This is a genomic window from Zooshikella sp. RANM57 (genome assembly GCF_050749885.1).
GTDB lineage: Bacteria > Pseudomonadota > Gammaproteobacteria > Pseudomonadales > Zooshikellaceae > Zooshikella.
Map to the genome: position 1 here is coordinate 1 of NZ_JBOIUB010000007.1, position 115343 is coordinate 115343.

Below are 115343 nucleotides of genomic sequence, written 5' to 3' on the forward strand. Positions count from 1 at the left end.
GTGAAACTGCTCAGCGCCGATGGTAGTGTGGCGTTTCGCCATGTGAGAGTAGGACATCGTCAAGCGCTTATTGGAAGCCCTGGTACTGTTGTGCCGGGGCTTTTTACTTTAGGGATTTTGCTTAGTAGTAAAGGTACTAGTTTAGAAGATAAGTTTTTAATGGCTACTTTTCCTACTTTGAATTTTATCTCTATCCTTCTCATCTTTGTTTGTCTTTTGTTGCCTTACAACTCCCTCCTAACTTATTCTTGTACACTTTCCTTTATATATTCCCTCTCTATTTAGACTTGTGACATGAAGGCTCTTTTAGAAATATTAAGTGATGGCAAATTTCACTCTGGAGAAGCTTTAGGAAAAAGCTTAGGAGTGACTCGTGCTGCTGTATGGAAAAAGCTAAAAAGCCTACAGTCTTTGGGGCTGCGTTTAGATTCTGTACCAGGTAAAGGATATAGGGTACAGAAAGGCGTTGAGTTACTTGAAAAACAAAAAATTACTAAAGAGTTAAGATCAGGTTTTGCTGATAGTTTAGAAATGGATTTTTTTGTCACGATACCTTCATCAAATGATGTCGCTATGAGTAAAGCGCGCTCTGGTATTAAAAAAAATTATTTTTGTTTTACTGAACACCAAAGTCTTGGGCGTGGTCGTAGAGGTAGAACTTGGGTTAGTCCTCTTGGAAATAACTTGTACTTTTCTACATTATGGACGTTTTATAATGGCATTGCTGGATTGGAAGGACTTAGTTTGGCGGTGGGACTAACTGTTGTAAAAGGACTTGAGCAATTAGGTGTACAGCAGCTAGCACTTAAATGGCCAAATGATGTGCTTTTAGCAGGAAAAAAAGCTGCGGGCGTCTTATTGGAGGTGATGGGGGATCCAGCAGGAGAATGCCAAGTAATTATTGGGATAGGTATAAACATTGATTTGCCTACGACAAGTGAGGCAGAAAAAGAGATTAACCAATCTATAGCTGCAGTTAGCCAGTATACCCCAAACAAAGTCACTCGAAACAAACTTGCTGCTGTATTAATAGGTAAATTAAGTGAGATGTTAACTATATTTCAGCAAGAAGGCTTTGGTTATTTTCTGAATGACTGGCAAAACTATGATGCTTTTTTCGAGCAGCCAGTAAATATTATCCATGGACAGCAAAATATACCTGGTGTAGCGAAAGGCGTTGATGTATCAGGGGGGATTAAAGTGCTTACTGCAGACGGCTTGGTGGTATATAAAGGTGGTGAAGTTTCTTTGCGTAGAAGAATAGAATCTTATGGCTAATATATGGCAGCTTGACGCGGGCAACTCACGCATAAAATTACGGGTACTGCAAAACAGTCAAGTTATTCACTGCGATGCTTTTGACTCAGAGGATTCATTTATCAGTTATCTGCGAGATAAAGCAGAAAGTATTGATGAAATTCAACTGGCGTGTGTTTGGAGTGAAGAGCGTAAGAAAAAATTAATTGAAATAATTGTCAATGCATGTGGCTGCGAACTGAGAGTTGCAAAGGTAAAAAAGGAATTTGCTGGGTTGAAAATTGCTTATCAGGATGAAAACTCTCTTGGAATTGATCGCTGGCTAAGTATGCTGGCTATTCAAACTCAATTCCCAGATGAAGTTATACTATTAATTAGTCTTGGTACTGCAATAACAATTGATATTGTGAATAAAAAAGGGACTCATGAGGGAGGCTATATTATTCCAGGTTTTCGCTTGTTACATGAATCGCTTGTTAAAAATACTGGACAAGTGCGATTCACCAGTAATGAGTTAAATGAGATGACATTAGGACGGTCAACAACTCAAGCTGTGAATAATGGCATTCGAAGACTTGTGGTAAGCATGTTGAGGTCTTTGATAGCAGATCAAAGTTTACATGTTGATAGGGTTATTCTAGCTGGGGGGGATGCTGAGTATGTTAAAGCATTGGCAACCATTGATGCAGAAATTAAGCAAGATTTAATATTTGAAGGTCTTGCTCTGGCTTTCCATAAACAGGACTGAGAATGCGCTGGATTTTTTTAACCCTATTATTAGCAAATGGTTTTTTGTATGGGTATTTTTGGTATCAAGGAAATCATAGAAACCCTGTTCAAGTTGAACCAGAGATAGTGGAAGCTTTTTCTGAAGGAAAAGGGATTCAGTTACTAACAGAAGTGAATCCAACAAAGCTTGAAAAACTAGATCAAAATAATACGACTGTTACTGTTCCTCAAAAAACACCCCATGAGCCTGAACGGTTTTGTATAGGGCTTGGACCTTTTACTGAAATTGCTCCTTTTAAAGAGGTTCAGCAGCGTTTTTTTGCATTAGGTGTTCAGCCAGATGTTGAAAAACAGCATATTGAAACAGAGCCTGATTACTGGGTTTATATTCCTTCACAACCATCAAGAAAATACGCGTTACGAAAATTAAAAGAGCTGCAAGAGCAAAATATTGATAGTTATATAATTAATGATGGTGAGCTGAAAAATGGCATCTCACTTGGTTTATTCACTAAGAAAACATCGGCAGATAAGCTGCAAAAGAACATTGCTCAAGCTGGGTATAATGTAAAAGTTAAGCGAGTTGAGCGTTTTAAAGACGAAATTTGGCTTATTTTTGCACCAGACCAAGCTGATCTAGTGGGTGATAAAATCTGGGTCGAGATCGCAAAAAAATATCATTACATAGAAAAAAGAAGAAATCGTTGTAAACCCATTGCATCTTATATAAATATCCCTTAGAATTGCGCCCGCGATTGAGGGAGAGCCGGTATAGCTCAGTTGGTAGAGCAACTGACTTGTAATCAGTAGGTCCTGGGTTCGACTCCTAGTGCCGGCACCAAGCCTAAAATCAATCGTTCCTCTTTTGGTGGGGTTCCCGAGTGGTCAAAGGGATCAGACTGTAAATCTGACGCGCGAGCTTCGAAGGTTCAAATCCTTCCCCCACCACCAAATTTTTCACTATGATTGTTTAAGTGGTAATGTGCGGGCGTCGTATAATGGCTATTACCTCAGCCTTCCAAGCTGATGATGCGGGTTCGATTCCCGCCGCCCGCTCCATATTTTTCAGGTTGCTCATATAGCTCAGTCGGTAGAGCACTTCCTTGGTAAGGAAGAGGTCACCGGTTCAAATCCGGTTATGAGCTCCAGTTTAAAGAGAAGAGGGTGGAACATAGTTCTACCCTTATTTGTGTTGTAGATCTTCGTCTGGTAGGAGATGGTCTCGATGGCTAAAGCTAAGTTTGAGCGTAATAAGCCGCACGTTAACGTGGGTACTATTGGCCACGTTGACCACGGTAAAACTACATTGACAGCAGCCCTGACTCGCGTTTGTGCGGAAACTTGGGGTGGTGAAGTTAAAGCGTTTGACCAAATTGATAACGCACCTGAAGAGCGTGAGCGTGGTATCACTATCTCAACTGCACACGTTGAGTATGACTCTCCAAATCGTCACTATGCACACGTAGATTGCCCAGGGCACGCTGACTACGTTAAAAACATGATCACTGGTGCGGCGCAAATGGATGGAGCAATCCTGGTTTGTTCTGCAGCAGACGGCCCCATGCCTCAAACGCGTGAGCACATCCTGTTGTCTCGTCAGGTGGGCGTTCCTTACATCGTCGTATTCCTAAACAAAGCAGATATGGTTGACGATGAAGAGCTATTAGAGCTGGTTGAAATGGAAGTGCGTGAACTGTTGAACGAATATGAGTTCCCAGGAGACGACACGCCAATCATTACTGGTTCTGCGTTGATGGCATTAGAAGGCAAAGACGACAACGAAATGGGTGTTTCTGCGGTTGTTAAGCTAGTAGAAACATTGGATGAGTACATCCCACAGCCAGAGCGTGCCATTGATCAGCCTTTCTTGATGCCAATCGAGGACGTATTCTCAATTTCTGGTCGTGGTACTGTGGTAACAGGCCGTGTTGAGCGTGGTATTGTTAAAGTGGGTGACGAAGTAGAAATCATTGGTCTGCGTGACACCACCAAGACCACAGTAACAGGTGTAGAAATGTTCCGTAAGCTGCTTGACGAAGGTCGTGCAGGTGAGAACGTTGGTGCCTTGTTGCGTGGTACTAAGCGTGATGACGTTGAACGTGGTCAAGTATTGGCTATCCCGGGCTCTATTACGCCACACACTAAGTTTGAATCAGAAGTTTACGTGCTGAGTAAAGAAGAAGGTGGACGTCACACCCCATTCTTCAAAGGTTACCGTCCTCAGTTCTACTTCCGTACTACTGATGTGACAGGTGCATGTGAGTTGCCAGAAGGTGTTGAGATGGTAATGCCAGGCGACAACGTGCAGATGAAAGTAACATTGATTGCGCCAATTGCGATGGAAGAAGGTCTACGCTTTGCGATCCGTGAAGGTGGCCGTACTGTTGGCGCTGGTGTTGTTGCTAAGATTATCGAGTAAACCGCTTTACAAATTAAGGTGTGAGCTGCATAATGTGCGGCTCTGCACTACAGATACAGGCCAGTAGTTCAATTGGTAGAGCACCGGTCTCCAAAACCGGGGGTTGGGGGTTCGACTCCCTCCTGGCCTGCCATTTAAAGTTTCCCGCAAGCTTGATGAGGCGCTTACTTCTATGAGTTCCAAAGCTGAAAGCGATAACAGCAATCAGTCAGGTTCTACTAAGACCTTGGATGGTCTGAAGTGGTGTCTGGTTGTTATTGTTGTCGGAGTTGGCGTCTACGGCAATCACTACTTTGCAAAGTACTATGAACAATTCTTGTTGTATAGGGTTTTAGGCCTATTGGTGCTGGCTCTATTTGCAGGTTTTGTTGCATTCAGTACGGAAAAAGGCAGCCGCTTCTGGACGTTATTGAAAGATGCAAAGGCTGAAATAAGAAAAGTAGTTTGGCCAACTCGTCAGGAAACCACACAAACGACACTTATCGTAGTTGCTGCTGTTTTATTAGTAGGGCTATTTTTGTGGGGACTTGACTCCTTGCTAAGCTGGATAGTAAATAGTTTGATTGGGTAACATAACATGGCGAAGCGTTGGTATGTGGTTCATGCCTATTCCGGCTTTGAAAAGCAGGTGATGCGGTCTATCAAAGAGCGTATTGAGCTGCATGAAATGCAAGATCAGTTTGGTGAGGTTTTAGTACCGACTGAAGAAGTCGTTGAAATTCGTGGTGGGCAAAAACGAAAAAGTGAACGTAAATTTTTTCCTGGCTACGTATTAGTAGAAATGGAAATGAATGACGACACTTGGCACCTTATTAAGGATACACCACGGGTGATGGGTTTTATCGGCGGAACTGCAGATAAGCCTGCACCAATCACTAAACGAGAAGCTGACGCTATCCTTCGCCGAGTACAAGATGGTTCTGATAAGCCCAAACCAAAAACCTTATTTGAACCAGGTGAAGTCGTCCGTGTTATTGATGGTCCATTTAGTGACTTTAATGGTGTGGTTGAAGAAGTTAACTACGAGAAAAACCGTTTACAAGTTGCTGTATTAATTTTTGGTCGTTCTACACCGGTTGAATTAGAATTCACCCAAGTAGAAAAAGGTTAGTTGAATTTTAGTAGCTTCCCCTCACTGCTGTTGCGGTGAGGGGTTGTTACGTCTATAAAAGCTGTTCAAACAGGGGAGCCGAAAGGCGTTTAACCCAACTGAGGTAGTGTAATGGCTAAAAAAGTCCAAGCATATGTAAAACTGCAAATTCCTGCAGGTCAAGCAAATCCAAGTCCACCTGTTGGTCCTGCTCTGGGTCAGCAAGGTGTGAATATTATGGAGTTCTGTAAAGCGTTTAATGCTAAAACGCAAGGTATGGAACCCGGGTTGCCTACACCAGTTGTTATCACTGTTTATAGTGACCGTAGTTTTACGTTTGAAACTAAAACTCCACCTGCATCTGTACTACTGAGAAAAGCACTTAAGCTGAAAAAAGGTAGCAGTCGTCCTAATACTGAAAAAGTAGGCACTGTGACTCGTGAGCAATTGGAAGATATTGCTAAGCAGAAAGAGCCTGACTTAACAGCAGCTGATTTAGATGCTGCTGTACGTACCATAGCTGGAAGTGCTCGTAGTATGGGCTTGAATGTGGAGGGTGTGTAAATGGCTAAAATGACTAAGCGACTGAAGATGATCGCAGAAAAGGTTGAAGCCAATAAAGCATATCCTATTGAAGATGCTGCAAAATTACTGGCTGAAATTTCTACAGTTAAGTTTTGTGAATCTTTTGACGTGGCAGTTAACTTAGGTGTTGACCCACGTAAATCAGATCAGGTTGTTCGTGGCTCCACTGTACTTCCTAATGGAACTGGTAAAGACGTTCGTGTAGCGGTATTTACTCAAGGGGCAAATGCAGATGCTGCGAAAGAAGCTGGTGCTGATCTTGTTGGCATGGAAGATCTGGCTGAAGAAGTAAAAGCTGGAAATCTTAATTTCGACGTTGTTATTGCTTCTCCTGATGCAATGCGCGTTGTAGGCCAATTAGGTCAGATTCTTGGGCCTCGTGGTTTGATGCCCAACCCAAAAGTTGGCACTGTAACTCCTAATGTTGCAGAAGCTGTAAAAAATGCTAAGGCTGGTCAGGTGCGTTACCGTACTGACAAAAACGGCATCATTCATTGTGGTGTTGGTAAAGTTGGTTTTGCACCAGAAGCTGTTAAGCAGAACATTGAAGCACTGTTGGTAGACCTTAAAAAGGCTAAGCCTTCATCTTCAAAAGGTGTTTATATGCGCAAGGTTACCCTGTCTACCACTATGGGGCCAGGTATAGCTATTGATATGGCATCACTAAACATCTAATACCCAACTTTGGGGCTCTTGCCAGCTCTTTTCAGTGAGGCAGGGGCTGTCAAAGACCGTAGGGGTCAGCATTTTGCTGACTTAATCTTCCTACGTAGATGGTGTTGTTTCTAGACCTCTTATCTAGAGCCCTTCACCGTATATTTCATGAGATACTTCTGTATCTCGGTGGTTTTAAACCACATTACGGTTATACCCAGGAGTAAAGCCGATGGCATTAAGACTCGAAGACAAGAAAGCGATTGTCGCTGAGGTCAACGAGGCTGCCGGAAGCGCTTTATCCGCTGTGATTGCTGACTATCGTGGTCTTACGGTTAGTCAGTTAACTGCGCTGCGCAAGCAGGCTCGTGAAGGTAAGGTTTATCTTCGCGTTGTTCGTAACACGCTTGTTCGTCGTGCAGTTGTTGGTACTGATTTTGAGTGTCTGACAGAGGCTCTGACAGGACCAACTATTTTAGCATTCTCTAAAGAAGATCCAGGTGCAGCAGCACGTTTGATCAAAGATTTTGCTAAAGAAAACAAACAGTTGGAAGTAAAAGCGCTGTCCATTGGTGGCAAGCTACTAGGTGCAGATCAAATTGATGTGTTGGCGAAGATGCCAACCCGCGAAGAAGCATTGGCTATGCTTGCTCGCGTAACAATTGCACCTGTGACCAAGCTGGCACGTGCTTTAAACGATATCCCAACACGCGTTACTCGCGTTATTGCAGCTGTTCGCGATCAGAAGCAAGAAGCTGCTTAATTTATTGTTGGTTTATCGCTTACGTAGTAAAAGTTTTTACACAGTTTACAGGAGATAAGAGTCATGGCTCTGTCTAAAGACGATATTTTGAATGCAATTGCTGAAATGAGCGTAATGGAAGTTGTTGAGCTTGTTGAAGCAATGGAAGAAAAATTTGGTGTTTCTGCTGCTGCTGCACCTGTAGCTATTGCTGCTGGCCCAGCTGCTGCTGAAGCTGCAGAAGAGAAGACTGAATTTGACGTGATTCTGGCTGGTGCTGGTGATAAGAAAGTTAACGTAATCAAAGTAGTACGTGGCTTAACTGGTCTTGGCCTGAAAGAAGCTAAAGCACTAGTTGACGGTGCTCCTTCTCCATTGAAAGAAGGTGTATCTAAAGAAGAAGCTGAAGCAGCTAAGAAAGAGCTGGAAGAAGCTGGTGCCACTGTGGAAGTTAAGTAATTCTGCAGGATTTTGCACCAAAGCAAGCCTAATATTAATTAGTGCTTATGGCTGGTGCCTCCGGGCACCGGCCTTTTTCCGTTGTGATATGAAAATTTGATGGTCCATTTAGGGCAGGTTATATACCGCGTCGGGTATTTATTATAAGAGCAATACCTTGTTCTTGATCAACACAGTGGCGCTAATAATGCTTGTTAGGCCGCAATGATTAGCAGGTGACCAAGCTGGGGAACGCTAATGGCATACTCGTTTACTGAGAAAAAACGTATCCGCAAGGATTTCGGCAAGCTGCCGCATGTAATGGATATACCCTATCTCCTAGCAATCCAGTTGGATTCCTATCGCAAGTTTTTGCAATCGGGAGAAAGGGAAAGCCGCAAAGACTATGGCTTGCATGCCGCGTTCAAATCAGTCTTTCCTATTGTCAGTTATTCTGGCAATGCTGCATTGGAATACGTCAGTTATAAACTGGGAGAGCCGGCATTTGATGTTAAAGAGTGTCAGCTTAGAGGTATAACCTATGCAGTACCTTTAAGAGTTAAAGTTCGGTTGATTATTTATGATAAAGATTCAGCCAACAAAGCAATAAAAGATATTAAAGAGCAAGAAGTCTATATGGGAGAAATCCCATTAATGACGGATAACGGTACGTTTGTAATTAATGGAACTGAGCGAGTTATTGTTTCTCAGCTACACCGTTCTCCTGGCGTCTTTTTTGACCATGATAAAGGTAAAACACACTCTTCTGGAAAATACCTCTATTCTGCGAGAGTTATTCCTTATCGTGGTTCATGGCTTGATTTTGAGTTTGATCCAAAAGACCTGTTGTATGTTCGTATAGACCGTCGTCGTAAGTTACCTGCAACAATATTGCTGCGTGCACTTGGCTATACTGCTGAGCAAATTCTGGACATGTTTTTTGAAACGACAACGTTTCATATGTCAGAACAAGGTATCACGTTTGAACTAATTGCTGATCGTCTACGTGGTGAGGCAGCAACCTTCGATATTAAAGATACTGAAGGTAATGTCATAGTTGAAAGTGGTCGACGTATTACTGCTAAGCATATTCGCCAACTGCAAAAAGCCAATATTAAACACCTTGAAGCACCACTGGAATTTTTAATTGGCAAAGTTATCGCTAAAGACTTGGTCAATCCTGCAACGGGTGAAATTGTTGCGCCATGTAATGTTGAAATTACTGCAGACATTATTGAAAAAGCCGTCAATAACAACATTAAGGTAGTTGAAGCTCTTTATATCAATGAGCTGGATAGTGGTCCTTATATCTCGGATACATTGAAAGCTGATAGTACTAACAGCCAGTTAGAGGCATTAGTTGAAATTTATCGGATGATGCGTCCTGGTGAGCCACCTACTAAAGAAGCAGCTGAAGCACTTTTTGAAAATCTCTTTTTCTCAGCAGAGCGTTATGACTTATCTGCTGTAGGTCGAATGAAGTTCAACCGTCGCTTAGGTCGCGGTGTTGATGAAGGTCCCGGTGTTCTTGATAACAATGACATCATTGATGTTATGGGATTGTTAGTCTCTATTCGAAACGGTAAAGGTGAAGTGGATGATATTGATCATCTTGGTAACCGTCGTATTCGAAGTGTAGGCGAGATGGCTGAGAACCAGTTCCGTGTAGGTTTGGTACGTGTTGAGCGTGCAGTAAAAGAACGCTTAAGCATGGCTGAGTCAGAAGGTTTAATGCCTCAGGACCTAATTAACGCAAAACCTGTTGCGGCTGCGATCAAAGAATTTTTTGGTTCTAGTCAGTTGTCGCAGTTCATGGACCAGAATAACCCCTTGTCTGAGGTTACTCACAAGCGTCGTGTTTCTGCGTTAGGCCCTGGTGGTCTTACTCGTGAACGTGCTGGGTTTGAGGTTCGTGACGTACACCCGACTCATTATGGACGTGTGTGTCCTATCGAAACACCTGAAGGTCCAAACATTGGTTTGATCAACTCATTGGCAACCTATGCGCGAACCAATGCTTATGGTTTCCTTGAGAGTCCTTACCGGAAAGTTGTCGATGGTATAGTTACTGATGAAATTGAATATTTATCAGCCATCGAAGAAGGTGAATATGTCGTAGCACAGGCTAACGCTGAAGTTGATGAAGAGATGCGTTTGACAGATGCGCTCGTTAACGTGCGGCATCGTAATGAGTTTACCTTGATGCCTCCTGAAAATGTTAACTATATGGACGTTTCTCCTCGTCAGGTAGTGTCAGCAGCGGCTTCTTTGATTCCATTCTTGGAGCATGACGATGCTAACCGGGCATTGATGGGATCGAACATGCAACGCCAGGCTGTGCCTACGCTACGTGCTGAAAAGCCACTCGTGGGTACTGGTATGGAGCGCAATGTTGCCAGTGACTCGGGTGTTTGTGTGATTGCGCGTCGTGGTGGGGTAATTGAGTCTGTTGATGCGGGTCGTATCGTGATTCGTGTTAATCAGGATGAAATTATCACAGGTGAAGCAGGTGTTGAAATTTACAACCTGACTAAGTACACACGTTCTAACCAGAATACCTGTATTAATCAGCAGCCTTTAGTGAAAACGGGCGATGTTGTAAACCGTGGTGATGTTTTGGCTGATGGACCCTCAGTTGATATGGGTGAGTTGGCACTGGGTCAAAACATGCGTGTCGCGTTCATGCCTTGGAATGGTTACAACTTTGAGGATTCCATTCTTATCTCTGAACGTGTGGTTCAAGAAGACCGTTTTACCACTATTCATATTCAAGAACTGACCTGTGTAGCACGTGATACTAAGTTAGGTCCAGAAGAAATTACTTCTGATATTCCTAATGTGGGTGAAGGTGCACTCTCTAAGTTAGACGAGTCTGGAATTGTTTATGTGGGTGCTGAAGTAGGCAGTGGTGACATTCTTGTTGGTAAAGTAACACCTAAAGGTGAAACTCAATTAACGCCAGAAGAAAAACTATTGCGTGCAATTTTTGGTGAGAAAGCATCTGATGTAAAAGACACATCACTGAGAGTACCTACCAGTGTTAAAGGTACTGTTATTGATGTTCAGGTCTTTACCCGTGATGGTGTTGAAAAAGACCAGCGTGCTATCTCTATCGAAAAAGCTCAGCTTGATGAAGTCCGCAAAGACTTGAATGAAGAGTTTCGTATTGTTGAGCAGGCAACCTTTGAGCGGTTGCGTGTAGCGCTGGTTGGGCAAGCCGCTGAAGGTGGTCCAAACTTGAAAAAAGGTGACATAATTTCAGATGCTTACCTTGACGAGCTTGAGCACAAGAATTGGTTTAAGTTGCGCATGGCTGATGATGCCCTTAATGAGCAACTTGAAGCGGCCCAAAAGCAATTGCTAGAGCGTCGTGAGCAGTTAGATCAACGCTTTGAAGACAAAAAGAAAAAGCTGCAAAGTGGTGACGACCTTGCACCAGGTGTCCTGAAAATTGTTAAGGTGTATTTGGCGATTAAACGTCGTATACAGCCTGGCGATAAAATGGCTGGACGTCATGGTAACAAAGGGGTTATCTCCGTCATCATGCCTGTAGAAGATATGCCTTACGATGAAAACGGCACGCCCGTTGATATCGTACTTAACCCTCTAGGTGTACCTTCGCGGATGAACGTAGGTCAGATTCTGGAAACTCACCTTGGTCTAGCTGCCAAAGGTCTTGGTGAAAAAATTAATCGTATGCTGGAGGCACAACGCTCCATTGCTGAAATACGAGAGTTTCTGGATCAAGTTTACAATGGCACTGGAGAAGGCCGTTATGAAGATCTTAATTCATTAACTGATGAGGAAGTCATTGAGTTGGCTAAAAACCTTGAAAAAGGTGTGCCAATGGCAACTCCAGTTTTTGATGGTGCTAAAGAGAAAGAAATCAAGGCATTGCTCCGGCTAGCTGATATGCCTGAATCAGGTCAAATGAGGCTTAGTGATGGGCGGACAGGTGACCTGTTTGATCGGCCAGTAACTGTTGGCTATATGTACATGTTGAAACTGAATCACTTGGTTGATGACAAGATGCATGCTCGTTCAACTGGTTCTTATAGCCTTGTTACACAACAGCCACTGGGTGGTAAAGCTCAGTTTGGTGGTCAGCGCTTTGGAGAAATGGAGGTCTGGGCACTTGAAGCATATGGTGCTGCTTATACCCTTCAGGAAATGCTTACTGTGAAGTCTGATGACGTAGCAGGTAGGACGAAGATGTATAAGAACATTGTTGACGGTGATCACCGAATGGAAGCTGGTATGCCCGAGTCGTTCAATGTACTGATTAAAGAAATCCGTTCATTGGGCATCGATATCGAACTGGAAAGCGAATAACGTTAGCTGGCTTATAGCTATGGGAGGCTTTGCCTCCCTCAGCGAGGAGAGAGGACCTTGAAAGACTTACTTAACCTTCTCAAACAAGGGCAATCTGAAGAATTTGATTCCATTCGTATCGGCTTGTCATCACCAGAGATGATTCGCTCATGGTCATACGGTGAAGTCAAGAAACCAGAAACGATTAACTACCGTACCTTCAAGCCCGAACGTGATGGTTTATTTTGTGCAAAAATCTTTGGCCCAGTTAAAGATTATGAGTGCTTATGTGGAAAGTACAAGCGCTTAAAGCACCGTGGTGTAATTTGTGAAAAGTGTGGCGTTGAAGTAGCACTGGCAAAAGTACGCCGTGAGCGCATGGGGCATATTGAGCTGGCTAGCCCAGTTGCACATATTTGGTTCCTTAAGTCACTACCTTCCCGTATTGGCTTAATGCTTGATATGACTCTGCGTGATATTGAGCGTGTGCTTTACTTTGAGTCTTATGTTGTGATCGATCCAGGTATGACAACGCTGGATAAAGGTCAGTTGCTTAATGATGAAGAATACTACGAAGCACTTGAAGAGTTTGGTGATGACTTTGATGCACGTATGGGTGCTGAGGCTATCCAGGCAATTTTGAAAGAAATTGACCTTGAAACAGAGATTGGCCAGCTACGTGAGGAAATTCCAAATACAAACTCTGAAACTAAGATTAAAAAGCTCACCAAACGTTTGAAGCTGATGGAAGCTTTCTACCATTCAGGAAATAACCCTGAGTGGATGATCTTGGATGTATTACCTGTATTGCCACCTGATTTACGTCCATTGGTACCTTTGGATGGTGGTCGTTTTGCTACATCTGATCTGAATGACCTTTATCGTCGAGTGATCAACCGTAATAACCGTTTGAAGCGTCTACTTGACTTGAGTGCGCCGGATATTATTGTGCGTAACGAGAAGCGTATGCTTCAAGAGGCTGTAGATGCACTGTTAGATAATGGTCGTCGTGGTCGAGCGATTACTGGCTCAAACAAACGGCCTTTGAAGTCCCTGGCTGACATGATCAAAGGTAAGCAGGGTCGTTTCCGTCAGAACTTGCTAGGTAAGCGGGTTGACTACTCTGGTCGTTCAGTAATTGTGGTTGGTCCTACGCTACGCTTACACCAGTGTGGATTGCCTAAAAAAATGGCACTTGAGTTATTCAAGCCATTCATTTTTGGCAAGCTTGAACACCGTGGCTTGGCAACAACTATTAAAGCTGCGAAAAAAATGGTCGAGCGTGAGACGGCAGAAGTTTGGGATATTCTTGCGGAAGTCATTCGTGAGCATCCTGTGCTACTGAACCGTGCACCGACCTTGCACCGTTTGGGTATCCAAGCATTTGAACCGGTATTGATTGAAGGTAAAGCAATTCAGTTACACCCGTTAGTCTGTGCGGCTTACAACGCGGACTTTGACGGTGACCAGATGGCCGTTCACGTACCGTTGACGCTTGAAGCACAGCTTGAAGCGCGTGCGTTAATGATGTCCACCAACAATATTCTAGCACCGGCAAATGGAGAGCCTATTATTGTTCCTTCTCAGGACGTGGTTCTTGGTCTTTATTATATGACCCGTGACGCAATCAACGTTCCTGGTGAAGGCATGGCATTTGCCGATATCCGTGAAGTGCACCGTGCTTACCGTGCAGGGAAAGTAGATTTGCATGCTCGAGTTAAAGTCCGTATCAGTGAAGTGAATAAGGATCATGATGGTAATGAAACCAGCAGAACCTTAATCGCCGATACAACTGTTGGTCGTGCACTTTTATTTGATGTTTGTCCAAAAGGGATTCCTTTTGAGCTGGTTAACCAGGCGATGGTTAAGAAGGCGATTTCTCGACTGATTAATACGTGTTATCGCAATGTGGGTTTGAAAGAAACCGTTATTTTTGCTGACCAGCTGATGTATACCGGTTTTCACTTTGCCACAATTTCTGGAAGCTCTATCGGCGTAAATGACTTCGAGATACCAAAAGAGAAGGTGGATATTATTGAGGCCGCAAACCGTGAAGTAGAAGAAATTGAAAATCAATTTGCTTCTGGTTTGGTAACTCAAGGTGAGAAATACAACAAAGTGATTGATATTTGGTCGCGTGCCAATGAGTTAGTAGCCAAGAAAATGATGGAAAGCTTGGGTACTGATTTGGTTGTTGACCGAGAAGGTAAAGAAGTTGGTCAACCATCATTTAACTCAGTGTATATGATGGCAGACTCTGGCGCTCGGGGTAGTGCTGCACAGATACGTCAGCTTGCAGGTATGCGGGGCTTGATGGCTAAGCCAGATGGCTCGATTATTGAAACGCCTATTACAGCAAACTTCCGTGAAGGATTAGACGTATTACAGTACTTTATTTCTACGCACGGTGCGCGTAAGGGGTTAGCGGATACAGCATTAAAAACGGCAAACTCAGGTTACTTAACACGTCGCTTGGTAGATGTGGCACAAGACTTGGTGGTGACTGGGGTTGATTGTGGCACTGAAGAAGGTTTGCATATGGCGCCCCATATTGAAGGCGGTGATGTTGTTGAGCCTCTTGGTGAGCGTATTCTTGGACGGGTTGTTGCACGAGATGTGATTCGCCCGGGAACAACCAGTGATATTGCCGTTCCAGCAGGAACACTTATTGATGAGCGCTGGGTTGAACGCCTTGAAAACTTAAACGTTGACGAAGTTATTGTTCGATCACCAATCACTTGTGAAACACGCTATGGTGTGTGTAGCAAATGTTATGGCCGTGATCTTGGCCGTGGTCATTTGGTCAATGTGGGCGAGGCAGTTGGTGTTATTGCTGCACAGTCAATTGGTGAGCCAGGTACACAGTTGACGATGCGTACTTTCCACATCGGTGGTGCGGCATCTCGAACCTCTGCAACTGACAGTGTTCAAGTCAAAAACAAAGGTAAAATCAGACTGCATAACCTGAAGTCAGTAGAACGGACAGATGGCACTTTAGTTGCTGTATCTCGCTCTGGTGAATTGGCTGTTGCTGATGAATTTGGTCGTGAGCGTGAGCGCTACAAACTACCTTATGGTGCAATGCTTTCTGTGAAAGATGGCAGTGATATTGAACCTGGTCAGATTGTTGCTAAATGGGATCCACATACTCACCCAATTATCACTGAGGTGGGTGGAACTGTATCATTCTCTGGAATGGAAGACGGCATTACCATTAAGCGCCAGACAGATGAGCTAACAGGGCTTTCTAATATTGAGGTTATTGATCCTAAAGATCGTCCAACAGCAGGTAAAGATATCCGACCTGCTGTAATGCTCCTTGATGAGTCTGGTAATGAGATTAAGTTCCCTAACTCTGACATGCCTGTTCAGTACTTCCTGCCTGCAAGTGCACTATTGAATTTAACCGATAATGCAAAAGTAGAGATTGGGGATGTTATTGCGCGGATTCCACAAGCCAGCTCAGGTAACAAAGATATCACGGGTGGTTTGCCTCGCGTTGCAGACTTGTTTGAGGCGCGGAAACCAAAAGAATCAGCAATCTTGGCTGAAATTAGCGGAACGATTAGTTTCGGTAAAGAAACCAAGGGTAAAAAGCGTTTGGTTATTTCTCCACCTGATGGTAGTGATAATCATGAAGAGCTTATTCCAAAATGGCGTCAGCTTAACGTGTTTGAAGGTGAGCAAGTGGCTCGTGGTGAGGTGATTGCCGACGGTCCTGCAAACCCACACGATATCCTTCGTCTGCAAGGTGTGAGTGCTCTGGCTAAGTATATCGTCAATGAAATTCAAGACGTTTACCGTTTACAAGGTGTAAAAATCAATGATAAGCACATTGAAACCATTCTGCGGCAAATGTTGAGAAAAGTTGAAGTAGCGGATGCTGGAGACTCTGATCTGATCAAAGGTGAGCAGTTAGAGTTTACTCATGTGCAGGAAGTTAACGAAACGCTTGCAACTGAGAATAAGTTTCCAGCTAAGTACGAACGTGTACTGCTGGGTATAACTAAAGCTTCATTGGCAACTGAGTCCTTTATTTCAGCAGCGTCTTTCCAGGAAACTACTAGGGTTCTGACTGAAGCTGCAGTAACTGGTAAGCAGGATCACTTAAGAGGCCTGAAAGAAAATGTTGTGGTAGGTCGATTGATTCCTGCGGGTACTGGACTAGCTTATCATAGTGAGCGTAAGCGTAAACGTGATCAAGCTTTAGCCAAAGCATCCACAACAAGTAAAGTCAGCGCGAGTGATGTAGAACAAGCCTTGAGTGAAGCATTGAACTCAGGTAACTCTTAATCACCTGTTACGGATATGCGACAAAGTGACAGCTCCTTTGTGAGCTGTCACTTGACTCGCACCTACTTGACTTTTACAATTTCGCGTCCTTAAAAAGGCGGGTTTTTCACCTGCTTTTTTTTGGCTCTTTATTATCCATTAGTTAGTAATTGGAGTTTGCATCCATGGCTACTATTAACCAGTTGGTTCGTAAGCCTCGCAAACGCAAAGTCGCTAAAAGTGACGTACCTGCGCTACAGGGTTGTCCTCAGCGTCGTGGCGTTTGTACACGTGTTTATACGACCACTCCTAAGAAGCCTAACTCAGCGCTTCGTAAAGTATGTCGTGTTAGATTGACCAACGGATTTGAAGTGACTTCCTACATTGGTGGTGAAGGTCATAACTTGCAAGAGCACAGTGTTGTGTTAATCCGTGGTGGACGGGTAAAAGACTTGCCAGGTGTGCGTTATCACACTGTACGTGGCAGCTTGGATACCCAAGGTGTTAATGATCGTAAGCAGGGCCGTTCTAAATACGGTACTAAGCGTCCTAAATAACGGATGTAGACTCACAGAACAATTTCGTTCTTTGAGCAAAGTTGCTTATCGGTAAGAGTAAGGCTAAGTGCTATTTTCTGACAGTATAAACAGTAAAAACTGTGGATCTTAGTTTCTTAGGTTCACCCTGAAGACCTATTGAGGGCTTATCATGCCAAGAAGACGTGTAGTCGCAAAGCGAGAAGTTTTACCAGATCCAAAGTACAAAAGTCAGACTTTGGCTAAGTTTATTAACCATGTAATGGTTAGTGGTAAAAAATCTGTTGCAGAAAGAATTGTTTATGGTGCTCTGGACAAAGTTGAAGAGCGCACTAAAGGCTCAGAGCCTTTAGATTTGTTTGAAAAAGCACTTGAGCAAGTTGCTCCAGTGGTCGAGGTTAAATCTCGTCGGGTTGGTGGTGCTACCTATCAAGTACCCGTTGAAGTACGTCCTTCTCGCCGGACTGCGTTAGCAATGCGTTGGTTAGTAGATGCGTCACGTAAGCGTGGTGAAAAATCTATGGCTTTGCGCTTGGCTGGTGAAATCTTAGATGCTGTTGACGGAAAAGGTTCTGCAGTTAAGAAACGTGAAGACGTGCATCGTATGGCTGAAGCCAACAAAGCGTTCTCCCACTACCGTTTCTAATGATCAGAGGATAGTGTCGTGGCTCGAAAAACCCCTATTAGTCGCTACCGTAATATCGGTATTTGTGCGCACGTAGACGCAGGTAAAACGACGACTACTGAACGAGTTCTGTTTTATACAGGTCTCTCTCATAAGATTGGTGAAGTGCATGATGGCGCTGCGACCATGGACTGGATGGCGCAGGAGCAGGAGCGCGGTATTACTATTACTTCAGCTGCAACAACCTGTTTTTGGCAGGGGATGAACAAGCAGTTTAGTGAGCACCGCATTAACATCATTGACACTCCAGGACACGTTGACTTCACAATCGAGGTAGAGCGTTCTTTGCGCGTACTTGATGGTGCTGTAGTAGTGCTTTGTGGTTCGTCTGGTGTTCAACCACAAACTGAAACAGTATGGCGTCAAGCGAATAAATATCATGTACCACGTATGGTCTTCGTAAATAAGATGGACCGTGCGGGCGCTGACTTCTTTATGGTTGTTGATCAGCTTAAAGATCGTCTAGGCGCTAACGCTGTACCAATTCAAATCAATATTGGTGCAGAAGACGAATTTAAAGGTGTTGTTGATTTGCTTCTTATGAAAGCCATTATGTGGAATGAAGCAGATCAAGGCATGACTTACCAGTTAGAAGATATCCCTGCAGACTTGCAAGATGTTGCTGCAGAGTGGCGCGAAAAAATGCTTGAAAGCGCTGCTGAAGCATCTGAAGAGTTGATGGAAAAATACCTTGAAGAAGGTGATCTTTCCGTTGAGGACATCAAGAAAGGTCTTCGTCAGCGTACACTGGATAATGAGATTGTTCTGGTTACTTGTGGTTCAGCATTTAAGAACAAAGGTGTTCAAGCTGTACTGGACGCTGTTATTGAGTACCTGCCTTCGCCTACAGAAGTTAAGGCTATTGAAGGTACACTTGATGATGATGAAACAGTAGAAACGCGTGAAGCTGATGATAATGCACCTTTTGCTGCATTGGCATTCAAGATCGCAACAGACCCCTTTGTAGGTACATTGACGTTCGTGCGTGTTTACTCTGGCACACTTTCTTCTGGTGACTCAGTTTTTAATCCAGTCAAACGTAAAAAAGAACGTGTTGGCCGGATGGTGCAGATGCACTCAAATAACCGTCAGGAAATTAAAGAAGTACTAGCGGGTGATATTGCTGCATTGATCGGTATGAAGGATGTTACTACAGGTGACACACTTTGTGCTCAAGATAACATTATCACTTTGGAAAGAATGGAATTCCCTGATCCTGTAATTTCTGTGGCTGTTGAGCCTAAGTCTAAAGCTGACCAAGAAAAAATGGGTATTGCTTTAGGTAAGCTTGCTCAGGAAGATCCATCTTTCCGTGTTGAAACAGATGAAGAGTCTGGCCAAACAATCATTTCCGGTATGGGTGAGTTACATCTGGATATTATCGTTGACCGGATGAGACGTGAATTCAACGTTGAGGCGAACATTGGTAAACCTCAGGTTGCTTATCGCGAAGCGTTACGTGGCTCTGTTAATGCTGATCACAAGTTTGCTCGTCAGTCTGGTGGTCGCGGTCAATATGGACACGTAGTGATTGAGTTTTCACCTTCTGAGCAAGAAGGTTTGGAGTTTGTCAACGAAATCGTTGGTGGTGTTATTCCAAAAGAATACATCCCAGCTGTGCAAAAAGGGATTGATGAGCAGATGAAAAACGGTGTCATTGCCGGTTATCCGCTGCTTAACCTGAAAGCTCGCCTATATGATGGCTCTTATCATGACGTTGACTCCAGTGAGATGGCGTTTAAAATCGCTGCTTCTCAGGCGCTGAAAAAATATGCTCCTCAAGCACAGCCTGCACTACTTGAACCGATTATGAAGGTTGAAGTGGTAACACCTGAAGATTATATGGGTGATGTTATGGGTGACTTGAACCGTCGTCGTGGTTTGGTTCAAGGGATGGATGACTCATCTTCAGGTAAGGTGATTCGTGCGGAAGTACCTCTGGGAGAAATGTTTGGTTACGCTACAGACCTTCGCTCTGCGACACAGGGTCGTGCAACCTACTCCATGGAGTTCGAAAAATACGCTGAAGCACCTACCAGTGTTGCTGAGGCAGTAATTAAGAGCAAAGGTTAATCAATCTAATTCTGATAAGAAGGTATAACTCACAATGGCTAAAGCTAAGTTTGAACGTAATAAGCCACACGTTAACGTAGGTACAATTGGTCACGTTGACCACGGTAAAACTACATTGACAGCAGCCCTGACTCGCGTTTGTGCGGAAACTTGGGGTGGTGAAGTTAAAGCGTTTGACCAAATTGATAACGCACCTGAAGAGCGTGAGCGTGGTATCACTATCTCAACTGCACACGTTGAGTATGACTCTCCAAATCGTCACTATGCACACGTAGATTGCCCAGGGCACGCTGACTACGTTAAAAACATGATCACTGGTGCGGCGCAAATGGATGGAGCAATCCTGGTTTGTTCTGCAGCAGACGGCCCCATGCCTCAAACGCGTGAGCACATCCTGTTGTCTCGTCAGGTGGGCGTTCCTTACATCGTCGTATTCCTAAACAAAGCAGATATGGTTGACGATGAAGAGCTATTAGAGCTGGTTGAAATGGACGTGCGTGAACTGTTGAACGAATATGAGTTCCCAGGAGACGACACGCCAATCATTACTGGTTCTGCGTTGATGGCATTAGAAGGCAAAGACGACAACGAAATGGGTGTTTCTGCGGTTGTTAAGCTAGTAGAAACATTGGATGAGTACATCCCACAGCCAGAGCGTGCCATTGATCAGCCTTTCTTGATGCCAATCGAGGACGTATTCTCAATTTCTGGTCGTGGTACTGTGGTAACAGGCCGTGTTGAGCGTGGTATTGTTAAAGTGGGTGACGAAGTAGAAATCATTGGTCTGCGTGACACCACCAAGACCACAGTAACAGGTGTAGAAATGTTCCGTAAGCTGCTTGACGAAGGTCGTGCAGGTGAGAACGTTGGTGCCTTGTTGCGTGGTACTAAGCGTGATGACGTTGAACGTGGTCAAGTATTGGCTATCCCGGGCTCTATTACGCCACACACTAAGTTTGAATCAGAAGTTTACGTGCTGAGTAAAGAAGAAGGTGGACGTCACACCCCATTCTTCAAAGGTTACCGTCCTCAGTTCTACTTCCGTACTACTGATGTGACAGGTGCATGTGAGTTGCCAGAAGGTGTTGAGATGGTAATGCCAGGCGACAACGTGCAGATGAAAGTAACATTGATTGCGCCAATTGCGATGGAAGAAGGTCTACGCTTTGCGATCCGTGAAGGTGGCCGTACTGTTGGCGCTGGTGTTGTTGCTAAGATTATCGAATAACAACACTTATTTTTAACAGTAAAAAATCTATAAGAGGCTCCGCCAAGGGTGGGGCCTCTTATTGTGCATGCTTGACAGAGTGATGTTGCGAAAGTAGAATTTTGCCTCCTTTTGCTATGACAACATCGTGTGTCTAGTGTAGTTCTTTATTCTGGAGTTTTGATCAAATGCAAAGTCAGCAAATCCGTATTCGTTTGAAAGCGTTTGATCACCGCCTGATAGATGTCTCCACCCAGGAAATTGTTGAAACAGCAAAGCGTACTGGGGCCCAGGTGCGTGGTCCAATTCCATTGCCTACGAAAAAAGAGCGCTTTACTGTGCTCATTTCTCCTCACGTGAATAAAGACGCGCGTGACCAATATGAAATTCGCACCCACAAGCGACTTTTAGATATCGTTGAACCAACTGATAAGACTGTTGATGCGCTAATGAAGCTAGATTTGGCTGCTGGTGTAGAAGTTCAAATCAGTCTGGGTTAACCACGAAACATCGGGTGTACATTCCACTGGGTGCGCAACTTAGTGTAACGCTCTGAAATGGGTGGCCATAGTGGGTAATAGCCCCGTACACATGAGAGGTTTAATCATGACTATTGGTTTAGTCGGAAAGAAATGTGGCATGACGCGCATTTTTACCGAAGATGGTGCCTCTGTGCCTGTCACGGTAATTGAGGTTGATCCTAACCGCGTCACACAGGTTAAAACAGTAGATACTGATGGTTACTCTGCTATTCAGGTTACTACTGGAAGTAAGCGTGAGCGTAAGCGCCCTGGTCGCGGCTTGAATCGTGCTGAAAAAGGCCTGTTTGCAAAAGCTGGTGTTGAAGCTGGTGTAGGTCTTTGGGAATTCCGCGCTGGAAATGAAGAAATCAATGTTGGTGACCAAATCAAGGTTGATCTTTTTCAGGCAGGACAGAAAGTTGATGTAACTGGACAGTCCAAAGGTAAAGGTTTTGCTGGAACAGTAAAACGCTGGAACTTTGCGACTCAAGATGCAACCCACGGTAACTCATTATCTCACCGTGCGCCTGGTTCAATCGGTCAGTGTCAAACACCTGGTCGCGTGTTCAAAGGCAAAAAGATGGCTGGTCATATGGGACATCGCCGTGTGACAGTACAGTCTTTAGAGGTTGTTCGAGTTGATGCTGAGCGCAACCTGCTTCTAATTAAAGGTGCAGTTCCTGGTGCTACCGGTGCTCAGGTTATTGTTCGACCAGCAGTCAAAACTGGTGCCTGAGGGGGGTTGAACTCATGGATTTAAATGTAACAGGTGCAGGTACGATTCAAGTTTCAGATCATACTTTTGCAGCTGAATTTAACGAAACATTAGTGCATCAGGCAGTTGTTGCGTATTTGGCAGGTGCTCGTCAGGGTACTCGTGCGCAAAAAACTCGCTCTGAAGTAAGTGGCGGTGGTCGCAAGCCATGGCGTCAGAAAGGTACTGGACGTGCGCGTGCTGGTACAATTCGCAGCCCAATTTGGCGTTCTGGTGGAGTAGCATTTGCTGCTAAACCACAAAATCACGAACAGAAACTGAACAAGAAAATGTATCGTGCGGCGATGCGTTCTATTCTTTCAGAACTTGTTCGTCAAGAACGTTTGGTTGTTGTAGAAGACTTTAAAGTTTCAGCGCCAAAAACCAAAGAATTGGTAGCCAAGCTAAAAGAACTGAATGCTGGCAATGTATTGATCGTAACTGAAGAAGTGGATCAAAACTTGTATCTGGCTGCACGCAACATTCCTCATGTGGATGTCAGCGATGCGATGGCTGCAAATCCAGTCAGCATGATTGCCTATGAAAAGGTTGTCGTAACAGTTGCTGCGCTGAAGAAATTCGAGGAGATGCTGGGATGAACCAGGAAAGAGTATTTAAGGTACTGCTTGGTCCACACATTTCCGAAAAGGCAACTGTCTTAGCGGAAAATAATGGTCAGTATGTTTTCCGTGTGGCAAAAGACGCGACCAAGCGTGAAGTCAAAAAAGCAGTAGAAACGCTGTTTGACGTGAAGGTCAAGTCGATTCAGACGCTTAATACGAAAGGTAAAACTAAGCGCACTATTCATGGCTTAGGTAAGCGTTCTGACTGGAAGAAAGCATATGTTCGTCTGGAGCAAGGTCAAGAAATTGACTTTGTTGACGCTGAGTAAGGGGAGTGTAAGGTATGCCGATTCAAAAATGTAAACCTACTTCTCCTGGCCGTCGCTTTGTTGTAAACGTAGTCAATCCTAATTTGCACAAAGGTGCGCCTTACGCTCCTTTGGTAGAAAAGAAAAGTAAAACGGGTGGCCGTAATAATAATGGCCGTATTACTACCCGTCATCGTGGTGGTGGCCACAAGCATCACTACCGTATGGTCGACTTCCGTCGCAATAAGGATGGCATTCCAGGAGTTGTTGAGCGTTTAGAGTACGATCCTAACCGTACTGCTTATATTGCGCTTGTGAAATATATTGACGGTGAACGCCGTTACATCATTGCACCAAAAGGTCTGAAACAAGGTGATCAGGTTATTTCTGGTGCTGATGCTCCGATCAAAGCAGGTAACACCTTACCGCTACGGAATATTCCTGTAGGTAGTGTTATTCACTGTATTGAAATGAAGCCTGGCAAAGGTGCGCAGATTGCTCGTAGTGCTGGAGCGTCTGTACAGCTTGTGGCTCGTGAAGGTAGCTATGTAACTGTACGTCTTCGCTCTGGCGAAATGCGTAAAATTCTTGCTGACTGCCGTGCCACATTAGGTGAAGTATCCAACAGTGAGCACAACCTGCGTTCTTTGGGTAAAGCGGGTGCCAAGCGTTGGCGTGGTATTCGTCCAACAGTTCGCGGTGTTGCGATGAACCCTGTTGATCACCCTCATGGTGGTGGTGAAGGCCGTACCTCTGGTGGTCGTCATCCAGTTTCTCCATGGGGTCTACCCACTAAGGGCCGCAAAACTCGTAGTAATAAGCGTACTGACAAGCTTATTGTGCGTCGTCGCGGTTAAACAGGTTAGCTAAAGAGGATACGACACCGTGCCACGTTCATTAAAAAAAGGTCCATTTGTAGACCTTCATTTATTGAAGAAGGTTGAGGACGCTGTAGAGAAAGGTGACAAGCGTCCAATTAAAACATGGTCACGTCGCTCGATGATTATTCCGCAAATGGTGGGTTTAACCGTTGCGGTACATAATGGTCGTCAGCATGTACCTGTCTTTGTTACAGAAGACATGGTTGGACATAAACTCGGCGAATTTGCTGCCACTCGCACTTATCGTGGTCATGCAGCAGATAAGAAAGCCAAGCGTAGGTAAGGGGTTATTAAGATGGAAGTAGCTGCTAAGCATAAAGGCGCTAACATATCTGCCCAAAAAGCCCGTTTGGTTGCTGACCAGATTCGCGGAAAATCGGTAGATGAAGCGCTTAATATTTTGGCCTTCAGTCCTAAAAAGGCAGCAATGCTATTTAAGAAAGTGCTTGAGTCGGCAGTTGCCAACGCTGAGCACAATGAAGGTGCGGATATCGATGAGCTGAAAGTTTCTACAGTTTTTGTAGACGAAGGAACTACACTCAAACGAATTCGCCCACGTGCTAAAGGCCGTGCTGACCGCATATTGAAGCGGACTTGCCATATCACGGTTAAAGTTGCTGAGAAATAGGGGTCAGTCATGGGTCAAAAAGTACATCCAACTGGGATTCGTTTAGGCATCGTAAAAGACCATACTTCTGTATGGTATGCCGAAGGAACAGAATACTCGGACAAGCTAATCACTGATTTGCAAGTTCGTGCACGTATTCAAAAGAAGCTGAAAAATGCCTCTGTTAGCCGCGTCGAAATTCAGCGTCCAGCGCAGAGTGCTCGTATTACCATCCATACCGCTCGTCCAGGCATTGTGATTGGTAAAAAAGGTGAAGATGTTGAAAAACTGCGCCAGGAAGTTTCTGGTGCGATGGGCATTCCTGTTCATATCAACATTGAAGAAATTCGCAAGCCTGAGCTTGATGCAATGTTGGTAGCACAAAGTGTTGCTAACCAGCTTGAGCGTCGCGTGATGTTCCGTCGTGCTATGAAGCGTGCGGTGCAGAATGCAATGCGTCTTGGCGCAAAAGGCATCAAGATTCAAATCAGCGGTCGCCTGGGTGGTGCAGAAATCGCACGTACTGAATGGTATCGAGAAGGTCGTGTACCACTGCATACGCTTCGTGCAGATATTGATTATGCAACTTACGAAGCACACACCACATATGGTGTATTGGGCGTTAAAGTTTGGATTTTCAAAGGCGAGGTTATTGGTGGCCAACGTGAAGACGAGAAGCCAGCTAGTAAACCCGCTAAGAAAAAAGCTGCTAAATAAGGGGTACTTCGATGCTGCAACCAAAGCGTACGAAGTTTAGGAAGCAACAGAAGGGCCGCAATCGTGGGTTAGCTCTTCGAGGCTCAAAAGTAAGCTTCGGTGAATATGCTTTAAAAGCGACTGGTCGTGGTCGCATTACTGCACGCCAAATTGAGGCTGCACGTCGTGCCATGACTCGTCACATCAAGCGTGGTGGTAAAATCTGGATCCGTATTTTCCCAGACAAACCAATCACTCAAAAACCACTGGAGGTGCGCCAGGGTAAAGGTAAGGGTAGTGTTGAATACTGGGTCTGCCAGATTCAACCTGGTCGTGTTCTTTACGAGATGGAAGGTGTTTCTGAAGAACTGGCACGTGAGGCTTTCGCATTAGCGGCTGCTAAGCTACCCGTTGAAACAACTTTCGTTAAGCGGACGGTGATGTAATGAAAGTACAAGAGCTACGTGAGAAATCACCCGAGGAGCTGCGTGAACAGCTTCACTCACTGTTGCGTGACCAGTTCAACTACCGTATGCAAAAGGCTGTTGGCCAGCTAACGCAGACCCATCTGCTGAAACAGGTTCGTCGCGACATCGCACGGGTTAAAACAGTGCTAACTGAGCAGGTAGGTAAGAGCAATGGCTGAGCAAGAAAGTAAAGGCCGTACCCTGAGCGGTCGGGTTGTGAGCAACAAGATGGATAAAACCATCACTGTAATGATTGAGCGTCAGGTAAAGCATCCAATTTATGGGAAGTACCAAAAACGCTCAACGAAGTTGCATGCTCATGACCCTAACAATGAGTGTCAAATTGGTGATTTGGTAACCATCAAAGAAGTCAGACCTTTGTCTAAGACTAAGGCGTTTTCTCTGATTTCTATTGATGAGCGGGCAACACAGGTTTAATTCAATTAGCCTCAACGCCTAGCGTAAAACATGAGGTTGGAGAAAGCACATGATTCAGGCACAAACCATGCTCGATGTGGCTGATAACAGCGGTGCACGTCGGGTAATGTGTATCAAGGTTTTAGGTGGTTCTCACCGCCGTTATGCCAATATCGGTGACATCATCAAAGTGACTGTCAAGGAAGCAATTCCTCGTGGCAAGGTCAAAAAGGGCCAGGTGATGAACGCTGTTGTTGTGCGCACTAAAAAGGGTGTGCGTCGTCAAGATGGCTCATTGATTCGTTTCGATGGCAATGCAGCAGTTTTGCTGAATAATCAGCAGCAGCCAATTGGTACTCGTATTTTTGGGCCTGTAACTCGTGAGCTGCGCTCTGAGCAGTTTATGAAAATTATTTCTTTAGCACCTGAAGTGCTATAAGGAGGGGCCCAGCGATGCGTAAGATCAGAAGTGGTGATGAAGTCATCGTAATTGCCGGTAAAGATAAAGGTAAGCGCGGCAAGGTAATGACCGTTAAGCCAGATAACAAGTTGATTGTTTCTGGTATTAATATGGTCAAGCGCCATACAAAGCCAAACCCAATGCTGAATCGTCCCGGCGGTATTGTCGAGAAAGAAGCGGCGATTCACGTTTCTAATGTTGCGATCTTTAATTCAGAGACCAACAAGGCTGATCGGGTGGGCTTTGAAGGTGAAGGCAAAGAAAAACGCCGTATCTTCAAATCTACTGGCAAGCCTGTAAATGCCTAAGGCAGGATAGGTTGAACAATGGCTAGATTACACGAAAAGTACAAGAGTGAAATTGTACCCCAGCTTCTAGAGCAGTTTGGGTACAAGAATGTCCATGAAGTACCAAAGATCACCAAAATTACCTTGAATATGGGTGTTGGTGAAGCGGTAGGTGACAAAAAAGTCATCGACAATGCAGTTGCAGATATGGTCAAGATTTCTGGTCAAAAGCCAGTTGTCACAAAAGCACGTAAATCTGTTGCTGGATTTAAAATTCGTCAGGGTTGGCCTATTGGTGTAAAGGTTACCCTGCGTAAGCAAAGAATGTATGAGTTTCTGGATCGCTTAGTATCTGTTGCATTACCTCGCGTTCGTGACTTCCGTGGTTTAAGCCCTAAGTCATTTGATGGTCGTGGTAACTACAGCATGGGTGTTAAAGAGCAAATTATCTTTCCAGAAATTGAGTACGATAAAATTGACACCTTGCGTGGTCTGGATATTACGCTGACCACCACTGCTAAGACCGACGAAGAAGGGCGCGCTTTACTTAAAGCGTTTAACTTCCCGTTTAAAGGTTAATAGGGCGGGGTTATGGCAAAAGTATCAATGAAACAGCGCGAATTAAAGCGCATCCGTACAGTAGCCAAGTACGCTGAAAAGCGTGCCAAGATTAAAGCGGTTTTGGCTGATGTGAACGCAACGGAAGAGCAAAAGTGGGAAGCACAAATGGCGCTGCAAAAGTTGCCACGTAATGCTAGTCCCATTCGTGTTCGTAACCGCTGTCGTGTCACCGGTCGCCCACATGGCTACTATCGCAAATTTGGTTTAAGCCGGATTAAGTTACGTGAAGCTGCAATGCGTGGTGATGTTCCTGGTTTGGTTAAAGCAAGCTGGTAGTGCGTAGTTTAATTCGAGGAGACGTTTAGACATGAGTATGCAGGACCCGTTGGCAGATATGCTGACTCGTATCCGTAATGCCCAAATGGCAGAAAAAGCTTCTGTCAGTATGCCATCGTCCAAAATAAAAATGGCTGTTGCCAAAGTATTGAAAGACGAAGGTTATATCACTGGTTATGCGGTTGAAGGTGAAGCCAAGCCTGTACTGAGCATTGAGCTGAAGTACTTCAATGGCAAGCCTGTTATTGAAGAGCTTAAGCGTGTAAGCCGTCCAGGCTTGCGTGCCTACACTGGTAAAGATGCACTGCCAAAAATTAATGGTGGCTTGGGTGTAGCGATTGTCTCCACTAATAAAGGTGTGATGACTGATCGTGCTGCTCGCGCTGCTGGTATTGGCGGTGAAATTCTCTGCACCGTATTTTAAGGGAGGGTTAAGATGTCTCGAGTCGCTAAAAACCCTGTTGTTATCCCTAACGGTGTAGAAGTTAAGCTGGATAATCGCCACATCACTGTTAAAGGTTCCAAAGGCTCTTTGGATATGAACCTTCATCACAGTGTAGAAGTTAATCAGGCGGATGGCAGTTTAACCTTTGCAGCCCGTGATGGAGCAAAGCACTCTCGTGCAATGGCAGGTACTACTCGTGCGCTAGTAGCTAATATGGTTACTGGTGTCAGCAATGGTTTTGAGAAAAAGTTACAGCTGATTGGTGTTGGTTATCGTGCTCAAGCCAAAGGCAAATCCCTAAACCTGACACTTGGCTTCTCACATCCTGTTGATTATCAATTGCCAGAAGGTGTTCAAGCAGAAACTCCTTCGCAAACGGAAATTGTTCTCAAAGGGATCGATAAACAGCTGGTTGGACAAGTTGCCGCAGAAATTCGCGACTTCCGTCGCCCTGAGCCTTATAAAGGTAAAGGTATTCGTTATGCGGATGAACGTGTTCACCGTAAAGAAGCGAAGAAGAAGTAAGGTAGGGCATTGATATGAGCGTAAAGAAACAATCAAGACTCCGTCGCGCCCTTCAAGCTCGCCTAAAAATGCGTGAGCTCAAGGCAACTCGCTTATGTATACATCGCTCTGGGCAGCATATGTATGCGCAAGTGATTTCTCCAGAAGGGGATAAAGTACTGGTCTCTGCGTCAACTCTAGATAAAGACCTTCGCAGTACCACTACAAGTAATGTTGAAGCAGCGAAAAAGGTCGGTGCATTAGTTGCCGAGCGTGCTAAAGCTGCAGGTATAACTAAGGTGGCGTTCGATCGCTCTGGTTTTAAATACCATGGTCGTGTCAAGGCGTTAGCTGACGCTGCACGCGAAGCTGGGTTGGAATTCTAAGGGTAGACGCATGGCTAACAACGATCGTAAGAGCGACGAAGGTTACATTGAAAAGTTGGTTCAGGTTAACCGCGTCGCAAAGGTAGTCAAAGGTGGTCGTATCTTTGGCTTTACCGCGTTGACAGTGGTCGGCGATGGTAAAGGTAAGGTCGGCTTTGGACGTGGTAAAGCACGTGAAGTGCCAATCGCTATTCAAAAAGCGATGGAAGCTGCACGTCGTAACATGATTCAAGTAGATCTGGATGGCACTACATTACAGTATCCAGTAAAAGCAAGGCATGGTGCTTCTAAAGTATTCATGCAGCCAGCCTCTGAAGGTACTGGTGTTATTGCTGGTGGTGCAATGCGTGCAGTACTTGAAGTTGCAGGCGTACAAAACGTATTGGCAAAATGTTATGGCTCTACAAATCCTGTGAACGTGGTGCAAGCAACCTTTAATGGTTTGCGTGATATGCGCTCTCCGGATGATGTTGCAGCCAAGCGTGGTAAGTCTGTTGAGGACATTCTGGGATAAGACAATGGCAGAAGCTAAACGTATTAAAGTGACGCTTGTCCGTAGTACGAACGGTCGCCTTGCCAGTCATAAAGCCTGTGTTTCTGGACTAGGCTTGCGACGCATTGGTCACACCGTTGACGTTGAAGACACACCTTCCGTACGCGGCATGATTAACAAAGTATCTTACTTGGTACGAGTGGAAGGAGAATAATCATGCATCTGAATTCTCTAAAGCCCGCACCTGGCAGCCGCAAATCCGGTAAGCGCGTTGGTCGTGGTATTGGTAGTGGTTTGGGCAAAACTGGTGGCCGTGGCCACAAAGGTTTGAAGTCCCGTTCAGGTGGTACGGTTAAACCTGGATTTGAAGGCGGTCAGCAGCCATTACAGCGCCGACTGCCCAAATTTGGCTTTACTTCCCGTAAGGCTTTGTACACGGCAGAAGTTCGTTTAAACGAACTTGTTAAAGTTGATGCTGAAGTAATTGATTTGCAAGCATTACGTGCAGCAAATATCATCAGTGCCAATGTAAAACGTGTTAAAGTTATTCTTTCTGGCGAGATCACCACAGCGAAGACTGTTAAAGGTTTAGCTATGACTAAAGGTGCTCGCGCCGCAATTGAAGCAGCTGGTGGTAAAGTCGAGGACTAAATGGCTAAACAAGGATCACTCCCTGGTGGAACGCAAAGTGGTTTGACCGAGCTTTGGGCAAGGCTCCGCTTTGTATTATTGGCGATCATTGTGTACCGCATTGGGGCGCATATTCCTGTACCAGGAATAAACCCTGATACGTTAGCGCAAATGTTCAGTCAAAACGAGGGTACTATCCTTAGCCTTTTTAATATGTTCTCAGGTGGTGCCTTGGAGCGCATGTCTGTGTTAGCTCTAGGCATCATGCCGTATATTTCAGCTTCCATCATTATGCAGTTGTTGACTGTAGTTAGTCCTCAACTGGAACAGCTTAAAAAAGAAGGTGAGGCTGGTCGACGTAAGATTAGTCAGTACACTCGCTATGGCACAGTTTTACTTGCAACCATTCAAGGTTTTGGTATCACTGTTAGTCTAGCTAATCAAGGTGTTACCTATACTACAGATATTGGGTTTTATTTTACTGCAGTAACAACCTTTGTTACTGGTTCAGTCTTCTTAATGTGGCTTGGTGAACAGGTTACTGAGAGGGGGATTGGTAACGGTATTTCAATCCTAATATTTTCAGGTATTGTTGCTGGATTACCTAGAGCAATAGGGCAGGCCTTTGAGTCAGCCCGGCAGGGTAATTTGGAAGTCTTGGTGTTATTGCTTGTTGCCTTGATTGCTGTTGTTGTAATTGGTTTTGTGGTGTTTGTAGAGCGTGGTCAACGGAGAATTACGGTTAACTATGCTAAACGCCAGCATGGCCGAAAAGTTTTTGCAGCACAGTCAAGTCATCTTCCATTAAAGGTAAATATGGCTGGTGTTATTCCAGCAATTTTTGCTAGTAGTATTTTGCTGTTTCCTGCATCTATAGCTCAGTGGTTTGGTACTGGTTCTGCAGATGCTGCGGGTGAGGAAAGCTGGGCTTTCAGCTGGTTACAGGATTTTGCTCATGCGATTAGTCCTGGGCAACCTTTAAATATTATTCTGTTTTCAGCTGGGATTATATTCTTCTGTTTCTTTTATACAGCGCTTGTTTTTAATCCAAAGGAAGTGTCTGATAACTTGAAGCGGTCAGGAGCGTATATTCCTGGTATACGGCCTGGAGAACAATCTGCACGCTACATTGATGGCGTGTTAACACGCTTAACGATGTTTGGTGCATTGTACATGACGGCAGTGTGCTTACTTCCCCAGTTTTTGAATGTTGCTTGGAATGTACCATTCTATCTTGGAGGAACGTCACTGTTGATTGTTGTGGTTGTGGTGATGGACTTTATGTCTCAAGTACAGTCACATCTTATGTCGCATCAATATGAGTCGTTAATGAAAAAATCAAATCTTAAGGGTTTTGGCAGCGGTGGACTGTTGCGTTAACTCTGCCGGTTGATTTGGAGAAAGCTATGAAAGTACGTGCATCTGTAAAAAAGATATGCCGTAACTGTAAAATTATCCGCCGTAAAGGTGCAGTAAGGGTAATTTGCAGTGCTGAACCGCGCCATAAACAGCGTCAGGGCTAAGGAATACCAGCTTTTATAAGTTAGCCGCCCAGCTAATTAATTAGCTGGGCGGTTGATTTATTGATCAGCAAACGGTATGCTGTTGCGCCTTTCGCGGATGGTGTATTTCGTTTGATAAAGAGCATAGTGCTCGATGGGATTGGAGTAGATTGAATGGCCCGTATTGCAGGCGTCAATATTCCAGATAACAAACATGCTGTTATCTCCCTGACCTATATCTTTGGTATAGGCAGACCAACAGCTCAGAAAATTCTTGCTGATGCTGGTATTGATCCAGTGAGTAAAGTTAAAGATCTGAGCGAAGACCAAATAGAGGTTTTACGGACAAAAGTTGCTGAGCACACTACAGAAGGTGACTTGCGCCGTGAAATCAATATGAATATTAAAAGGTTAATGGATCTGGGTTGCTACCGTGGTTTACGCCACCGCCGTAGTTTACCCGTGCGTGGCCAGCGTACTAAAACAAACGCCCGCACTCGTAAAGGTCCTCGTAAACCTATTCGTAAGTAAGTATCTGCTTCTAAGAAAAGTTTCTTAGCTGCAGCAGGTATAGCATAGACAGGACATATCTGATATGGCAAAGCCAGGTACTCGTTCACGTAAGAAAGTAAAAAAGACGGTGGTTGATGGGGTAGCCCATATCCACGCGTCTTTTAACAATACGATCGTGACCATTACCGATCGTCAAGGCAACACCTTGGCATGGGCAACTGCTGGAGGTTCAGGCTTCCGCGGTTCACGTAAAAGCACACCTTTTGCTGCACAGGTTGCAGCAGAGAGAGCTGGCCAAGCTGCTGCTGAATACGGTCTGAAGAATCTTGATGTCTGTGTTAAAGGCCCTGGTCCAGGACGTGAATCTGCAGTCCGTGCATTAAATGCATGTGGCTACAAGGTTACTAACATTGTGGATGTGACTCCTATTCCCCACAATGGTTGTCGTCCACCTAAGAAGCGTCGTGTATAAGGCAGGAGACGAGAAAAAATGGCTAGATATTTAGGTCCTAAGTGTAAGCTGTCTCGTCGAGAAGGCACAGACCTTTTCCTGAAAAGCGGCGTGCGGCCTCACGACTCCAAGTGTCGTGCAGAAACCGCTCCAGGGCAACACGGACAACGTCGAGGTCGTTTATCCGACTACGGTCTTCAGTTGCGTGAAAAGCAAAAAGTACGTCGTATGTACGGTTTGCTAGAAAAGCAATTCCGCAACTACTATAAAAATGCTGACCGTATAAAAGGGGCAACAGGTGTTAACCTGCTACAGCTTCTGGAATGTCGCCTAGATAATATCGTTTATCGTATGGGTTTTGGTTCCACTCGTGCAGAAGCTCGCCAGTTGGTCAGCCATAAGGCTGTCATGGTAAATGGTAAGGCAGTTAATATTCCGTCTTATCAGATTAAGCCGGGTGATGTAGTCGCTATCCGTGAAAAAGCCAAGAACCAACTGCGGATTAATGCCGCTCTAGAACTTGCAAGTCAGCGTGGCTTGGTTGAGTGGGTTGAGGTGGATACCAAGAAGAAAGAAGGGGTATTCAAGGCTCGGCCTGAACGGAGTGAGCTCTCTGCAGACATCAATGAAAACCTCATTGTAGAGCTTTACTCCAAGTAAAGGATAGACAATGGCATCAAGTAGGGTATTACTTCCATGCAGAGTTCGGTAACAGACTTTCTCACACCACGTCACATAGACGTTCAGGAAAACAGCGCAACTCGTGCAAAGGTTACTCTGGAGCCGCTAGAACGTGGCTTTGGGCATACTTTGGGAAATGCGTTACGTCGTATATTACTCTCATCGATGCCAGGGTGCGCTATTGTTGAGGCGGAAATAGAGGGCGTTTTACACGAGTATAGTGCCATCGAAGGTGTGCAGGAGGATGTTATTGAAATCCTGCTAAACCTAAAAGGTGTTGCTATCAAGATGCATGGTCGTGATGAAGCAGTACTGAGTCTTTCAAAGCAAGGTCTGGGTGTTGTAACTGCAGCAGATATTCAGCTAGATCATGATATCGAAGTGGTTAATCCTGATCATGTGATTGCTCATTTGAGCGATGCGGGTTCGTTAAATATGAAGCTTAAGGTCCGTCGTGGCCGCGGCTATGAACCTGCTGATGCACGAATCAGTGATGATGATGAAAGTCGCTCTATTGGTAGACTTCAGCTTGATGCCACCTATAGCCCCGTTTTTCGAGTGTCCTACGTTGTCGAAAGCGCTCGTGTTGAGCAACGTACAGACTTAGATAAGTTGGTACTTGATTTAGAAACTGACGGTACTCTGGATCCAGAGGAAGCAATTCGTCGTGCTGCAACGATTCTTCAACAGCAACTGGCAGTCTTTGTTGACTTAGAGGGAGACAAAGAGCCTGAACCAGAAGAAATTGAAGAAGAAATTGATCCGATATTATTGCGTCCAGTAGATGACCTTGAGCTAACAGTTCGCAGTGCAAACTGCCTGAAAGCTGAAAACATTTACTACATAGGTGACTTGATCCAGCGTACGGAAGTTGAGCTGTTGAAAACCCCTAACTTGGGTAAAAAATCGCTCACAGAAATCAAAGACGTACTGGCTTCTCGAGGTTTGTCTCTTGGCATGCGTCTCGATAACTGGCCTCCCGCTAGCTTAAAAAATGACGATAAGGTTTCTGCCTAACGTCACTGAATAGCCAAGCAAAGCAAGTTTGGTAAGGAATTGAGTTATGCGTCATCGAAAGAGTGGTAGAAAGCTAAATCGTAATAGCTCTCACCGCAAAGCCATGTTTCAAAACATGACCTGTTCTTTGGTAGAGCACGAAATTATCAAGACTACATTGCCTAAGGCAAAAGAGTTGCGTCGTGTTGCAGAGCCATTGATTACTTTGGCTAAAGAAGACTCTGTAGCTAACCGTCGTTTGGCGTTTGATCGTCTACGTAGTAAAGCTACTGTCGGTAAATTGTTTGCCGAATTGGGTCCTCGTTTTGCTGAGCGTCCAGGTGGTTATATTCGCATTTTGAAGTGCGGTTTCCGTCATGGTGACCAAGCACCTATGGCTTACGTTGAGTTGGTTGATCGTCCTGAAGTTCAGGTCGAAGCAGCTGATGAAGAGTAAGCACGATTGAGCCGGGTTTTTAGCCCGGCTTAGTTTTTTTAAGCTTTGGCTTTCCTGTTTTCTCTGTATTAGCTTTTCCCTTCTTTTTCTTGTTCTGTAAGAAGTTCAACAGCAATTCTGACGAAATCTACTGATGTAACAAGGCCTATAAGCTTGCCTTGATCAACAACTGGTAAGCAGCCGTATTTTGTTTCTAGAAAGTATTTTCCAGCTTCTGATAATGGGAGTTCAGGTTGAACGGTTTCTACATCTTTAGAATAAGCTGACTTTACAGTGACTCCTCTACCAAATGTCCACATATCAACTGATCCAAAAAGCTTTGCTTGCTGAAAAGCTTCTTTAAGTAAGTGTTTTTGAGTGATAACACCAAGGAAGTCACCATTTTCACTAGAGATAACAGGAATGTGGCGAATACTATGCTCTGCCATTAGACGGTTAGGTACATCCAAAGAGTCTTTTTCGGTACAACTAATCACATCCCTAATCATGATGTCCGATATTGTTTTGTAAGGCATTATCCTTTCCTGTAGTTATCTACGAGTGTGTTTTTAAATTATAGTGATTTATTGATATGTAGATACTGTATATGGAAGAGGAAATGACTAGTTCTATTTCTGTTTAGGGGCAATTGGATTATGAGTTCCCCTCCCCCAGCTTTTGGCTAAGTTAGGGGGAATACCCTAAAGACAAGTAAAAAATGGAGTATTTATTTTGCTAGCTGTGCAGATAGAAAGTGCCCAGTGTGAGAGTTTTTAACATTAGCTATTTCTTCAGGAGTGCCCGTTGCGATAATTTCTCCACCACCATCCCCTCCTTCTGGGCCTAGGTCAATAATCCAGTCTGCAGTTTTTATGACATCCAAATTATGTTCAATAATAACTATGGTGTTACCTTGATCACGCAAGCGGTGTAATACTTCAAGTAGGTGCTTAATGTCGTGGAAATGCAGTCCAGTAGTTGGCTCATCCAGAATGTATAAGGTTCTTCCTGTATCTCTTTTAGAAAGTTCTTTAGAAAGTTTAACTCGCTGGGCTTCCCCACCAGATAAGGTCGTGGCATTTTGTCCCAGATGAATATAAGACAAACCTACATCAATTAATGTTTGAAGTTTGCGATTAATTGCGGGAATTGCACTGAAAAAATCAAGCGCTTCTTCGACAGTCATTTCCAGTACTTCATGGATATTTTTACCTTTATATTTTATCTCCAAGGTCTCGCGGTTATAGCGTTTACCTTTACATACTTCACAAGGGACATAAATATCAGGTAAAAAATGCATTTCAACTTTTATGACACCATCACCTTGGCAGGCTTCACAGCGTCCTCCTTTGACATTGAAACTGAAGCGGCCAACTTTATAACCTCTTGATCGAGCCTCTTGTGTACCTGCAAATAGCTCTCTAATACCTGTGAAGATACCTGTGTAGGTTGCAGGGTTTGAGCGTGGGGTTCTACCAATTGGGCTTTGGTCTATATCGATGCATTTATCTAAATGCTTAAGGCCGGTTATGCGTTTATAAGGTTCTGGTTTTAATGTAGTAGCACCATTAAGCTCGGTTGCAACAATAGGATAAAGTGTATTATTAATAAGCGTTGATTTACCTGAACCTGATACACCTGTTATGCATGTCATAAGGCCAAGGGGAATAGTTAGATTGACGTTTTTAAGGTTATTTCCTGTAGCCCCAGAAAGTTTTACTGTGTAATTTAAATCTGCAAAAACGCGTTCTTCTGGGATTTCAATATACTTTTGACCAGAAAGATACTGGCCTGTCAGGGATTTTTTATTACGTATAATTTGTTTAGGAGCACCTTGAGCAACAATTTCACCACCATGAATTCCTGCGCCAGGACCAATATCAATGACAAAGTCAGCATGACGAATAGCATCTTCATCATGCTCAACGACAATAACAGTATTTCCTAAGTCTCGAAGACGTATCAATGTATTAAGGAGGCGTTCATTATCTCTTTGATGTAGACCGATTGATGGCTCGTCTAAAATGTACATTACACCCACTAAGCCTGCACCAATTTGACTAGCAAGACGGATACGTTGAGCTTCCCCTCCTGATAGAGAGTCTGCACTACGATCAAGAGTTAAGTAGTTAAGGCCAACATTAACTAAAAATTGTAATCGTTCACGAATTTCTTTAAGAATCTTGGCTGCAACTTCTCCTTTTTGACCAGGTATAGTGAGATGTTCAAAGTAGTTTAAAGATTGTTCTACTGGTAATGCTGTTAGGGCTGGTAAATTATGCTCTTCAATAAAGACATAACGAGAGTTGCGTTTTAATCGTGATCCATGACAGCCTGGACAGGGCTGAACACTAAGAAACTTGGAGAGCTCATCACGAACGCTTTGTGAGTCAGTGTCTCGATAGCGTCGCTCCATGTTGGGAATAATCCCTTCAAAACGATGAGCACGATGAATTTTATCTCCCCGGTCATTAACATAGGTGAACTTAATGACTTCATCACCGCTGCCATGAAGTATGAGGTTGCGGTGCTTTTTGCTGAGCTTTTGAAAAGGCGTATCAATATCAAATTTGTAGTGGTCTGCAAGGGAAGAGAGTAACTGAAAGTAATATACGGTCCGTCGATCCCATCCTCGAATGGCACCTTCTCCTAAGGTTAAGTCAGGGGAGACAATAATTCTGTCTTCATCAAAATATTGTTTTACCCCTAACCCGTCGCAGGTATCGCATGCACCCGCTGGATTATTGAATGAGAACATGCGAGGTTCCAGTTCGCTGATACTATGTCCACAGTGGGGGCAAGCAAAACGTGCGGAGAAAATAATATCCTCAAGTTTTTCATCCATGTCGCAGATGACGGCTATTCCTTCGGTTAACTGAATTGCAGTTTCAAATGATTCTGCAAGACGAAGTTTTAAATCTGCTCTGACTTTAAAGCGGTCAACGACCACTTCAATGGTATGTTTTTTAGTTTTAGTAAGTTTGGGCACATCATCTAGATCAGTCACAATGCCGTTAATTCTGGCACGGACAAAACCTTGAGATTTTAGATCATTCAGTACATGCAAATGCTCCCCTTTACGGTTTTGTACGATAGGGGCAAGCAGCATTAATTTTGTACCTTCTGGCAGAGATAACACTTGGTCTACCATCTGGCTGATTGTTTGCGCTTCTAAGGGTAAATCATGAGTGGGACAGCGAGGTGTACCCGCTCTGGCAAAGAGGAGACGTAAATAGTCGTATATTTCAGTAATGGTGCCCACTGTTGATCGAGGGTTATGAGATGTTGATTTTTGCTCTATAGAAATGGCAGGTGAGAGCCCTTCAATATGGTCAACATCAGGCTTTTCCATCATAGATAAAAACTGACGGGCGTAAGTGGATAAAGATTCGACGTAACGACGCTGTCCTTCTGCATAAAGAGTGTCAAATGCAAGAGAAGACTTACCTGAACCTGATAGTCCAGTAATAACGATGAGCTTGTCGCGAGGGATATCAATATTGATATTTTTTAAATTATGAGTCCGTGCACCGCGTACGCTAATTTTATCCACTGTAAACATTCCCAGTTTTATGGCTGAAGTGATGACTAAGTTGCTCAGACTAGAATTATCCAGCAATGTCATTTGTTACATGCTTATGGCAGCGAACAGTTGTACAATGCGCGCTGAGTAAACTGGTATAACAAAATGAATGATTATACTGGATTACCTGTTAATATATACAGTTTTTCTTGTATGGTTAAAGAGGGGATGGATGAGTTCATCTGTCATGAATAAAACTGAGCGAAAGGTCACTTTTTCCCTAGCAGGTGTTTTTGCCATGCGCATGCTGGGCCTGTTTATGATTTTGCCAGTTTTAACAGTTTATGGTGATCAGCTCATTGGAGCGACACCCGCGTTGCTGGGACTAGCAATGGGTGCCTATGGTATCACCCAGGCAATACTTCAAATTCCTTTTGGTTTTTTATCTGACCATGTAGGACGGAAGCCCATTATCTATATAGGGTTATTACTATTGATGCTGGGAAGTCTTGTGGCCGCAAGCTCTGAGTCAGTATACGGGGTAATCCTTGGGCGAGCATTACAAGGTGCTGGAGCAGTTGCAAGTGCCATTATGGCATTAGTGTCTGATCTCACTAGAGAAGAGCAGCGTACAAAAGCAATGGCGATGATTGGCATGAGTATCGGTATGTCATTTTGTATCGCTATGGTTGCTGGTCCGCTGGTCACTCATTGGTGGGGATTGACAGGGTTATTTGGCACAAATGGCCTACTGGCATTGCTCGCGATGATACTCGTTTGGCGAGTACCAACACCTGTTCGACAGAGGCAACATCGAGATACTTATCCTGTGATAAGTGAAATCCGCCAAGTGTTGGCTAATACAGATTTGCTAAGATTAGATTTAGGCATCTTTGTGTTGCATTTTGTTTTAATGGCTGTATTTGTCGCATTACCTTTAGCATTAGAGCGACTTGCAGGTTTACCGAGGGAGCAGCATTGGTGGGTTTATCTTATTACGTTGCTAAGTTCTTTTTTTGCTATGTTGCCTTTTATCATTTTGGCTGAGAAAAAAAGAAAATTAAAACCTGTATTTTTAGGCGCCTTGTGTTTACTAATTGTTAGCTTAGTAAGCATGTTATGGAGCAGTGAGCACTTTGCTGGATTAATGCTTAGTATTTTCTTATTTTTCATGGCATTTAATTGGTTGGAGGCATCATTGCCTTCAATGGTGAGTAAATTGGCACCTGCTGGAAGTAAAGGTACTGCAATAGGTATCTATTCTACTTGTCAGTTTTTAGGTGCTGCACTTGGTGGTATTGCCGGTGGTTTAGTCTATCAGCACTATGGCTTTACTGGTGTCATTAGTATGGCTGCAATAGGTGCTGTCATTTGGTGGGTCATTAGTTGGAGTATGACGACGCCACCTTATGTTACAACGTTAATGGTTAACTTGAAGCCTGTGAATGATCAATCTGTAGCTGATGTATCTGCAGCACTGTCTGCTATTCATGGTGTGCAAGAAGTTGTGGTGATTGTTGAAGAGCAATCCGCTTATCTTAAAGTCGATCGTACCCGGCTGGATATGCAGGCCCTACAAGCATTTGAACTTAAGGCTTAATCGTTAGGAGAAACTCATGCGTGGAGTGAATAAAGTCATCCTGATCGGTAACCTGGGTGCTGATCCGGAAGTACGTTATATGCCCAATGGTAATGCAGTTACTAATTTAAGTATTGCTACCAGTGAACAGTGGAAAGACAAGCAAACAGGACAGCCTCAAGAGCGGACTGAATGGCATAGAGTTGTCATGTTCGGTAAGTTGGCTGAAGTGGCAGGCCAATATTTAAGAAAAGGCTCTAAGGTTTATTTGGAAGGTAAGCTACAGACTCGTAAGTGGCAAGCTCAGGATGGCAGTGATCGCTATACAACGGAAATTGTTGTTGATATTAGCGGCCAAATGCAAATGTTAGATAGCCGACAAGATGGCCCTGGTGCACCTAACCAAGGCTTTAATCGGCAGCAAAATATGGCACCACAACAAAATATGCCTAGTCAGCAACCACAACAAAACTTTAACAATCAGCCTCCTGTGGGCCAGCAGTATGCTCAACCTCAACCAATGGGAGGGCATCAAGCACCCAATAATCAAGCTCAACCTTCACAAAACACTGCACCTGCTATGGACAATTTTGATGATTTTGATGATGATATTCCATTTTAAGTTTTCGCATCAAATACTTACTAGCAGCGTTTGAATGAGTTTGATTGCACAATTAAATCACAGGAGATTGTTTTAACATATGTGATGTAATTGTGCATGTATTTGGAAATACATTTTACGATAGGCTGGCATAGCTAGCCTGTTTCTTCATTATTATCTGCTCAGTCTTCTCTACTAATATAATATTCTTCACTAACCTTAACCCTTCATGCAAACTATGGTGGAGTCTAAGTTGTACTTATTTGGTTTGTTCAGGGTAATAGTCCAGTGATTCCAGATTTTCAATGAGTATCAAATTCGTTCAATTATAAAGAAAGTATTCAGAGTGTATTCGTCTAATTATATAGATAAATTATATACGACAACTGGCATATATTAAGTTGAACACGATTAGTCATTATTAGCCTAATCTTTATGCTTATCTGTCAACAGATCAAACTTTTATGATTGCACTATGGTTTATGTTTGTGATGCTTAATGTTTACTCATACTGCTCGTTGTTTGCTGTGTTTGCAGAATGTACGATAACCCTGAAAGTTTGGTACGAATTTAAAGACATACTGATAAGGAAATAACAGTAAACATACACAAATGGTATAGCAGGAATACAAGCAAGGTAAGCTGGAAACATTTCCTATGCTGGCATTTCAATTACAAAATATTTGCTTCACCATTGTGCTTAAAATATACAAAAAATAACATAAATATACACGTCTTGTGCGGTATATGTCGTTAATTGTAACTACTGATAAATATGTTGTAGTTTTACATCGTTTCACTACCTACTAATAAAGTTAGCCTTAATTGACTTTTACATAGTGAGAAGTCATATGCTGTAATTTCTAGTGTTTAAGCCATCATATACTAGAGCAGTAGATGTTTTTATAAAAAATAAGGACTACTTGGTTTTCGTGGTCTAGTCTGGTCGCACTGTAAAAGAAATTTATAATACTTGAGACTTGTATAGCAAATGCAATCCTTTGAAGCTGGTACATTGAAGATAATCTCTGCTTGACACAAATTCATTTCTAGGGATTTTTTTCCATATTAACTGATTATCAGCTAACACATTAGCTTAGTTCCTGAAAAACAATCAGGAGAAAACAATGCAAGGGATTGACTTTAGTTTAATCAAGGTAGATAAACTTCCATTAACCTTACAGGAATTGGTTGATTGTATTGGAATAAAGCAAACATTCATTCTGACATTAAAATATGGAGGAAGACCGTTATATATTGCAAAAAATCCTGATCGCTCAGTTCTACAGTCTTTTTTAGATGAGTATGCTGTAAATGCATTATCCGAGCGATTTTCAGGAACAACCTTAGAAATTCCAAAAAAAGACCATTTTTTTCGCCAGTTACGAAATCAAGCGATTGTATCTGATACTGAAAAAGGGGCATCACGTCGAGAGCTAGCTGTAAAATATGGACTTTGCCTCCGGCATATTGGAAATATTCGCAAGTCATGTGATGAAATTAGAAAGCACTAAGCGATTATCATGGTAAGGTAAAGTCTCGATGTTGTAGCGAAAAAAATGTATAAAGGCTTAGGGCAAACTCGTTTTTTATGAGAAGTAATGAAGTCATCATCTAAAAAAATCTTAATAAGTGCTTGTTTGTTAGGTGAGCCGGTCAGATATGATGGGAAAAGTATTTCGTTTAAGGACAGGAAGATTCGCTATTTTCAGCAACAAGGCTACCTTGTACCTGTTTGTCCAGAAGTTATTGGCGGGTTACCTATACCGAGGGAACCCGCTGAGATTATCAAAAGTGTTGGTGGCTTTTTTGATCAAAAGGTAATCACTAAAGGAGGTAGTGATGTTACTGATGCTTTTCAGCGTGGAGCAAACAGAGCCCTGGAAATAGCCTTGCAAAACAATGTGATGGCTGCATTGTTGAAAAGTAATAGCCCATCTTGTGGTAATTTACAGATTTATGACGGTAGCTTTTCTGGTCGACTGATTGATGGCTTGGGTATAACTGTAACTGTGTTAAAAAAAGCGGGTATACCTGTATTTAATGAGATGCAGATTGACTTACTCTGTGATTTGATTGAGCGATCAGATTAATGTTGGGTAGTTGATAATCAGCGAAAAACTGTCTATTACAGGTTTTCTTTGTAGCTAAGGCCAAAGATGACGGCCTGATTCCGACCATGGGCTTTGGCCGAATAAAGCGCTTGATCTGCGTCAGCAAGTAGCTTTCTTACGCTAAGATTGGGTCTTGCGTAGAGTAGTCTGGAGCCGCAACTAATGGTAAGTTTTTTAGTAATTTTTGAGGCTTCATGAGGTATTTCCAAAGCAGCAATGCTAGTTACAATTTTGTTACTATGTTCTGATAATGCATTCGCATCAATATCATAAAGCAGGAGTGCGAACTCTTCCCCACCATAACGTGCGACAAGGTCCAAAGGTCTTCGGGCGTGGTGGGTTAATTCGATGGCAATTCGTTTTAAGGCATGATCTCCTGCGATATGCCCATAGTAATCGTTAAAAAGCTTAAAGTAGTCAATATCAACTAAAATCAGCGCTAGGTTTTTCTTTTCTCGGCAAGCTTGTTTCCAGAGTTTTACAAGGTGGTGGTTAAGCGTTCGGCGATTGGGGATGCCTGTTAGAGGGTCAGTCTCTGCTTGTTGACTTAGCAACTCTTCAATTAAAAAGAATTGTCTGTTTTGAAACTCTTTATAATAACCAGCTCCAACACAGAATACGATTGAGAATAAAAAGAAAATAAAATAATCAGACTGTATAAAAATGATGGTTCTTTCAGGATTAAACGATAATACGCATGCTAAGACAATCAGTGAAATGGCAATGCAGTCTCGCCAAATTAGGCCTGAGAATATATAGGTATAAAGCAAAATAAAAAAGAAAATAAAGTGTTGGCTAATACTCGAAGATGTAGTCATTTTAGAAAGTAATGGAATAGTCAATAAAAATAGTAAATTGAAAATAAAAAGTGACACACGAGAAAGGATGTGAAGTCGCTGAACGAGTATTCCTGCAGAGGCTAAAATAACACTCAAAACGAGTAATGCACTTAATAGTATGACTGCCAGTCGGCTACCAGGGAAAGTAATGAATTGCGTGATGTAATAAATAGCTACTAATAAAACAATGTGGGTGGTGAAGAGTTTTACAAAACGGTTTGTTGCATCGTAGTGATGTCGAAATAAGCTTTCAATATCTGTGTCAAAGTGTAACTGAATACAACCTCTTAGGTATTGGCTGCCTAGTTTGTCATAAACTTTGTTATGCGCAGTTTTCATTGCTGCACTCTATGTAAGAAACACTCACTTAATGTTACTAGGTAGTTACCGTAGTATTGCGTTATCGCTTTAACAGGTTGATATCTGTCAGTATAGACTGAGCTGAGTAGCATATAATGGCCAGTATACGGAGTTTCCAGGTTTTAACGTCTAAATAGATTTGTAGTCAGCAATGAGTGAACTTACTGAAATCTCATCATTATTAAGTGCAATTATTTCTCCTATTGTATTAATTTCAGGAGTAGGGTTAATTCTCTTAACCCTCACCAATCGTTTGGGTCGTGCGATAGATAGGACTCGCACATTAGTCTTAGCCATCAAGCAAGGTAACGAAACTATTTGTAACCCCAGAAAACAGTTGGCTATCCTTTATCGGCGTTGCTTGTTATTACGCTCATCGATGGTTGCTCTCTCTTTTAGCACCCTTTTTGCCTGCTTGATTATTATCTGCTTGTTTATTTTGCACTTTTTCCACATTTCAACGACCGCGTGGATCTTTGTATTTTTTGGTTGCAGTATTATTAGTGTACTTATTTCTGTGGTGCTATTTATTTATGACCTCATCCTTAACTTGCATGCCGTGAGTTTTGATGTTCGCCTGGTGTGTGATGAGCTGTCAGATACTGAGAGTATGCGAGAGTTAAGTCAAACAGTTGCTCATTAAAGGCTTGTAACGCCAATCAACTCTTACGACTCTATTGCTCACCTTTATACCTTTAGCTCATTTAACTTGATGGGTTGAAGGTATTATAGCTCCTTTCTTCATCAGCTGACTTTGCTCCTGGGCCTAGTGGCTGTCCATAGCTGAACTCAATAAAGTTACCGTTGGGATCAATAATTCCACAATAGTACCCAACAGGGTAAGGTTCTTCTCGTGGAGACCAAATTAAGATACCATCCTCTTCTGCTTGTTTAGCTAGTTGGTCTACCTTAGCCTTACTTTCGACAGCAAAGCCCAAGTGACCATAACCTTGATCAGTTGCGTTGCGTTTGGGGCCATCAGACATTATGACTAATATAAGTTCTTGCTCTCGACCTTTCTCTGCCATCCATACGATATCCTTCGATGCATGTCGTTCGTGAATAATGTTGAGTTGACAATACGTTTGGTAAAACCTTATGCATGCTTGAAGGTCTGCAACATGAAGCGCTATATGGGTCAGGTTGGGTTGCATTTTAAAAGTTCCTTTTGCTATAAATTAATCCACACTGTGAGTTATGAAACTTTAGACATGTCTTTAACTATATCTTGTTTAGATTAAATAACAGTGATAGTTGATTTGGTTTTGCTTTAAAAGGCGTATTCCTAATTTTTAAATCTCTTTTTAATTGATTGGCTTTTATTAATGGAAATTCAGATGCTGATATTTAAGAGGTTTGTTTTGAAAGGAAGTGCGACCATAAAATAGGCTTGATCTCATTAAGCTGAACTTTGCTTATAATTATTAAATATGTCTTTAAAGCTGTATAATTATATTTATAATAACGTTCTTAAGAAATAAAAATGTTGTATAGCGCTTTTGCGGGTATGCAAAAGTTAAGTAGCTCGATTTGTTACAGCTGAATTTTATATACATAAGGCGTGATATTTTAGTTTATAAAGTTGGTTATAAATTGACTGACATAATGTATGAATGTTCTTCTTTACAAATTATCGCCAAAAACAATCTATTTCATTGCTTAATGTGGAAATAGTTGTAGTAGAGCTGCTGTTTGAATTTTTAGAAGTATAAGTAGCATGTAGCAGGGGAATAAATATGCGTTTTATCGTCGTTATTTGGAGTATGCTGTGGATGTCATCCGGGAGTGCTGCAGCGATAGAGAAGGGTGTGCTTGAGTTATTAAAAGAACGAATTGATGATAAGCCGCATCACGCTCAAACGGTTAAAAGTGGTCAAGAACGCGCTATTTTGTGTGGCTATTGTCATGGTAAAGATGGTAATAGTGTAAAAAATTATATTCCAAATTTGGCAGCACAAAATCCAGAGTATTTGGTTAATCAGTTTGAGCAATTTGCGAAAAAGCAACGTAAAAATTATGTCATGGAACGGTTGGCTGCAAGTTTGTCAGATAGTGAAAAGGTTAATCTTGCCTTGTATTTTGCTAGTTTAACGGTAACCCCTCGGACTACTGAACACCCAGAACTTGTAGCTGAAGGAAAAACGGTGTTTTCTCGCATATGCTATACTTGTCATGGCAAGGATGGTTTGGGTAAAGAGAATCTTCCTCGACTCGCGGGTCAACCAGAGGAGTATATTGTGAAAACGCTGCATTACTTCAAAAGTGGCCAGAAACGTAATGTGGATTCTCCTATGCCAGGAATTGTAACCCAGTTAACAGATCAAGAGATTAAGGCGGTAGCAGCTTACATCACTAGTATGTGAGATGCTCGAGCTGTGGTAGGGTTGCATAGGACTCAATAAGCATAATAATGATGAACTTGTTATGGCTATGCAGCTTTGCCCATTCCTGCGTAAACAGTTTCAATTTAAACATAAATTGATTTGGTTGTTTTGTAGCCTGATCATTTCAGTACAGGCGTATAGTGATACTAATATCCAATTGTGTAATTTCTATACTGAAAATGTATATAGAGGACTAGGACTTTTTTTTAGTGAGGCCGCTCACATTGTAAAGGCAGCCCCTGTCAAGCATTATGCATTGTTGGAAGATATGGAGGAGCAACGTAAATTTTGCCTTTTTTCAGCGGGACAGACCATGAACTCGCAGCGTTATTTATGCCATATCAGTGAGCAATTGTTATTAAATCACTATTCGTACCTTGCTCAACAACAATCAATAAACGTAGAGGATAATAAATTACTTACTATTCCTTTAAGTTCATTAGTTGCGGATAAAATCCGGCGCTATTGTGCTTATCAGCCAGAAATAATCAAATACACACAAATTTTATCATTACAACTTCCTGTATTGATTCATAATAAAGTATCTGAGCCTGAGCAACAAATCTCTCAAGAAAAAGAAAGTAAACAAAAACTGTCTTATCAAATTAAAGTCAACAGTGACCTTTCATTTACTTTAAAAAGTCAGGAAAAGTTAAATATTTGGCCACCTTTTCAATACTATCGGTTAGGTGGAAAAACGATTACTTACCAGTTTTCCAACCATATTGCTGCACGTCCTTAAGGATGATTTTTGTTGGTTTAACCGAATTTTATAGCATAGAGTGAATAAAAACCCCTATTAAGGGGTTTTTTATTAAGCAACAAGGTTAGGCAATGAACCCTAGACTTTGAATAAGCGAGACAATTTTTTCGGTACAAAGGTGTGTTTCAGGTCGGTGTAGACAGGCATACCATTGTAGTAGGGAGGGTAGTCTTCACCTTGAATGAGTGGTTCAAGGTATGTTTTGGCTTCTTGAGTAATATGGTAGCCATCATCTGTGATAAAACTTCTTGGCATTAGTTTTTCCTGGTTGGCTACCTCTGCCAGTGGCGCTTCGCCAATAGTCCACTGGTAAGGTGTTCCAGGTTGTCTTACGATGGTTGGCATAACTGCATTCTTACCTGCTACAGCAAACTCAACAGCAGCTTTACCCACGGCATAAGCTTGTTCAACGTCAGTTTTAGATGCGATATGACGTGCTGACCGTTGTAAGTAGTCTGCTACTGCATAGTGATACTTATAACCCAGCTCATGTTTAATCATTTTGGCAAGGATTGGTGCTACACCTCCTAGCTGTAAATGGCCGAATGCGTCTTGCTCTGTTGTGGCATGAAGCATCCGTCCACCCTCGTAGCAGGTACCTTCTGATGCAACAATAACGCAATACCCTTGCTTTTGAACAACTTCTTTAACACGCGTCAAAAAGCGTTCTTTATTGAAAGCTATTTCAGGAAACAAGATAATGTGGGGTGGATCACCATCTTGGTAGCTAGCAAGTCCTGCAGCAGCAGCAATCCAACCAGCATGGCGTCCCATCACTTCCAAAATAAAGACTTTAGTAGATGTTTCACACATCGAGATAATGTCTAACGCCGCTTCTTGAGTAGAAATGGCTACATACTTTGCTACTGAGCCAAAGCCAGGACAGTTGTCAGTGAGTGGTAAGTCATTATCAATGGTTTTGGGAATCCCAATACATGTAATGGGGTAACCCATCTTCTCACTCATTTGAGATATTTTATAAGCGGTATCTTGAGAATCACCACCACCATTGTAAAAAAAGTAACCAATATTGTGTGCATAGAAAATTTCAATTAAACGCTCATACTCAGCCTTACTTGTCTCAAGATCTCTAAGTTTATAACGGCATGACCCAAATGCGCCTCCTGGCGTATGTTTTAATGCCGCAATTGTTCGATCTGTTTCTAAGGTCGTATCGATGAGTTCCTCTTTGAGAGCACCTAAAATTCCGTTATGGCCAGCGTAAACCTTGTCAAATAAATCAGGATACTGACGAGCAGTTTGAATTACAGCGCATGCAGTAGCATTGATGACTGCTGTAACTCCGCCCGACTGGGCATAAAAGGCATTTCTCTTTGCCATGCAAGGTTACTCCAGAAGTGTTGGTTCAGTCTTTGTGGATGTTCTTCACTGCTCATAACAAACAGTAATGAAGGGGAAAGGAAAACTGAGGGCGTTCCTTCTCCTTGTAACTTTTTGGTAATTGACAGTGTTTGTTACCCTTTCTACAGACATACGATTATCGCTTTTGCCATAGTGTTTACTACAATGCTCTATTTCTCGATACCTTGCTGTAAACAGATATACATAATTGTTAGACAGTACACCTGACAGTAGCATAAATATAATTTTGTCTGTGTAACTCAAAATTAGCATAAGTCGCTTAGTTAAGAGTAAGGGTTTATATTGTTGTGCGGCGAATAATAAATGAAAACGAAATGTTTTGCATGGTGCAATATTATGCAAAATAAAATTTTGGTTAAGAAACCTAGTGCATTAATTATTGTCGATAAAGTGATGGCGGTTTACCTTGTTTGTAGACAATTAATAAAAACTGGATGCTGACTATAAGGTTTTATTGATAAATTGGAAGCATTTACCCTTTGTGAATCTATTTCGCTTTTTAATTATGAGGCTGTATTCAAAAATAAAATAATCGTTAATGTTCATGTAAATTGGTTTGTTGAATGTCTATTTTTCATATAAATGAGTTAGTGAATAAAGGTAATTTATTTTTTAATTTAAGTCATTCTTTGGCACTGAGATGACCATTTAAAGAGAGTTATGTTTATTTTGCTTAACGCTTAAGCTTTTCTGTCAGGTTACTGATATTTTTGCTGCTGGAGTGTCATTAGCTTAGATAAATGTTCCTTTTGCTAAAGGTTTTATAGTTTGCTAAACCTGTTTAGTTTATTGTTGGGCACAATGTTGTATAACAGGCCGTAAAGGCCAGCAAGAACTTTTTTGAGGGGGGCTGTTGGCGGTGTGTTCCGCTCGAAGGAAAAATTGAGTCAAGCCGACAAAATTGACTCTTTCATCAAACGTTGGCTAATGTCGAACACCCCTTCTCTTCATGTGTTTATTTCAGAAGTGAAAACTACTCGTCATCTGCTAATAAGGGTAGGATAACCATGTTGAGTGGTGATGAGTTGTTTCCTGAGTATTAAGTTGAGAGTGAAATGCATATACATATATTAGGCATTTGTGGAACATTTATGGGGAGTTTGGCGCTTTTGGCGAAAGCAATGGGCCATAAAGTGACTGGCTCTGATGCTAATGTCTATCCACCAATGAGTACCCAGCTTGAGCAGTCAGGAATAACAATTCAGTCAGGTTTTGAATCAGCTCACTTAGAGCCAAGGCCAGATCTCGTTGTTATTGGCAATGCAATCTCTCGTGGGAATGCGGCAGTGGAGTATGTTTTAAATGAGCAAATTCCCTACACCTCAGGCCCTCAATGGTTAGCAGATTATGTACTTCAAGATAAGTGGGTATTGGGTGTTGCTGGTACTCATGGGAAAACTAGCACGAGCAGTATGTTAGCGTGGATTTTGGAGTATGCAGGAATGTCTCCTGGCTTTTTGATTGGGGGGGTGCCAGAAAATTTTGGCGTTTCTGCGCGTTTAGGCGAGACACCTTTCTTTGTGGTTGAAGCAGATGAATACGACTCGGCTTTCTTTGATAAGCGGTCAAAATTTGTTCATTATCATCCGCGGACATTGATCTTAAATAATTTAGAATTTGACCATGCAGATATTTTTTCTTCACTAGAAGATATCCAACGACAGTTTCACCATTTAGTGAGAACTGTGCCTGGTGATGGGCTTATTATTTACCCTGCAAGCTGTCCTGCATTGGAACAAGTAATGACACAGGGTTGTTGGAGTGAGACACAAACCATCGGTAGAGAGTGGCAAGCGCAATTACAGGATGCAGCAGGGCGTTGTTTTAGCGTAATCCATCAAGGAGCACCTGTTGGTGAAGTCAGCTGGGCACTAACAGGGCAGCACAATGTTGAAAATGCGCTTGCCGCAATTGCCGCCGCACGACATGTCGGCGTGGTTCCTGCCCTGGCTTGTGAAGCACTGGCGAAGTTTGTCAATGTAAAACGGCGGATGGAGTGTATCTATGAAGATGAGCGCGTGACAGTTTATGATGATTTTGCCCATCACCCGACGGCTATTACGACAACCTTAGAGGGATTACGTAAAGCGGTAAATGATGACCATATTATTGCTATTCTTGAGCCACGTTCTAACACCATGAAAATGGGCATTCATACAGAGCAATTAGCGGCTTGTGTGAAGGCTGCAGATGAGGTTGTTTGGTTTGAGCCTGAAGGCTTGAAATGGTCACTGGACGATGTCATGCAGAAAAGTGAGGTTATGTCTTCAAAGTTTGATGATGTAACGGCAATTGTGGAGTATGTTTTACACCGTTTGCTTGAACTTGAGCGTGCTTCAACTAAGACACATGTACTGCTTATGAGTAACGGCGGTTTCGGTGGAATTTATCAACAGCTGACAAAAGCGTTATCGCAAAACAGTGCATCATAAGAGAGAAGCTGCCTGCCAGGTTTAAATACGCAACTTGTTATAGTTATACTCATAAAAAGTATATGATGTCGTTTTATTTAAAGGTAATAGTTCATGCGGGTGACATTAGCGATAACAGGTGCATCTGGAGCTCAATATGGTTTAAGGCTTCTTGAAGTACTTTTAAGCAATGGGCATCAAGTGTATCTCATGGTGTCAAAAGCTGCACATGTCGTTATTGCTACAGAAACAACATGGCAGTTACCTGCTCGACCTGCAGAGCTTGAAGCTGAGCTGGTTAAACGCTTTGCTATCGATCCTTCATTACTCCATGTATTTGGGCGTGAACAGTGGATGGCGCCTGTGGCATCTGGTTCTGGTGCGCCCAGTGCGATGGTTATTTGTCCTTGCAGCACGGGTACATTATCAGCGATTGCAACGGGAGCATGTAATAACCTTATTGAGCGAGCTGCGGATGTTGCACTTAAAGAACGTCGAAAGTTAATTGTAGTGCCAAGAGAGTCACCTTACTCTGCAATACATTTAGAAAATATGCTGAAAATAACCAACATGGGGGGGGTGATTTTACCTGCTTCTCCGGGCTTTTATCATCAGCCAGAGCATGTCAGTGATTTGGTTGATTTTATTGTTGCAAGAATACTTAATCAGTTAGGAATCGAGCAGCAATTGCTTCCACGTTGGGGGGAGCAGTTTTCTTAGTGCATTTCCATAAAACACCACAAAATTAGAAGACATGGTAACGTTTTCTGGTCAATACTATTACCCTAAAATACCGTCACTGTGGGTATATTTACGCACACTACTTTTTTAACTGAGCGTCTATAATTCAGTGATCTTGATCTATAAGGTGGCTTGTATCACTGTGTATAGCATTATCATGCATACCCTGGCTGAAAAGCATCTCTTCAAATAGAGTGGAATAAGTAGCGTATTTAGTTGTGATTGTTCACACATACGTTTAATACTATAGGCAGGCAAATTATGTGCGATTTTTGTCACATCAACTTGCAGATATAGTTCCAAATTGGATGATTTTTTTATGATAGTATGACATTAAAAATGAACATCATTTGTAGGGATTATTTTGCAAGTATGCCAATTATAAAATATGTTTCATGGTTTTTTGGGGCTGTTCTACTGCTGAATTTATCAGCCGTTTGGGCTGGTGAAAAAGAAGCTGTATTAACAACAGATGCTGAGCAGGTTATTAATGCTTATATGGATGCGTACATTCATAAGGATTATTTACAGGCTGCCAGTTATCATCAGCCGCAAGCACTTGAACAACAGCGTAATTACTTTTTAACCGAGTTGCTTGCGCATGATGCTTATTTGGCAAAACAGCTTTTTGGGCAAGAGTTTGGTAATGAAAGTGCCTTAAGAGCGATGGATAGTAAGAAGTTTTTTGCTAAACTTTCAGCGCTAGTGTTGGGAGGAAATGTTATTGATAACTTTCCTACACAATCAATAACCCCTAAACTGGAGGGGATACTATTTCCGCAGCCAGACTTGGCTTATGCAATTTTTAAAGTTGAAGCACAAGTCAAAGGCAAAGGTAAATTAATTCATTTTAATGTATTTAAAACGCTACGTTTGCAGATGTATGCTGATCGATGGTATGTCGATATTCCTGAAGAATTTGGAGTATTTAAGGCATCACTTGAATATGAAGAGTAGAGATTGCTATTAAATATTTCTGTAGTTTATCGGACTTTTTCTTTTTAATATTACTCCTGTCTTTTGTGCGTATTGGGTATGTATGCTGTGTTTCAGTAGTAGATTAAACTGTATTTATAAATCTTGCGAACCAATTTATATGTAATGGATAATACACCTAAATTGATTCGCGAAAAGCTGGAAAGTCGTTTGTCCTAATTTTAAATGTTTATGAATTAAATTTAAGCATTCAATAAATACGATCTAATGTGTTTTATTAGCGTGTTTACTGAGTGAGTAGTGACATCTTTGTGTGTTACAAAACGAATTGGGTTAGATTGACTGATAAGAATATCATGCTGTTTTAAATAAGCTGCAAGCGCTGTTGTCGATTCCTGTTGCAAGTGAGCGAAAACCATATTGGTTTGTACTTTAGTCATATCAACAGAAAAAGCATCTAGTTTGTTAAGTTCATCAGCTAGGTATTTAGCATTGTCATGATCCTCAGTTAATCGATTAACCTGCTCAGTTAATGCGATAATGCCTGCAGCAGCAAGTATGCCGGCTTGGCGCATCCCTCCACCAACAACCTTTCTCCAGCGACGAGCTGTATTAATGAAATCTGCTGTGCCTGCAATGACAGAACCTACAGGGGCAGCCAGCCCTTTTGATAAACAAACGGAAATAGAGTCAAAGTGTTGACAAATTTCTTTTACATTGAGCTTTTGCTTTACTGCAGCATTAAAAACGCGCGCTCCATCCAAGTGACAGTTTAAGCCATGTTTTCTGGCTAAAGCTGTTGCCTCTGCGATATAGCTTTGAGGTAAAACTCTTCCCGAGTGGGTATTTTCAAGACAAAGCAAGCGTGTTCGTGCGAAGTGAGGATCTATCGGCTTGATTACAGACTCAATGCTATCCAAGGGAAGAGTACCGTTTTCACCTTCCATTATAGGTTGAGGCTGAATGCTGCCGACAATAGCTGCGCCGCCGCCTTCAAATTTGTAAGTATGGGCATTTTGACCCACGATATATTCATCACCGCGTTGACAGTGAGCCATTATAGCGATGAGATTACCCTGGGTGCCTGAGGGGACGAAGAGTGCTGCTTCGAAGCCTAATAGATCGGCTGCAAGCTTTTGTAATTGGTTGACTGTTGGATCATCACCATAAACATCATCACCCACAATAGCTTCAGCCATGGCTGAGCGCATTTTTGTTGTGGGTGTTGTAACGGTATCACTCCTAAAATCTATCACTGACATGTTTTACCTCTCTTAACTGGCCCTAGGCTAAGTATCTCGAGTAACGATCAAACTCGTAAGTTATAGTAAAGAAAAAGTAATGGTATAAATAGATACAGATCGGCTGTTATTGAACGTAACAGATTAACCAACTTAAGTGGCGATCACTTAATTTAATAGGTACTATCGTGCGGCCATGAAACAATTGCTGTATTTATCGTTAGCTCAACAGATATGTAAACAAATACATTCAGGTGTATTTACCGCTGGCCAGCGTTTGCCTTCAGTTCGTGTATTAGCGCAGCAAATGAATATGAGTATTTCGACAGTCCTACGTGCATATCAACTTGTAGAAGATAAAGGATTGATCGAGGCTCGTCATAAATCTGGATACTATGTAAGCAGTGACTTGATTACACTTCAAATGCAATTGGAGGAACAGAAACCAATCTCTCCGGAGTGGGTTACAGGATCAACATTAATTGTTGATTTAATGGCTAATGCCACAAAAGAAAACTTTCTTCAGTTTAGTACAGCACAACCTGCTGAAGATATAGCTGCCAATAAAGAAATTAAGCAGAATATGTTACGGATACTTCGTGATAATCACTTAATACTATCAATCAACTCAGAACTAATCGGCTCACTAAAATTAAGACAACAACTTGCTTATCGACTAACTAGGTTAGGTATTTTAGCCAGTATAGAAAATATTTTAATAACAACGGGTTGTCAAAGTGCAATGATGTTGTGCTTGAAAACATTCACTCGACCTGGCGATGTTGTTGCTATTGCAACACCTGCTTACTATCGTATTTTACAGTTAATGGAAGTACTACAGTTAAAAGTAGTAGAAATTCCAACACATTCATTTTCAGGTATTGATATTCCTTTACTACAAAAAACATTAAGTGAATGGTCTGTTAAGGCTGTGATTGTTAGTCCTACCGTTGGTAATCCTTTAGGGGAATCAATGTCAAAGGAGAGTAAACAACAATTATTAACACTCATTGAAGAAAAAAATATACCACTTATAGAAGATGATGCTTTTGCTGATTTAAGTTTTGAGCAGCCTCGACCTGAGCCAGTCAAAGCGTTAGATAAAAAGGGGATGGTTTGGTATTGTGGTACTGTGTCAAAAACCATTAGCCCTCAGCTCAAAGTAGGGTGGATGGTTATGGGAAAACATGCTGATAGGGTTATTTATCAGCATTCGTTAATGGGTATTACCCCTCCGTACTTGAACCAATTAACCGTTGCTGAATATTTATCTCAAGACAAGTACCAAAAGCATATACAGCATGCAATCTTAATTTATCAGCAACGATACTTTCAGGCAGTTAGTTTAGTAAAAAAACACTTTCCCAAAAATATAAAAGTTTCTTCTCCAACAGGTGGTTTTGTTTTATGGATAGAGCTACCAAAGCATATAAATGCCACAGAGATTTATTTTAAGGCAAAACAGCAAGGTATTTTAATAACACCTGGAGAGCTATTTTCCGTGCAAACAAGTCAATATAAACATTGTTTTCGTATTAACTTTGCTCAGCCCTGGACTGAAGATAGAATAAAAGCAATGAATTGGCTGGGTCAATACATAGAACGACTAGACAACCAAACGATTAGCTAATGGTCAGCATAATATTTTTTTAATATGGACTCTTATCTATGGATGGGGTTGTGTTACATTGTAAGGTTCTTTTGTTTGTTCGGTCATATAATATTAATATGTTGGTGGTTCTCTTGCTCTATACTCCAATCAAATCATGATAAGAAATTAGATTTAATTGCGTAAAGAATTAACTAATTAGTGCCGTAAAGTAGATATTCATAATTGAATATGCCTTGAGTGTAATTCTTTATGAAAGTTTAAGTTAAATGGATGATTTAACATGGTGGCGTGTCGATAAAATATGATAATCTAGATTCTTGACTGTTTGATAAAATTAGTCTAGCAAGGAACCTTTTTGTTGTAATTTAGTTGACTATAATTGTTACTGTTCTTATCTCGCTCTAAGAAAAGTAGATTCTAGCAAAGTATTTAATGTGACGGCGGTAAGTTATTTAAAATATAACCAGTTATTTTTGCTGATATGAAAAATAGTAATATTTAGTTTTTGTAGTCATGTTTTTTTAATGGCCGAGATTTGTTAAGTGATTTGGTATTAATATAACCTGTATGGGTTTTAATTTATGTAAGTCATCTATTGTCAGAAATGGATATTTATTGTGTGGATGGCTACGTGGATAGTATGTCTTATACTTAGGTGGCTGTACTATTATATACTTACTTATAAGGGTTTAATCTATCGATAGGAGTGAATATATTTCTCATTGTATTTGTTTGGTATTATAATGTTCATATTAATATAGGTTTAGTTTGTAATACGGATTGGTAGTACGTTGTTTAAGGGACTCTAACATCATTGAGTAGTATGAGGGAGTTGTATGCGTGAAATTACATCGGGTAATTGAACGTTTATTACTAAATAAACTTATATCAAAATCAACAGGTGAATATGGGGGATATGTTCTTTATAGACCTGTTCAGGATGATAGGCGTAAGGACGTTGAGTTAAGATCAAAAATTGAGTCTGCTGCTCGTTGGGTTTACGCTCAAGAAATGGAAACCGTTGAGCCAAAGTCTGCATGGGCATTATCAAAGAGCAATCAGGTCTGGAGTTCGATTGTTGCTTGCTTAATCCTTATCATTTTATTGCCATTGTTCTTATTTATTGCATTAGGTATTAAATATACGAGTTATGGACCTGTATTTTTTATCCAAGAAAGAACGGGTTATAAAGGTAGACGCTTTAAAATGATTAAGTTTAGAAGCATGGTTCCTGATGCGGAGGATCTTAAAAGACATTTTTTTCACTTAAATAAGCACGGAAAGCACGCAGTGGATTTTAAAATCGATAGAGATCCTCGAGTAACTCCTTTAGGTGAGTGGCTAAGACGGTTTAGCTTGGATGAGTTACCTAATCTATTTAACATTATTAAAGGGGATATGCGTTTAGTTGGGCCTAGACCGACTTCATTCTCAGCTCAAAACTATCCAGACCAGGGGCTGGTTCGGCTAGCCGTTTATCCAGGAATGACGGGGCTATGGCAAATAAGTGGGCGAAGTCAACTTAGCTTTGAAGAGCGAGTACAGTTAGATTTACAGTATATTGAAAATCAAAGCTTTTTATTTGATTTAAAAATATTATTGCTAACACCTATCCGGGTTTTAGAAGGAAAAGGGGCTAGTTAGTATAGGGATCTAGTTTGTTACAGGGAAGAGTGGGGGAAGTCTAAAAATGCTAACAATTCCCTGTCACCTGAGTTTTACAAGCTCACTGATGGAAAGAGACCAAGCATCGCTTTTCTTTACTGCACCACATTCCAAAGCGGGTTGTTCATCTAGTATTGCCACAATCGCTAATGCAATTGCTCGACACATTTCTCATGGTATTTTGGTAATAGATGGGCATCAGGGCCTTACCAGTTTAACTCATCAGTTTCTTTCTTGTCCTCAGAAAGGTTTTTATAATTTAGTATATGCTAAAGAAATACCTGATATTAATCCATTTATTTTTAAAGAGCCAAAAGGGATGAGTTATGACTTTTTACCATTTGGTCACGACTATCCATTTCAACAGCCACTTGAGCGACAGCATATTAAAAATTTGTTGAAGGCGTTAGCAAAATTATATAAATATATATTGTTTGATGGCCCACCTGTATTTTCCTCTCCAGAAGTCGTGACGATGGCTGCACAGTTTGACGGAGTCGCTTTGGTTCTTCAAGCAGAAAAAACACGATGGGAAGTAGCTCAAGCAGCCGTCGACCGGTTACAGCAAGGAGGGGCTAATGTATTTGGCGCTGTCTTAAATCAGCGTAAATATTATATGCCCAAGTGGGTCTATGACTTGCTTTAATCTAAAATCTCCAGCTATCAAAAAAAATCAACAATGTACTAAGTTCGCATTGGGATGTTATAGCAAAGTAGGTCTTTGTAAAATATTTCTTCTTTGCAATTTATTTTTAATGAGTGGTTGTTTTTTACAACCCACAATAAAATCCTTCAAGATGCCTGCAGAATTATTTGGGAAGACGGGGCAGCATATTCCTGATCAACGCCTGTTAGATAAACATGAGTTACAACCTGAAGATGTACTTGATATTATTTATCATTTTGACATTAATTCGAAAGGTATTTATCGAATAGCAACGCATGACCAACTCGATATAAAATTCATTACGGCACCTGAATTTAATGAAAGTCATAGAGTGAGGCCCGATGGTTTTATTTCGTTACCTTATATTGGTGATGTGAAAGTTGTGGGGCTAACGGTAGAACAGTTAAAAGGACGTTTAGCTGATTTATACAAAGAGATTCTGATTGATCCGCTGCTTTATATTACGGTGCCCAAATACCAAACTAATATCAAAGAGCTTAAGCAAAACTTATATCATCCTACTTATGGACTCAGTCGAGAGATTTTGGTTCGAGGTGATCTTAGAGCCTCTTTTCCCCTTATTGGTGATATCGATGTTAAACATAAAACAGTTAATAATTTAAGAAAAACACTTAATGAACGCTATGGTCGGTTAAATACAGCATTACAGGTTGATTTGTTACTTAAACGGACTCAGTCAAGTAAAGTTTTTGTGTTTGGTGAAGTAAGACAGCCTGGAGCATTTCCTATTCAAAAACCTATTTCTATTTTATCGTTAATTGCGCTTGCAGGTGGTGCGTCTACTGATGCGGAACTTGGTTCTGTGTTAACACTGCGTCGTGAGCAAAATGAAATGATGGCCCGAGTATATGATATACGTGAGTCTATACGTACAGGGAAAGCGGCTATTACTTATTTGATGCCAGATGATATTGTTTTTATTCCTAAAACACGACTGGCTGAAACTGCAAATATTACACGGACATTGAGTGACGTTATTTTGTTTAATGGTATTGGTTTTTCATTTAGCTACCGCGTTGATAGCAAGGAAAACTAATGATTGAAAAGTCTAGAAAAGAAACTTCTGAAAATTATTTGCATGAGTTTTTGCGAATATTTTTTGCCAATCAACAGTTAATAAAAAGAGTTTTTATTTTATTTGTGAGTATTAGTATATTAGTACCTGTTATTGTTGAAGATCATTATGAATTAACGGGTGAGGTATTAGTTTTATCAAAAAAATTATCACAGTCAGATGCTGATACAGTGTTAACAGGGGATACTGATAAATTTGTACCACTTACTGTGATTGATATGGAAACAGAGAGTAACATCCTTCGATCTACAGGGTTGATTAGAACCACCGTGAGTGAGTTGTACCAAGCAGGAAAGCTATCGTTAGCCTCACTCGAGGCTGCAACATGGTTAGGTATCGTTTTTGAAAATTATATTATAAAGCCATTACAACAGTACATTATTCAGCCTATGAGTCAGTTGCTGGGAGTGAAAGAGAAAGATATTCAACATCTGGAAATAGATAAGCTTACTACAGATGTACTAGAAAATTTAACTATTGAACCTGTTCCTGGTTCTAATGTTATTAATGTCACTTTCATTTCAGTAAACCCCGAGCAAGGCGTTATATTAGTAAATAGTCTACTTAATAACTATCTATTAACTAGGGATCAGTTACAGTCTGCAGAATTGCCCTATGATTTGTTCAAAAAAAAGCGCGATCATTATCGAGAGCGTTATGCAGAGCTGGAAAAGATGAAATTGGATTTGCTAACAAAGTACCAAGCTGCAAATCCGGAACAAGAACTTATTCAGGTACTTGCCAGTTATGATGATGAGCAGGAAAGTTTATATGACTATCTAGATACTCATTTAGAAAAACAACGCTGGGTTGAGTATTTAACGTTACATTTACAGCATTTGAAAAGTACAAGCCAATTAACAGAATATACATTTCCTTATACATTTACAGAAACTGCTGGTTCTGTGGCTTATGATGATAAAGAAATTAGATTACAGTTGGAAGAGGTTTCGAAACTAGTAGGTGAGTACTCTAATGCTTCTATGTCATTCAAGGCTGACAGTTTGAAAATTAAGCGTATTAGTGCTCGTTTGGCAAGGGAGCGTAATGCATTATTAAAATTATTTACTAATCGTATACAACAACGTCAAATGGAGTTAGCTGTACTTGAGGAAACAATTACAGCAAAGCAGCAGCGCCTAAAACAATATGAAACGCGTATTGATGATTTACGAAAAGTCGCTTCTCGGATTGAACAGGTAGAAACAGAAATAAAAGCGATGAATGAAGCTTTTTTTTCTTATAGCCAGCAATTTGAAGAAAAACGTATGATGCAGTTAGTTGATAATGTTAGATTATCTAATGCAAGAATCTTAAGCAGGCCATTTATTCCCGCTGAGCCAGCTTTTCCACAACTAAAAATAATTTTACCAATAGGTGCTATGACAGGATTTCTCTTGGCACTTGCAATTGGCTATCTTCGTGAATTTTTTGACCATACATTTAAACAACCAAGCCATGTCGAGAAATATCTAAATATTCCAGTTTTTGCTACATTAGATGACGTCTCTAAAAGGAAAGAGCCTTCCCAATTTGAGCATGGGGTAGCCAGTTTTATTGGGAGAATGAGGAAAAAATCTAGGTCAGCAACATGAAGGCGTCAAAAATAAATAATAATGACAAATCATTAGGAAAGGCGTTATTACATATAATAAGTAGTAGTGGTTACTATGGTGCTGAGCATGTTTTGGTTCAGTATTGTCGTTGGTTAACAGAGTATCATCATTACATTTTGTGCTTATGTTCAGATCATAAAACCTTAGATTTACTTGTTCAGGAAATGGAAACAGAAAATACATCTGTCTATGGTGTTGTAGGACATAAGCTATCATTATTAACACTGGTTAAGTATAGCCGCCAGTTATTGATAAACAAAAATATAACAGCAATTAACTGTCATGGCTATAAAGAGTTGTGGGTTGCTTTATTTGTCTCATATAAGTTGTCAATACCTATCATTATGATTCAGCATGGGTTTACGCGACGAAGTGTTAAGATGCTCTGTTATCAATGGCTAAATATACAATGTTGTCGATTTAAAAAAGTTTATAAAGTGATATGTGTAGCTAATGAAATTGCCGATATTTATTTAGCAGGAGGCGTTCATAGCGATAAAATCACCATTATTCCCAATAGTGTGGATATTATGAACAAAGCACTGTGTGAGAATATTGCTGAAAATGTTATAGATAGTGAAAGTTATTATATGTTTGCATTTGTCGGAAGACTAAGTGTTGAAAAAGGTCCCGATTTATTTTTGAAAGTTTACCACTGCTTTCTGCAATGTTATCCACAGGATACTCCGGTAAATGCTGTAATTATTGGCGATGGCCCATTTCAGCAAAAACTGGTTAAAGTAATTGAGCAAAATGATAAATGGCAAGTTAAGTGGGTAGGGTATCAGTCAGAAATTAAGCATTGGCTGCAACGTATAAATATTTTACTAATAACATCTAGAAACGAAGGTACACCTCTTTGTGCATTGGAAGCAATGGCTATCGGTGTGCCTGTCATTGCTTTTTCTGTAGGTGGATTAGTGGATTTAATTGAGCATGAACAAACAGGGCTATTAATTCCACCAAATGATATAAATTGCTTTGCTGATGCAATGCATCGTTTATTACACGAGGATAAGTTACGTGAAAAAATAATACAGAATGCGCAGGCTAAGGTTAGGCTGCTTAATAGTCAAAGTCGGGAGAGGTTAAACACATGTTATCAGCAACTTATCTAAAGGCACCCTTAAATCTACTTTGGGTGGTTAATGATGCTGCTTTTTAGATGTTTTAGTAGCATTATTTTTATTACGTGCGTGGCATTAATGTTAACACCTTATGCTTGGCTTGCACCATTTATTGCTTTAAGTTGTGTAGGTATAATTCTTTTATATCAACATCCGGCATGGGGGCTTTTAGGTTTAATTTTTTTAGTACCTTTTGAAGGCATTTTTGAGGAGACACGGTTTTTTACAGGCGCTAAAGTATTAGGTGTAGCTTTATTATTGATTGTTGCCTGTCAACTTATTCTAAGACAAATGCCTATAGAACGTTTACGCTCATCATTGTGGCGTCCTTTGGCATTATTTTTACTCCTTTATACGATTAGTGTGTTGCACTCTGATTATTTTGAGCTTTCTCTCAACAGTTTTCGCCAAATGTTAACGGCGATTGCTGTTTTTGTGTTAACACTTTTGTTGGCTGAAGAACTTCGTTTTAAGGTGTTAATGTCAACATTAGTGTTTGCTGTGGCTATGACAGCATTAATTGCGTTATATCAGACTTATACGAGTAATAATCGTGCCATAGGCTTATTAAAAGATCCTAATTATTTTGCATTGTTAATCAGTGTGGCTATTGCGATGGTGGGATATTTAGTTCTTCATCAGCGTCACTGGCTAGTAAGTCTATTTTGGGCGGGTGTTTTAATCGTTTTGTCACTTACGTTTATGAAAACATATTCACGTTCGGGTGCATTGGTTTTACTGATCGTTGTTGGTTTTGCTTTATGGCATTATCGAGATTATTTTCATATGCTTCGAGCACGGCATTTAGGTTGGGTATTGCTGTCATTAGCAGTTGCTTTACCTGTTGTACACGTTTCAATACCAGAAGATTATAAGCAGCGCTTATTTTCACTGTTATCCTTACAAAAAGGTATCAAATCATTTGATGATCGCTCATTAGGGCGACGTGCATCCTATTTAGTTGTGGGTTGGCAGTCGATTAAAAATAATCCATGGACTGGAACAGGTCCAGGTTCTTTTCCTGTGAACTATGCTTATTCAGGATATGCCAGTGCATTTTCACTAAGTCGCAGAGAACCAGAATTGTTTAGACGTGCACATAATACTTATTTGGAGCTTGCTGTGGAGAGTGGAGTTGCAGTGAGTTTGTTATTTTGCTGGTTGGCCTGGCGTGGGTTAGTCAGTTATTGGCAAGTAAGAATGATGGCTCTTCAGAAACAACGGTTATCATTAGCATCCAGTGTGACTCATTTAGGGCTGGCATTTTTGGCGTTATGTATTTTTCTGCTCTTTTTGAGCGCGCCTAATCATAAGTATTTCTGGTGTATGCTTGCTATTGCTGAAGTTGCACGTCGCTATTGTGAAAAACAAAGCAATGCTTTGACTGAAGAGACACGTCATGAAGCATCGTTATAGCATTATCATGCCTATGTTTAATGAAGCTAAGAATATTCCGTGTTGTTTAAGTGCGATGTTAGATGCAATTCAAGGACGAAAAGAGTGTAAGTTAATTGTTGTAGATAATGGTTCTACAGATGAAAGTGTAAAACTGGTTCAACAACAAGGCATTAAGGTTCTAGAAAAAAAACAATTGACCATAGGCCAACTTCGTAATGAAGGTGCAGTGGGCGCAACAGGCGATTGGTTGGTTTTTGTTGATGCGGATATAGAAGTGCCTGGTGACTGGTTTAGTTTTGTGGATGGCGTTATAGAAGAAGGTTTTGCACAGGCCTTTGCGTTTGTGGATATCGCGCCTGAGAGTGCACCTTGGTATGCCAAAGCTTGGGCGCTAAGGGTGTTAACACGACGAGGGCAAGTGACCTCTGTGGATACACTTCCGGGGCGTAACTTGATAGTGTCACGCGAAGTTTTTGAGCAAGTGGATGGTTTTGATAACGGGCTGATTACTGGAGAAGACAAAGACCTTATTCGACGTTTGCGTGGGCAGGGTGCGAGTGTGCTTTCAATACCTCATCCTAAATTGCTTCATTGGGGTTATGAGCAAAGTTTTTATAGTTGGCTAAGAAAGGAGTTCTGGCGACAAAGTAGTCACAGGGATTTGATCTATAAGTATGGTTGGCCATGGCGACTGGTGCGTTTTCCTCTCATGGCATTATTGCACTGGATGTTTTTTGTTTTGGTACTGGTAGCTTTGTATTGGAACTTTTGGGTCGTAATACTACTGCCTTTGTTGTTTGTGCCCAGTTTATTCTTAAGCCTACGGTTGCCAAGTGCTTATTTAAAATTCGAATTGATTGTACAACTAACAGTGCTTTATAGCCTTCGTTTTTTGGTGGCAGGGATTGCTGTTATTTGGTTTTGGTGTAGGCCTCAGAATACATGTTGATGGGGTTGTTTGGGTTAATTATTCTATTGGTTGCCTATACCTATGTAGGTTACCCACTGTGTGTATGGCTAATGGCCCACTTTGTAAATGTAAAGTCTCCAAAAAAAGATGATGATGTTGATATACACGAGGTGGGGCGTGTTTCTGTGATTATTCCGGCACATAATGAAGCCCAGTATTTAAGAACTAAAATACAGAGTATTCTCACTCAAAGTGCGGTTGAATATATTTTTGAAATTGTTATTGCGGATGATGGTTCAACGGATAACACGGCTGAAGTGATTAACTATTTGAATGATCCGAGAATAAAATTAATCACTCTTTCTCGACAAGGAAAAGCGGCTGCATTAAACACAGCCGTTGAATTATCTTGTGGGGACTTATTGGTGTTAACTGATGCGGATAATCTTTGGCAACAAGGAACATTACAAGCATTATTAGTGCCTTTTCTTAACGAAAAGGTGGGTGCTGTAGGTGGTAAACTGGAGTTTCCTGCGGTGCATCAGCAAGGGACAAGTTGGGGGGATCGTTATTATCGTCTTTTTGAAGGCTGGCTTCGACAACAAGAAGATAAAGCGGGTTGTCTCATTAACCTGGACGGAGCTCTGCTTGCTATCCGCAAAAGGTTGTGGCAGCCTGTGCCTGCAGGTGTAACGGATGATTTTTTTATTAGTACTGCAGCGTTAGTGGCAGGCTATCAATTAGTCTGGACCCCTCATGCCATTGTTGAAGACCATAGCACTTCAAAGCCAAGACAACAGTTCCAGCGTCGAGTACGCATTACTTTGCGTGGTTTGCAAAGCCTGTGGGCCAGAAGGTCACTGTTGAATATACATCAACTGAAACTTGCTTGGGCCTTATTAAGTCATAAAATATTACGTCGAATATTACCGTTGTTTATCCTTTTATTATTACCCTTAAATCTAATGTTATTAACATACGGATGGCTATTTAAGGCATTTTTTATTATTCAGCTAATGGGTTATCTGATCATGGTACTGGTGCTTTTATTACCAGGATTTCATTGGCCAAAGCCCTGTATTTTTATCGCATTTCTTATTCAGCAATTAGTAGCCATGAGCTGGGCATGTATTTTATTTGTCAGTGGTCATAGAGTTCTGCAGTGGACGCCAGATGCGGGACGACAAGTGAAATAAATTTAGAATGGCTAATTGGACATTTCCCAATCGATACATAAAGCAAGCCCTAGGTTATTTTGCGCTGAGAACACCTTTGCGTATGTTCACTATGCCTTATGACGGAGCATTAATTTTTACAGGACATCGTGTTTTACCACTAAGTCAATTACAGGGATATTATGATCCAGGCACTGTAATAGCCGCTGAATATTGGCTTAAGTGGCTGGATGTTATGCAAGATCTATTTGAGTTTGTCTCATTGGATGAGTTGCAAGATTTACAGAATAAAAGGTTGGCTTCAGGAGCTGATGATTTAAAATATAAAAAAAGACTGGCGGTAATAACCTTTGATGATGGCTGGTGGGATACCTATGAATATGCTTGGCCACCATTAAAAGCCCGTAATATCCCTTTGACATTATTTTTATCCACAGCGCTGATCAATACACGACGACTGTTTTGGTGGCAGTCTATTTTTGATTTAGCTAATTACGATGATAGGCTCGCTCAACAATGGGTAAGTCAGTGGTTATCAAGTCAAGGTGTGGGGGCGACGAATTTAAGTCAATTTAACCAGTTGTCCTGGCAAATGCGAATAACTCAGTTACCCACTTACTTATCACCTGAGCAGTTAATTGAGCTAGCCAATGCGATTGCAGCTCAGCTACCGAATCTGCAACATACATTAAACTGGCAGCAAGTAGACATTTTATCAAAGGAAGGGGTCATGATGGGAAGTCATGGGTTGGACCATAAAAGTCTTCCCTTGTTGACGGCTGAACAGAAGATAAGTCAGTTGAGTGAATCTTTAGTAACGATTAAACATCACGTAAACGTTACAAGTCGTTACTTTTGCTATCCCTATGGACATATTTGTCAGGAACTCCCACCTATACTAAATAAATGTGGGTATCAGGGCGCGGTTACAACTAAACCTGGCTGGGTTTATCACGCAACAGATCCTTACTTTTTACCCCGCATTAATTTGCACTATACCATGGTGGCCAGGCCAGAATTACTTGGCTATCGCTTATTAAAGTTGGCACTTAACCATTGTGCATAGGCTCCTTAATGGGTATGGCTGATTGAATGAAGCAGCGGACACGAAAGCAACTCTTAGATGAGATCAGTCAGAGCTTTATTGCTAAGGTGGTGTCGATTATTGTTCGAGTACTAAGGGTGGCGCTGATTGCACGTATTCTTGGGCCATTTGACCGGGGTATTTTCGCTTTACTGAATAGTGTTGTTGAAATAACTTTTGCTGCTGGTAATTGTGGATACAGTACTGCACTGGCTTATCATGTTTCCCACCGTTCACTGCCCTTAAAAGCCATGCTGGGTAGCTTGACTGCTTTTTCAATTTTATTTGGCCTGCTGTTCGCCTCATTTGCGATGGTTATCTTGGGGGTAGTCAATTTCTGGCAGGGAGAGCGGACTGTACTACAAGGATATACATTTGTCATGGTGGTGTTAGTTGTACTATTCCTATGGGTTGATGGGTTATACAAAGTATTGAACGCCCTTAATGAAGTGACTAAGTTAAATAAGTTACGCATCCTTGAGTCGCTTATTCCTCTGATTATTTTTTTATTGGCTTGGTGGCTGTTACCGATTACACCATTTAATGCGGCAGTGCTTTCGGGTTTGGTAACATGGATAGTACTAATTCTGTTGATTATCCTGTTATTGAAACGACATGCTCCAGGTCACTGGCCGTTGTTTAATAAAAAAGCCCACCGAAAATTAATTGGCTATGGTGCACGGGGCCATTTTGAAGGAGTATTCCGTTTTTTGCTGCTTAGGCAGGACTTTCTTTTGGTGGGTTTGTTATTGGGGGCAGAACCTTTGGGTTATTATGCCATGGCCTCTTCGGCGGCTGAACTGATGTTGGTAATGCCTGAGGCACTTACGACGCCACTGCTTTCTTTTTTTATGGGACCTGATGCCGCTCGTAATAAAGATGTAACGCCACTGGCGCTACGTTTAACAAATACTATTATGCTTTTTGGTGCACTAGCATTGGTATTATTTGGTTATTGGTTGATTGTGTTGCTATTTGGCCACGCGTATTCTTCAGCTTATGAACCAATGGTTTTTCTGTTACCTGGTATTATTGGTTTAAGCTTTTGTTCAATTATACGTTTAGATTTATTAGGTAAAAATCGACCTGGTGCTGTATCAATTGTTGCTGCTTGTGCTTGTGCGGTGAATTTAATCGCTAATCTATTACTTATCCCTGAGCTTGGCTTAGTCGGTGCGGCGATAAGTTCTTCTGTAGCCTATTTATTAGCAGCGGTTTTATTATTCAGGTTATATCGGCAGACTCATCCATTACACTGGACTTTAGTATGTTGGCTACAACAAGATGACTGGCAGAAAGTTGGGGGATGGATTAAAGAGTGGATAACAAAACGTAGAAAATAAGCAAATGATGCTTTCTTTTTAAAATAATTTATATGAATTATTTCAAAATAACTTGTTTTTTTGCTGCATGGTTTACCTGTGCAGTGAATGGAATGCAGTGGCAATGGATACGTGATGGTGTCTGGTACATTGATACCTCTTCTATTACCGCAAGTAAAACAGAACAGTCTTTGGTGAAATTAAGCTGGCAACCAGCCTGGCAGTCTTCTGCGCATGAAGAACATATTTTTTTGCAAGATGCTGAAGGTAATCTAATTGATGAGCTGGTGATTAATCCTGATCAGTTTTCAGGAACGAAGGAATGGCTGCTGAAACCAGAGAAAGGCCCTTATCGTCTTGAGGTGCCAGGTTATAGTTACCGACGATATCGACTTGAACATGCTGCAATGCTCAAAGTTGTTTATCAACCTGTTAAGCACCACTTTACCGCCGAAGTGCCAGCAAATGCCTCGCTTTATTTTAGTGTGCCTGCAGGGCAAACAGTCAATTTAGGTGGTAAATATCATGGGGGGGTAAAAGCGTTCAAGGTGAGTCCATTGAATCATTCAAACAGAGGCATTCAGCTTTCACTATCTACTTTTGATATAAATAAATATTGGCAGAATAATATCGTACCTATTGAGAAATCGACTAAAAAGCAAGTTTGGCGTTTGGTTTTTCAGGGAGAAGGAAAAGTTGCTTTTTGGCTGGACACAACTGAAAACGTATTTGCGTTAAGACCTGAAGATTTATTTGTGCCAAAGCTTCTTGCAGGCAAGGGAGAAATAAAGGTTGGATTAAAGAAATTAGGGCCTGTACCATGGGTAGGTACGTCGTTGCCATTCTTAGATCCGCCGTCTCAGGCTTTATCATTACTGAAAACAATGCAGGTTAAATCCGCAACATATTATACGTATGTTGATGTATTAAAAGAAAAAATAGTTGCTGATCGTTCATTCCGGGATACTTATTACCAGCAAGGCATCATTCATGATCTTACTCTACTTGCAGAGACAGGTCGCCGTGCTGTACTGGTTGATAGTAAGCATATTACAACAGTTCTTCGCTCTTATTTACCTAATTGGCAACAATATTCCAAATCAGGTCAACATTATTTGGTTTTAGCGGATGAGCCTAATCTTAATTATCCTTCTTTTATGGCATTTGTTAACTATGCAAAGCAAGTGGTGAGTGGTTTAAAGGAATTGCCTGAAAATGTACGGGAACAGGTTAAAGTAGCAATACCTGCTAGTGCTGGTTGGTTAAATGGCCCTAATCGAAGCCAAGCCAGTTCACGAAGGGGGATTACCTGGGCAAAACAATTATTACCGTTATTAGGGGATGATGTACATGCTTTGACATGGCATCAATGGCTAATCAGAGATTTACGGGCAACACGAAGTTATCAACAAGCTGTAGCCGCTGCAGCTTCGTTAGTTGGGCGGAGTGCAGAAGGGGCGCTGAGAAAAACGTTATTGATTGATCAAACCAATATTTCCAGTGGTTTGCATCTCAGTCCTTATGAACAAGATACATTCTTTGCCGCACTATGGTGGGTTTCTGTTGTGGTTAATGCTGCACAGCATGGTGATTTAACCATGATTAACTGGTTTAAGGCGGCTGATGAAGGTGCTTACAGAAAGGGTCTGATGAGGTTAGATGCTGCAGGCAACTGGCATTTAAAGCCTGTGGGGCATGCGATGAAATTTATTCAGGTGCACTTACAAGGTAAGGTTTTAGCCACGGAATCGAGCCTTTTTGAGGTTGATGTTCTGGCATCGACAACATCTAAAGTTATCCATGTGCTTGGGGTGAACAAAGGTGATCGTCAACAAAAACTCGATATTATGGTTGCTTTGCCAAAGCAATGGCAAAAACACTCGTTATCAGTAGAGAAAACACTATTAGCCAGCGACTTACAGCCTCAAATCTCTAAGCAAACACATAAAGTGGGGAAGGAGTTACATTTAAACTGGACAATCCCAAACAAAAGTATTTTTGCTATAGAAATCAGTCAATAATTTATGAGTAAAGAGAGTAACTGGCTGCAAAAAATTAAAAAGATTTGGCAAGCACAAGGTTTATTTGGCCTTATATGTCGTATTTATCATAAGTATTTTTGGCAAACGACAGAGCTTGTTTGGTTACGCCTGGACTTAACACAACCACTCCCGCCCACAACGGGACGAAACCGGTGGCAAGTAAAATTTTTAACAGAGGCCGATTTACCCAATTGCAAACGTTATTTTGAACAGCATATTCCCGTTTACCAAAAGTTGTTAAAAAAAGGTTTGCTTGGAACAATTGGTCAGGTGGAAGAGGATGTTGTGGCTATTTTTTGGGTAAGTCCTCAAAGCTACTTCGACCATGACCAATATCACTGTGAATTTATTGTGGAGGAGCAAGCATTTTATCAATTTGCGGGGGAGGTTGCTCAGCCTTTACGTGGCAGTGGTATTGCTTTAGATATTCAGCTTTATGCTTGGCATAACATGCAATTGCAGGGCTATCATTACTCAATTTGTACCATCGATAGTGTGAATGTACCGTCATTAAAATTGCATTTTCATGTGGGGTTTGATGAGTGCGGTAAAATGACTAAAGTGCATTGTTATTTAGGCTGTATTTATCAGGTAAAACATGTGCACTATAAAGAGCCAAAGTTTAAAGCACTTGCAGATCGGTATCGGCGAAAACGTTTAATTAAGCCCCAGTAAGATTTTCCTGCTTCCCACCACCTTAACCATTGACCGGTTGGCGTTTGATTGTAAAGACGTAAACGAGAATGCTGTTGTAGGTGTGAGTGGCTTTCAAAAAGCAAGTGTTGTGATTGCATGCCTACGCGTGATGCATCAACCAGTTGAATACCAAGGGATGAGCCATGTTCAATGAGGTAGTACAATGTACTGCGGCCAGGGGCATAGTGGGCATACTTGGGAAGATAGGCAATGTTGTAGTCAAAGTAGTGCTGGTTAAAAATAAAACCTAATCGGTAAGCAATCACTTGTTCGTTTAAACGTAACTCACTACAAATAACATTTTCGGTATGGGCAAGCTGACAGATGGCTTGATTTAGTGATGAGTCACCAAGCACCGCCAGTCCTTGTTGTCCCTTCCAACTTTGCTGCTCAACAATAGCATACTCAGTCAAAAGTATTTGCATACCTGCCATATCGGGTTGAAGTAACCGGTATTGAGGATTTCCTTGCTCAGCTAACTGTTTATTACGACGCTTTATTTCTCTACGGCACTTACTGGGAATTACGTATGTTGTTAGGTCGGTAACAGGTACTTGGCAGCGAGGCTCTATGCTGACATGAGGAAACTGAGTCTGATGGGTAGTGGTTTCCTGACTATTTAAGTCAAGCTCATTTAACTCTAATAAATCCCAGCTCACATGTGTCAGTTGAGCTGTGTATGTTATCAATTCTTCAATAATATTTGGGTAGTTACTATTATGAGGAATAACGACACGATCAGTGTAGGGGTATCCTAGCCACTGGAGACCTTGGAAAGAAACACCCCAGCGATGCAGTGGATGAAGTGCCAGAACTAAGCAGCCCAGTAATTCGCTCTCAGCTTTAGCGGTCACTAAAAGGGGTTGTACATCGCTCTGATATAACCACGGTGTTAACCATTGTGGTGAGTTAAAACAGTTTGAGCGGGATGTTTGATCGACAATAGATAGGTATGCAGGAGACTGCAAAAATCGGGCTATAACATCGCGATGTTGTTCTACTGCAAACTGCATAAGTGTAAATGATTATGAATTATAACCCATTCAGTATAGACAGTATGTCTGAGGGCAGAGGTTTTTCATTAAACCGTTTATCTGAGTATTGGCAGTGATGTTAGGACTGCACCTATAATTTTAGGCAAAGTGTGTGATGAAAAAGCAGTTCATCGCGTAAGACATTTTGGAGTTGTCTATGGTGAATATACCGCTGTTCCCGTTACGGGCAGTGTTATTCCCAAAGTGTAAGATGCAGTTACAGATCTTTGAGCCTCGCTACTTGGATATGATCAGTTATTGCATGAAACATGACCAAGGGTTTGGGGTGATCTTGGTTGCTGAGGGTAGTGAGTTTGATGTTAAGCATATTGAGCATGTTGGCACACTCGCTAAAATTAGCGATTTTTTTCAGTTACCTAATGGATTATTGGGAATTACCATTACCGGGGAGGGAAAATTTAGCATTTTGGATCACTGGAAAAGCGAAAAAGGATTTTTGATGTCCGAGTCTCAATTACTGCCAGAAGAACCCCATATTTCGGTACCTGATGAGTGGTTTGGGCTAGTCGACTTGCTAAAGGCTCTGGTTCAGCACCCCTTGTTACAGGACTTAGAACTGGATGTGAACTATGGTGATGCTATGGTAGTAAGCAACCATTTGGCTGCTTACATGCCGTTCTCAGAAGAGAAAAAACAATCCATGCTGGAAATATCTAACCCCTTAACGCGGTTGGAAAAGCTAAAAGGTTTACTCAATGATATGCAGCACTCTGCATAAAATCATACTGCCATCGTATTTCTTCCTTCTAAAATTAAAGCCTGTTAAATAACAGTATTTAGCTGAATATGGATATACAAGCCACCTACCACTAATAGCAATCCCAGTAATATAAAAAGGCTACTTGTACTATGAATAGGATTACGGTCAAGGGGGGAAATCGCAACTCTACAAAGGCAACATAACACCAGTCCTAGTAAAAAACCTGAAATAGCAGCACTAAAACTAACTAAATTGAGTGTGGTTAAACTTAATGCTGCCAGTAGGCTGGGTAATAAACCAATGTATAAAATCCACCACTGTTGTTTAACGGGGCGTTCATAAGCTATCAGTGCGGCAATTTGGCTATAAAGTAAACTACTGAGTAAGGTATGGTGGCTAATGATTTCTGTTATATGATCTTGGCTAAGGGAAAGCTGCATCCCATGATGGAGTAAAGGCCATATGCTAACAGCCGAAATGCTGATTAGCAGTACTAGAGCATGTCCTCTGTAGCGTTGATGCCACATCCAGCCAACCGTCAACAATGAGACAATACTGATATGCTGCCACTCGGAAAGTAATCCAACTGCTGTGAAAATGGGTTTTAATAAGGGATGTTCTAAAGGGGTAAGGACTATACTGACCCATTGATTAGCAGTAGTCCAAATACTGTCTGGTATGACAAAAAATAGCAGTAGCCAACTCGTTAGCGATAATAACAATAACCAGCAAGGATTAATGGGGAAAGCGTAGTGAACATGTGGCCGCTGAGACTGAAGTGTACGCCACCAACGACGATCACTATACCGTTCAGCAAGTAAGCGGTAACGTGAAAGTGTGGGTAAGTACCGCTGACAAAACCAATTAAGTAGCCAGGTTAAGATAGCAATACTACAAAATAATCCAACAACTCCCCACAATAGTCCGCTAGGAATATCTATGGCAAGCTGGGTAGATGCCCCTACGAGATAACCTGGTAGGGTGTAAACGGGAGCCCAGGCAATAGCAGAGCAGCAGTTGATTGTAAAAAAACGGCTTGCAGGCATGTCCAACATGCCTGCAACCATGGGAATAACGGGTCGAATAGGACCTACAAAGCGGCCAATAGCAATACTTTTCCCTCCATGTTGTTTAAAAAAACGTTCTCCATTTTCAAACCATGTCGGGTATCTAGAAAAAGGCCAGATACGCTTTATTTTTTGGTGATAGTGCCGTCCAAGATAATAACTAATACCATCTCCTAAAATAGCACCTGCGCCAGCCCAGACAAATGTTTCAGTGAGTGATAAAACCCCGGTTCCTGCGAGTACAGCGATACCGAACAACAGGACAACGCCAGGTACAATAATTCCGACAATAGCCAATGACTCGATAAACGCAACCAGAAGAATACTGATGCCTATCCATTGGGGGTGTTCATTTAGCCAATTTAAAACGGGCTGCACAGAAGATAGATCCATAACACTTCCTATCGTTGGCAAAAAACGGTGAATAGTTTACCGTAAACTGGTCTCATGAGAATTTTGCGAGAGGGTATTGGTTGCGTTAGAGTAGATAGCGTGAAGATGATTCATTAAAAATTGTCTATAAAGGCTATAATTATATAACCATAATGAAGGATATGGTTATTCTTAGCATGAGGAGAATAAGTGTTTTAAGTATGAGTGGACGATAAATCCACCCTGAAGGGTGTACACGACAAGTTTGGAAGCATGACTTGATCGTTAATACACTGATACTGAGGTGTAACTCCACTGCTAATGGTTACTTTACAAGCAATTGTAATGCAGGGGTATGAGCTGTAATGGAATACATAGAGGATTAATGTCCATCTAGGTGATTCGTAAAGGGGAATGCTATGCTCAGGATGCAAGCATCAAAAAATATAAAAGGTAATTGTCATGGATCTGACAGCGTATTTTCTTAATAATAATCAAACCTTTATTCGTAAGTCGCTCGTGCGAAATCGTTTTTTTGTCATTTTAGAGCAGGGCGCTATATCCCAAAAAGTATTAAGTCATGTATTAACGCAATTTAAATACTGGTTAAATCAACGACATACGTGGTATGCCGTGGCGGTGGCTAAAAGTGGGTGTAAGGAAAATACATTAAGTCAACCTTCCTTAAAAGTCTTAGTAAGCCAACTTCAGCATTTAATATTTGGCTCTAAAAGTGACATTGCGGAACATTGTTTAAGTTATTTGGATATTCCTACTAAAATACAAGGGACTCATCATGAGATAAGTTTTTCGACGCTGCGCTATACCCGTTGGTTTATGCAGCACTTTGCTGTCGAGAATCGAACTTTTCCTGAAGCTGTTGCCTCTTTGGCTGTACTTGAGTTGACTGCTGTGCACAGAGATCAATTATTGTTAAGTAATTTTAAGCGACAATTTGGGCTAAGCATCTCTTTAGAGCAAGCGGAACATTATGAAAATGAGGGTTACCATATCTTCCAAAAGCTTATGGAACCACTGATCTCACACTATCTTGACGAAGATAATCGACTGTCATTGCTAGAGGTCATGCATGACAGTGTAAAAGCGCATTTGGCTTACTGGGATAGTTTACTTGATGAGGCTGAAAGGAATACAAAGTATCATTATGGTTAATAAGCCGCCTACATTGTAGGCATGCTTGCCGCTCTGCTAATACCTACACAGGTATAGATGCCTTTTAGGTGTCTATACCCTTCGTTGTGAGTATATCACTCCTTTTTTGATTGCTTTTTTTGTATAAATTGGATTTGCATCTAATTTAAATTGTGACAAGTTGCGCCTATTGATAATGAGTAGTTTGGATTTAATTGAGATCTGCTTAAAATTCTCTTGATCATGCAATTCATGTTTTCACTGTTTTCCTTAGGTATAGAAAGAGACGTACCATGTTAATATCCTCTGCTGACTCCAATGAAAAAGAACAAAACAAAACACCAACCAATGTGTTGAAAACTCCTGTCGAAAAGCGAAATAACAAAACAGCAGAGAAGTTTGATTTTTATTTAGAAGGTGAAGAGTCAAATCAGCCTGAAGAAACGAAAAGGGATGTCAGATATATTAGTTCTTTGGACGGTACTCCCTTAAATGAATACGAAATCGAGTGTATACGAGCAATGAGAACAATTTCGCCTAGGGATAGGATTTTGTATATGGCACAGCTTTTTCAAAAGTCGGAGTAGTATTGCGTTCAAAGTGAAGGGGATTATGTAACTAGGGTATGCAAAGAGTGTAATCTTTACATACCCTTTTTATACGCTTCGCTGAGGTATACTATGACGACTTATTAAATAATATTAATAAGATGCTTTTAGTGTTACACCAGAGTAGCTAGTGTAGCCTCTAAGCATGATATAGTATTTTCCTTCTTTAGGTGCACCAAAGGTACAGGTTTCACTGTTACCATAACGGTAGGGACGGCACTCAAACTTAGATGTTGTTGGTTTTGAACCAAAGTTAACATACAAGTCTGCATCTCCAGATCCACCACTAATTACAACATTTAAAGTACCTGCGCCACTTGGAACATTAATGAAGTAGTGTTTTTCTCCCCCAGATTTATCTGAGATATTACTAACAGGTTTACCATTTTCCAGCTCGTCGTCATCATCACCAGGACCAGGACCGCTATCACAGGCCTTGACGCCTACTGTGTTAAATGCCGTTACAACGTCCTGTTCATTATACTTTAAGTCTTTAACTGCTTTTCTAACACCACAAGCGGCATCATCGTAATCAGAGTTGGCATTCCAATAAACCTGGTTGGCAAGCACAAAAGCAGCAAATGCTTTCTTGGTATCCCAACCGTCAGTATTTGCGAGCAGATAGAAAGCGCGATTATATACACCTGAGCTGTAGTGAACATCAAGTCCACTATAGTAATCACTGGCATGATCTATCGAGCGGCCATCTTTTGAAGGTTTTTCAAAATAGCGAAGTGCTCCTGAGCTTTTGAATATTTGCGCTCCCACTAGCCAGTCATTATGGCCTTGCATAAAATATTCTGCTGCTTCACCCGCGATATCTGAAAACGCCTCGTTAATACCACCAGGTTGGTTACGGTAAACCAAACCAGAGTTTTGCTCGGTGAAGCCATGGCTTACTTCATGGGCAGCAACATCCAAACTGACTAGCGGATAGAACGTACTACCACCATCACCAAATGTCATTTGGCTGCCATCCCAAAATGCATTTTGATAGTTATTGCCGTAGTGAACACGCATTGTTAACTTGAATGTTAATGGTGCAGTATTAAACCAATCATTGTACATATTAAATACAACATTACCAAAGTAGTGCGCGTCGTTTAAGGGAGAAAAAGCACCATTAATTTCTTTATAGGTATTTTCTGGGCAGGTGAATTGGTAGACATCTCCACCAGAGGTTCGGTGTTTCATATCTTTTGTTACAACGTTAGGGCTGTCCATCCGACAGTCATTGTCAACAATTAATGGACCATAGTCTTTGCCATAATAGTATTGACCTGTTTTCTGGTTGCCGCCAGGGCCTTGTGCATCTTGATGGTTTATACCTTCCCATTGGTCAAGTATGGCTCCACTTTCTGCATCAATAAAAAAGAAAGGACGGCTAATATTTTCTCCTTCAATGACGTAGTTTACTAGGTAAACCAGTTTGGCTTTACCGTCTTGAGCTTGCTTTATATAAAGTTTAGCCTGCTCGTTACGAGTATCATTGGCGATGAGTGAGGATTGTTTAGCGCGTTCGATTGCATCAGTTTTTGATAATAGCGGCGTAGTATTAACAATATCACTCGCAATATTATTTAACATACTGCCAGCAGTGTTACTGTAAATACCCATGGTTGAACGATTGGCACTAACGGATACGCCCCATACGGGAACATTATTATAATGCTGCACAAGTTTTTGTTTTATTTCGCCGCTGGGAAGTTTAATCGATTTAACGACTTTAAATTGTGAGCCAGAACTTGTAGAGGATAAGCTAGAAAGTGTATTTGCAGTATTCAGGTTAAGGTTATCTGCATCAACTTGGACAAGATCGGCAGCTATTACGGAGAGAGAACTCATTGCAACGATATTAGAAATAACGAACGCAAGTGGCTTTAAATAAGTTCTTTTCATCTTCTATCCCTGTTTTATGATGGTATGATCCCTACTAATTGGCACTAGGGGAATATAATGTTTGCGATAGATTTTATAAGGCCTGAAGTTTGAAATTAGCTACAGGCGATTCAATTCCATAGAAACTTCTCTGCTTCAATTGTTAGTGTTATTTCCAATAAACCATTTGATGTGTTTATTGTTAAAGAATGATTGAGGTAGGCTCAATCCACTTATACTGTAGTAGAAAAGTGAGTTTATGTTTACCTGACTTCTAATTTTTTTTGTGGTTATTGGTTGTGAAAATAAATAGTCATATTGAAATACATGGGTTTTCTTGTAAAATATTAACTATAACTTGTTGTTTTCTATGGTTAAAATAATGTGAAGGTGATATTTTAAAAATATTTCTAATAGTCTAAGGGAATACGATTTTTATTTTTATATGCTAAAAAGTTTTGTTTTTTTAAGAAAAATAAAGAGGGGAATTACTAAATTGTATAACAAAGTAACAAATTATTAGAAAATGTTTGAGTTTAGGTTGCTATTATAGACTATTTCTCGAAAAACGTGTAATTTTTTGGTGCACCAATTTATGGTTAACCCTTTTAGGTGCATTTAAAATTGTGATGTAATCCTACTATGAAGTATTAAAAAAATGCATTTATCTTGTAGTATGTGATTGTTTTAGCATATTTTAAGTGCGGTATTCTGAGTGCAAAATGGAGTGGGTTTTATAGTATGGCAACAATCATCACGCATGTGGCTGTTCCACTGGTATTACGCATGGGTATTGGTAAAGCAAAGGTATCTACCCCGTTATTGATTGTTGCATGCTTAGCTGCAATATTACCCGATGCAGATGTTATTGCATTTAAGCTGGGAATTCCTTATGCATCATCGTTTGGACATAGAGGATTTAGTCATTCTCTTTTAGCGGCAGTATTTGTAGGGTTATTGGCCAGTGTTTGCTATAAGCCGTTGAAGAGTGATCCCATATGGGCCTTTTTTATTGTTTCACTATCAATGGCTTCCCATGGTGTATTGGATAGTTTAACTAACGGAGGGTTAGGAATTGCCTTTTTATGGCCTGAATCTACTCATCGCTATTTTTTGCCTTGGCGTCCAATAGAGGTATCTCCTATTGGTATTAAAAACTTTTTTACTGCGCGAGGGTTGCAAGTTATTTTATCTGAGATTGTGTGGGTATGGTTTCCTTGCCTTACGATAGGTGTTTTCTCATTAATACTACGAAAAACGATGAAAAGAAGAAGGGAAGATAATGTACCGTTAAATGTTTCCCCATAGGGTAAGGAAATGGATAAAAAATCTTACGCTATGAGTAAATATTTACAGTTGAAAATTATTCCACAAGGAAGAGATAAACATTCGGATGAACTTGTTTGAGTGATTATGCAAATCTTTAAATGAGAATGATTATTGTTATCTGTGGTGTTTTGGCTTACACTACAGCGCTTCACTATCATCGCAAGGATTTGTTATGAAACGGATTGTCTTATTTGTAGGTTTGCTGTGTTGCGTAGGTGCTACATATGCCAGGGATGCTATTCGTGTGTTGGATGTTGGGGTGATGGGATTAGCCTCACATGATTTATTTCAGTGGAATGGGAAAACGCAACAAAATGTGGAAAACGGTAGGTTGGATCTCAGTACAATATTTGATTATCAAGATGGAGAGCGTATCTTACAGGGAGGAAACCCCAAAAATATTTCAAACGCTCCCGTCTATACAATAACTCAAACGCTGGTTAGCTTTTATAATGGAAAGAAACAGTCATTATTATTATCCGGTCATTTCAGTGAAGAGCAGGCACACTCAATAGCACGTAAGGAAACGGTTAAGTTTTTTATTGGCATGATTAAAGAGTCTTATCCTCGTTTTACAGGAAAAGAATTTCCAACGACAGCGTTGAATAGTTTGGTAACTAATGAAGAGCAAGCCGTAATGCGAGCTTTACATGATGTATTACCTAGAACAATTGAAGTTGTAAGAGGGTTTGATAATCAACCTTTTTCAGTGACGGATTATAAGTATGCAATGACTTTCTTATCTTCTGCTGAATTGAGCCAACCGATTAAAATGTATGATGGTAAGTATGATCCTGCTTATTTAAATGTGCTTGTTCCTGGTCGAGATGGCTTACAAAAAGTTAACTTAAAAGAAAAAGATCAAACGTTTATTGAAACACAAACTGATTATAAGTTAGAACAAATGCTTGCTGAATTAAAACGATATGGTCGACAACAGAATAACCAGCAGTTCCCATTAAACTTAATTGAAGCAACAAGTTTTGGCTATCACCTACAAGCATTGTTTGCCAAAGGGTTATGTAAATACAATACAGATGGAACGACTAATGAGTGGATGTTAGATTCTGTAGTGTGTAATTAATAGTGTAGCTTTGTGATTAGCGATGAAAATACTTTAGAGGTGCCCTTTAATAATTAAAGTATTTCGTCGCTAACCTATCATGGGTAATAACTTTTCCTGCCTTTTATAACCAATTAGTCATGTCTAAAAAAATATAACACATATGTGCAATGAGTGCGCTATAACTATATATACCTTTGACGAATAAAGAATTTACAGAACAAAATGATAAGGTGAAGCAAGGATGGTACTTATACTCAAGCATGTTGGGTTATTCATTGTAGGCTGTGTTGTTGTATCACATGTATATGCAAACAGTTTTGCGGATAAGGTTATAGCTGTTGATGGTATAACAATTGGAGGTGGACCTGAGTCAAACTCTGAAGCAAATATGCACAGTTATCGGTTTGCTGTATTATGGGACTGGAACCAGGATTGGATTAAAAATAGTAGCTGGCTACTATCAGGTTATTTTGATTTAAGCTTTTTTTATTGGGAAAATGAACTAAATCACACAGATTCACTCTCTTTAAGAGGGAATGGTTCAACTGCTGGTATGTCGTTTAGCCCTGTATTTAGAATTAAACCCAGAAAGCCTTTTGGTGGTTGGGTTGCACCTTTCTTTGAAGTTGGAATTGGTCCTAGTCTTGTTACCCATGATGAAATTGTAGCTGAAAGCAGCTCTCCCGTTGATCTTGGTACACACTTTCAGTTAGAAGACAGAATGGGTATTGGGTTGTTATTTGGTAAGCAACAATCAATTGAACTTGGCTATCGCTATATTCACTACTCAAATGGCGGCGTGAATGGTGATAATGATGGGATTGATTTTCAGCAGTTGCATTTTACCATGTGGTTTTGATTCTGATCTTGTGCTATTCAAAGAAATAATTTTGGTAATGAATGTGCTAGAAATTATTTCATGGTAGTTGTGCTCGCATGTCCAGTATAGGAGAGTCTTTGTCTCTGATGATGTCTCTAGCTTATTGAGAGTGTGCTTCTAGCAAATGCTGTCGTACAGCCATGAGCGCAAAGCCTAGTAGATTATCGCCTTGCCATTGTGTTGGATCAGTCGCATCAGGGTGGTCTGCTGCTAAACCTATACCCCAAATGCGGTCAACAGGGCTTGCTTCAACGAGAACTCTGGCTTGAGTGCTTAGCAAGTAATGTTGTAGCTCTGGGTTTTGGCTAAATTTTGCAAGATTTCCATTTGTCACAATATCAAAGCGGTTATCACGCCAAACTTTTTCATCAAAGCCGACAATTTTTCGCCCTAAGCGTTTTGCTTCTCCTGGATGGCTTGTGGCCAGAATTTTTTCCTGACATTTTGGATCGTTAAATAATCTCGCTTTTTCAGCCATCATATAGTGTTCTGCGCTGAGATAGTGTATGCCATCTATGGTAAAGGAGGCATTAAACCACTGGCTTAAACAGCTTTTATTGACGCGAGATGTTGGTTTTTGATGTCCCCAGAAAAACAAGTATTTGATATTAGCACCTGTCTCAAGAGTTGTGATGAGTTCTTCTTTGGTTCTGATTTTTTCTAAATGCGATGTTTGATTCATAGGATGTGTATGGTTACTTCTTATGGTACCCGTAATTATAAGGGTGATTAATCAGGCTATTATTGCGGTCTGTGCTGATATCTTTGTAAGGTTTCAGTGAGTATAACATATACTCAACACGAATCATTTTATACACGAGATTTGTCGTGGCAATAGCTATAACGTTGTGGATCTTGCTGTATTCTTAGTTTGTTTAGGGAGGTTGTCTTCATGTTAAGATGGTTCGAATTTAGTCGTGCAAGAATCATGGAAATGGATGCTGAACAGTTTTCAAGTGATGAACTGTTAACTAAAGCATGTTGGATTGATGCACAAGAGCCGGAGGAAGAGGAGCGCCTTCAGCTTGAACAATTACTACGTACTGAGTTACCAGAGTCGGACGAAGTTGAAGAAATCGAAGCTTCTGCTCGGTATTTCGTTGATGCTGCAGGTATCCATGTACACTCGTTGTTTTTGACTCAAACTGAAGGACGCCATAAAACAGCAGCTGTTGCATTTATATTACAAGCTAATCGCCTTATTACTGTGAGAGATGATGAACTCGCTGATTTTCGCTTGTTTCGAATGCGGGCTCGTCGTACTCCAGTAGAAGAAGAATCCCATCAGTCAGTGATGATTTCGTTATTTGAGCAAAAAGTAGAACACTTGGCTGATGCATTAGAGGATATTCATACCGATTTGGAAGAAGTGAGTCACTTGGTTCTGGAAGATAATGATGCTGATCTTGAAGATGCTATCGATAAATTAGCTAAATTAGAGGACAGTAATGGTAAAATACGTTTGTGCTTGATGGATACACAACGTTCAATTTCATTTTTACAGCGTCATTTACGCCAGTATCCTGAGTTGCAGCAGCGCTGTTGGGAGATAATGCATGACGTTGAGACATTGATGTCTCATACCTCATTTTTGTTTGATAAAATAAATTTCTTAATGGATTCGACACAAGGGTTTATAAATATTGAACAGAACCAGATCATTAAAACGTTTTCTATTGCTGCTGTCGTATTTTTACCTCCAACAATGATCGCCAGTATTTATGGTATGAACTTTGAGTTTATGCCGGAGCTTAAGTGGTTTTTAGGATATCCTTGGGCACTAGGATTAATGGTCCTTTCTGGCATAGCGCCCTATTGGTATTTCAAGCGGAAGGGGTGGTTGTAGTGGCGGTGAATATAGTGGTGAGAGCACATCAGTATCTGAATACTGACTACTTTTACTTTAATTACAGTCGAGTTGCTGTTGCTAGCCTTAACATATCAGGCTAGCCTCGCTGTTTAGTGTTTATGTATCTGCTTGCACTTTATTGTTGTTCCACGACATAATAATTTCTGGAAAACCTGTATGCTCATCAATTTGCTCATATAAAGATTGAAATCCATTCTGTTGGTAGAAACGTGTGCTTTTATGATTATCTTTATATACGGCTAGTTGTAGTTCATTCCGCAGTGATTTTGCTTTATCAAGTAGCTGTGTACCAAAACCTTTTCCTTGATGTTTGGGTGAAATAAACAGAGCAGCTAATGTTGTTTGGTGAAGGGAAATAAAACCCACAATTTCACTCGCTAAGTAAAAGACGTGGGTTTCAGATTGAGGGATATAAATATCGCGCATATCATTTATTTTTGACTCCCAGAAGGAGCGATCAATAAATGTATGAGACTGAATAGATGCTTCAAGCCAAATACTCAGTACTGATTCAATATTTGATAGTGTATAAGGTTTGATCATATTTACGCTTAAGTTTCAATGAATAAACTATACCTTCGATGTGGGTATATTAATCAGTGTTTGCATGCTTTAATGCCTCTAAATCACAGCCAACAACAGAGGGTAAGTGTTGAGTAATTTTTTCTGCTGACCAGTTCCACCAAGCAATATTCAGTAGTTGTTCAATGGTGTTTTGATCAAAGCGGTATTTAATTATTTGTGCTGGATTTCCCCCAACAATACAATAATCAGGTACATCTTTGGTGACGACTGACTTACTGGCAATAATGGCACCATTGCCAATTGTTACACCAGGCATAATCGTTGATTCATAACCAATCCAAACATCATTACCCACTATGGTGTCTCCTTTAAAGGGTAACTCACCTGGATTAGGCATAACTTTTTCCCAACCTTGTCCGAAGATCTGGAAAGGATAGGTAGAGAAGCCTGATATCTTATGGTTTGCACCATTCATAATGAATTTAACATCTTTTGCTATAGCGCAAAACTTACCAATGATTAACTTATCACCGATAAAAGGAAAATGGTATAAGACATTATTTTCAAAACGGCTTGGGCCTTCGGGGTCATCATAATAAGTATAATCACCGACAACGATATTTTCGCGCGTAATAAAGTTTTTTAGAAAGCCTACTTGGGGAAATCCCTTCATGGGTTCTTTATCTTTAGGGTCTGGTCCTACCAAAACTGTCTCCTATAATATATGTTTTTATTCTTATACCGGGTTCTATGGGGATTAGCAAGTTAGACTAATAAACTGCCCAGATAAACTGGGGAGGCTGCTAGAATAAAAAGAATGGCTATTTAAACCATGGTTTCCTATGATAGAGAGTTACATTTCAATGAGAGCTAATAACATTTTGCTATATCTAGTACTATTAGTAGGCTCATTGGTGGTAAATAAAGCTTTTGGACAGGTTAAAGATGACTCATTAATAGCCGTAGCATCACCTTTTCCTCCTTTTCAGTATGTGGAAGAGGGTATTCTTAAAGGAATTTCAATAGATGTTTTATCGGCAATTATTCAAAAAACAGAGTTGATTATTGAGTACAGGGTAATGCCTTGGAAGCGAGCTTATAATTATACGCTTTCCAGGCCAAATACGGTTATCATGGCAATATCTCGCACATCTGAACGAGAACCATTATTTAAGTGGGTTGGGCCACTGTATAATACACAAATAAAGATGTATCGACTTACTTCAAGGCGTGATATTGTGCTTTATAGGCTTGCGGATGCAATGCAGTTTCGAATAGGTACTGTAAGAGGTTATGCCTCTGAAAGATACTTGTTAACACAAGGATTTAAAAAAAATATTCAAATAATAAGCGATTCCACTACAACCTATAATGTAAAAAAGCTTCTAAATGATCGAATTGACTTGTTGGTATCAACTGACTTGACGCTTTCTTATCTGATTAAAAATGAGAATATTAACCCTGATACGATAGTTGAGGCTTTTAAACTTAGCGACCCTATACCTGATTTTTTTGGGTTTAATTTGAATACTTCGGATGAAATAATAAATGAGTTTCAACGTGTCTTTGATGAGTTGGTTGAGAGTGGAGATTATCAGAAAATTATTAATAATTATTTATTGAGGTTTTAATTGGTGAATCTATTTAAAAATCACTGTTGCAAAAGCGTATTTTGCAACAGTGTGGGTTGTTAATTATTAATAATGAAAGGGTTTTACTCTGTTAGTAAATTTAATAGGCGGTTTTTTCTTGATAGTGATGGCTTTGAGTTATGAAGTGTATAACATACGAATGATATAAAAGAGGTAAAGATGATTGCGGCTGAAACAATGTTTGTCGGAGTGTAACCTAGCCCTGCCAGACCAGAGAATACAATTAGAATTTGACTTAAAGCTTCTGACTTCCAAGTAACTTTTACACCATCAAATACAATTCCATTGTAGTGACATAACCAAAAGAAAAGAATTGATAGTCCTGTAGTTTGAAGCCAAGGTAAATCATAAAAGTGCAACATTAAATAGGAGAAAACAGCCAAAATCACTACAAACCGAAGCATGCAGGATAGTTTTATCGTTGCAGTAAGTGGTGGATTTTTAGGCTTGAAATCTTTAGAAGGAATATCCGCTATTTTTCCAAGGCATTCTGTTTTGGATAATCCTGCAGGTAGCCATCCTGGTGAGTAAAAAATTGACTTTAGTTTATCAATTAGCGTTTTACTATGTCGAAACTTTTTAACAATAATCCTTAAGTATTGAGTGTTGATCATCAAAGGGCTAAAACTGTTTATTGATTCTCTCACACCATAGGTAACAGGGAACTTATCAGATTCTCTTTGATATGTGCCAAAAAGCCTATCCCAAATGATAAAAATACCTCCATAATTTTTATCAATATACTTGGTGTTTCGTGCATGATGTACTCTATGCAAAGAGGGCGTATTAAATATTTTATCCAAGCGTGGAGTGTGTTTTAAGTACTTGGTATGTATTAAAAATGCCCATGTCATTTGGGTGTAACTCACCGCGAGAAATACTTCAATGGATATTCCAAAGAGCGCCATGGGTATAAATGTTAACCACATGGTAACTTCCATAAAATAACTATTACGAATAGAAACGCCAAAGTTTAAATTTTCTGCTGTATGGTGAACAATATGGTCCACCCAAAAAATACTAATTGCATGATGTACTCTATGATTCCAATAAAAACAAAAATCATAAAAAACAAATGCAATTAGCCAGGTAAGACCGGATGTCTGATCAAGGTCAAATAGAGCAAAATTGCTGTATAAGTAGTTATAGACGGCAATAATACCGACCACCAATATAAAGGTAAAACCTAAGTTTCCCAAAGCGATAGTGGCATTCGTTAAGGTATCATTTACTCTATAACCACGGGTACCTCTAATAAAATCGATTAGTGCAAAAATTATCAATGGCCCAAGATACAGCGGTAGTGTAAATAAAAGCTGTTCACTAAAATCCATACTCATAGTATTTGCTTCCGTTCTTTATTTATCCTTAGCGAATTGCTTTTAGCGTGTTATCTTCTGTATTTATTCTTATGCTACTGCGAAGCTATTCTAATGTATTCATGATACATTAGCCGGATTGTCTTTGTTGGATGTGTAGACAAACCGAGCTAAAAACAATACGCTATGAATAATGATTTAATAGACCCAAGGAATTAGGCACTTAACATTCTTCTTATATTCCAACCAGTCATTACCATAACGTTTTTCTGCCATTTCTTCACTTTTGGGAATTGCGTCACTGAGGTATTGCATCAGGTTAGCGAGTGGTGCGACAACACCCCACCAATTACCTGCCAATAAGCCGAAGCTGACAAAAATTAAGAAATCCCCAAAATAGTTTGGGTGACGAGAGTAACGCCAAAATCCGATATTAATAATCTTGCCTTTGTTACTTGGATTTTGTTTGAATTTACGTTTCTGATAATCGCTACCAAAATGCCAGATACTGCCAATTACATACACGGCTATTGCGGTATATTCTAGGTAAGTGAAAGGGCCTTGCATATCTGCAGCCCAGAAAAAGGGTAAGCAATAGATCCAGCCGAACACATTAACCAGTACAATAGAGAGTACTGCAAATTGTTTTGGAGGAACAATTTCATTTAACTTGGCGGCAGCCGTGTTCTCGTACCATGCTGTTAACACGATATTCATTCGTATCAAGTAAATCACAACAAAGCTCATAATTAATGCTTTGTGAGCTAAGTCACCTTCTCCGAAATAGCAGTAGACCAGTGATACAGGAAGCAGGGTATTAAATCCCCAAATAAAGGCCATATGCATGTCTTTTGATTTGCTTGCGCTTATAAAGACACAAACAGATAACGCAGCGATTACCACTGCTTGGGTGATCCACAGTTCCATTAATGGCTCCTTTTCCTTAAGTGTTTACCTTTGTAAGACAACAAAAGCTATTTGTTAAAGAGATACGCAATCTATAGTATATTTCCATCTTCCAGAAGATTTGGGTAGAGAATAGGCTAACAGATTAGTGAGCTTTCTTCCTACACGCGGTGCAGTGGTAATATACGCATTGTTACGACTATAGAAAATAACATCTCAAGATAACACTACACTTTTTTTTAAATCAAATAAAACAGTTTTTGTTGATATAATTGTTGTCATTTAAGTTACATAAAAACTTAATAAAAATATTAAAAATACGCTGTTTTAAAGCTATAAATAAGGGCACCTTCAAAAAAAATGTATTTTTAGAGGTGCACATAAGTTTGCGTGTAGCTTTGATGGACAGGTTAATTTGATGGATAGGTTAACCAGGTTGTCCATCAGCTCTAGGTTTGATTAGTATGGGGCCAAATATAATGACGAACAGCGCAAAACTCATCATCCAACCTATTCCAGCCAGTGTGATGAGTATATGCAAATGAGTTGGAAATAGAATGACACCAATAGTACGGATCAGGGTCGCAGTAATTAATAATACAAAAGCAGGCCAAAAGCAGGGTCCTTGATAGATATTCCGGCCAGTATGCCCCATAGATACACGCGGAGTCATGGCTAATATCATGCCGCCTAGCCCACCAACGGCAAACATATGAAGCATGGTATGTTGAGTCCATGGAGTGTGATTCAGTCCGTTAATGATCAACCCAAGAGGAATACATAAATAGAATAGGTGGAGTGACCACAGTAGTGGTTCGTTAACAGTACGATACCCCTGCCATCGTAAGAGGCGTATTAGCTGTGTTAAGCCTGCGATTAACATCAGTGGTTGGTTTGATGGTTGGCTTAGATTAGGAAAAAAACATAAAACAAGAAGACAGAGTAATGACAGGTTGGCAGTTAATTCTAGCCAAAGAATCGGTTGAGGCTTATCACAGTTTAACTTTCGTGCAGTAAAAAAAGGCACAACACGACCAGCCATAATCGATATGAGTAAAATAAACCACCATAAAACAGCTTGCCATATAACCAGCGCAGGTATGTTCCAAAGCTTTAATACACTGGCATAGCTAGCAAGATTCATCAGCATTGCTATGAGTAACATGGGCATAAAAAGTAAATTTTGCCAACGTTTAGCGCGAATGACGCGGTAACCTATTTCCCAGCAGGCAAAGGCCAAAAAAATAGTTTCCAGAGTTGCAATCACCCCTAAAGGAACAGGTAGCCAAAATAAAATGCGAGGTAAGCACCAAAGTATAATAAGCAATAGCAGTCTTTTTTCTCGGGTTCCTTGAATACCCGTCCAGTTTTGTACAGCGGTGAGTAAAAAACCGACCACGATCGCCATGGCAAAACCAAATAGCATTTCATGAGCATGCCACCACAATGCTGGAGCGGATAACCAACCTGGCTGACCATAACGAAAAGCCCAAAGCCAAATGCCAAGCGCAATTACCGCATACAGTGCACCTAACAGGAAAAAAGGCCGAAAACCCAGTCTAAGAAGAGGGTGAATACGAGCTTCATAGTGGCGGTCAATAATATTAATCATGGAACCCTTAATGCTTAATCTTTGTTTTTGACGTTAAGAGTGTGCACTCAATTATCGTGCCAATGGTTTTATTGAAGAAAAGATAAAATAGTGGCTTGTCAGGCGCTAACCCAAGCGTCCTTTAGCAAAGTTATTAATGTGCTTCTGGCAATTTTGCAGGTTGTTTGTTGTAATTAATACAACAGTTGAGTTCCTTAAAGATGAAAACCACTTCTCTTATGCACAATGCTCTTGCTCAAGCACTGCTTCAAATAGCGCTAGACCTCAATATACACCTGCCTGAAGGGCATCATTATCAACGATTGATTCATGCGCTTAATGAGGTACTACCTTGTGATGCCAGTGTCTTGTTTATTCTTGATGATCAGGGACTATTGCGTCCAGTGGCAACGGATGGACTAACAGAAGAAGTGTTAGGGCGCCGCTTTGCTCCAACAGCACACCCTCGATTAAAAGCAATTATGGAGAGTCGTAAACCTGTGCGTTTTGCGGCGGATTGTGGGCTTCCAGATCCATTTGATGGGTTATTTAAAAAAGATCCTGATTGTTCTACCGAAGTTCATGCCTGTATGGGATGCTCACTGTATGTGGAAGAAAAACAGGTAGGCATTATTACACTGGATGCTATTGATGTAGGTGCTTTTGATCAGGTTGAAGATGTTACGGTAGAAACATTTGCAGCATTAGCTGCCGCAACTATTCGTAATGTCAGGCTCATGTATGCATTAAAAAAAGCCAATATACACCAGCAAAGTGTAAACCAGTTGCTGATAGAGGAAGCGCGAAGTAAAGGTGGGGAACTTGTAGGTATAAGCCCTCAAATTCAGCGACTCAGAGACAACATTCAATTGGTAGCACAATCTAACTTTGTTGTACTTATACAAGGTGAAACAGGCACAGGGAAAGAGCTGGTTGCTCATGCTTTACATGCGGGCTCTGCTAGAGCAGATAAACCGATGGTATACGTCAACTGTGCTGCACTACCAGAATCAATTGCAGAAAGTGAATTATTTGGTCATGTGAAAGGCGCTTTTACGGGGGCAACGAGCCATCGTGCGGGTAAATTTGAACTGGCTGATGGTGGTACAATTTTTTTAGATGAAATTGGCGAGTTACCCTTATCACTCCAAGCAAAATTATTACGTGTTATTCAACAGGGAGAAGTGCAACGGGTTGGTGCTGATCGTAACCGTCTGGTTGATGTGCGTGTGATTGCCGCGACGAATCGTCAACTTGAGCAAGAGGTTGTAGAAGGCCGCTTCCGTTCTGATTTATTTCATCGCTTACATGTTTTTCCCATTCTGGTGCCAACCCTTCGTGAGCGGGAAGGCGATATTCCTGTATTAGCAGGTTATATTCTCGATAAAGTTCGGCAGCAATTTAAGGTTGAACGTCTCCATATTCATCCACAAGCACTTGCGCGTTTGGAAAACTATGACTGGCCAGGGAATGTACGGGAGCTGGAGCATACGTTGATGCGAGCAGGACTGCGAGTGATTCAACGTGGTCAGACATTGATTACCATAAAGGATTTAGGCTTGGAATTGACGGGTGAACATGATGATGAGCAAGCGTCTGTAAGTTTGCCTTCCCAGTCTATTCCTATGCGTGAAGCGGTAGAAGATTATCAGCGTGCTTTAATTAGGCATGCATTAGATAAGTGTCATGGTGTGTGGAATCAGGCTGCGGGTTTTCTGCAAATGGATCGGGGGAATTTTCATAAGCTAGGGAAAAAATTGGGATTAAAGAAAAAATAGCTGTTGTACTAATAACATCATCTATGTTGTAGAAAGTACATTGATTACTGAATTTATGCCAACCCCGTAGAAATAATAGCTTGTTTTATAAGGTTTTTATAACAAATTGAAGTGATAGTGTAGTTGGCACAACTCCTGCTGAAGCTGGTGATTCATATTATTGACTGATCACTTGTTTAATCAGGAGCTGGAAATGTTCTGTATCCAATGCGAACAAACCATTCAAACCCCCGTCAGTAAGGGCTGTTCATTTGCCCAGGGTATGTGTGGCAAAACGGCTGAGGTTTCAGACCTTCAAGATGTTTTAGTCTATTGCTTACAAGGCGTATCATACTGGGCTGAGTTGGCCCGAGGCTTAGGTATTATCAAGCACGATATTGATGCTTGGGTGCCAAAGGCTTTTTTTTCCACACTCACAAATGTCAACTTTGATCCTATCCGCATTGTACAGTATGCCCTGCAAGCGCAAACATTTAAGCATGAGCTGCAGACACTTGTTGCCGCCCAAGGCAAAACCATCACTAACTTACCTGCTGTCGCGACTTTTTCATTTCCACTATCAACCAATGATGTTGAGCAACTTGCTGCAGAAATAGCTTCATTGGCATCTGAAGTTGCAGTAAACCGTGGAAAAGGCGATGTCAGTAACGATGTGATTGGACTTCGACTGTTGTGTTTATATGGGGTAAAAGGTGCTGCTGCTTATATGGAGCATGCTCGCGTTTTAGGGCAGACTGATCAGGAAATTGCTGGCGCTTTCCACTCAATTTTTGCATGGTTGGGTACTGATCCTACGGATCAAAATGCTTTATTTGAAGCGGCGATGCAGATTGGGCACCTTAATTACCAAATCATGGCATTACTTGACCATGGTGAGACAGAAACTTATGGTCATCCAGAACCCACACTCGTTAACGTAAAACCCGTACAAGGTAAGTGCATTTTAGTATCAGGTCATGATCTTTGTGATCTTGAACTGATACTTAAGCAAACAGAAGGGACAGGTATTAATGTTTATACGCATGGTGAGATGTTACCCGCCCATGCTTATCCCAAACTAAAAAAATATTCTCATTTGGTGGGTAATTACGGGAGTGCCTGGCAAAACCAGCAACAGGAATTTGCACAGTTTCCTGGTTCGATTGTGATGACGTCAAACTGTTTGTTAAATCCAAATGTTGGACAATATGCAGGACGAATATTTACGAGAAGTATTGTTGGATGGCCTGGCGTAAAACATATTGAAGGTGACGACTTTGCTGAAGTGATTGCGTGTGCACAAGCGTTGCCAGGTTTTGCCAGTACGGAAATTGAACAACTGATTACCATTGGCTTTGGACGAAATGCATTAATGGCCGCAGCACCAGCAGTAATTGATCAAGTAAAAGCTGGGAATATTCGACACTTTTTCTTGGTTGGGGGGTGTGATGGCAGTCGTGCTGAGCGTAATTATTTTAAAGAGTTTGCGACTCAAACACCTGAAGATTCGCTGGTCTTAACACTCGCTTGTGGTAAATACCGTTTTAATAAAGAGCCTTTTGGCGAAATTAATGGTATACCTCGACTGTTGGATATTGGCCAGTGTAATGATGCATATTCTGCAATACAGTTGGCATTAGCTTTAGGTGAAGCTTTTAAATGCGATATCAATGACTTGCCATTAACACTGGTTCTGTCCTGGTTTGAACAAAAAGCCATTGTTATTTTGCTGACCTTACTTGCTCTAGGTGTTAAAGGAATTTATACCGGACCGACCGCTCCTGCCTTTCTGACGGATAACTTAATTAACGTCTTACAAGAAAAGTTTGACCTACGCATGATTAGCTCTGTGGCTGAAGATATGCAGACAATTTTGCAAGAAAAAGTAGCATAATTTATAGGATAGCCCCAATGCATAGCATTGGGGCTATCCTGCCGATTATTTGGATAAAAGTCATGAGCAAAAAATTAGCGTCAGGTGGTGTATGGCGTCCTGAGCAATCGCCGTTAATTCTTAATAAACGTTGGCAGGAAACAGGTGATACTGTTAGCTTTGAGTTTATCGCTCAAAATCAAGCACACTTTGAATTTAAGCCAGGCCAGTTTATCAATGTTGAGATTGAAATAGATGGAAAAAAAGAATATAGGGCCTATTCTATCAGCTCTATACCAGGCGATAAATACCTGCAATTAACCATTAAACGGGTAGCGGGAGGGAAAGTATCAAATTGGCTGATTGATAACTTACAGCCTGGTGATCAGTTAAATGCTATTGGTATTGCTGGACAGTTTAATTTAAATGACTGCCAATACGGCAAGCGTATTTTACTGTTAAGTGCTGGCTGTGGTATTACTCCGGTAATATCTATGGCACGTACCTTATTGTCATCCAAGCAATCCATTGATATTGAGTTTATACATTGTGCACGAGATAAAGATAATATTATTTATCATAGTGAAATTAATGTATTAAATGAAAAAAATACAAATTTCAATTGCCAGTTTTTACTGGAGAATAAATTTAATGACCATGATGAATTGGTTGGGTATCTATTTGGAATAATTAATAAAGATAAGCTGGACTTGTTATGTGCTGACTGGCAACAACGAACTATATTTCTTTGTGGACCGACGGCTTTTATGGAAGCAGTAAAAGACATTGTACAAAAAACAGGTTTTGACACTGCAAACTTCCATCAAGAAAGCTTTACACCTAATCAGCAGTATGAATCACATACCGGCTTAGCTAGTTCAAAAGAGAATGTGCTAGGTAGTAGTGCAAAGGAAAGTATTGTTTTTTCTGTCGCTGTTCCTTCATTTAACTATAAAACAGAAGTTATTCAGGGGGCGACATTACTTGACGCATTAGAGCAAGGCGGAATTCCTGTTATTGCTGCTTGTCGTCAAGGTGTATGTGGGTCTTGTAAATGTAAAGTGGCTCAAGGTCAGGTTCACTCAACCTCGACTGAAACAATAACAGATGATGAACAACAGCAAGGTTGGGTCTTAGCCTGTTCAACAATGGTTGAAGGTGATGTAGAGGTGAGTTTATCATAAAAGGATTCAATCTTAGCGTGTCACTAATAATTTACTACCGCATAAATACGGTAGTAAATTGTAAAAGTGAAAATTATTTTATTGCGCGATATGTGTCGTAATACAGTCTAAACCGCCTTGTCTTCTCAATAGAAATTCAGCGACGTTTTCTCCATCTTTTCCTCTACCAGAAACAGTTTTTGAATCTGCTTTACCTACAAAGTAAGTTTTTGTAATACCTTGACCTTGTAAATAATAGGCAAATGCTTCATTGAATGGCTCAAAGCTGGATGCATTGGTGATATAGTAAGCACCACTAGTGCCATGACCAACGATTCCATTTATAAAATTAACATATCGTTTTCCTGTATGAAATACAGCGGGTGCACGATTGACATGTAAACCAATAGCCGCTAATTGCTCTGCGATTTTATTGTATAAAGGTTGGTATTTACGTGACTCTTTTTGAAGGTTTTCCTTCGCTTTAATTAATTCTGGGTAGAATGGATCAGTTTTAGGTGTATTACGCATAACAACATTGATAAGGCTTAATACAGTTTGTGGGTCATTTAACATGACTTCACCTGCATTAAGTGGGCGCATATGCATGTCGATATGAAATGCCGGTTGTGCAACAACAGCTAGATTCTTTCGTTTTACCCCAAGCTCTTTGGCCATAATATCTTTTGTCAGCTCATTCATAGCTAAAAACTTTTTAGCAGCTTCCTCCTTATAAAGGGGGGATTGATCTTTATTAAGATAACGACCTGCTTGCAGCTGAGTAATAGTTTGCGTTACCTCAACGACATCAAAATGCATATTGTTGACGATTTGTTGAATCGCAGATGCTGAATAGAGCGGTTTTTTAGCCATGACAAACTTGATTTTGGCTATCTCGCGTTTAACAAATTCTTCTGCTTTTTTTATCTCGTTGGGATCTTTTAAATCAAACTGAAAGTCTGTGTGGTGTGTTTCATTAAATAAAAGCATGAGTTCATTTAACTGCTCCACAGGAATGTTGAGTTCGCTTGCTATTTTATCAATGGTATCAAAGTCGTTAAATGAGAACGTTAAATATACTCTTGTTCTATAGTTTTCTGCTTGTGTTTCCTTTTGTGTTGTATTAGCGTCTTTCTTTATAAAACCAGTCAGTTCAAGCAGTTTGATATCTACATTAATGTCAGGTCCATAAACGATACCAAATGGGGGGACCTCACGTGGAGGATAATAAAGTCTATTGTCTGTCTTAAGGCGTGCTCTAACAACATCAATACGCTCTGGTGTTAATGTATTATGCAGTAAGGTTGTGGCTAAAACCGAGTCCCGTCCAACAATAGCATAAGGTTCGCCATTTTCTTTTTTTCCGACTAATAAGTTACCTCCGTCTATTACGGATATTGTTTTTTCTATTTTGGCGCCAATGCTTTCTGCAAGCACTTTGGCATTATCAAGATTGGATGATCTGACACCAAACATTTCCTTTTGACCCAAACTGTGATGGCCTTCACGTAGGTAGCCGGTAGAACCTGGTGTTTGGGTTTCGGAAGAAAGTGCTGTAGTGAATGCAGCAAGGTCATCTTTATCGCTACCTTCTAAGGCTATTGCGGGACGGTAAATTTTCGTACCATCTGCTGACATCCACTTGTTATCTTCTGCCCATAACTCTCCATCATCTGTGAGTTTTACGGTAAATCCTTCATTTTTACCAATTTCAGACAGTTCCTCCGCTACAGCTTTAGATTCCTTTAATGAAGAGAGGAAGACGGCACTCATTGTATTATTGATATCATCAATACTTAATGGCAGAGGAGTGACTACGGGCAATCCATTTGTTTGGTTATCAGGTAGTCGATTAAGAATAGGATCGTCTGGAAATATAATGGGCCCATCATTGGGAAACACAATATCTGAAGCGTAGGCTTGTCCGGCAACTAACAAAGCAATAACAGAAGTGATTCTGTTCACATATAACTCCTTACTCATAACAAAATATACCCTTCACGAATCATTTTGATACCCTTAAGGGCACAAGGGGTTTGTTGTCGGTGCTAAAAAACTTTCGTTATGGGTATAGCAATAATAGGCCTATTAATAGGGTGGTTATTAATTAGTAGGTGATAGCTAAGTTGGATACACACGTTGCTGTGTATCACCTGATATATCCTTAGTTGACGCAGTTATAATCTTTGAGCAGCACAATAATATAATCGATTAGATCTCGAATATGATTAATGATTAGGATATATTCTATAGGTATATATACTGCATATGATGTCTGTTGCTTTTTAGAAACAGACCTTGAAACCTGTAGTGCATAAAGTAAGTATAATAGATAATAAAATAAAAAAATCTTTGAAAGACTGCATATTGTTTGATTAAAAATAGTAATAATTGTTATGAGCTATATTAATGATGATTTTTTGATTGGAAATATTAAATTAAATGAAAGAATATTAATGGAATGTTTTTTTTTGTAATGCTATATGAATTCATCTGCTTGGTGGCGCTTAAAAGCTACTTTTATATGGAGGGATAATACAGGGATATGTAAAATTGAATACGTCAGGATTATAGAATTCTTAAAAAATAGATTTTTAGCCTCGGTTAAGTGCTTTAGGTTGTTTTTCCATCATATTTGCAATTCGCTGTAGTACGGAAATAATTAAGTTTTTTTCCCAGTCCTCTAGATTATTGAAATGGTGAATAAAATGTTTATGAAATAGTGCAGGGGGCATTTCTATAATACTGACTCCTTTTGAAGTAAGATGACAATGAACTTTACGTTTGTCCTGCGTGGATCTTTTTCGTATTAATAGATTTTTTTTCTCTAATCTATCAATAATAGTTGTTACTGTAGCTTGACTTAAACTTATTTCCTTTGCCAATTCTTTAATAGTTACTTCACCTTTAGTTTGAATGGCACTTAATAAAACTATTTGTGGGGTAGTTAACCCTGTAGTTTTAACTAAATGGTGTGACTGTAGGTGGTTTGCCCTTATAACTCGACGTAATGCGACTGCAAGATTTTCTATTTCATCCAAAGTAATAATCCCTTCGCTAAATAATAAGAAAATAATATTTTTTTAGCTGTATTTAGTTTGTAAACGAAGGATAAGCACAAGTTTATTGTTACTGTACATGTTAGTCAGTGTTTAGAGTATTACGCTCAATTTCTACGAGATTAGATAAATCAACAAGTATAAGTAGGCCTTTTGCATGTTTGACTGTTCCCTTAATAAATTGAGACTCAGAAAGTTCACCTTCAACATGGGTGGTATTCATTTCACTCTGGTTGAGAGTGACTATCTCGTCAATAGCATCAACAGAAATGCCATATTGGTTTGAAATAGTGTCGAAGATGATAATACATGAGTCCTTGGTAGGTTGGTTTTCGGGTAATTTGAACAACCTTCGAGCAGAGATAATGTACACAACATTGCCGCGAACATTTAACACACCCTCAATGATGTCAGGTGAACCTGGTACGGGGGTTGGCTCGATATAAGGCATAACCTCTCTAACAGTGCTTACTGGATGTACAAAGAGTTCGTTATTTAGCTTGAAGCACAAGTACTGTTTATCCATAAACTAGTAAGATATCTAAGTTTTTAGTTTTTATATATGACATTATCGTAAACATATGTTTAGTGTACTATATATATTTTTGAGTGTGAAATGCGAATTTTTACAAGTTATGATCAATAATTATCGATAAGGTTGATTTATTGGCGTAAATTTGTTTGAATTTTTAGCGTGTAAATATATAGAGTTCTAATAATTAGATATGTATGAATGTGATACAGACAATGTAAAGCTACGGCTACCAAGGCCTAGCGATGGATTTGCTGTTTTTGAACTGATTGGTCTATGCCCTCCACTTGATGTTAACTCTACGTATTGTAACTTGTTGCAATGCACTCACTTTTCGACAACATCAGTTGTTGCTGAACAAAAAGGCAACGTTGTTGGCTTTATATCAGGCTATGTGCTTCCTGAGAGACCCGATTGTCTATTTGTCTGGCAAGTAGCTGTTGCTAAAGAGGCGAGAGGTGCTGGTTTAGCATTACGCATGTTGAGAAGTATATTAGGCAGAACGCATAATCGTCAGGTCAAGAGGCTGGAAACCACCATTACCGCGACAAACCAAGCTTCCTGGGCTCTATTTGAACGTTTAGCACAAGAATTAAAAGCGCCATTCAACAAGTCTGACTTTTTTGATTGCAATAAACACTTTGCAGGGAACCATGAGTCAGAGCTCTTAATGCAAATAGGTCCATTTAATGCTCAACTTGAAGTCTAAGTTTTGTGACTTCATTGGCTTATAAAATAAGGCCTAGTAAAGGTAGTAAAAAATAAAAATTATATGAGTACCTAGTCGTTATTGTGTCATTAACCTTTCTAAGGGAAGGCGTAAGGATTGAGCACCTTTAGAATATATACAGCGCTTTAGGAATAAAGCTAAATAAATTGGGAGAAATAGTGTGAAAATTTTTGATGAGATTGAGTCTGAAGTGCAAAGCTATGCACGTTCTTTTCCGCGTATATTTAATAAAGCCAAAGGCGAGTTCCTTTATGATGAAGAAGGCAACAAATACCTGGACTTTTTGGCGGGAGCTGGCACTTTAAACTATGGTCATAACAATCCCATCTTTAAAGAAGCTTTACTTCATTACATCAGTAATGATGGCATCACTCACGGGCTTGATATGCATACTCGAGCCAAAGGCGAATTTCTTGAGGTATTTAATGAAATAATATTAAAGCCAAGAGGGTATGAGTATGTTATGCAGTTTACAGGACCGACAGGAACTAATGCCGTTGAAGCAGCAATAAAATTAGCGAGAAATGTGACGGGTCGAGAGACAATAGTTTCTTTCACAAATGGTTTTCATGGCGTCACCTTAGGATCATTAGCATTAACGGGTAATTCTCACCATCGGGGTGCCGCAGGTGTCAGTCTAAACGGCAGTATTCGAATGCCTTATGATGGTTATTTAGGTGAGGGCATAGACACGACAGCTTATCTGGATAAAGTATTATCTGATTCAAGCAGTGGCGTAGATAAACCGGCAGCTGTCATTGTGGAAACGGTACAAGGTGAGGGTGGAATTAATGCGGCATCGTTGGAATGGTTGCGTAATCTTGAGGCGGTATGCCGTAAGCATGAGATATTATTAATCGTTGATGATATCCAGACAGGGTGTGGACGGACAGGGGGTTACTTTAGTTTCGAAAAAGCGGGCATCAGACCTGATATTGTAACTTTATCTAAATCGCTCAGTGGTTATGGTTTACCTTTTGCCGTAGTGTTATTTAGACCTGAGTTAGATCGTTGGAAGCCTGGTGAACATAATGGGACATTTCGTGGGAATAACTTAGCGTTTGTTACAGCAAAAATCGCTATAGAGCATTATTGGGCTGATCACCAATTTGCTAATGATATTAAACGAAAAGGTGAGTATATTTCGAAAAGTTTAAAATCAATTGTAGCAAAGTATGGAGAAGGTAATTTTACACCTTGCGGTCGAGGTATGATGCAAGGTATCAATTGTGTTAATGGAGATTTAGCTAATAAAATCACGCGCAAAGCATTTCGCAACGGTTTGATCATTGAAACCAGTGGCGCAGATGACCATGTAGTTAAGTTTCTATGCCCGCTTACCATTACTGATGTTAACTTGAAAAAAGGCATCAATATTGTTGAACAGGCCATTAAAGATGTGTGTGCTGAGGAAAAAATAATTCCAGGTCAGGTTGACTATTTTGAGCCTCAAAAGCTGGCAAGTTAGTATTTCTCAATGGTATGTAAAAAAAGCAGTTCCAATATTGTTAACTTGGTAGATAATGATCAGTTGATACGCAAAGTTATAACTTAGAACTATAGCTAATCAAATCAAGTATCAACATGATTTAATTAATAATTTGGTGATTAAATGATAGTAAGAACATTGCAAGAAAGCGAAACTTGTGGTCGTAAGATTATTTCGCCTGACGGAAACTGGGACAGCACTCGCTTATTGTTAAAAAATGATAAAATGGGGTTTTCCTTTCATATCACAACAATTTATGAAGGAGCTGACTTTCAAATGCATTATAAAAATCATTTGGAGTCTGTTTACTGTATTTCAGGTGAAGGTGAAGTTGAAACAGTAGATGATGGTAAAAAGTATCCTATAAAAGCAGGTACTATTTATATTCTGGACAAAAATGATAAGCATATTCTACGTGCGTTTTCAGAGATGAAAATGGCATGCGTATTCAACCCTCCTTTGAATGGGACCGAAGTTCACAATAAAGAGGGTGCATATGAAGTAGAAGCTGATCCCCTTGCTGTAGCATCTTAATAAGTTATTTTTGTAAGAAGTTGTTTTATACAAACCTGAAAACGGTGTTCCCTTCGCTGAGGGTATTCATGCTATAGGTAACTATATGAGTCTTTTCTAAAAAGGTATACTTTACCCACAACGAAGGGATTTTAGTGGGATTACCCCTGTCTGTTAAGGCAGGCAGTAGCCGTTTTAATCTATACAAAAGCGCTGTTGGTTAAGAGCACCAACAACAAACCAAGGGTATAAAATTGATTCGCGAAGGGTATAAATCAGCTTCAGGTAAGTCCTCGGTTTATATAAGGTTTGTAAAGCGGATTAAATAAATGAAGTTAACACGTAGTTATATTCTGAGGATTATTTCAAAAGGAATTTATGAGGATAGTAAATGAAGATGCATAGTGTAGAAAAAATTGGCGGGACGTCTATGAACGACTTTTCCGCTATTAGGGATAATATCATATTTAAACCAACGGAAAGTAATACCTTATATCAGCGTATTTTTGTTGTTTCTGCTTATGGGGGTATTACCGATCAACTATTAGAATATAAAAAATCTGGACAACCAGGTGTTTTTGCTTTATTTGCGAATGGTGTCAAAGATGAGAGTTGGCAGGATGCACTGGAAAGTTTAAGAGATCGTATATTTTCAATAAATAAAAATCTTTTTTCAGATGAAATATTACTCGAAAAAGCCAATAAATTTATTGGGCAACGTTTAAATGATGCTGAGCGTTGTTTGAAAGATTTGCAACGATTATGTGGTCATGGTCATTTTGCGTTGGACACTCATTTAGCTACTGTCCGGGAGATGCTTGCCAGTATTGGAGAGGCACATAGTGCCTGGAATATGACCCATTTACTTAAGCAGGAAGGTATTGATACTTGTTTTGTGGATCTTACAGGTTGGCAATCGCCTTGTCATCTGGCGTTAGATGATAGAATAACCCAGGCATTCAATACATTGGATTTGAGTAAACAGTTAGCTATTGTTACGGGTTATGCACATTGTGAAAAAGGATTAATGTCATCATATGATAGAGGATACAGTGAAATTACATTTAGCAGAATTGCGGTGTTAACAGAAGCTAAAGAAGCAATTATTCACAAGGAATTCCATCTAAGCAGTGCTGATCCCAAGCTGGTTGGAGAAACGAATGCGGTACCTATTGGAAGAACTAATTATGATGTCGCAGACCAATTAGCTAATCTTGGTATGGAGGCTATTCATCCCAAAGCAGCAAAGGGATTGAGAAAAAATGAAATACCCTTAAGGGTCAAAAATACCTTTGAGCCAGACCATGCAGGTACGTTAATCACAGGAAATTATGTGAGTGATAAACCTTGTGTTGAGATAATTGCAGGCTGTAAAGGTATTTATGCCGTTGAACTTTTTGATCAGAATATGGCAGGTAATATAGACTTTTATGATAAAGAAGTATTAGCCATACTTCATCGCTTTAAAAGTCATCCAATAGGAAAAGATACCAATGCAAATACAATTACGCACTATCTTTCCACTAATTTAAAAACGGTTAAGCGAATACGTCAGGCATTAGAAGACAGGTTTTGTGAAGCACATATTAACCAGCAAAAAGTTGCAATTGTATCAGTCGTGGGTAGTGATATGCAGGTGCCAGGCATGTTAGCCAAAGCGGTACATGCTTTAGCTGAGCAAAAGATTAGTGTTTTAGCTGTACATCAAACGATGCGACAGGTGGAAATGAGATTTATTGTCAGTGAAGATGACTATGAGAAAGCTGTTAAGCACTTACATCGCTGTCTTGTAGAAGTTCATGACCATGGACAAGCGATTTGTTTAGCGTCATAGCTCAAGAATAGTTAAGGCGGTAAGTAGTGTTTTTTGAATTATTATTTTGATTTTTACAACTTTTTGAATATTTGGAAAGCACTAAGTACACATTGTCACAAATAAAGCTGCTTGAATTAATATAAAGAACTTGAATGATTACTCATAGTAGTAAAGGATATTTCTATTTAAGTTCTCTTTCAAGACTGATTATTCTTAGTATCGTTTTGAATCACTATGGATGAAGAATGTATGTAAGCACTATAAGAAATAGTGCTTACTAAAACTGCCTGCAGAGGTTAGTAACGTGCTCTACGTTGAGGACGCTCTCCACGGGGACGTGCTTGATTGACTTTTATATTTCTGCCTTTAAACATACTGTCATTAAAAGCCTTAATAGCGGCATCTGCCTCAGAGTTATCTGGCATTTCAACAAAACCAAATCCTTTAGACTGCCCTGAGAATTTGTCAGTTATAAGATTTACTGTAGACACTTCGCCAAACTCAGAAAACGCGTCTCTCAAGTCATCTTCGGTAACACTGTAAGCCAGATTGCCAACATAAAGATTCATATTTTTTCCTAGTATTTGGTGTGTTGATTGAGATTACGCTATAGAAAACCAAACACACAAATTATCCGATAGCGAAAGCCGACTTTCGGCTTATTCATTATTGCACACACTATGCGTTAGCGACATTAGACTGGCTAGTTTTAGGTATGCGTTCTACTATTCATGGCCTAAGTATCATTTTAGCAACGTTTAAGGACGCTTATCTTACTTTGGTTACTCTGACGATAGCCAGATGATTACTAACAGAAAGCACTTGGAAACCAAGTCTGCCTGGATTACACCAATGGTAAGTATGATATATTCAGAATAGCTTATGTTCTAATTCTTTTAGTTAACAGCTGAATCCTTTCCATACTGTGAATCTATCTGTCATCACAATACCAACTTACAGCGCAAAATAATATTAATTTATGCTAACAAGACATTATTTTTTTAAGCAAAAGGGTATGTTGCTTTATAAAAAGCTTGTAGATCGATGTTTTTAGCAGACGTTTGGTGTAAATGGTATAAAATAACAACTTATTTTGAGTAAGTGGGTGGACAGACTGAAGTCTGATTGATGTATTCTGACAAGTAAGTAGGGAGGGGGATTTTTATCCCCGTTTACTACTTAGTGAGAAAGTAACCACACCTAAAATACGGATGCCATCTTCTTTTACCGCAAGGTCGGCGGTCGTATTGCCTCCTGTGCATAACCATGCACTCAATTCTTTAACCACAAGCTGGCGTATAAGGAGTTGGTTATGGTGACTTGCAACAACAATATCACCATGAGCAGGCTTAAGTGAGCGATCAACAATGAGTAAGTCGCCAGTCTTGATGTGATGAGCATGCATATAGTCATCACCAGCTTCAATGATGAACGTTGCTTCAGGGTGTTTGACCACATAGTTATGTAGGTTGAGACGCTCTTCGACAAAGTGTTGTTTTAATAGTGGAAAGCGGGCTGCTATAGAATGATCAAAGCGTGGAGTTGTTGCCTGTTGTATCATAGCCTTACCATTGAAACTATTGGTGTTGTATATATATACAGTATTATGAAGCATCCATGAACACCAATTAGAATTGCCTATAAACAGTTACCATTGCCATCAAAATAAATGATAATTGAGTGTTTATAGGCCTTGAGCGTGTATCTATGAAAAGAGGCATTAGCCGTATAATCCTGAGTATATATAAGACTACCTGTCTGCAGGATGGCAAATACCATCATTCGTTGGTACTTGTTTTATTTCAAATGGGTTGACACCTTCTAGACAGCCTACATTGTATCCATATTGCTCAGGATTTGACCGGCGTTGGTGATGAGTATAAATACCACAGTTAGAGCAGAAATAATGTTTAGCTGTTTTTGTATTAAATTGATATAACTTTAGTTTATCTTGACCTTTTATTATTTTTATGTCTGAAAGAGGAACAGACGCCACTATTGCACCTTTTCTACGACATATAGAGCAATTACAGCGTCGTGGATCAACAATACCATTGGGTAGGTTCAGTTCTAACACTACTGCACCACAATGACAAGAAGCTTTGTGTTTAGGGCCAATGGCCGTATTACCAACCATTTTAATCATTTATGTAAAGTCCACATGATTTTTGATAATTATGAATCATAGTGTGTATAAAATATTAAGTAAACATGTTGCATTTAATTAAGTAGATATTGATTAATAAAAAAATACCTTAATCACGCTAGTGACGTGGATGGCCTACAAAAATGATTCACGAAGTGGCTATTGTATGAGGGATATTTTTTAAGGTTGTTATAAAACCAACATGATGTTTTGTAGTAGGCACAAAAAAAATTAAAAATAAAATATTAAAAGCTAAATTTTAGTGTTTTTACATAAAAACAAAATCACTATTTTTTTGTTTGTTGTGAGAGGGTAAAAAATAAGTGATAAATTGCTTTATTTCTTTATTAGCGGATTATTTTTAAAGTTAATTTAATGTAACCATTTATCTATATTTTTATATATGTCGGGCGATTTTAATAGTTTATCAACCCTATCTTACTTAAAATAAAAACGTTTGATTGAATGGATGATAATTATGAAAAAAATGAGCCTTACGGTAGTTGCTTTATTAGTAACAATAAATGCCAATGCCCATCCTGGTGGTCTAGACGCAAAGGGAGGACATATGGATACATCGACAGGGGTGTATCATTGTCATAGGGAACCTTGTTTTAGTTTAATGACAAAGCAGTATGATAGAAAAAACTGGCCTCATTGGATTGATGACGATAGAGATTGTCAAAATACCAGAAATGAGATTCTTTTGCGTGATGCAGAAAATGCTGGTTTGTCTGCTAAAGGTTGTAAAGTGACATACGGTGTTTGGCGTTGTCCTTATACAGGTTTAGTATTCACTAATCCAAGAGATTTAGATATTGATCATATTGTACCACTTAAAGAAGCTTTTCGAAGCGGCGCGAGTGTATGGAGTAAAGAGCAGAAAAGAACATTTGCAAACGATTTTGAAAATTTATTGGCGGTAGAAAATTCGGCTAATCGGGAAAAGGGAGATAAAGATCCGGCAAACTGGATGCCTTCAAAATGGGATTATCAATGTGATTATGTTAAGCAGTGGAAACATATAAAACAAAAGTACCAATTAGCTATGGATGATGAAGAAAGTAAAAGTATTAATGTTATAGAACAACGTTGTGCTAATTAAATATCTTAAAATAAATATACCACTTAGGGGAGTATTGAAATTAAAGTAAATAATCGTGCTTATAAATAGTTAGTGCTAAAGGTGGTCACTTTGGACGAGGGAACTACTTTTTCGGCTTTAAATTAATGACAATTGTTGTTATCGCGAAACTATAAATTATTGTACTTTTTTTGAGTCTTTTAGTTTTATTAAGTGCCACATATTTAAATGGAGGTGTTATAAAATTTTTTATAAAAATGTAAACATACTGACGTGTTTAAGTAATGATTAGTAGTGTAAAAGTATGACTAGACCCTTACCGCTAATTTTCAAAAGACCATAAAGAATATGATAAATGAAACACTGCAAAAAACACCCAGTCTGTTTGCGTGGTCTGTATCTGATCATGATGGCGTAGAGAAATATTTTAAGATTATTTTTCATGAGCATGAAGAAGGTGCTAAACAGATAGCTAAATATGCTATGCGTTATAAAGTGGAAGAGCTTGTCGCACACAGAGAGCCTAAGTTTGACCGTTATGCCGCTTTGGGATATGTGCCTGTTTCTGAGCTTCTGATATATGGGTGGTCGGCTGTATGTGGTGGTTGTGGTAAGACAATAAGTCTTACTCAAAAAAGGAGTTTTAAAGATGTTATGACCGAGGGCGAGGAGATTTGGTGCAATATCGATTGTTTTATTAAACAACGATTTCGAGAGAAAAAGCATAATGATAGTAATCATCAAAGAGAAAATGTGTGCACACCAGTACAATTAGAGCTTTAATAATACAGCATCAAATCTCATATTTTATGAAAAGGTTATAGCTTTGTTTGGTGCTTTCTTCGCCAAGCCGCTGGTGTAATGCCATAAGCCTTCTTAAATTGTCTTATGAAATGAGTTGGATCACTCCATCCAAGTTCCTCAACAATTAGGTTGACTGGTGTATTGGTATGTAATAATCGGGAGCACGATTCAGTTAAACGGCATCTTATAATCCACTCGCCAATAGAATAACCAGTATTTTTTTTAAAGAGTGTTGCAAGGTGAGAAGGACTGGTATGGGTTGCAACTGCTACATCTCTGAGGGATATAGGTGATAAGTAATTATGCTGAATATAATCTAGAGCATTAACAATTTTGTTTGAATTATAAGGAGTATCGTTGTCTTCTGGAATGGTTTTTTTAACCTCATTGAGTATTAAAAGTAATATCGACTTAACAACGTCAGTATAATCAACTTGAGTAATCTTCAGCTCCTTTTGTAATTCATCCAATAACATTGTCATATAAAACATACGCTGATCATTGATTTTAAAAACGGGTAAAGCCCCTAATCTGACTTGTCGAAATGGCTACATGAGTGGACTGCTTTCATTGAGGTTTAGGCAGTTTGGGCAAAAGCTAACTGTCCAGATATCAAGATTCTCACCTTCAAGTATTGAGTGAGCTGCCCCTGAAGGAATCAGTAATCCCATATTGGGTGTCAATTCAATGAGTTCTATGTGATGCATTTTTAGGTGGCCAGCTTTTACAACCACCAGAATGTTTTCAGTCTGCGAGCCATGTATTTCTGGGCCAATTTTTTCAATGGTGTGGTGTTCAAGGCATATTGTATGTTGTGGATGCATAGTGTGGCTCTTTATTGATTTTCGAACAATAAGCCGATTTTAACGAAAACTGAGCCATTATAACTAGCTATATTTTAGTTAATACTCTATCGGCAGAAAATAATAAGCCGATTTTGTCCAGAGTAAACCTTATAGTAGGAGGCTCATCAATGAGTATTACACTTGCATTAATGGGATTAGCACTTCATATGCTAATTTGGGAAAAGCTACCTGATTGGGGTAACTGGTTTAATTGGATAATTGAACGACTTCCAAAGCCATTGGCTTACTTGTATGAAGCCTGGCATTGTCCATTCTGTTTTGGTTTTTGGGCTGGGCTGACTTTACATGCTTTGACAGGGATGTATACGATTGAAGATCTAGCAACTATACCTGAGCATTTGGGCGTTGTAGGTGTCCCTATCGCTTGGTTTTTAGATGCACTTACGACTGCATTACTCATTATGCTTGGAAACTTATGTTTTAATGCGATCTCAGGGCCTGCCGTGAAGGGATATCAGTTAAAACAATCGTTTCGAAAAAAAGTCACAGAAGATGAACAGGCTTGATAAAACCTGTGGATATGACCGAGAGAACCAATAGCTGAGCAGTTGTTACTATGACTAAATCCAAAAAAACATTCCCCAAATTGTTGTTGAATACACCAAGATTAATTATTAGCCAAGTAGATCAGACTTGTATTGTTGATGAAAGCTATATTATTAATGATATAGTGAAACTTTTTAGTCCTGAAGTGTTACAGTTCCTTCCAGATGAGTGGAAACTTATTAAAACAAAAGAACAAGTAGTAAATTGGTTGGAAAAACAGCTAAATGCCACTGATTTATACTTAATTAAACTTAAAAAAGAACAAAAAATAATTGGGTTACTTTTTCTCTATTCTAATAAAGATATTAGTTCCACACTAAATATAGGTTATTTATTGAATGATCAATATTGGGGTAAAGGTTATGCAAGTGAACTGTTAACTCATTTAATAGGATACTATAGAAAGGAAAAACATATAAAACGCTTATTAGCTGGGGTAGAAAAAGAAAATACGAGTTCAATTAAACTATTAACAAAATGTGGTTTTAAACAAGTCCAGGTAAATCACTCTGCATGTGAAAGTACATATTATGAGTTAGTGTTAGATTAAAATGATGCATCTGTACATTTTATGTTCAACAAAAAATTGGTTGAGCTAATATTTGTCGAAAAAGTAAATAGCTTTATCAAAAAGAATCTTTAAAAACCAAACAATCGTCCAATAATGGGGGCAAAGGTGACTGTATATTCCTATGTCTGCATAAGTCCCTTTGCATGTGCCGAGAATCTTTTTATGGAGGTTGGCTACCGCATCCTTGTGGTAAACAGTTCGATGTTCATCATCTAGCTTCTGGTATTGCTTGTTTTTGACGACGTAGGCTCACTATACCTGCAAAAAAGTGAAAATAAATGGTTTTGAATACAGTCCACCATATTTTATATATACACTACTAAAGGTATAAAAGGAATTGTCAAAGAGCATATCTATAGAAAAATATGCGTTTAAATACTAGCCTGATAAATGTATAATATACACATAACAAAGGGTTTTTATGGGGTGGCTATTAATGCGTGTTATGGTTTTATTTTTTTTGTTAATAATCACAAAATATGCTTTTGCAGAAATATATAAATGGGTTGATGAATTTGGAGTGACGCATTACAGTGAGAGAGCTCCCATTGGTATAAAAGCAGAAAGTATAAATTTCGATGACGAAGATAAACATGTTAAAGAAGTAATAGATAAAACTGATGGAAATCAAAAATTATCAAAGGGATTAGCTAACCTTATCATGAAAGATTATGGAGATGCTAGTGAATTAGATTGCCAGAAAGCTGTTGATAATGGTAATTACTCACTTGATGTAATGCAGGAAAATATTAGAAAAAGTTTAAAGAATGGATATATATCAAGAGAAAAGTATGAAAAAGGAAGTGCTGAATTTGAAAAACTAAGAATCACTTTGGCTGAGGATAAGTGTGAAAATTCATCAAATGAATGGAGAAAATATTATTTGTGCTTGACAAATTCAATGAATACGATTTTTTCTTGTGCAAATAAATACCTTAAGTGAAAGAATTTATTTAATAATTATTGGCAAATAAAGCAACAGTTTGTAATCAAGGTTTAAGGCTATAAGCTGTTATATGGCTTGATGGATCGGTTAAAAAATAGACAAAAACAGCTAAAAAGCTTCGCATTTGAAAATCATTTTTAATCGCGCTAAAGAAGTAAGATTAGCGCTCGTTTTATCAGTCTTCTCATCAATGCTAACCATTGCGAACTTTAAACCTTGACGATTACAGATATCTTGAGCATCTGCAAAGCTTTTTTTATGAGCTTCATTCTTAGTATAAGCGCTTGCTTCAAGTTGATATTTATTGTCTTCCATAGGCAATATATCAACAATAGCCGTTGAAACAAGATCCTGTTGAAGCTCTGCTATTGTTGAGCATCCACTCATTAAGATAGATAGGCATAAAATAATATATTTCTTTAATTGCATGGTAACTTATTCGCACTTAAAAAGTAATTTTACTTGACGATACTCAGTGGTATCAAAGCCTATACCTAAAGGAAGAAAAGTATTAGCAGCAGACTTAGCTTTAAATGCCATGTCAGAATTTTTAGAAGGCATAATATAATTTAGTACAACCAGTCTTTTCCCATTGTCCTCACAGTAGTCTTCAGCTTTTTCCAAAGCACCTTTAAGTGACTCATCTTTTGTATCATCAGTAGCTATTAAGCTGTAGGTGTCATTTTGTTGTGGGATTAACGTCGTTTTTAAACACCCTGTAATCGGTAATACAAGAATGAAAGTAGCAAAAGCATAAAATAACTTTATTTTGTTCATGGTTTGTGGTTAATTAAAATAATAAGATTGGCTACTCTATCATATAAATGTTAAGTTGACCACAAAAATCATAATAATTATTTAGTTAAGTACTTTAATCCAAGTTATTTGTATCAAAGTTTATCTGATATTGTTAATAGCTAAAAAATATATTGCCAGATTGTAATCAATAATTTATTAATCGATTTTAGAACTAATGTTTGACGTATTTAATTAAGTTGTTTATTTAACTATATATTCATAGCAAAGAGTGTACCTAAGTAAAAGCTTACATTTGATCCTGCAATATAATTAATAGTATGATTATTAATTAGTATCTTTAATAATACTATTTGCACTTCATAATTAGGAATCATACTTTGATGCCAACCTTAAAAAGCCTGTTTAGACTATTTGCGTGTTTAGTGGTAGCAAATGTATTAGCTGGATGTACGCTAACTGAGTACACATTAGATAAAGCTAAAAAACCAGATTTCAAGTGGAAATATTCGTACAATCGTCCAGCAATCACATACGTGAAAAAAGCATATCTAATGGAAGATAAATATTTAAGCTTATGTATGGATGTTCAGATTGATAGAAGAAAACCTTCAAAAGAATATAGTTATACAATTCACTTTGATGAGTTAAGTAAATATGTTAACCAAAAAATAATAAGTGATGTTTTTACAGTGTATGAAATTGATAATTTACGTTTTTCAGAGGGTTGTCAAAACCCAGAAGGGTCGCAACGATTGCCTGTTGAAGAGATTGCTTCACAGCAAATAAAAAAATTTAAAAAAAATGTATCTGAAACTATGATCTATTTGGTAAAAAAATCTAACCCAAAACAAAATTATTTGGCTTTTACATCAATTAAGCCAGTTTTGGGAAAAAATAAAACTATTATATTGAGAATAAAAAGAATACAGAAAATAAATGGGGTATCTATTGATACTGGTTTTTTGTGGTATGGAGCAGTGCCGTTTGCCATTATTGGTGATGCAGCAATTATTGCTGGAACAGTAATCGCTGCAAGCTGCAAGGATTCAGCTTGTACCGGTGGATTTTAATACTTATTATAAAAACTGCTACTAGTGGTTAAGTGAATATACTCATCATCAACTATTTTTATATAATGCTACTTTAATGTTTTGTGCAATTATATTTTTGTTTGCTAAATAAAAAGAATATGAGAAGGAAGAAAAATAGAATAGAGATAGGTTCAGATACAGTTAAGGGAGTAGCTGATATCCATCCAACAGTTGAATCATCCCAGTTGTCAGATTGCATCATACCTACACCGAAGGCATATTGGTTAGGGTTAATTGTGGGTAGAGGTTCAACAAAATCAAATTCACCAAGTAAGTTTGTTTTATAATATGAGTTTCCATCTGGAGAAGTCTTATAAAAGGAAAAATCAATTATGCCAGTTTTTAAAATATCTATAGTATATATTTTGTCATAATAAAAATCTGATTCAGGTGCATATATACCATTTATATCTATTTTAGGATTATAGGTAAAAATATTATCAGCAATTTTAAATGTAAGAGATGCTTTATCCTTTTCAAATGAGTTTAACAGGTTTACACCAAAGGAAAAACGTAAACTTATTCTAGCTGGAGCATTAAGTGCAAGCTTACCTTTTTCATAGTGTATTTGCCAAGGAGCTTGGGAGCTTGTACCAATCCATAGTGGATCATCTACTTCTAAAAGACTACAGTAGGAATAACCTGGGAGGAGAATGAGTAAGAGTAAATATATATACTTTTTCATGGCTACAACCTCAATACGACAAATGAATATAACATTTTGCTATAAGCAAAAGATGAGCCAATACTTTTTATATGTATTGATATATGAAGCTGACTTAAAAGTTGGGAGAGATTGTCAAGAATAGGGAGGATGTAAGTTTTGAAACGGTGTTAAACTACGACCCATTTCATTTGATAAAATAAGCATACGGTAGTACTTTTTGTTAAATAAATTGACGCTGAGGATTAGCATAGAATGTGATAAATTAAGAACTATGCAACATGTTAGGCATGAGTAGTATGTTAAATTTATTAAAAGTATACCTTGTATATAGGTCGATTTAAAATAATATCACGTACTACATATTTTCATTGTTATTTTCCTCTAAACATTGGTTAGAGATGATATCTTTCATAGACTTGTTAACTGGAAAAAGTGAATTAGTGATTTCTAAAATAGATTTCGCGCTAAGAGTGTTTTTCTCTATTCCTCCTAATAATTGTGGTAGGTGTGCTGCAAATTCTGGATATCTCAGTTCAACTCTTCGACTGTTGTTATAAATATCAACATAAGCATTAATAGAAGGGGACCGCAGCTTGCTGAATAGCTCAAGTAGTAGATTAAAGGCTTCAATCTGAATACAATGATAAGCGGCGAACGTTTCACCTCGTAGTTGACGGCACATACCTACGTAGAGCAGGCTGACTATTTCGTTAGCTATCCACTCCTCAGACTTAAGCTCATTATTAATGGGGCTGCATTTAGGGGGTGCCCATTCAGTTTGAAAGTCACTAGCCGCCCAAATGATACGACCTGTAGAGTAACAGATATCATTTAGCTCATAAGGCTCAAATACTGCAAACTCAGCATAAATTTCATCCGCAAACATGACTTTATGACCGTCTTTAGTATTCTGAAAAGAATAGATGATTGGGTGAATTAGACTCAGCCAATCGAGGTTTTGTATAAAATGCTGCTTAAAGCCCTGCCGAACAATTACAAAAAAGTCGAGATCACTGTAATCATCCAACCGTCCCAGTTCAACTCCTACCGAACCTAATGCTAAAAGCCCAAGCGCATTTGTTCTTGATGCTAATGACTTGCTGATGGCGTTTAATCTTTCCAGTAGTTTTTCTTTTCTCTTCATTGTATGGCCTAATTCGATTTAAGCAGCCTGTTGCTTATTAGGGACTATTATCACATATATCCAATATTAAGCAAAAACACATATTACGCTTAAGTGCTGTAAATTTTAATAGTGATACATGAAAAAAATAAAATATTTTAAATAGCTAATATTGTTTTTAGGGTGGGCACTGTTTCCCTATCATCAAAATTTCAGTGAAGTATTGCGATTATAGATTTACATGAAGTTGGGTATTAAACAAATAACTGTAGGTTGACATACCGCTAGTTATAAAGTGAACATTTATTACTGCTGATTAGTGAGCTGCGTTTGTTTAAGGAATGAAGAGCCATTCATATCCGAGCTTACCTGTTACAATAAACTATTAAAGCAGCCGTAGTAAATAAAATTGCTGCTGTTAGTTTTTTGTGGCTTCATTCAAAATGATTTAAATATTCAATACTGCTGGTCATAAACTTGAGCACTAATCAAGTAATTAACTAAACTATGTATTAATTAATACATAAGAAATGAGAAAAATATGACTAGAGCACGTTGTTGTGTTCTTAAAAGCACTGGCTTAGCTATTTACTTACTGACTAGCCATATGGTTCTGGCTGATGATATATCGCTTCGAACTGATTACTGGTGTCCTTATGCGTGTGAAGAAGAATCAGATAAAAAGGGTGTGTTAATTGATATTGTTGAGTATATTTTTAATCGTAAAGGGCATACGTTAGACTATCGGTTAGTGCCTTGGAAAAGAGCCATCGCTAAGACTCGTTCAGGAGAGTTTAACGGAATCATTGGTGCTTTTCATAGTGACGCACCAGATTTTATTTTTCACCAAGAGCCACTGGCTTATTCTGTAAATGTTTTCTTTATCCATTCCGAGAATAAGTGGCAATATACAGGGCTTGACAGTTTATCTAAAATAAGATTAGGGGCAGCTTTAGGTTATAGTTATGGTGTTGAATTAGATAAGTATATTGAAAACCACAAGGATAAAATATATTTGGCATCAGGGGATACTCCTATCGTTGATCTAGTTAGGATATTGATGTTTAAAAGAATTGAAGTGGTGATTGAGAATCGTTGGGTAATGGAACATTATCTAAAAAAGTTGAATAGCACTGTTAAAATTATTGAAGCGGGTATTGGCTCTTATGAGCCTGTGTATGTGGGGTTTTCACCAGTGAATCCATTATCATATCAGTATGCTAATGAAATTGATCAAGAGTTAGTGAAGATGAAAAGTGATGGAGCATGGATGAGAATTTTAAATGTATACGGTCTTATTCCAAATAAATTAACCAAGCTAAAAGCTCCGTAGAACCTACCAGCTTGCATTTTAAGTGACTGCTAGGTCATTTAAAATGCAAGTGTGTTCTAGCTGGAAAGTACGAAGCACTTGCTATGTATGCAATAGTTTGGTTTACCGTAGTTAAGCCTCATAAAAGTCATTTAGCTGCTTGATGGTTAGTTGCATTTCTATTTTAATTTATCTAAATTTGCATACTGTAATGACGGTTACAATAACTTAGCAGGATTATGAATTAAAGGAGGTAACATGATTTATAATAATTAGAGCATATTACGATATGCTACTTAAAAAATGGAAAAACTGAGAATAGATGCTCTTATTATATTAGTGGGCCATAAATTTAGGAAAATTATGAACAAGGAAGAACTTTCCAAATGGGAAGTGCAGAAGTGTATATTACTGAGTATTTAGGTGTTCTGTGTGTCCATAAAGTCAATGTTTCTCCTGTTGAAATGAGTTTTTATAAACAGGTTGCACCTCAACTAGAGATGCAAGGCATTAATATTCCCAGACTCATTGATACTAATGGAAATGACTTGTTTCTCGAATATATTCCTAACCAACTTTCTCTTAGCGAACTTAACAAAGCGCCAGAAACGTATAAGCAGCTTGTATTAATTCACAATTGTAGTTTACCTTTTATTCCGGATCGTAAGTTGCACTGTTGGACATCTGAACAAACACAAAATACCTTATCTGTTCTCGATTTACCTAAATTTGCTGAAGATTTATTAAATCACTTATGTAAGCTAAGTTCAGTACTATTTCAGTCAAACTCCTTTATTTCAGGAGATACTAATGCTGGAAACTGGGGGAAGCGTAACAATGGTGAATTTGTATTATTTGATTGGGAACGATTTGTGCAAGGTAGTCCAGCGATTGATCTTGCTCCATTAGTACAAGGAATGGGTAATAAAGCAACTTACACTGATGTAGTTGAGCGCTATATCAAGCATAACTCTATTACAGATGGAGCAGAATTGTATAGACAGCTTATTCTTGCTAAAGCGTGGATAGTGGTAGAAGTAGTAAATTTGTTAGTCATAAGGAACAACGCTATGACTGATAAATTTATAAATTGGTATAATGATATACTTCCTGATTGGTGTGAGATGATTCTAACCTTACTTTAATATATTATTAACTGAATATTGAGTTATAAATAAGTTTAGGAAAACGTATAGTATTGCTGTCAATGTTTTAATAGTTATGTTTATAAATATTAATTGTATTCACTTCATGTTAATAGTAATGTCAGGTTAATTAATAATATTAAAACTGTTAGTGACTAAGATGTTAGGTAATAAAAGTCAAAAAACCAGTAAATGGTACATATCATAGCTGACATAATAAGAAAAACAGTACTAATTAACAATGTAACAATGAGTAATGTTTTTTTTCTACTGGTACTCACGCTTAATTAATCCTCAAAAATTTTTTACATGTTATCATGTATCTTTATTTTGACATAGTAGTTAACCTTCTTTGTATCAAGCCCTTTTACTTGTCCCTCAAAGTCATTCATTACAATATTGATTGCTGTAAGTCAGTATTCACTTAACGCTATGATGTACTAAATGAAATAAAACATTAGTCTTGATACGATATGCTGGCAACATTATGATAGGCTTTGAGATCGATTTTTAGCAACTAAAGTTAAAAAGAGCTTCGTTCTAGTAAGGTTAAGCTATTTGGGATGATAGTGATTATGTATAAAAACCATTATTGATCAGTTTTAGATCACTATAAGCAGTGAATACTTCGACAATTAATATTTAGGTAATTTAAATATGAACCGCAGCATGATTATAAAGTATGTTGATATAATCTCATTCATAACATTAGTCCTCATGACGGCTACAGGAATATTTCTAGAGTATGTGCTCCCTGAAAGAAGTAGAGGAATGAGTGTATTAGGGCTTACTCGACACCAATGGGGAGATATTCACTATTACGTAGCATTAGTTTTTTTGTTAATGATGTCACTTCATTTGTTACTCCATATTAAATTCATTAAAAGTGTAATATTGCGTAATTCATCAAAAGAAATTAAATATAGAATCGCAGTTGGGGTTTTGGGTTTAGTTGGTTTGTTTTTCCTGGTGTCGGTGCCGTTTGTCGTGGAAACAAAAAATAATAACAAATTAAGAGAAATGAGGTGGTATGAACAGTCATTACCTTGATACTCGAAATCATTATTCTTGTAAAATATGTTCTAGGTATTTTGTTGTGATGTTGTAATTCGGTCATAGTTTTAGTGTTCTTTAACGCTAAGTAATTTTCACTTGTCTGTAAAATTAGTAGGAATAGTTTGTTAGGTGATGTGATAATTATAT

Annotated in this window: 119 protein-coding genes and 5 tRNA genes; 97 read left to right on the forward strand and 27 right to left on the reverse strand. The window is 39.8% G+C overall.

Going from position 1 to position 115343, the window contains the following annotated elements:
* From ACQ96U_RS15075 to rplQ, 50 genes are all read left to right on the forward strand, one after another.
* Window positions 1-285 (forward strand): hypothetical protein (locus tag ACQ96U_RS15075; protein ID WP_431722102.1); only part of this gene is annotated, 285 nt, incomplete at its 5' end.
* 9 nt (window positions 286-294) lie between these two features.
* Window positions 295-1278 carry a bifunctional biotin--[acetyl-CoA-carboxylase] ligase/biotin operon repressor BirA gene (gene birA, locus ACQ96U_RS15080; protein WP_431722103.1) on the forward strand — a complete coding sequence of 328 codons (984 nt, stop codon included), beginning with the start codon at window positions 295-297 and terminating at the stop codon, window positions 1276-1278.
* The gene (locus tag ACQ96U_RS15085; RefSeq protein ID WP_431722104.1) at window positions 1271-2005 is read left to right on the forward strand and encodes a type III pantothenate kinase; all 735 of its coding nucleotides are present in this window, start codon (window positions 1271-1273) and stop codon (window positions 2003-2005) included. Before birA ends, ACQ96U_RS15085 begins: the two co-directional genes overlap by 8 nt.
* Before the next feature lie 2 nt (window positions 2006-2007).
* The gene (locus tag ACQ96U_RS15090) at window positions 2008-2727 is read left to right on the forward strand and encodes an SPOR domain-containing protein (protein ID WP_431722105.1); all 720 of its coding nucleotides are present in this window, start codon (window positions 2008-2010) and stop codon (window positions 2725-2727) included.
* A gap of 24 nt (window positions 2728-2751) precedes the next feature.
* Window positions 2752-2827: transfer RNA gene (locus ACQ96U_RS15095), tRNA-Thr, on the forward strand.
* 26 nt (window positions 2828-2853) lie between these two features.
* Window positions 2854-2937, forward strand: a tRNA-Tyr gene (locus ACQ96U_RS15100).
* A gap of 33 nt (window positions 2938-2970) precedes the next feature.
* Window positions 2971-3045 (forward strand) — tRNA-Gly (locus ACQ96U_RS15105).
* 13 nt (window positions 3046-3058) lie between these two features.
* A tRNA-Thr gene (locus ACQ96U_RS15110) sits at window positions 3059-3134 on the forward strand.
* Between the two features lie 77 nt (window positions 3135-3211).
* Window positions 3212-4405: an elongation factor Tu gene (gene tuf / locus ACQ96U_RS15115; protein ID WP_431722106.1), complete on the forward strand. Its 1194-nt coding sequence runs from the start codon at window positions 3212-3214 to the stop codon at window positions 4403-4405.
* 57 nt (window positions 4406-4462) lie between these two features.
* Window positions 4463-4538 (forward strand) — tRNA-Trp (locus ACQ96U_RS15120).
* A 39-nt stretch (window positions 4539-4577) separates the two neighbouring features.
* On the forward strand, window positions 4578-4976 hold the full coding sequence (secE, locus tag ACQ96U_RS15125) for a preprotein translocase subunit SecE (protein WP_431722107.1): 399 nt from the start codon (window positions 4578-4580) through the stop codon (window positions 4974-4976).
* 6 nt (window positions 4977-4982) lie between these two features.
* Window positions 4983-5516 carry a transcription termination/antitermination protein NusG gene (gene nusG / locus ACQ96U_RS15130; RefSeq protein WP_431722108.1) on the forward strand — a complete coding sequence of 178 codons (534 nt, stop codon included), beginning with the start codon at window positions 4983-4985 and terminating at the stop codon, window positions 5514-5516.
* Window positions 5517-5627: 111 nt separating this feature from the next.
* Complete coding sequence (gene rplK, locus ACQ96U_RS15135; RefSeq protein ID WP_215820351.1) at window positions 5628-6059, forward strand: 50S ribosomal protein L11; 432 nt, start codon at window positions 5628-5630, stop codon at window positions 6057-6059.
* On the forward strand, window positions 6060-6755 hold the full coding sequence (rplA, locus tag ACQ96U_RS15140) for a 50S ribosomal protein L1 (RefSeq protein WP_431722109.1): 696 nt from the start codon (window positions 6060-6062) through the stop codon (window positions 6753-6755).
* A 211-nt stretch (window positions 6756-6966) separates the two neighbouring features.
* Window positions 6967-7497, forward strand: a complete 531-nt coding sequence (gene rplJ / locus ACQ96U_RS15145) for a 50S ribosomal protein L10 (RefSeq protein WP_431722110.1) — start codon at window positions 6967-6969, stop codon at window positions 7495-7497.
* Window positions 7498-7560: 63 nt separating this feature from the next.
* Window positions 7561-7935 (forward strand): 50S ribosomal protein L7/L12, encoded by a 375-nt coding sequence (gene rplL, locus ACQ96U_RS15150; RefSeq protein WP_431722111.1) that lies wholly within the window; start codon window positions 7561-7563, stop codon window positions 7933-7935.
* A gap of 237 nt (window positions 7936-8172) precedes the next feature.
* Entirely contained in the window at window positions 8173-12246 is a 4074-nt protein-coding gene (gene rpoB, locus ACQ96U_RS15155; protein ID WP_431722112.1) for a DNA-directed RNA polymerase subunit beta, read from the forward strand.
* A gap of 57 nt (window positions 12247-12303) precedes the next feature.
* The gene (gene rpoC, locus ACQ96U_RS15160) at window positions 12304-16518 is read left to right on the forward strand and encodes a DNA-directed RNA polymerase subunit beta' (RefSeq protein ID WP_431722113.1); all 4215 of its coding nucleotides are present in this window, start codon (window positions 12304-12306) and stop codon (window positions 16516-16518) included.
* 164 nt (window positions 16519-16682) lie between these two features.
* Window positions 16683-17054: a 30S ribosomal protein S12 gene (gene rpsL / locus ACQ96U_RS15165; protein WP_027709425.1), complete on the forward strand. Its 372-nt coding sequence runs from the start codon at window positions 16683-16685 to the stop codon at window positions 17052-17054.
* A 151-nt stretch (window positions 17055-17205) separates the two neighbouring features.
* Window positions 17206-17679, forward strand: a complete 474-nt coding sequence (rpsG, locus tag ACQ96U_RS15170) for a 30S ribosomal protein S7 (protein ID WP_215820357.1) — start codon at window positions 17206-17208, stop codon at window positions 17677-17679.
* Between the two features lie 18 nt (window positions 17680-17697).
* Window positions 17698-19791, forward strand: a complete 2094-nt coding sequence (gene fusA / locus ACQ96U_RS15175; RefSeq protein WP_431722114.1) for an elongation factor G — start codon at window positions 17698-17700, stop codon at window positions 19789-19791.
* Window positions 19792-19825: 34 nt separating this feature from the next.
* On the forward strand, window positions 19826-21019 hold the full coding sequence (tuf, locus tag ACQ96U_RS15180) for an elongation factor Tu (RefSeq protein WP_431722115.1): 1194 nt from the start codon (window positions 19826-19828) through the stop codon (window positions 21017-21019).
* A gap of 167 nt (window positions 21020-21186) precedes the next feature.
* Window positions 21187-21498: a 30S ribosomal protein S10 gene (gene rpsJ, locus ACQ96U_RS15185; RefSeq protein WP_027709000.1), complete on the forward strand. Its 312-nt coding sequence runs from the start codon at window positions 21187-21189 to the stop codon at window positions 21496-21498.
* A 106-nt stretch (window positions 21499-21604) separates the two neighbouring features.
* On the forward strand, window positions 21605-22255 hold the full coding sequence (rplC, locus tag ACQ96U_RS15190; protein WP_431722116.1) for a 50S ribosomal protein L3: 651 nt from the start codon (window positions 21605-21607) through the stop codon (window positions 22253-22255).
* Window positions 22256-22269: 14 nt separating this feature from the next.
* A complete protein-coding gene (rplD, locus tag ACQ96U_RS15195; RefSeq protein WP_431722117.1) occupies window positions 22270-22872 on the forward strand; it encodes a 50S ribosomal protein L4 in 603 nt (200 codons plus the stop codon).
* Window positions 22869-23165 (forward strand): 50S ribosomal protein L23, encoded by a 297-nt coding sequence (gene rplW / locus ACQ96U_RS15200; protein WP_431722118.1) that lies wholly within the window; start codon window positions 22869-22871, stop codon window positions 23163-23165. The genes rplD and rplW overlap by 4 nt, the downstream gene beginning before the upstream one ends.
* Before the next feature lie 14 nt (window positions 23166-23179).
* The gene (gene rplB / locus ACQ96U_RS15205) at window positions 23180-24001 is read left to right on the forward strand and encodes a 50S ribosomal protein L2 (protein ID WP_431722119.1); all 822 of its coding nucleotides are present in this window, start codon (window positions 23180-23182) and stop codon (window positions 23999-24001) included.
* A gap of 28 nt (window positions 24002-24029) precedes the next feature.
* Complete coding sequence (gene rpsS, locus ACQ96U_RS15210; protein WP_027709005.1) at window positions 24030-24308, forward strand: 30S ribosomal protein S19; 279 nt, start codon at window positions 24030-24032, stop codon at window positions 24306-24308.
* A gap of 6 nt (window positions 24309-24314) precedes the next feature.
* The gene (gene rplV / locus ACQ96U_RS15215; protein ID WP_431722382.1) at window positions 24315-24653 is read left to right on the forward strand and encodes a 50S ribosomal protein L22; all 339 of its coding nucleotides are present in this window, start codon (window positions 24315-24317) and stop codon (window positions 24651-24653) included.
* Window positions 24654-24662: 9 nt separating this feature from the next.
* Complete coding sequence (gene rpsC / locus ACQ96U_RS15220; RefSeq protein WP_027709007.1) at window positions 24663-25349, forward strand: 30S ribosomal protein S3; 687 nt, start codon at window positions 24663-24665, stop codon at window positions 25347-25349.
* A gap of 11 nt (window positions 25350-25360) precedes the next feature.
* Complete coding sequence (rplP, locus tag ACQ96U_RS15225; protein WP_027709008.1) at window positions 25361-25774, forward strand: 50S ribosomal protein L16; 414 nt, start codon at window positions 25361-25363, stop codon at window positions 25772-25774.
* Window positions 25774-25974 carry a 50S ribosomal protein L29 gene (rpmC, locus tag ACQ96U_RS15230; protein ID WP_027709009.1) on the forward strand — a complete coding sequence of 67 codons (201 nt, stop codon included), beginning with the start codon at window positions 25774-25776 and terminating at the stop codon, window positions 25972-25974. The genes rplP and rpmC overlap by 1 nt, the downstream gene beginning before the upstream one ends.
* On the forward strand, window positions 25967-26233 hold the full coding sequence (gene rpsQ, locus ACQ96U_RS15235) for a 30S ribosomal protein S17 (RefSeq protein ID WP_431722120.1): 267 nt from the start codon (window positions 25967-25969) through the stop codon (window positions 26231-26233). The genes rpmC and rpsQ overlap by 8 nt, the downstream gene beginning before the upstream one ends.
* A 49-nt stretch (window positions 26234-26282) precedes the next feature.
* On the forward strand, window positions 26283-26651 hold the full coding sequence (gene rplN, locus ACQ96U_RS15240; RefSeq protein ID WP_027709011.1) for a 50S ribosomal protein L14: 369 nt from the start codon (window positions 26283-26285) through the stop codon (window positions 26649-26651).
* Between the two features lie 14 nt (window positions 26652-26665).
* Window positions 26666-26980, forward strand: coding sequence for a 50S ribosomal protein L24 (gene rplX, locus ACQ96U_RS15245; RefSeq protein WP_027709012.1), 315 nt, complete (start codon window positions 26666-26668; stop codon window positions 26978-26980).
* Between the two features lie 18 nt (window positions 26981-26998).
* On the forward strand, window positions 26999-27538 hold the full coding sequence (rplE, locus tag ACQ96U_RS15250) for a 50S ribosomal protein L5 (protein ID WP_431722121.1): 540 nt from the start codon (window positions 26999-27001) through the stop codon (window positions 27536-27538).
* A 12-nt stretch (window positions 27539-27550) separates the two neighbouring features.
* Entirely contained in the window at window positions 27551-27856 is a 306-nt protein-coding gene (rpsN, locus tag ACQ96U_RS15255) for a 30S ribosomal protein S14 (protein WP_027709014.1), read from the forward strand.
* 31 nt (window positions 27857-27887) lie between these two features.
* Window positions 27888-28280, forward strand: coding sequence for a 30S ribosomal protein S8 (gene rpsH, locus ACQ96U_RS15260; protein WP_215820370.1), 393 nt, complete (start codon window positions 27888-27890; stop codon window positions 28278-28280).
* Window positions 28281-28292: 12 nt separating this feature from the next.
* The gene (gene rplF, locus ACQ96U_RS15265) at window positions 28293-28826 is read left to right on the forward strand and encodes a 50S ribosomal protein L6 (RefSeq protein ID WP_431722122.1); all 534 of its coding nucleotides are present in this window, start codon (window positions 28293-28295) and stop codon (window positions 28824-28826) included.
* Window positions 28827-28840: 14 nt separating this feature from the next.
* On the forward strand, window positions 28841-29191 hold the full coding sequence (gene rplR, locus ACQ96U_RS15270; RefSeq protein WP_431722123.1) for a 50S ribosomal protein L18: 351 nt from the start codon (window positions 28841-28843) through the stop codon (window positions 29189-29191).
* 10 nt (window positions 29192-29201) lie between these two features.
* A complete protein-coding gene (rpsE, locus tag ACQ96U_RS15275; RefSeq protein ID WP_431722124.1) occupies window positions 29202-29705 on the forward strand; it encodes a 30S ribosomal protein S5 in 504 nt (167 codons plus the stop codon).
* A gap of 4 nt (window positions 29706-29709) precedes the next feature.
* Window positions 29710-29898 carry a 50S ribosomal protein L30 gene (rpmD, locus tag ACQ96U_RS15280; RefSeq protein WP_027709019.1) on the forward strand — a complete coding sequence of 63 codons (189 nt, stop codon included), beginning with the start codon at window positions 29710-29712 and terminating at the stop codon, window positions 29896-29898.
* 2 nt (window positions 29899-29900) lie between these two features.
* The gene (gene rplO / locus ACQ96U_RS15285; protein ID WP_431722125.1) at window positions 29901-30335 is read left to right on the forward strand and encodes a 50S ribosomal protein L15; all 435 of its coding nucleotides are present in this window, start codon (window positions 29901-29903) and stop codon (window positions 30333-30335) included.
* Window positions 30336-31694 (forward strand): preprotein translocase subunit SecY, encoded by a 1359-nt coding sequence (gene secY / locus ACQ96U_RS15290; RefSeq protein ID WP_431722126.1) that lies wholly within the window; start codon window positions 30336-30338, stop codon window positions 31692-31694.
* A 26-nt stretch (window positions 31695-31720) separates the two neighbouring features.
* Window positions 31721-31837 (forward strand): 50S ribosomal protein L36, encoded by a 117-nt coding sequence (gene rpmJ / locus ACQ96U_RS15295; RefSeq protein WP_084611293.1) that lies wholly within the window; start codon window positions 31721-31723, stop codon window positions 31835-31837.
* Window positions 31838-31990: 153 nt separating this feature from the next.
* Window positions 31991-32347 carry a 30S ribosomal protein S13 gene (gene rpsM / locus ACQ96U_RS15300; RefSeq protein ID WP_431722127.1) on the forward strand — a complete coding sequence of 119 codons (357 nt, stop codon included), beginning with the start codon at window positions 31991-31993 and terminating at the stop codon, window positions 32345-32347.
* Between the two features lie 64 nt (window positions 32348-32411).
* Entirely contained in the window at window positions 32412-32801 is a 390-nt protein-coding gene (gene rpsK, locus ACQ96U_RS15305) for a 30S ribosomal protein S11 (protein ID WP_027709023.1), read from the forward strand.
* An 18-nt stretch (window positions 32802-32819) separates the two neighbouring features.
* A complete protein-coding gene (gene rpsD, locus ACQ96U_RS15310; RefSeq protein ID WP_431722128.1) occupies window positions 32820-33440 on the forward strand; it encodes a 30S ribosomal protein S4 in 621 nt (206 codons plus the stop codon).
* A 36-nt stretch (window positions 33441-33476) separates the two neighbouring features.
* Window positions 33477-34478, forward strand: coding sequence for a DNA-directed RNA polymerase subunit alpha (locus tag ACQ96U_RS15315; RefSeq protein WP_215820376.1), 1002 nt, complete (start codon window positions 33477-33479; stop codon window positions 34476-34478).
* Window positions 34479-34524: 46 nt separating this feature from the next.
* Window positions 34525-34914 (forward strand): 50S ribosomal protein L17, encoded by a 390-nt coding sequence (gene rplQ / locus ACQ96U_RS15320; protein ID WP_431722129.1) that lies wholly within the window; start codon window positions 34525-34527, stop codon window positions 34912-34914.
* Window positions 34915-34982: 68 nt separating this feature from the next.
* On the opposite strand, the gene ACQ96U_RS15325 is transcribed toward rplQ, so the two are convergent.
* Window positions 34983-35429: a CBS domain-containing protein gene (locus ACQ96U_RS15325; RefSeq protein ID WP_431722130.1), complete on the reverse strand. Its 447-nt coding sequence runs from the start codon at window positions 35427-35429 to the stop codon at window positions 34983-34985.
* A 191-nt stretch (window positions 35430-35620) separates the two neighbouring features.
* Window positions 35621-38446, reverse strand: a complete 2826-nt coding sequence (uvrA, locus tag ACQ96U_RS15330) for an excinuclease ABC subunit UvrA (protein ID WP_431722383.1) — start codon at window positions 38444-38446, stop codon at window positions 35621-35623.
* A 217-nt stretch (window positions 38447-38663) separates the two neighbouring features.
* Between uvrA and ACQ96U_RS15335 the strand changes: the two genes are divergently transcribed.
* The 4 genes from ACQ96U_RS15335 to ACQ96U_RS15350 all read left to right on the forward strand — a co-directional run bounded on the left by ACQ96U_RS15335 (window position 38664) and on the right by ACQ96U_RS15350 (window position 42689).
* Complete coding sequence (locus ACQ96U_RS15335; RefSeq protein ID WP_431722131.1) at window positions 38664-40016, forward strand: MFS transporter; 1353 nt, start codon at window positions 38664-38666, stop codon at window positions 40014-40016.
* A 16-nt stretch (window positions 40017-40032) separates the two neighbouring features.
* Window positions 40033-40617, forward strand: a complete 585-nt coding sequence (ssb, locus tag ACQ96U_RS15340; protein WP_431722132.1) for a single-stranded DNA-binding protein — start codon at window positions 40033-40035, stop codon at window positions 40615-40617.
* A 1106-nt stretch (window positions 40618-41723) separates the two neighbouring features.
* Entirely contained in the window at window positions 41724-42110 is a 387-nt protein-coding gene (locus ACQ96U_RS15345) for a Mor transcription activator family protein (protein WP_215820382.1), read from the forward strand.
* Between the two features lie 87 nt (window positions 42111-42197).
* On the forward strand, window positions 42198-42689 hold the full coding sequence (locus ACQ96U_RS15350) for a DUF523 domain-containing protein (RefSeq protein ID WP_431722133.1): 492 nt from the start codon (window positions 42198-42200) through the stop codon (window positions 42687-42689).
* A gap of 35 nt (window positions 42690-42724) precedes the next feature.
* Here the strand turns inward: ACQ96U_RS15350 and ACQ96U_RS15355 are convergent, their stop codons facing one another.
* Entirely contained in the window at window positions 42725-43888 is a 1164-nt protein-coding gene (locus ACQ96U_RS15355) for a diguanylate cyclase (protein ID WP_431722134.1), read from the reverse strand.
* Between the two features lie 172 nt (window positions 43889-44060).
* Here ACQ96U_RS15355 and ACQ96U_RS15360 point away from each other — a divergent pair, with 172 nt between their 5' ends.
* Window positions 44061-44552: a DUF2721 domain-containing protein gene (locus tag ACQ96U_RS15360; RefSeq protein WP_431722135.1), complete on the forward strand. Its 492-nt coding sequence runs from the start codon at window positions 44061-44063 to the stop codon at window positions 44550-44552.
* A 61-nt stretch (window positions 44553-44613) separates the two neighbouring features.
* On the opposite strand, the gene ACQ96U_RS15365 is transcribed toward ACQ96U_RS15360, so the two are convergent.
* On the reverse strand, window positions 44614-45063 hold the full coding sequence (locus tag ACQ96U_RS15365; RefSeq protein WP_431722136.1) for a VOC family protein: 450 nt from the start codon (window positions 45061-45063) through the stop codon (window positions 44614-44616).
* Window positions 45064-45645: 582 nt separating this feature from the next.
* Between ACQ96U_RS15365 and ACQ96U_RS15370 the strand changes: the two genes are divergently transcribed.
* Window positions 45646-46272 (forward strand): c-type cytochrome, encoded by a 627-nt coding sequence (locus ACQ96U_RS15370; protein WP_431722137.1) that lies wholly within the window; start codon window positions 45646-45648, stop codon window positions 46270-46272.
* A 61-nt stretch (window positions 46273-46333) separates the two neighbouring features.
* A complete protein-coding gene (locus tag ACQ96U_RS15375) occupies window positions 46334-47035 on the forward strand; it encodes a hypothetical protein (protein WP_431722138.1) in 702 nt (233 codons plus the stop codon).
* A 99-nt stretch (window positions 47036-47134) separates the two neighbouring features.
* On the opposite strand, the gene ACQ96U_RS15380 is transcribed toward ACQ96U_RS15375, so the two are convergent.
* The gene (locus tag ACQ96U_RS15380) at window positions 47135-48397 is read right to left on the reverse strand and encodes a 6-phosphofructokinase (protein WP_431722139.1); all 1263 of its coding nucleotides are present in this window, start codon (window positions 48395-48397) and stop codon (window positions 47135-47137) included.
* Between the two features lie 1097 nt (window positions 48398-49494).
* On the opposite strand from ACQ96U_RS15380, the gene mpl reads away from it, so the two are divergent.
* The 3 genes from mpl to ACQ96U_RS15395 all read left to right on the forward strand — a co-directional run bounded on the left by mpl (window position 49495) and on the right by ACQ96U_RS15395 (window position 52548).
* Window positions 49495-50871, forward strand: a complete 1377-nt coding sequence (gene mpl, locus ACQ96U_RS15385) for a UDP-N-acetylmuramate:L-alanyl-gamma-D-glutamyl-meso-diaminopimelate ligase (RefSeq protein ID WP_431722140.1) — start codon at window positions 49495-49497, stop codon at window positions 50869-50871.
* Window positions 50872-50964: 93 nt separating this feature from the next.
* The gene (locus ACQ96U_RS15390) at window positions 50965-51570 is read left to right on the forward strand and encodes a flavin prenyltransferase UbiX (protein ID WP_431722141.1); all 606 of its coding nucleotides are present in this window, start codon (window positions 50965-50967) and stop codon (window positions 51568-51570) included.
* A 393-nt stretch (window positions 51571-51963) separates the two neighbouring features.
* Window positions 51964-52548 carry a hypothetical protein gene (locus ACQ96U_RS15395; protein ID WP_431722142.1) on the forward strand — a complete coding sequence of 195 codons (585 nt, stop codon included), beginning with the start codon at window positions 51964-51966 and terminating at the stop codon, window positions 52546-52548.
* Between the two features lie 221 nt (window positions 52549-52769).
* On the opposite strand, the gene ltaE is transcribed toward ACQ96U_RS15395, so the two are convergent.
* Window positions 52770-53789, reverse strand: a complete 1020-nt coding sequence (gene ltaE, locus ACQ96U_RS15400; RefSeq protein WP_431722143.1) for a low-specificity L-threonine aldolase — start codon at window positions 53787-53789, stop codon at window positions 52770-52772.
* A gap of 175 nt (window positions 53790-53964) precedes the next feature.
* Here ltaE and ACQ96U_RS15405 point away from each other — a divergent pair, with 175 nt between their 5' ends.
* The 13 genes from ACQ96U_RS15405 (at window position 53965) to ACQ96U_RS15465 (ending at window position 70157) form a co-directional block, all read left to right on the forward strand.
* Window positions 53965-55398, forward strand: a complete 1434-nt coding sequence (locus tag ACQ96U_RS15405) for a PLP-dependent aminotransferase family protein (RefSeq protein WP_431722144.1) — start codon at window positions 53965-53967, stop codon at window positions 55396-55398.
* Window positions 55399-56220: 822 nt separating this feature from the next.
* Window positions 56221-57024: a sugar transferase gene (locus ACQ96U_RS15410; protein WP_431722145.1), complete on the forward strand. Its 804-nt coding sequence runs from the start codon at window positions 56221-56223 to the stop codon at window positions 57022-57024.
* 46 nt (window positions 57025-57070) lie between these two features.
* Entirely contained in the window at window positions 57071-57691 is a 621-nt protein-coding gene (locus ACQ96U_RS15415) for a hypothetical protein (protein ID WP_431722146.1), read from the forward strand.
* Window positions 57692-57800: 109 nt separating this feature from the next.
* Window positions 57801-58769 carry a polysaccharide biosynthesis/export family protein gene (locus ACQ96U_RS15420; RefSeq protein WP_431722147.1) on the forward strand — a complete coding sequence of 323 codons (969 nt, stop codon included), beginning with the start codon at window positions 57801-57803 and terminating at the stop codon, window positions 58767-58769.
* Window positions 58769-60403 (forward strand): GumC family protein, encoded by a 1635-nt coding sequence (locus ACQ96U_RS15425; protein WP_431722148.1) that lies wholly within the window; start codon window positions 58769-58771, stop codon window positions 60401-60403. Before ACQ96U_RS15420 ends, ACQ96U_RS15425 begins: the two co-directional genes overlap by 1 nt.
* Window positions 60400-61542, forward strand: a complete 1143-nt coding sequence (locus ACQ96U_RS15430; RefSeq protein WP_431722149.1) for a glycosyltransferase family 4 protein — start codon at window positions 60400-60402, stop codon at window positions 61540-61542. The genes ACQ96U_RS15425 and ACQ96U_RS15430 overlap by 4 nt, the downstream gene beginning before the upstream one ends.
* 87 nt (window positions 61543-61629) lie before the next feature.
* The gene (locus tag ACQ96U_RS15435; protein ID WP_431722150.1) at window positions 61630-62967 is read left to right on the forward strand and encodes an O-antigen ligase family protein; all 1338 of its coding nucleotides are present in this window, start codon (window positions 61630-61632) and stop codon (window positions 62965-62967) included.
* Entirely contained in the window at window positions 62951-63898 is a 948-nt protein-coding gene (locus tag ACQ96U_RS15440; protein ID WP_431722151.1) for a glycosyltransferase, read from the forward strand. Before ACQ96U_RS15435 ends, ACQ96U_RS15440 begins: the two co-directional genes overlap by 17 nt.
* On the forward strand, window positions 63892-65055 hold the full coding sequence (locus tag ACQ96U_RS15445) for a glycosyltransferase (RefSeq protein WP_431722152.1): 1164 nt from the start codon (window positions 63892-63894) through the stop codon (window positions 65053-65055). Before ACQ96U_RS15440 ends, ACQ96U_RS15445 begins: the two co-directional genes overlap by 7 nt.
* A 7-nt stretch (window positions 65056-65062) precedes the next feature.
* Entirely contained in the window at window positions 65063-66100 is a 1038-nt protein-coding gene (locus ACQ96U_RS15450; RefSeq protein ID WP_431722153.1) for a polysaccharide deacetylase family protein, read from the forward strand.
* 26 nt (window positions 66101-66126) lie between these two features.
* On the forward strand, window positions 66127-67461 hold the full coding sequence (locus tag ACQ96U_RS15455) for a polysaccharide biosynthesis C-terminal domain-containing protein (RefSeq protein ID WP_431722154.1): 1335 nt from the start codon (window positions 66127-66129) through the stop codon (window positions 67459-67461).
* Window positions 67462-67493: 32 nt separating this feature from the next.
* The gene (locus ACQ96U_RS15460) at window positions 67494-69461 is read left to right on the forward strand and encodes a hypothetical protein (RefSeq protein ID WP_431722155.1); all 1968 of its coding nucleotides are present in this window, start codon (window positions 67494-67496) and stop codon (window positions 69459-69461) included.
* A 3-nt stretch (window positions 69462-69464) separates the two neighbouring features.
* Entirely contained in the window at window positions 69465-70157 is a 693-nt protein-coding gene (locus ACQ96U_RS15465; protein WP_431722156.1) for a hypothetical protein, read from the forward strand.
* Here the strand turns inward: ACQ96U_RS15465 and ACQ96U_RS15470 are convergent.
* On the reverse strand, window positions 70088-71191 hold the full coding sequence (locus ACQ96U_RS15470; RefSeq protein ID WP_431722157.1) for a GNAT family N-acetyltransferase: 1104 nt from the start codon (window positions 71189-71191) through the stop codon (window positions 70088-70090). The two genes, ACQ96U_RS15465 and ACQ96U_RS15470, sit on opposite strands and share 70 nt — an antisense overlap.
* A gap of 178 nt (window positions 71192-71369) precedes the next feature.
* On the opposite strand from ACQ96U_RS15470, the gene ACQ96U_RS15475 reads away from it, so the two are divergent.
* Complete coding sequence (locus tag ACQ96U_RS15475; RefSeq protein WP_431722158.1) at window positions 71370-71951, forward strand: LON peptidase substrate-binding domain-containing protein; 582 nt, start codon at window positions 71370-71372, stop codon at window positions 71949-71951.
* Window positions 71952-71995: 44 nt separating this feature from the next.
* Here the strand turns inward: ACQ96U_RS15475 and ACQ96U_RS15480 are convergent, their stop codons facing one another.
* On the reverse strand, window positions 71996-73393 hold the full coding sequence (locus ACQ96U_RS15480) for a DedA family protein (protein ID WP_431722159.1): 1398 nt from the start codon (window positions 73391-73393) through the stop codon (window positions 71996-71998).
* A 441-nt stretch (window positions 73394-73834) separates the two neighbouring features.
* Here ACQ96U_RS15480 and ACQ96U_RS15485 point away from each other — a divergent pair, with 441 nt between their 5' ends.
* Both ACQ96U_RS15485 and ACQ96U_RS15490 read left to right on the forward strand, forming a co-directional pair.
* Complete coding sequence (locus ACQ96U_RS15485; RefSeq protein ID WP_431722160.1) at window positions 73835-74545, forward strand: hypothetical protein; 711 nt, start codon at window positions 73835-73837, stop codon at window positions 74543-74545.
* A gap of 272 nt (window positions 74546-74817) precedes the next feature.
* On the forward strand, window positions 74818-75111 hold the full coding sequence (locus tag ACQ96U_RS15490; protein ID WP_431722161.1) for a hypothetical protein: 294 nt from the start codon (window positions 74818-74820) through the stop codon (window positions 75109-75111).
* Window positions 75112-75225: 114 nt separating this feature from the next.
* On the opposite strand, the gene ACQ96U_RS15495 is transcribed toward ACQ96U_RS15490, so the two are convergent.
* Entirely contained in the window at window positions 75226-77031 is a 1806-nt protein-coding gene (locus tag ACQ96U_RS15495) for a M4 family metallopeptidase (protein ID WP_431722162.1), read from the reverse strand.
* Between the two features lie 720 nt (window positions 77032-77751).
* Here ACQ96U_RS15495 and ACQ96U_RS15500 point away from each other — a divergent pair.
* The 3 genes from ACQ96U_RS15500 (at window position 77752) to ACQ96U_RS15510 (ending at window position 80264) form a co-directional block, all read left to right on the forward strand.
* Window positions 77752-78318, forward strand: coding sequence for a metal-dependent hydrolase (locus ACQ96U_RS15500; RefSeq protein ID WP_431722163.1), 567 nt, complete (start codon window positions 77752-77754; stop codon window positions 78316-78318).
* Window positions 78319-78511: 193 nt separating this feature from the next.
* Window positions 78512-79423 (forward strand): hypothetical protein, encoded by a 912-nt coding sequence (locus tag ACQ96U_RS15505; RefSeq protein WP_431722164.1) that lies wholly within the window; start codon window positions 78512-78514, stop codon window positions 79421-79423.
* A 223-nt stretch (window positions 79424-79646) separates the two neighbouring features.
* Complete coding sequence (locus tag ACQ96U_RS15510) at window positions 79647-80264, forward strand: acyloxyacyl hydrolase (protein WP_431722165.1); 618 nt, start codon at window positions 79647-79649, stop codon at window positions 80262-80264.
* 121 nt (window positions 80265-80385) lie between these two features.
* Here ACQ96U_RS15510 and ACQ96U_RS15515 read toward each other — a convergent pair whose 3' ends face one another.
* On the reverse strand, window positions 80386-80967 hold the full coding sequence (locus ACQ96U_RS15515) for an NADAR family protein (RefSeq protein WP_431722166.1): 582 nt from the start codon (window positions 80965-80967) through the stop codon (window positions 80386-80388).
* Between the two features lie 210 nt (window positions 80968-81177).
* Here ACQ96U_RS15515 and corA point away from each other — a divergent pair, with 210 nt between their 5' ends.
* Complete coding sequence (gene corA / locus ACQ96U_RS15520) at window positions 81178-82131, forward strand: magnesium/cobalt transporter CorA (protein ID WP_431722167.1); 954 nt, start codon at window positions 81178-81180, stop codon at window positions 82129-82131.
* A 120-nt stretch (window positions 82132-82251) separates the two neighbouring features.
* On the opposite strand, the gene ACQ96U_RS15525 is transcribed toward corA, so the two are convergent.
* Window positions 82252-82698 (reverse strand): GNAT family N-acetyltransferase, encoded by a 447-nt coding sequence (locus ACQ96U_RS15525; RefSeq protein WP_431722168.1) that lies wholly within the window; start codon window positions 82696-82698, stop codon window positions 82252-82254.
* A 49-nt stretch (window positions 82699-82747) separates the two neighbouring features.
* Window positions 82748-83386: a Vat family streptogramin A O-acetyltransferase gene (locus ACQ96U_RS15530; protein WP_431722169.1), complete on the reverse strand. Its 639-nt coding sequence runs from the start codon at window positions 83384-83386 to the stop codon at window positions 82748-82750.
* A 157-nt stretch (window positions 83387-83543) separates the two neighbouring features.
* Here ACQ96U_RS15530 and ACQ96U_RS15535 point away from each other — a divergent pair, with 157 nt between their 5' ends.
* The gene (locus ACQ96U_RS15535; RefSeq protein WP_431722170.1) at window positions 83544-84311 is read left to right on the forward strand and encodes a substrate-binding periplasmic protein; all 768 of its coding nucleotides are present in this window, start codon (window positions 83544-83546) and stop codon (window positions 84309-84311) included.
* 83 nt (window positions 84312-84394) lie between these two features.
* Here ACQ96U_RS15535 and ACQ96U_RS15540 read toward each other — a convergent pair whose 3' ends face one another.
* The 3 genes from ACQ96U_RS15540 to ACQ96U_RS15550 form a co-directional block, all read right to left on the reverse strand.
* Window positions 84395-85672: a sterol desaturase family protein gene (locus ACQ96U_RS15540; RefSeq protein ID WP_431722171.1), complete on the reverse strand. Its 1278-nt coding sequence runs from the start codon at window positions 85670-85672 to the stop codon at window positions 84395-84397.
* 177 nt (window positions 85673-85849) lie between these two features.
* The gene (locus ACQ96U_RS15545) at window positions 85850-86578 is read right to left on the reverse strand and encodes a DUF1295 domain-containing protein (protein WP_431722172.1); all 729 of its coding nucleotides are present in this window, start codon (window positions 86576-86578) and stop codon (window positions 85850-85852) included.
* A gap of 406 nt (window positions 86579-86984) precedes the next feature.
* The gene (locus ACQ96U_RS15550; RefSeq protein ID WP_431722173.1) at window positions 86985-88169 is read right to left on the reverse strand and encodes an NnrS family protein; all 1185 of its coding nucleotides are present in this window, start codon (window positions 88167-88169) and stop codon (window positions 86985-86987) included.
* Window positions 88170-88369: 200 nt separating this feature from the next.
* Here ACQ96U_RS15550 and norR point away from each other — a divergent pair, with 200 nt between their 5' ends.
* The 3 genes from norR to ACQ96U_RS15565 all read left to right on the forward strand — a co-directional run bounded on the left by norR (window position 88370) and on the right by ACQ96U_RS15565 (window position 92962).
* Window positions 88370-89926, forward strand: a complete 1557-nt coding sequence (norR, locus tag ACQ96U_RS15555) for a nitric oxide reductase transcriptional regulator NorR (protein ID WP_431722174.1) — start codon at window positions 88370-88372, stop codon at window positions 89924-89926.
* A gap of 193 nt (window positions 89927-90119) precedes the next feature.
* Complete coding sequence (gene hcp / locus ACQ96U_RS15560; protein ID WP_431722175.1) at window positions 90120-91799, forward strand: hydroxylamine reductase; 1680 nt, start codon at window positions 90120-90122, stop codon at window positions 91797-91799.
* A 62-nt stretch (window positions 91800-91861) separates the two neighbouring features.
* The gene (locus ACQ96U_RS15565) at window positions 91862-92962 is read left to right on the forward strand and encodes a 2Fe-2S iron-sulfur cluster-binding protein (RefSeq protein WP_431722176.1); all 1101 of its coding nucleotides are present in this window, start codon (window positions 91862-91864) and stop codon (window positions 92960-92962) included.
* A 78-nt stretch (window positions 92963-93040) separates the two neighbouring features.
* On the opposite strand, the gene ACQ96U_RS15570 is transcribed toward ACQ96U_RS15565, so the two are convergent.
* The 3 genes from ACQ96U_RS15570 to ACQ96U_RS15580 all read right to left on the reverse strand — a co-directional run bounded on the left by ACQ96U_RS15570 (window position 93041) and on the right by ACQ96U_RS15580 (window position 96526).
* Window positions 93041-94906, reverse strand: coding sequence for a hypothetical protein (locus tag ACQ96U_RS15570; protein WP_431722177.1), 1866 nt, complete (start codon window positions 94904-94906; stop codon window positions 93041-93043).
* 629 nt (window positions 94907-95535) lie between these two features.
* Window positions 95536-95982: a MarR family winged helix-turn-helix transcriptional regulator gene (locus ACQ96U_RS15575; RefSeq protein ID WP_431722178.1), complete on the reverse strand. Its 447-nt coding sequence runs from the start codon at window positions 95980-95982 to the stop codon at window positions 95536-95538.
* Window positions 95983-96082: 100 nt separating this feature from the next.
* Window positions 96083-96526 carry a chemotaxis protein CheW gene (locus tag ACQ96U_RS15580; protein ID WP_431722179.1) on the reverse strand — a complete coding sequence of 148 codons (444 nt, stop codon included), beginning with the start codon at window positions 96524-96526 and terminating at the stop codon, window positions 96083-96085.
* Between the two features lie 199 nt (window positions 96527-96725).
* Between ACQ96U_RS15580 and ectA the strand changes: the two genes are divergently transcribed.
* From ectA to ACQ96U_RS15600, 4 genes are all read left to right on the forward strand, one after another.
* Entirely contained in the window at window positions 96726-97241 is a 516-nt protein-coding gene (gene ectA / locus ACQ96U_RS15585) for a diaminobutyrate acetyltransferase (RefSeq protein WP_431722180.1), read from the forward strand.
* A gap of 181 nt (window positions 97242-97422) precedes the next feature.
* Window positions 97423-98730 carry a diaminobutyrate--2-oxoglutarate transaminase gene (ectB, locus tag ACQ96U_RS15590; protein WP_431722181.1) on the forward strand — a complete coding sequence of 436 codons (1308 nt, stop codon included), beginning with the start codon at window positions 97423-97425 and terminating at the stop codon, window positions 98728-98730.
* 144 nt (window positions 98731-98874) lie between these two features.
* Window positions 98875-99285 carry an ectoine synthase gene (locus tag ACQ96U_RS15595; RefSeq protein WP_431722182.1) on the forward strand — a complete coding sequence of 137 codons (411 nt, stop codon included), beginning with the start codon at window positions 98875-98877 and terminating at the stop codon, window positions 99283-99285.
* A gap of 370 nt (window positions 99286-99655) precedes the next feature.
* Complete coding sequence (locus tag ACQ96U_RS15600; RefSeq protein WP_431722183.1) at window positions 99656-101098, forward strand: aspartate kinase; 1443 nt, start codon at window positions 99656-99658, stop codon at window positions 101096-101098.
* A gap of 278 nt (window positions 101099-101376) precedes the next feature.
* On the opposite strand, the gene ACQ96U_RS15605 is transcribed toward ACQ96U_RS15600, so the two are convergent.
* From ACQ96U_RS15605 to ACQ96U_RS15615, 3 genes are all read right to left on the reverse strand, one after another.
* The gene (locus ACQ96U_RS15605; protein ID WP_431722184.1) at window positions 101377-101649 is read right to left on the reverse strand and encodes an RNA recognition motif domain-containing protein; all 273 of its coding nucleotides are present in this window, start codon (window positions 101647-101649) and stop codon (window positions 101377-101379) included.
* Window positions 101650-102242: 593 nt separating this feature from the next.
* On the reverse strand, window positions 102243-102641 hold the full coding sequence (locus tag ACQ96U_RS15610; RefSeq protein WP_431722185.1) for a LexA family protein: 399 nt from the start codon (window positions 102639-102641) through the stop codon (window positions 102243-102245).
* 189 nt (window positions 102642-102830) lie between these two features.
* Window positions 102831-103226: a GFA family protein gene (locus ACQ96U_RS15615; RefSeq protein ID WP_431722186.1), complete on the reverse strand. Its 396-nt coding sequence runs from the start codon at window positions 103224-103226 to the stop codon at window positions 102831-102833.
* Between the two features lie 478 nt (window positions 103227-103704).
* Here ACQ96U_RS15615 and ACQ96U_RS15620 point away from each other — a divergent pair, with 478 nt between their 5' ends.
* Window positions 103705-104331: an HNH endonuclease gene (locus ACQ96U_RS15620; RefSeq protein WP_431722187.1), complete on the forward strand. Its 627-nt coding sequence runs from the start codon at window positions 103705-103707 to the stop codon at window positions 104329-104331.
* Between the two features lie 327 nt (window positions 104332-104658).
* Entirely contained in the window at window positions 104659-105093 is a 435-nt protein-coding gene (locus ACQ96U_RS15625) for a hypothetical protein (protein ID WP_431722188.1), read from the forward strand.
* Between the two features lie 35 nt (window positions 105094-105128).
* On the opposite strand, the gene ACQ96U_RS15630 is transcribed toward ACQ96U_RS15625, so the two are convergent.
* The gene (locus ACQ96U_RS15630; protein WP_431722189.1) at window positions 105129-105605 is read right to left on the reverse strand and encodes a helix-turn-helix domain-containing protein; all 477 of its coding nucleotides are present in this window, start codon (window positions 105603-105605) and stop codon (window positions 105129-105131) included.
* Between the two features lie 57 nt (window positions 105606-105662).
* Window positions 105663-105938 carry a hypothetical protein gene (locus tag ACQ96U_RS15635; RefSeq protein ID WP_431722190.1) on the reverse strand — a complete coding sequence of 92 codons (276 nt, stop codon included), beginning with the start codon at window positions 105936-105938 and terminating at the stop codon, window positions 105663-105665.
* A gap of 149 nt (window positions 105939-106087) precedes the next feature.
* Here ACQ96U_RS15635 and ACQ96U_RS15640 point away from each other — a divergent pair, with 149 nt between their 5' ends.
* The 3 genes from ACQ96U_RS15640 (at window position 106088) to ACQ96U_RS15650 (ending at window position 108040) form a co-directional block, all read left to right on the forward strand.
* The gene (locus tag ACQ96U_RS15640; RefSeq protein WP_431722191.1) at window positions 106088-106486 is read left to right on the forward strand and encodes a hypothetical protein; all 399 of its coding nucleotides are present in this window, start codon (window positions 106088-106090) and stop codon (window positions 106484-106486) included.
* Window positions 106487-106536: 50 nt separating this feature from the next.
* Window positions 106537-107076, forward strand: coding sequence for a GNAT family N-acetyltransferase (locus ACQ96U_RS15645; RefSeq protein WP_431722192.1), 540 nt, complete (start codon window positions 106537-106539; stop codon window positions 107074-107076).
* Window positions 107077-107533: 457 nt separating this feature from the next.
* Complete coding sequence (locus ACQ96U_RS15650; RefSeq protein ID WP_431722193.1) at window positions 107534-108040, forward strand: DUF4124 domain-containing protein; 507 nt, start codon at window positions 107534-107536, stop codon at window positions 108038-108040.
* A 111-nt stretch (window positions 108041-108151) separates the two neighbouring features.
* Here ACQ96U_RS15650 and ACQ96U_RS15655 read toward each other — a convergent pair whose 3' ends face one another.
* Both ACQ96U_RS15655 and ACQ96U_RS15660 read right to left on the reverse strand, forming a co-directional pair.
* Window positions 108152-108472, reverse strand: a complete 321-nt coding sequence (locus ACQ96U_RS15655) for a hypothetical protein (RefSeq protein WP_431722194.1) — start codon at window positions 108470-108472, stop codon at window positions 108152-108154.
* 6 nt (window positions 108473-108478) lie between these two features.
* Entirely contained in the window at window positions 108479-108820 is a 342-nt protein-coding gene (locus tag ACQ96U_RS15660) for a hypothetical protein (RefSeq protein ID WP_431722195.1), read from the reverse strand.
* Window positions 108821-109182: 362 nt separating this feature from the next.
* On the opposite strand from ACQ96U_RS15660, the gene ACQ96U_RS15665 reads away from it, so the two are divergent.
* Window positions 109183-109872 (forward strand): hypothetical protein, encoded by a 690-nt coding sequence (locus ACQ96U_RS15665; protein WP_431722196.1) that lies wholly within the window; start codon window positions 109183-109185, stop codon window positions 109870-109872.
* Between the two features lie 73 nt (window positions 109873-109945).
* Here the strand turns inward: ACQ96U_RS15665 and ACQ96U_RS15670 are convergent, their stop codons facing one another.
* The gene (locus ACQ96U_RS15670) at window positions 109946-110578 is read right to left on the reverse strand and encodes a hypothetical protein (RefSeq protein WP_431722197.1); all 633 of its coding nucleotides are present in this window, start codon (window positions 110576-110578) and stop codon (window positions 109946-109948) included.
* A 337-nt stretch (window positions 110579-110915) separates the two neighbouring features.
* A complete protein-coding gene (locus tag ACQ96U_RS15675; RefSeq protein WP_431722198.1) occupies window positions 110916-111704 on the reverse strand; it encodes a hypothetical protein in 789 nt (262 codons plus the stop codon).
* A 520-nt stretch (window positions 111705-112224) separates the two neighbouring features.
* On the opposite strand from ACQ96U_RS15675, the gene ACQ96U_RS15680 reads away from it, so the two are divergent.
* The 3 genes from ACQ96U_RS15680 (at window position 112225) to ACQ96U_RS15690 (ending at window position 115190) form a co-directional block, all read left to right on the forward strand.
* On the forward strand, window positions 112225-113016 hold the full coding sequence (locus ACQ96U_RS15680; protein WP_431722199.1) for a substrate-binding periplasmic protein: 792 nt from the start codon (window positions 112225-112227) through the stop codon (window positions 113014-113016).
* Between the two features lie 365 nt (window positions 113017-113381).
* Complete coding sequence (locus ACQ96U_RS15685) at window positions 113382-114140, forward strand: phosphotransferase family protein (protein WP_431722200.1); 759 nt, start codon at window positions 113382-113384, stop codon at window positions 114138-114140.
* 669 nt (window positions 114141-114809) lie between these two features.
* Window positions 114810-115190 carry a DUF4405 domain-containing protein gene (locus ACQ96U_RS15690; protein ID WP_431722384.1) on the forward strand — a complete coding sequence of 127 codons (381 nt, stop codon included), beginning with the start codon at window positions 114810-114812 and terminating at the stop codon, window positions 115188-115190.
* Window positions 115191-115343 lie beyond the last annotated feature (153 nt).

Bases quoted from the DNA above. Each gene is read 5' to 3' on its own strand.
- birA (WP_431722103.1), top strand. From the start codon at position 295: ATGAAGGCTCTTTTAGAAATATTAAGTGATGGCAAATTTCACTCTGGA.
- ACQ96U_RS15085 (WP_431722104.1), top strand. From the start codon at position 1,271: ATGGCTAATATATGGCAGCTTGACGCGGGCAACTCACGCATAAAATTA.
- ACQ96U_RS15090 (WP_431722105.1), top strand. From the start codon at position 2,008: ATGCGCTGGATTTTTTTAACCCTATTATTAGCAAATGGTTTTTTGTAT.
- tuf (WP_431722106.1), top strand. From the start codon at position 3,212: ATGGCTAAAGCTAAGTTTGAGCGTAATAAGCCGCACGTTAACGTGGGT.
- secE (WP_431722107.1), top strand. From the start codon at position 4,578: ATGAGTTCCAAAGCTGAAAGCGATAACAGCAATCAGTCAGGTTCTACT.
- nusG (WP_431722108.1), top strand. From the start codon at position 4,983: ATGGCGAAGCGTTGGTATGTGGTTCATGCCTATTCCGGCTTTGAAAAG.
- rplK (WP_215820351.1), top strand. From the start codon at position 5,628: ATGGCTAAAAAAGTCCAAGCATATGTAAAACTGCAAATTCCTGCAGGT.
- rplA (WP_431722109.1), top strand. From the start codon at position 6,060: ATGGCTAAAATGACTAAGCGACTGAAGATGATCGCAGAAAAGGTTGAA.
- rplJ (WP_431722110.1), top strand. From the start codon at position 6,967: ATGGCATTAAGACTCGAAGACAAGAAAGCGATTGTCGCTGAGGTCAAC.
- rplL (WP_431722111.1), top strand. From the start codon at position 7,561: ATGGCTCTGTCTAAAGACGATATTTTGAATGCAATTGCTGAAATGAGC.
- rpoB (WP_431722112.1), top strand. From the start codon at position 8,173: ATGGCATACTCGTTTACTGAGAAAAAACGTATCCGCAAGGATTTCGGC.
- rpsL (WP_027709425.1), top strand. From the start codon at position 16,683: ATGGCTACTATTAACCAGTTGGTTCGTAAGCCTCGCAAACGCAAAGTC.
- rpsG (WP_215820357.1), top strand. From the start codon at position 17,206: ATGCCAAGAAGACGTGTAGTCGCAAAGCGAGAAGTTTTACCAGATCCA.
- tuf (WP_431722115.1), top strand. From the start codon at position 19,826: ATGGCTAAAGCTAAGTTTGAACGTAATAAGCCACACGTTAACGTAGGT.
- rpsJ (WP_027709000.1), top strand. From the start codon at position 21,187: ATGCAAAGTCAGCAAATCCGTATTCGTTTGAAAGCGTTTGATCACCGC.
- rplC (WP_431722116.1), top strand. From the start codon at position 21,605: ATGACTATTGGTTTAGTCGGAAAGAAATGTGGCATGACGCGCATTTTT.
- rplD (WP_431722117.1), top strand. From the start codon at position 22,270: ATGGATTTAAATGTAACAGGTGCAGGTACGATTCAAGTTTCAGATCAT.
- rplW (WP_431722118.1), top strand. From the start codon at position 22,869: ATGAACCAGGAAAGAGTATTTAAGGTACTGCTTGGTCCACACATTTCC.
- rplB (WP_431722119.1), top strand. From the start codon at position 23,180: ATGCCGATTCAAAAATGTAAACCTACTTCTCCTGGCCGTCGCTTTGTT.
- rpsC (WP_027709007.1), top strand. From the start codon at position 24,663: ATGGGTCAAAAAGTACATCCAACTGGGATTCGTTTAGGCATCGTAAAA.
- rplP (WP_027709008.1), top strand. From the start codon at position 25,361: ATGCTGCAACCAAAGCGTACGAAGTTTAGGAAGCAACAGAAGGGCCGC.
- rpmC (WP_027709009.1), top strand. From the start codon at position 25,774: ATGAAAGTACAAGAGCTACGTGAGAAATCACCCGAGGAGCTGCGTGAA.
- rpsQ (WP_431722120.1), top strand. From the start codon at position 25,967: ATGGCTGAGCAAGAAAGTAAAGGCCGTACCCTGAGCGGTCGGGTTGTG.
- rplN (WP_027709011.1), top strand. From the start codon at position 26,283: ATGATTCAGGCACAAACCATGCTCGATGTGGCTGATAACAGCGGTGCA.
- rplX (WP_027709012.1), top strand. From the start codon at position 26,666: ATGCGTAAGATCAGAAGTGGTGATGAAGTCATCGTAATTGCCGGTAAA.
- rplE (WP_431722121.1), top strand. From the start codon at position 26,999: ATGGCTAGATTACACGAAAAGTACAAGAGTGAAATTGTACCCCAGCTT.
- rpsN (WP_027709014.1), top strand. From the start codon at position 27,551: ATGGCAAAAGTATCAATGAAACAGCGCGAATTAAAGCGCATCCGTACA.
- rpsH (WP_215820370.1), top strand. From the start codon at position 27,888: ATGAGTATGCAGGACCCGTTGGCAGATATGCTGACTCGTATCCGTAAT.
- rplF (WP_431722122.1), top strand. From the start codon at position 28,293: ATGTCTCGAGTCGCTAAAAACCCTGTTGTTATCCCTAACGGTGTAGAA.
- rplR (WP_431722123.1), top strand. From the start codon at position 28,841: ATGAGCGTAAAGAAACAATCAAGACTCCGTCGCGCCCTTCAAGCTCGC.
- rpsE (WP_431722124.1), top strand. From the start codon at position 29,202: ATGGCTAACAACGATCGTAAGAGCGACGAAGGTTACATTGAAAAGTTG.
- rpmD (WP_027709019.1), top strand. From the start codon at position 29,710: ATGGCAGAAGCTAAACGTATTAAAGTGACGCTTGTCCGTAGTACGAAC.
- rplO (WP_431722125.1), top strand. From the start codon at position 29,901: ATGCATCTGAATTCTCTAAAGCCCGCACCTGGCAGCCGCAAATCCGGT.
- secY (WP_431722126.1), top strand. From the start codon at position 30,336: ATGGCTAAACAAGGATCACTCCCTGGTGGAACGCAAAGTGGTTTGACC.
- rpmJ (WP_084611293.1), top strand. From the start codon at position 31,721: ATGAAAGTACGTGCATCTGTAAAAAAGATATGCCGTAACTGTAAAATT.
- rpsM (WP_431722127.1), top strand. From the start codon at position 31,991: ATGGCCCGTATTGCAGGCGTCAATATTCCAGATAACAAACATGCTGTT.
- rpsK (WP_027709023.1), top strand. From the start codon at position 32,412: ATGGCAAAGCCAGGTACTCGTTCACGTAAGAAAGTAAAAAAGACGGTG.
- rpsD (WP_431722128.1), top strand. From the start codon at position 32,820: ATGGCTAGATATTTAGGTCCTAAGTGTAAGCTGTCTCGTCGAGAAGGC.
- ACQ96U_RS15315 (WP_215820376.1), top strand. From the start codon at position 33,477: ATGCAGAGTTCGGTAACAGACTTTCTCACACCACGTCACATAGACGTT.
- rplQ (WP_431722129.1), top strand. From the start codon at position 34,525: ATGCGTCATCGAAAGAGTGGTAGAAAGCTAAATCGTAATAGCTCTCAC.
- ACQ96U_RS15325 (WP_431722130.1), bottom strand. From the start codon at position 35,429: ATGCCTTACAAAACAATATCGGACATCATGATTAGGGATGTGATTAGT.
- ACQ96U_RS15335 (WP_431722131.1), top strand. From the start codon at position 38,664: ATGAATAAAACTGAGCGAAAGGTCACTTTTTCCCTAGCAGGTGTTTTT.
- ssb (WP_431722132.1), top strand. From the start codon at position 40,033: ATGCGTGGAGTGAATAAAGTCATCCTGATCGGTAACCTGGGTGCTGAT.
- ACQ96U_RS15345 (WP_215820382.1), top strand. From the start codon at position 41,724: ATGCAAGGGATTGACTTTAGTTTAATCAAGGTAGATAAACTTCCATTA.
- ACQ96U_RS15350 (WP_431722133.1), top strand. From the start codon at position 42,198: ATGAAGTCATCATCTAAAAAAATCTTAATAAGTGCTTGTTTGTTAGGT.
- ACQ96U_RS15355 (WP_431722134.1), bottom strand. From the start codon at position 43,888: ATGAAAACTGCGCATAACAAAGTTTATGACAAACTAGGCAGCCAATAC.
- ACQ96U_RS15360 (WP_431722135.1), top strand. From the start codon at position 44,061: ATGAGTGAACTTACTGAAATCTCATCATTATTAAGTGCAATTATTTCT.
- ACQ96U_RS15365 (WP_431722136.1), bottom strand. From the start codon at position 45,063: ATGCAACCCAACCTGACCCATATAGCGCTTCATGTTGCAGACCTTCAA.
- ACQ96U_RS15370 (WP_431722137.1), top strand. From the start codon at position 45,646: ATGCGTTTTATCGTCGTTATTTGGAGTATGCTGTGGATGTCATCCGGG.
- ACQ96U_RS15375 (WP_431722138.1), top strand. From the start codon at position 46,334: ATGGCTATGCAGCTTTGCCCATTCCTGCGTAAACAGTTTCAATTTAAA.
- ACQ96U_RS15380 (WP_431722139.1), bottom strand. From the start codon at position 48,397: ATGGCAAAGAGAAATGCCTTTTATGCCCAGTCGGGCGGAGTTACAGCA.
- mpl (WP_431722140.1), top strand. From the start codon at position 49,495: ATGCATATACATATATTAGGCATTTGTGGAACATTTATGGGGAGTTTG.
- ACQ96U_RS15390 (WP_431722141.1), top strand. From the start codon at position 50,965: ATGCGGGTGACATTAGCGATAACAGGTGCATCTGGAGCTCAATATGGT.
- ACQ96U_RS15395 (WP_431722142.1), top strand. From the start codon at position 51,964: ATGCCAATTATAAAATATGTTTCATGGTTTTTTGGGGCTGTTCTACTG.
- ltaE (WP_431722143.1), bottom strand. From the start codon at position 53,789: ATGTCAGTGATAGATTTTAGGAGTGATACCGTTACAACACCCACAACA.
- ACQ96U_RS15405 (WP_431722144.1), top strand. From the start codon at position 53,965: ATGAAACAATTGCTGTATTTATCGTTAGCTCAACAGATATGTAAACAA.
- ACQ96U_RS15415 (WP_431722146.1), top strand. From the start codon at position 57,071: ATGCTAACAATTCCCTGTCACCTGAGTTTTACAAGCTCACTGATGGAA.
- ACQ96U_RS15420 (WP_431722147.1), top strand. From the start codon at position 57,801: ATGAGTGGTTGTTTTTTACAACCCACAATAAAATCCTTCAAGATGCCT.
- ACQ96U_RS15425 (WP_431722148.1), top strand. From the start codon at position 58,769: ATGATTGAAAAGTCTAGAAAAGAAACTTCTGAAAATTATTTGCATGAG.
- ACQ96U_RS15430 (WP_431722149.1), top strand. From the start codon at position 60,400: ATGAAGGCGTCAAAAATAAATAATAATGACAAATCATTAGGAAAGGCG.
- ACQ96U_RS15435 (WP_431722150.1), top strand. From the start codon at position 61,630: ATGTTAACACCTTATGCTTGGCTTGCACCATTTATTGCTTTAAGTTGT.
- ACQ96U_RS15440 (WP_431722151.1), top strand. From the start codon at position 62,951: ATGAAGCATCGTTATAGCATTATCATGCCTATGTTTAATGAAGCTAAG.
- ACQ96U_RS15445 (WP_431722152.1), top strand. From the start codon at position 63,892: ATGTTGATGGGGTTGTTTGGGTTAATTATTCTATTGGTTGCCTATACC.
- ACQ96U_RS15450 (WP_431722153.1), top strand. From the start codon at position 65,063: ATGGCTAATTGGACATTTCCCAATCGATACATAAAGCAAGCCCTAGGT.
- ACQ96U_RS15455 (WP_431722154.1), top strand. From the start codon at position 66,127: ATGAAGCAGCGGACACGAAAGCAACTCTTAGATGAGATCAGTCAGAGC.
- ACQ96U_RS15460 (WP_431722155.1), top strand. From the start codon at position 67,494: ATGAATTATTTCAAAATAACTTGTTTTTTTGCTGCATGGTTTACCTGT.
- ACQ96U_RS15465 (WP_431722156.1), top strand. From the start codon at position 69,465: ATGAGTAAAGAGAGTAACTGGCTGCAAAAAATTAAAAAGATTTGGCAA.
- ACQ96U_RS15470 (WP_431722157.1), bottom strand. From the start codon at position 71,191: ATGCAGTTTGCAGTAGAACAACATCGCGATGTTATAGCCCGATTTTTG.
- ACQ96U_RS15475 (WP_431722158.1), top strand. From the start codon at position 71,370: ATGGTGAATATACCGCTGTTCCCGTTACGGGCAGTGTTATTCCCAAAG.
- ACQ96U_RS15480 (WP_431722159.1), bottom strand. From the start codon at position 73,393: ATGGATCTATCTTCTGTGCAGCCCGTTTTAAATTGGCTAAATGAACAC.
- ACQ96U_RS15485 (WP_431722160.1), top strand. From the start codon at position 73,835: ATGGATCTGACAGCGTATTTTCTTAATAATAATCAAACCTTTATTCGT.
- ACQ96U_RS15490 (WP_431722161.1), top strand. From the start codon at position 74,818: ATGTTAATATCCTCTGCTGACTCCAATGAAAAAGAACAAAACAAAACA.
- ACQ96U_RS15495 (WP_431722162.1), bottom strand. From the start codon at position 77,031: ATGAAAAGAACTTATTTAAAGCCACTTGCGTTCGTTATTTCTAATATC.
- ACQ96U_RS15500 (WP_431722163.1), top strand. From the start codon at position 77,752: ATGGCAACAATCATCACGCATGTGGCTGTTCCACTGGTATTACGCATG.
- ACQ96U_RS15505 (WP_431722164.1), top strand. From the start codon at position 78,512: ATGAAACGGATTGTCTTATTTGTAGGTTTGCTGTGTTGCGTAGGTGCT.
- ACQ96U_RS15510 (WP_431722165.1), top strand. From the start codon at position 79,647: ATGGTACTTATACTCAAGCATGTTGGGTTATTCATTGTAGGCTGTGTT.
- ACQ96U_RS15515 (WP_431722166.1), bottom strand. From the start codon at position 80,967: ATGAATCAAACATCGCATTTAGAAAAAATCAGAACCAAAGAAGAACTC.
- corA (WP_431722167.1), top strand. From the start codon at position 81,178: ATGTTAAGATGGTTCGAATTTAGTCGTGCAAGAATCATGGAAATGGAT.
- ACQ96U_RS15525 (WP_431722168.1), bottom strand. From the start codon at position 82,698: ATGATCAAACCTTATACACTATCAAATATTGAATCAGTACTGAGTATT.
- ACQ96U_RS15535 (WP_431722170.1), top strand. From the start codon at position 83,544: ATGAGAGCTAATAACATTTTGCTATATCTAGTACTATTAGTAGGCTCA.
- ACQ96U_RS15540 (WP_431722171.1), bottom strand. From the start codon at position 85,672: ATGAGTATGGATTTTAGTGAACAGCTTTTATTTACACTACCGCTGTAT.
- ACQ96U_RS15545 (WP_431722172.1), bottom strand. From the start codon at position 86,578: ATGGAACTGTGGATCACCCAAGCAGTGGTAATCGCTGCGTTATCTGTT.
- ACQ96U_RS15550 (WP_431722173.1), bottom strand. From the start codon at position 88,169: ATGATTAATATTATTGACCGCCACTATGAAGCTCGTATTCACCCTCTT.
- norR (WP_431722174.1), top strand. From the start codon at position 88,370: ATGAAAACCACTTCTCTTATGCACAATGCTCTTGCTCAAGCACTGCTT.
- hcp (WP_431722175.1), top strand. From the start codon at position 90,120: ATGTTCTGTATCCAATGCGAACAAACCATTCAAACCCCCGTCAGTAAG.
- ACQ96U_RS15565 (WP_431722176.1), top strand. From the start codon at position 91,862: ATGAGCAAAAAATTAGCGTCAGGTGGTGTATGGCGTCCTGAGCAATCG.
- ACQ96U_RS15580 (WP_431722179.1), bottom strand. From the start codon at position 96,526: ATGGATAAACAGTACTTGTGCTTCAAGCTAAATAACGAACTCTTTGTA.
- ectA (WP_431722180.1), top strand. From the start codon at position 96,726: ATGTATGAATGTGATACAGACAATGTAAAGCTACGGCTACCAAGGCCT.
- ACQ96U_RS15595 (WP_431722182.1), top strand. From the start codon at position 98,875: ATGATAGTAAGAACATTGCAAGAAAGCGAAACTTGTGGTCGTAAGATT.
- ACQ96U_RS15600 (WP_431722183.1), top strand. From the start codon at position 99,656: ATGAAGATGCATAGTGTAGAAAAAATTGGCGGGACGTCTATGAACGAC.
- ACQ96U_RS15605 (WP_431722184.1), bottom strand. From the start codon at position 101,649: ATGAATCTTTATGTTGGCAATCTGGCTTACAGTGTTACCGAAGATGAC.
- ACQ96U_RS15610 (WP_431722185.1), bottom strand. From the start codon at position 102,641: ATGATACAACAGGCAACAACTCCACGCTTTGATCATTCTATAGCAGCC.
- ACQ96U_RS15615 (WP_431722186.1), bottom strand. From the start codon at position 103,226: ATGATTAAAATGGTTGGTAATACGGCCATTGGCCCTAAACACAAAGCT.
- ACQ96U_RS15620 (WP_431722187.1), top strand. From the start codon at position 103,705: ATGAAAAAAATGAGCCTTACGGTAGTTGCTTTATTAGTAACAATAAAT.
- ACQ96U_RS15625 (WP_431722188.1), top strand. From the start codon at position 104,659: ATGATAAATGAAACACTGCAAAAAACACCCAGTCTGTTTGCGTGGTCT.
- ACQ96U_RS15630 (WP_431722189.1), bottom strand. From the start codon at position 105,605: ATGTTTTATATGACAATGTTATTGGATGAATTACAAAAGGAGCTGAAG.
- ACQ96U_RS15635 (WP_431722190.1), bottom strand. From the start codon at position 105,938: ATGCATCCACAACATACAATATGCCTTGAACACCACACCATTGAAAAA.
- ACQ96U_RS15640 (WP_431722191.1), top strand. From the start codon at position 106,088: ATGAGTATTACACTTGCATTAATGGGATTAGCACTTCATATGCTAATT.
- ACQ96U_RS15645 (WP_431722192.1), top strand. From the start codon at position 106,537: ATGACTAAATCCAAAAAAACATTCCCCAAATTGTTGTTGAATACACCA.
- ACQ96U_RS15650 (WP_431722193.1), top strand. From the start codon at position 107,534: ATGCGTGTTATGGTTTTATTTTTTTTGTTAATAATCACAAAATATGCT.
- ACQ96U_RS15655 (WP_431722194.1), bottom strand. From the start codon at position 108,472: ATGCAATTAAAGAAATATATTATTTTATGCCTATCTATCTTAATGAGT.
- ACQ96U_RS15660 (WP_431722195.1), bottom strand. From the start codon at position 108,820: ATGAACAAAATAAAGTTATTTTATGCTTTTGCTACTTTCATTCTTGTA.
- ACQ96U_RS15665 (WP_431722196.1), top strand. From the start codon at position 109,183: ATGCCAACCTTAAAAAGCCTGTTTAGACTATTTGCGTGTTTAGTGGTA.
- ACQ96U_RS15670 (WP_431722197.1), bottom strand. From the start codon at position 110,578: ATGAAAAAGTATATATATTTACTCTTACTCATTCTCCTCCCAGGTTAT.
- ACQ96U_RS15675 (WP_431722198.1), bottom strand. From the start codon at position 111,704: ATGAAGAGAAAAGAAAAACTACTGGAAAGATTAAACGCCATCAGCAAG.
- ACQ96U_RS15680 (WP_431722199.1), top strand. From the start codon at position 112,225: ATGACTAGAGCACGTTGTTGTGTTCTTAAAAGCACTGGCTTAGCTATT.
- ACQ96U_RS15685 (WP_431722200.1), top strand. From the start codon at position 113,382: ATGGGAAGTGCAGAAGTGTATATTACTGAGTATTTAGGTGTTCTGTGT.
- ACQ96U_RS15690 (WP_431722384.1), top strand. From the start codon at position 114,810: ATGATTATAAAGTATGTTGATATAATCTCATTCATAACATTAGTCCTC.